This window comes from Planococcus sp. ISL-110 (assembly GCF_018613575.1).
Lineage (GTDB): Bacteria > Bacillota > Bacilli > Bacillales_A > Planococcaceae > Planococcus.
Genome location: NZ_JAGGPX010000008.1, coordinates 31,661 through 113,617, shown reverse-complemented (window position 1 = coordinate 113,617; position 81,957 = coordinate 31,661). Strand labels below are relative to the sequence as shown.

General features: G+C 44.8%; 91 protein-coding genes, 1 pseudogene and 2 riboswitches. Of the genes and pseudogenes, 17 read left to right on the top strand and 75 right to left on the bottom strand.

Annotation, left to right across the window (positions count from 1 at the left end):
* Positions 1-17: 17 nt before the first annotated feature.
* From J7I83_RS05160 to J7I83_RS17765, 7 genes are all read right to left on the bottom strand, one after another.
* Positions 18-1,211 (bottom strand): S1C family serine protease, encoded by a 1,194-nt coding sequence (locus J7I83_RS05160; RefSeq protein ID WP_215099614.1) that lies wholly within the window; start codon positions 1,209-1,211, stop codon positions 18-20.
* 14 nt (positions 1,212-1,225) lie between these two features.
* The gene (locus J7I83_RS05155) at positions 1,226-2,092 is read right to left on the bottom strand and encodes a peptidylprolyl isomerase (RefSeq protein ID WP_215099613.1); all 867 of its coding nucleotides are present in this window, start codon (positions 2,090-2,092) and stop codon (positions 1,226-1,228) included.
* A 130-nt stretch (positions 2,093-2,222) separates the two neighbouring features.
* Positions 2,223-3,626, bottom strand: a complete 1,404-nt coding sequence (locus J7I83_RS05150; RefSeq protein ID WP_251047469.1) for a sensor histidine kinase — start codon at positions 3,624-3,626, stop codon at positions 2,223-2,225.
* Positions 3,607-4,287 (bottom strand): response regulator transcription factor, encoded by a 681-nt coding sequence (locus J7I83_RS05145; RefSeq protein WP_215099612.1) that lies wholly within the window; start codon positions 4,285-4,287, stop codon positions 3,607-3,609. Before J7I83_RS05145 ends, J7I83_RS05150 begins: the two co-directional genes overlap by 20 nt.
* A gap of 104 nt (positions 4,288-4,391) precedes the next feature.
* Positions 4,392-5,405, bottom strand: coding sequence for a YcjF family protein (locus tag J7I83_RS05140; protein WP_215099611.1), 1,014 nt, complete (start codon positions 5,403-5,405; stop codon positions 4,392-4,394).
* 64 nt (positions 5,406-5,469) lie between these two features.
* The gene (locus J7I83_RS05135) at positions 5,470-6,873 is read right to left on the bottom strand and encodes an LTA synthase family protein (protein WP_251047468.1); all 1,404 of its coding nucleotides are present in this window, start codon (positions 6,871-6,873) and stop codon (positions 5,470-5,472) included.
* A gap of 44 nt (positions 6,874-6,917) precedes the next feature.
* The gene (locus J7I83_RS17765) at positions 6,918-7,289 is read right to left on the bottom strand and encodes a hypothetical protein (RefSeq protein WP_251047467.1); all 372 of its coding nucleotides are present in this window, start codon (positions 7,287-7,289) and stop codon (positions 6,918-6,920) included.
* 143 nt (positions 7,290-7,432) lie between these two features.
* Between J7I83_RS17765 and J7I83_RS05130 the strand changes: the two genes are divergently transcribed.
* Entirely contained in the window at positions 7,433-8,056 is a 624-nt protein-coding gene (locus J7I83_RS05130; protein WP_215099610.1) for a flavodoxin family protein, read from the top strand.
* 54 nt (positions 8,057-8,110) lie between these two features.
* Here the strand turns inward: J7I83_RS05130 and J7I83_RS05125 are convergent, their stop codons facing one another.
* The 5 genes and pseudogenes from J7I83_RS05125 to J7I83_RS05105 all read right to left on the bottom strand — a co-directional run bounded on the left by J7I83_RS05125 (position 8,111) and on the right by J7I83_RS05105 (position 10,970).
* Entirely contained in the window at positions 8,111-8,641 is a 531-nt protein-coding gene (locus tag J7I83_RS05125; protein WP_215099609.1) for a histidine phosphatase family protein, read from the bottom strand.
* Positions 8,642-8,939: 298 nt separating this feature from the next.
* Entirely contained in the window at positions 8,940-9,404 is a 465-nt protein-coding gene (gene ribH / locus J7I83_RS05120) for a 6,7-dimethyl-8-ribityllumazine synthase (protein WP_215099608.1), read from the bottom strand.
* Positions 9,405-9,445: 41 nt separating this feature from the next.
* Positions 9,446-10,048: pseudogene (gene ribB / locus J7I83_RS05115) on the bottom strand (3,4-dihydroxy-2-butanone-4-phosphate synthase); the annotation flags it as partial.
* Between the two features lie 17 nt (positions 10,049-10,065).
* Positions 10,066-10,695 (bottom strand): riboflavin synthase, encoded by a 630-nt coding sequence (gene ribE, locus J7I83_RS05110; RefSeq protein WP_215099607.1) that lies wholly within the window; start codon positions 10,693-10,695, stop codon positions 10,066-10,068.
* Positions 10,680-10,970 carry a hypothetical protein gene (locus tag J7I83_RS05105; RefSeq protein ID WP_215099606.1) on the bottom strand — a complete coding sequence of 97 codons (291 nt, stop codon included), beginning with the start codon at positions 10,968-10,970 and terminating at the stop codon, positions 10,680-10,682. The genes ribE and J7I83_RS05105 overlap by 16 nt, the downstream gene beginning before the upstream one ends.
* Positions 10,971-11,032: 62 nt before the next feature.
* A riboswitch (FMN riboswitch) is annotated at positions 11,033-11,203 on the bottom strand.
* Between the two features lie 164 nt (positions 11,204-11,367).
* Here J7I83_RS05105 and J7I83_RS05100 point away from each other — a divergent pair.
* Complete coding sequence (locus J7I83_RS05100; protein WP_215099605.1) at positions 11,368-11,691, top strand: CHY zinc finger protein; 324 nt, start codon at positions 11,368-11,370, stop codon at positions 11,689-11,691.
* Between the two features lie 33 nt (positions 11,692-11,724).
* Here J7I83_RS05100 and J7I83_RS05095 read toward each other — a convergent pair whose 3' ends face one another.
* The 8 genes from J7I83_RS05095 to msrA all read right to left on the bottom strand — a co-directional run bounded on the left by J7I83_RS05095 (position 11,725) and on the right by msrA (position 17,085).
* Positions 11,725-12,213, bottom strand: coding sequence for a GNAT family N-acetyltransferase (locus J7I83_RS05095; protein ID WP_215099604.1), 489 nt, complete (start codon positions 12,211-12,213; stop codon positions 11,725-11,727).
* A gap of 111 nt (positions 12,214-12,324) precedes the next feature.
* Positions 12,325-13,149: a metallophosphoesterase gene (locus J7I83_RS05090; protein ID WP_215099603.1), complete on the bottom strand. Its 825-nt coding sequence runs from the start codon at positions 13,147-13,149 to the stop codon at positions 12,325-12,327.
* 111 nt (positions 13,150-13,260) lie between these two features.
* Positions 13,261-13,455: a VOC family protein gene (locus tag J7I83_RS17760; protein ID WP_251047466.1), complete on the bottom strand. Its 195-nt coding sequence runs from the start codon at positions 13,453-13,455 to the stop codon at positions 13,261-13,263.
* Between the two features lie 209 nt (positions 13,456-13,664).
* Positions 13,665-14,450 carry an ABC transporter permease gene (locus J7I83_RS05080; protein WP_215099602.1) on the bottom strand — a complete coding sequence of 262 codons (786 nt, stop codon included), beginning with the start codon at positions 14,448-14,450 and terminating at the stop codon, positions 13,665-13,667.
* On the bottom strand, positions 14,447-15,328 hold the full coding sequence (locus J7I83_RS05075; protein WP_215099601.1) for an ABC transporter ATP-binding protein: 882 nt from the start codon (positions 15,326-15,328) through the stop codon (positions 14,447-14,449). Before J7I83_RS05075 ends, J7I83_RS05080 begins: the two co-directional genes overlap by 4 nt.
* Entirely contained in the window at positions 15,325-15,519 is a 195-nt protein-coding gene (locus J7I83_RS05070; protein WP_215099600.1) for a PLD nuclease N-terminal domain-containing protein, read from the bottom strand. The genes J7I83_RS05075 and J7I83_RS05070 overlap by 4 nt, the downstream gene beginning before the upstream one ends.
* Before the next feature lie 131 nt (positions 15,520-15,650).
* A complete protein-coding gene (locus tag J7I83_RS05065) occupies positions 15,651-16,346 on the bottom strand; it encodes an MgtC/SapB family protein (protein ID WP_215099599.1) in 696 nt (231 codons plus the stop codon).
* 52 nt (positions 16,347-16,398) lie between these two features.
* Positions 16,399-17,085 (bottom strand): peptide-methionine (S)-S-oxide reductase MsrA, encoded by a 687-nt coding sequence (gene msrA, locus J7I83_RS05060; protein ID WP_215099598.1) that lies wholly within the window; start codon positions 17,083-17,085, stop codon positions 16,399-16,401.
* A gap of 149 nt (positions 17,086-17,234) precedes the next feature.
* Between msrA and J7I83_RS05055 the strand changes: the two genes are divergently transcribed.
* Positions 17,235-17,819 (top strand): protein-L-isoaspartate(D-aspartate) O-methyltransferase, encoded by a 585-nt coding sequence (locus J7I83_RS05055; RefSeq protein ID WP_215099597.1) that lies wholly within the window; start codon positions 17,235-17,237, stop codon positions 17,817-17,819.
* Between the two features lie 73 nt (positions 17,820-17,892).
* On the opposite strand, the gene J7I83_RS05050 is transcribed toward J7I83_RS05055, so the two are convergent.
* Complete coding sequence (locus J7I83_RS05050) at positions 17,893-18,399, bottom strand: DUF2243 domain-containing protein (protein WP_215099596.1); 507 nt, start codon at positions 18,397-18,399, stop codon at positions 17,893-17,895.
* A 399-nt stretch (positions 18,400-18,798) separates the two neighbouring features.
* Between J7I83_RS05050 and J7I83_RS05045 the strand changes: the two genes are divergently transcribed.
* Positions 18,799-19,494: a Na-translocating system protein MpsC family protein gene (locus J7I83_RS05045; protein WP_215099595.1), complete on the top strand. Its 696-nt coding sequence runs from the start codon at positions 18,799-18,801 to the stop codon at positions 19,492-19,494.
* A 129-nt stretch (positions 19,495-19,623) separates the two neighbouring features.
* On the opposite strand, the gene J7I83_RS05040 is transcribed toward J7I83_RS05045, so the two are convergent.
* The 3 genes from J7I83_RS05040 to J7I83_RS05030 all read right to left on the bottom strand — a co-directional run bounded on the left by J7I83_RS05040 (position 19,624) and on the right by J7I83_RS05030 (position 23,625).
* Positions 19,624-19,815 carry a hypothetical protein gene (locus J7I83_RS05040; RefSeq protein WP_215099594.1) on the bottom strand — a complete coding sequence of 64 codons (192 nt, stop codon included), beginning with the start codon at positions 19,813-19,815 and terminating at the stop codon, positions 19,624-19,626.
* Between the two features lie 275 nt (positions 19,816-20,090).
* On the bottom strand, positions 20,091-21,314 hold the full coding sequence (locus J7I83_RS05035) for a MalY/PatB family protein (protein ID WP_215099593.1): 1,224 nt from the start codon (positions 21,312-21,314) through the stop codon (positions 20,091-20,093).
* A gap of 202 nt (positions 21,315-21,516) precedes the next feature.
* Positions 21,517-23,625: a type IA DNA topoisomerase gene (locus tag J7I83_RS05030; RefSeq protein WP_215099592.1), complete on the bottom strand. Its 2,109-nt coding sequence runs from the start codon at positions 23,623-23,625 to the stop codon at positions 21,517-21,519.
* 138 nt (positions 23,626-23,763) lie between these two features.
* On the opposite strand from J7I83_RS05030, the gene J7I83_RS05025 reads away from it, so the two are divergent.
* Entirely contained in the window at positions 23,764-24,441 is a 678-nt protein-coding gene (locus J7I83_RS05025) for an NAD-dependent epimerase/dehydratase family protein (RefSeq protein ID WP_215099591.1), read from the top strand.
* Between the two features lie 43 nt (positions 24,442-24,484).
* Here the strand turns inward: J7I83_RS05025 and J7I83_RS05020 are convergent, their stop codons facing one another.
* From J7I83_RS05020 to J7I83_RS04945, 16 genes are all read right to left on the bottom strand, one after another.
* The gene (locus J7I83_RS05020) at positions 24,485-25,261 is read right to left on the bottom strand and encodes a sulfite exporter TauE/SafE family protein (RefSeq protein WP_215099590.1); all 777 of its coding nucleotides are present in this window, start codon (positions 25,259-25,261) and stop codon (positions 24,485-24,487) included.
* A 59-nt stretch (positions 25,262-25,320) separates the two neighbouring features.
* A complete protein-coding gene (locus J7I83_RS05015) occupies positions 25,321-25,548 on the bottom strand; it encodes a sulfurtransferase TusA family protein (protein WP_215099589.1) in 228 nt (75 codons plus the stop codon).
* Positions 25,549-25,605: 57 nt separating this feature from the next.
* A complete protein-coding gene (locus J7I83_RS05010; protein WP_215099588.1) occupies positions 25,606-26,733 on the bottom strand; it encodes an MBL fold metallo-hydrolase in 1,128 nt (375 codons plus the stop codon).
* Between the two features lie 40 nt (positions 26,734-26,773).
* A complete protein-coding gene (locus tag J7I83_RS05005) occupies positions 26,774-27,331 on the bottom strand; it encodes a sulfurtransferase TusA family protein (protein WP_215099587.1) in 558 nt (185 codons plus the stop codon).
* Positions 27,332-27,373: 42 nt separating this feature from the next.
* Positions 27,374-27,670, bottom strand: coding sequence for a rhodanese-like domain-containing protein (locus J7I83_RS05000; RefSeq protein WP_215099586.1), 297 nt, complete (start codon positions 27,668-27,670; stop codon positions 27,374-27,376).
* A gap of 14 nt (positions 27,671-27,684) precedes the next feature.
* The gene (locus J7I83_RS04995) at positions 27,685-28,050 is read right to left on the bottom strand and encodes a rhodanese-like domain-containing protein (RefSeq protein WP_215099585.1); all 366 of its coding nucleotides are present in this window, start codon (positions 28,048-28,050) and stop codon (positions 27,685-27,687) included.
* A gap of 31 nt (positions 28,051-28,081) precedes the next feature.
* The gene (locus J7I83_RS04990) at positions 28,082-28,564 is read right to left on the bottom strand and encodes a DsrE/DsrF/DrsH-like family protein (protein WP_215099583.1); all 483 of its coding nucleotides are present in this window, start codon (positions 28,562-28,564) and stop codon (positions 28,082-28,084) included.
* A gap of 142 nt (positions 28,565-28,706) precedes the next feature.
* Positions 28,707-28,967: a metal-sensitive transcriptional regulator gene (locus tag J7I83_RS04985; RefSeq protein WP_191714934.1), complete on the bottom strand. Its 261-nt coding sequence runs from the start codon at positions 28,965-28,967 to the stop codon at positions 28,707-28,709.
* Positions 28,968-29,106: 139 nt separating this feature from the next.
* Positions 29,107-29,490 (bottom strand): DUF302 domain-containing protein, encoded by a 384-nt coding sequence (locus J7I83_RS04980; protein ID WP_215099582.1) that lies wholly within the window; start codon positions 29,488-29,490, stop codon positions 29,107-29,109.
* 192 nt (positions 29,491-29,682) lie between these two features.
* Positions 29,683-31,047, bottom strand: coding sequence for an SLC13 family permease (locus J7I83_RS04975; RefSeq protein WP_215099581.1), 1,365 nt, complete (start codon positions 31,045-31,047; stop codon positions 29,683-29,685).
* Positions 31,048-31,082: 35 nt separating this feature from the next.
* Complete coding sequence (locus J7I83_RS04970) at positions 31,083-32,582, bottom strand: tripartite tricarboxylate transporter permease (protein ID WP_215099580.1); 1,500 nt, start codon at positions 32,580-32,582, stop codon at positions 31,083-31,085.
* A gap of 14 nt (positions 32,583-32,596) precedes the next feature.
* The gene (locus J7I83_RS04965) at positions 32,597-33,055 is read right to left on the bottom strand and encodes a tripartite tricarboxylate transporter TctB family protein (RefSeq protein WP_215099579.1); all 459 of its coding nucleotides are present in this window, start codon (positions 33,053-33,055) and stop codon (positions 32,597-32,599) included.
* Between the two features lie 65 nt (positions 33,056-33,120).
* On the bottom strand, positions 33,121-34,131 hold the full coding sequence (locus tag J7I83_RS04960) for a tripartite tricarboxylate transporter substrate binding protein (RefSeq protein ID WP_215099578.1): 1,011 nt from the start codon (positions 34,129-34,131) through the stop codon (positions 33,121-33,123).
* 147 nt (positions 34,132-34,278) lie between these two features.
* Positions 34,279-34,953, bottom strand: coding sequence for a response regulator (locus J7I83_RS04955; RefSeq protein WP_215099576.1), 675 nt, complete (start codon positions 34,951-34,953; stop codon positions 34,279-34,281).
* 18 nt (positions 34,954-34,971) lie between these two features.
* A complete protein-coding gene (locus J7I83_RS04950; RefSeq protein ID WP_215099575.1) occupies positions 34,972-36,546 on the bottom strand; it encodes an ATP-binding protein in 1,575 nt (524 codons plus the stop codon).
* Positions 36,547-36,685: 139 nt separating this feature from the next.
* The gene (locus J7I83_RS04945) at positions 36,686-37,135 is read right to left on the bottom strand and encodes an OsmC family protein (RefSeq protein WP_215099574.1); all 450 of its coding nucleotides are present in this window, start codon (positions 37,133-37,135) and stop codon (positions 36,686-36,688) included.
* Positions 37,136-37,386: 251 nt separating this feature from the next.
* Between J7I83_RS04945 and J7I83_RS04940 the strand changes: the two genes are divergently transcribed.
* Entirely contained in the window at positions 37,387-37,989 is a 603-nt protein-coding gene (locus J7I83_RS04940) for a GNAT family N-acetyltransferase (RefSeq protein ID WP_215099573.1), read from the top strand.
* Between the two features lie 54 nt (positions 37,990-38,043).
* Here the strand turns inward: J7I83_RS04940 and J7I83_RS04935 are convergent, their stop codons facing one another.
* From J7I83_RS04935 to J7I83_RS04920, 4 genes are all read right to left on the bottom strand, one after another.
* The gene (locus J7I83_RS04935) at positions 38,044-38,874 is read right to left on the bottom strand and encodes a MetQ/NlpA family ABC transporter substrate-binding protein (protein ID WP_215099572.1); all 831 of its coding nucleotides are present in this window, start codon (positions 38,872-38,874) and stop codon (positions 38,044-38,046) included.
* 12 nt (positions 38,875-38,886) lie between these two features.
* A complete protein-coding gene (locus tag J7I83_RS04930) occupies positions 38,887-39,558 on the bottom strand; it encodes a methionine ABC transporter permease (RefSeq protein ID WP_215099571.1) in 672 nt (223 codons plus the stop codon).
* A complete protein-coding gene (locus J7I83_RS04925) occupies positions 39,548-40,561 on the bottom strand; it encodes a methionine ABC transporter ATP-binding protein (protein ID WP_215099570.1) in 1,014 nt (337 codons plus the stop codon). Before J7I83_RS04925 ends, J7I83_RS04930 begins: the two co-directional genes overlap by 11 nt.
* 68 nt (positions 40,562-40,629) lie before the next feature.
* Positions 40,630-40,734: riboswitch (SAM riboswitch) on the bottom strand.
* Positions 40,735-40,770: 36 nt separating this feature from the next.
* Positions 40,771-41,574 (bottom strand): carbon-nitrogen family hydrolase, encoded by an 804-nt coding sequence (locus J7I83_RS04920; RefSeq protein WP_215099569.1) that lies wholly within the window; start codon positions 41,572-41,574, stop codon positions 40,771-40,773.
* Between the two features lie 85 nt (positions 41,575-41,659).
* On the opposite strand from J7I83_RS04920, the gene J7I83_RS04915 reads away from it, so the two are divergent.
* Positions 41,660-42,823 (top strand): pyridoxal phosphate-dependent aminotransferase, encoded by a 1,164-nt coding sequence (locus J7I83_RS04915; RefSeq protein WP_215099567.1) that lies wholly within the window; start codon positions 41,660-41,662, stop codon positions 42,821-42,823.
* A 72-nt stretch (positions 42,824-42,895) separates the two neighbouring features.
* Here J7I83_RS04915 and lepB read toward each other — a convergent pair whose 3' ends face one another.
* Positions 42,896-43,429 (bottom strand): signal peptidase I, encoded by a 534-nt coding sequence (gene lepB, locus J7I83_RS04910; protein ID WP_215099566.1) that lies wholly within the window; start codon positions 43,427-43,429, stop codon positions 42,896-42,898.
* Between the two features lie 260 nt (positions 43,430-43,689).
* On the opposite strand from lepB, the gene J7I83_RS04905 reads away from it, so the two are divergent.
* Positions 43,690-44,709: an SEC-C metal-binding domain-containing protein gene (locus tag J7I83_RS04905; RefSeq protein WP_215099565.1), complete on the top strand. Its 1,020-nt coding sequence runs from the start codon at positions 43,690-43,692 to the stop codon at positions 44,707-44,709.
* A gap of 72 nt (positions 44,710-44,781) precedes the next feature.
* On the opposite strand, the gene J7I83_RS04900 is transcribed toward J7I83_RS04905, so the two are convergent.
* Positions 44,782-45,003, bottom strand: a complete 222-nt coding sequence (locus J7I83_RS04900) for a hypothetical protein (protein ID WP_215099564.1) — start codon at positions 45,001-45,003, stop codon at positions 44,782-44,784.
* Between the two features lie 320 nt (positions 45,004-45,323).
* On the opposite strand from J7I83_RS04900, the gene J7I83_RS04895 reads away from it, so the two are divergent.
* Positions 45,324-45,839, top strand: a complete 516-nt coding sequence (locus tag J7I83_RS04895) for a DUF421 domain-containing protein (protein WP_215099563.1) — start codon at positions 45,324-45,326, stop codon at positions 45,837-45,839.
* Positions 45,840-45,891: 52 nt separating this feature from the next.
* Here the strand turns inward: J7I83_RS04895 and J7I83_RS04890 are convergent, their stop codons facing one another.
* Positions 45,892-46,368 (bottom strand): acyl-CoA thioesterase, encoded by a 477-nt coding sequence (locus tag J7I83_RS04890; protein ID WP_215099562.1) that lies wholly within the window; start codon positions 46,366-46,368, stop codon positions 45,892-45,894.
* A 93-nt stretch (positions 46,369-46,461) separates the two neighbouring features.
* On the opposite strand from J7I83_RS04890, the gene J7I83_RS04885 reads away from it, so the two are divergent.
* On the top strand, positions 46,462-47,265 hold the full coding sequence (locus tag J7I83_RS04885; RefSeq protein WP_215099561.1) for an AAC(3) family N-acetyltransferase: 804 nt from the start codon (positions 46,462-46,464) through the stop codon (positions 47,263-47,265).
* 41 nt (positions 47,266-47,306) lie between these two features.
* On the opposite strand, the gene J7I83_RS04880 is transcribed toward J7I83_RS04885, so the two are convergent.
* The 4 genes from J7I83_RS04880 to adh all read right to left on the bottom strand — a co-directional run bounded on the left by J7I83_RS04880 (position 47,307) and on the right by adh (position 50,161).
* Positions 47,307-47,897: a Fic/DOC family protein gene (locus J7I83_RS04880; RefSeq protein ID WP_215099560.1), complete on the bottom strand. Its 591-nt coding sequence runs from the start codon at positions 47,895-47,897 to the stop codon at positions 47,307-47,309.
* Positions 47,890-48,078, bottom strand: a complete 189-nt coding sequence (locus J7I83_RS04875) for a hypothetical protein (protein ID WP_142826824.1) — start codon at positions 48,076-48,078, stop codon at positions 47,890-47,892. The genes J7I83_RS04880 and J7I83_RS04875 overlap by 8 nt, the downstream gene beginning before the upstream one ends.
* 145 nt (positions 48,079-48,223) lie before the next feature.
* Positions 48,224-48,586: a DUF779 domain-containing protein gene (locus tag J7I83_RS04870; RefSeq protein WP_215099559.1), complete on the bottom strand. Its 363-nt coding sequence runs from the start codon at positions 48,584-48,586 to the stop codon at positions 48,224-48,226.
* A 54-nt stretch (positions 48,587-48,640) separates the two neighbouring features.
* On the bottom strand, positions 48,641-50,161 hold the full coding sequence (adh, locus tag J7I83_RS04865; RefSeq protein WP_215099558.1) for an aldehyde dehydrogenase: 1,521 nt from the start codon (positions 50,159-50,161) through the stop codon (positions 48,641-48,643).
* A gap of 208 nt (positions 50,162-50,369) precedes the next feature.
* Here adh and J7I83_RS04860 point away from each other — a divergent pair, with 208 nt between their 5' ends.
* Positions 50,370-51,077, top strand: a complete 708-nt coding sequence (locus J7I83_RS04860) for a pseudouridine synthase (RefSeq protein WP_215099557.1) — start codon at positions 50,370-50,372, stop codon at positions 51,075-51,077.
* 12 nt (positions 51,078-51,089) lie between these two features.
* The gene (locus tag J7I83_RS04855) at positions 51,090-51,806 is read left to right on the top strand and encodes a DUF6904 family protein (RefSeq protein ID WP_215099556.1); all 717 of its coding nucleotides are present in this window, start codon (positions 51,090-51,092) and stop codon (positions 51,804-51,806) included.
* A gap of 205 nt (positions 51,807-52,011) precedes the next feature.
* Here J7I83_RS04855 and J7I83_RS04850 read toward each other — a convergent pair whose 3' ends face one another.
* The 8 genes from J7I83_RS04850 to J7I83_RS04815 form a co-directional block, all read right to left on the bottom strand.
* Positions 52,012-52,311, bottom strand: a complete 300-nt coding sequence (locus J7I83_RS04850; protein ID WP_215099555.1) for an AraC family ligand binding domain-containing protein — start codon at positions 52,309-52,311, stop codon at positions 52,012-52,014.
* A 105-nt stretch (positions 52,312-52,416) separates the two neighbouring features.
* Positions 52,417-53,289: a glycine betaine ABC transporter substrate-binding protein gene (locus J7I83_RS04845; RefSeq protein ID WP_215099554.1), complete on the bottom strand. Its 873-nt coding sequence runs from the start codon at positions 53,287-53,289 to the stop codon at positions 52,417-52,419.
* Between the two features lie 21 nt (positions 53,290-53,310).
* Complete coding sequence (locus J7I83_RS04840; protein ID WP_215099553.1) at positions 53,311-54,147, bottom strand: ABC transporter permease; 837 nt, start codon at positions 54,145-54,147, stop codon at positions 53,311-53,313.
* Positions 54,144-55,337, bottom strand: a complete 1,194-nt coding sequence (locus tag J7I83_RS04835; RefSeq protein ID WP_215099552.1) for a quaternary amine ABC transporter ATP-binding protein — start codon at positions 55,335-55,337, stop codon at positions 54,144-54,146. The genes J7I83_RS04840 and J7I83_RS04835 overlap by 4 nt, the downstream gene beginning before the upstream one ends.
* 35 nt (positions 55,338-55,372) lie before the next feature.
* Positions 55,373-55,837, bottom strand: a complete 465-nt coding sequence (locus J7I83_RS04830) for a thioesterase family protein (RefSeq protein WP_215099551.1) — start codon at positions 55,835-55,837, stop codon at positions 55,373-55,375.
* Between the two features lie 23 nt (positions 55,838-55,860).
* Positions 55,861-56,841, bottom strand: a complete 981-nt coding sequence (locus J7I83_RS04825) for a 3-hydroxyacyl-CoA dehydrogenase NAD-binding domain-containing protein (protein WP_215099550.1) — start codon at positions 56,839-56,841, stop codon at positions 55,861-55,863.
* Positions 56,831-57,733, bottom strand: a complete 903-nt coding sequence (locus J7I83_RS04820) for a beta-keto acid cleavage family enzyme (protein ID WP_215099549.1) — start codon at positions 57,731-57,733, stop codon at positions 56,831-56,833. The genes J7I83_RS04825 and J7I83_RS04820 overlap by 11 nt, the downstream gene beginning before the upstream one ends.
* 252 nt (positions 57,734-57,985) lie before the next feature.
* Complete coding sequence (locus J7I83_RS04815) at positions 57,986-58,522, bottom strand: TetR/AcrR family transcriptional regulator (protein ID WP_215099548.1); 537 nt, start codon at positions 58,520-58,522, stop codon at positions 57,986-57,988.
* Between the two features lie 431 nt (positions 58,523-58,953).
* Here J7I83_RS04815 and J7I83_RS04810 point away from each other — a divergent pair, with 431 nt between their 5' ends.
* A complete protein-coding gene (locus tag J7I83_RS04810; RefSeq protein WP_215099547.1) occupies positions 58,954-59,370 on the top strand; it encodes a hypothetical protein in 417 nt (138 codons plus the stop codon).
* 54 nt (positions 59,371-59,424) lie between these two features.
* Here J7I83_RS04810 and J7I83_RS04805 read toward each other — a convergent pair whose 3' ends face one another.
* The 5 genes from J7I83_RS04805 to J7I83_RS04785 all read right to left on the bottom strand — a co-directional run bounded on the left by J7I83_RS04805 (position 59,425) and on the right by J7I83_RS04785 (position 63,181).
* On the bottom strand, positions 59,425-59,841 hold the full coding sequence (locus J7I83_RS04805; protein ID WP_215099546.1) for a CBS domain-containing protein: 417 nt from the start codon (positions 59,839-59,841) through the stop codon (positions 59,425-59,427).
* Positions 59,842-59,990: 149 nt separating this feature from the next.
* On the bottom strand, positions 59,991-60,713 hold the full coding sequence (locus tag J7I83_RS04800; RefSeq protein WP_215099545.1) for an amino acid ABC transporter ATP-binding protein: 723 nt from the start codon (positions 60,711-60,713) through the stop codon (positions 59,991-59,993).
* A 12-nt stretch (positions 60,714-60,725) separates the two neighbouring features.
* Complete coding sequence (locus J7I83_RS04795; RefSeq protein WP_215099544.1) at positions 60,726-61,394, bottom strand: amino acid ABC transporter permease; 669 nt, start codon at positions 61,392-61,394, stop codon at positions 60,726-60,728.
* A gap of 29 nt (positions 61,395-61,423) precedes the next feature.
* Positions 61,424-62,263: a transporter substrate-binding domain-containing protein gene (locus J7I83_RS04790; protein WP_215099543.1), complete on the bottom strand. Its 840-nt coding sequence runs from the start codon at positions 62,261-62,263 to the stop codon at positions 61,424-61,426.
* Positions 62,264-62,338: 75 nt separating this feature from the next.
* Entirely contained in the window at positions 62,339-63,181 is an 843-nt protein-coding gene (locus tag J7I83_RS04785; protein ID WP_215099542.1) for a MurR/RpiR family transcriptional regulator, read from the bottom strand.
* Positions 63,182-63,615: 434 nt separating this feature from the next.
* On the opposite strand from J7I83_RS04785, the gene J7I83_RS04780 reads away from it, so the two are divergent.
* Genes J7I83_RS04780 through J7I83_RS04765 form a run of 4 tightly spaced genes read left to right on the top strand, consistent with a single transcriptional unit; the run spans position 63,616 to position 67,629 of the window.
* The gene (locus J7I83_RS04780) at positions 63,616-64,365 is read left to right on the top strand and encodes a carotenoid biosynthesis protein (RefSeq protein ID WP_215099541.1); all 750 of its coding nucleotides are present in this window, start codon (positions 63,616-63,618) and stop codon (positions 64,363-64,365) included.
* Positions 64,362-65,036: a lysophospholipid acyltransferase family protein gene (locus J7I83_RS04775; RefSeq protein WP_215099540.1), complete on the top strand. Its 675-nt coding sequence runs from the start codon at positions 64,362-64,364 to the stop codon at positions 65,034-65,036. The genes J7I83_RS04780 and J7I83_RS04775 overlap by 4 nt, the downstream gene beginning before the upstream one ends.
* Positions 65,037-65,038: 2 nt before the next feature.
* On the top strand, positions 65,039-66,139 hold the full coding sequence (locus J7I83_RS04770) for a glycosyltransferase family 2 protein (protein ID WP_215099539.1): 1,101 nt from the start codon (positions 65,039-65,041) through the stop codon (positions 66,137-66,139).
* Entirely contained in the window at positions 66,136-67,629 is a 1,494-nt protein-coding gene (locus J7I83_RS04765) for a phytoene desaturase family protein (protein WP_215099538.1), read from the top strand. Before J7I83_RS04770 ends, J7I83_RS04765 begins: the two co-directional genes overlap by 4 nt.
* A 312-nt stretch (positions 67,630-67,941) precedes the next feature.
* Here J7I83_RS04765 and J7I83_RS04760 read toward each other — a convergent pair whose 3' ends face one another.
* The 11 genes from J7I83_RS04760 to J7I83_RS04710 all read right to left on the bottom strand — a co-directional run bounded on the left by J7I83_RS04760 (position 67,942) and on the right by J7I83_RS04710 (position 81,863).
* Complete coding sequence (locus tag J7I83_RS04760) at positions 67,942-68,775, bottom strand: phytoene/squalene synthase family protein (RefSeq protein WP_215099537.1); 834 nt, start codon at positions 68,773-68,775, stop codon at positions 67,942-67,944.
* The gene (locus J7I83_RS04755) at positions 68,772-70,229 is read right to left on the bottom strand and encodes a phytoene desaturase family protein (protein WP_215099536.1); all 1,458 of its coding nucleotides are present in this window, start codon (positions 70,227-70,229) and stop codon (positions 68,772-68,774) included. Before J7I83_RS04755 ends, J7I83_RS04760 begins: the two co-directional genes overlap by 4 nt.
* Positions 70,226-71,752, bottom strand: a complete 1,527-nt coding sequence (locus tag J7I83_RS04750; protein WP_215099535.1) for a phytoene desaturase family protein — start codon at positions 71,750-71,752, stop codon at positions 70,226-70,228. The genes J7I83_RS04755 and J7I83_RS04750 overlap by 4 nt, the downstream gene beginning before the upstream one ends.
* Positions 71,753-71,994: 242 nt before the next feature.
* Positions 71,995-72,561 carry a 3D domain-containing protein gene (locus J7I83_RS04745; RefSeq protein ID WP_215099534.1) on the bottom strand — a complete coding sequence of 189 codons (567 nt, stop codon included), beginning with the start codon at positions 72,559-72,561 and terminating at the stop codon, positions 71,995-71,997.
* Positions 72,562-72,809: 248 nt separating this feature from the next.
* On the bottom strand, positions 72,810-74,255 hold the full coding sequence (locus tag J7I83_RS04740) for a DEAD/DEAH box helicase (RefSeq protein WP_215099533.1): 1,446 nt from the start codon (positions 74,253-74,255) through the stop codon (positions 72,810-72,812).
* 145 nt (positions 74,256-74,400) lie between these two features.
* Positions 74,401-76,272 (bottom strand): alpha-E domain-containing protein, encoded by a 1,872-nt coding sequence (locus J7I83_RS04735; RefSeq protein ID WP_215099615.1) that lies wholly within the window; start codon positions 76,270-76,272, stop codon positions 74,401-74,403.
* The gene (locus J7I83_RS04730; RefSeq protein WP_215099532.1) at positions 76,272-77,729 is read right to left on the bottom strand and encodes a circularly permuted type 2 ATP-grasp protein; all 1,458 of its coding nucleotides are present in this window, start codon (positions 77,727-77,729) and stop codon (positions 76,272-76,274) included. Before J7I83_RS04730 ends, J7I83_RS04735 begins: the two co-directional genes overlap by 1 nt.
* Before the next feature lie 110 nt (positions 77,730-77,839).
* Complete coding sequence (locus tag J7I83_RS04725; protein ID WP_215099531.1) at positions 77,840-78,412, bottom strand: hypothetical protein; 573 nt, start codon at positions 78,410-78,412, stop codon at positions 77,840-77,842.
* A gap of 126 nt (positions 78,413-78,538) precedes the next feature.
* Positions 78,539-79,447 (bottom strand): HD-GYP domain-containing protein, encoded by a 909-nt coding sequence (locus J7I83_RS04720; RefSeq protein ID WP_215099530.1) that lies wholly within the window; start codon positions 79,445-79,447, stop codon positions 78,539-78,541.
* A gap of 92 nt (positions 79,448-79,539) precedes the next feature.
* On the bottom strand, positions 79,540-80,001 hold the full coding sequence (locus J7I83_RS04715; protein WP_215099529.1) for a hypothetical protein: 462 nt from the start codon (positions 79,999-80,001) through the stop codon (positions 79,540-79,542).
* 374 nt (positions 80,002-80,375) lie between these two features.
* Positions 80,376-81,863, bottom strand: coding sequence for a glutamate synthase subunit beta (locus J7I83_RS04710; protein ID WP_215099528.1), 1,488 nt, complete (start codon positions 81,861-81,863; stop codon positions 80,376-80,378).
* Positions 81,864-81,957: the final 94 nt, after the last annotated feature.

The following is an 81,957-nucleotide window of genomic DNA, read 5'->3' as shown; positions in this document are numbered from 1 at the left end:
GCTTCCGCTTTTCTTAATTAAATGCTTTCGGTTAATTTCAGTTCAAAGCTTTGAAGTTCTCCATTTTTGTAAGCTTTTACTTTCAGCGTGTCGCCGACTCTAGTTTCATTGTAGAGGTATTGGCGAAGTTCGAGTACGGAATTTACTGCCTTTCCATCCATTTCAACGATGACGTCGTAGGCTTCCATCCCTGCAACTGCTGCTCCAGAACCTTCAACCACCGATTCAACGACAATCCCGCCTTCGACTTCTGCCGGCAAGTTTAATTGGCTGCTGCGGTATTGTGCTGGAACTTCAGCCAAATCCAAAATGGCGACGCCCATTGACGGACGCTCTACAGATCCTTCTGTTTCCAGGTCTGAAATGATCGGTATAGCCGTGTTTACAGGTATTGCCAGCCCGATGCCTTCTACAGCATCCTGAGCGATTTTCATGGAATTGATGCCGATGACTTGCCCCTGGGCATTAATCAGCGCACCACCGCTGTTACCCGGACTGATGGCAGCGTCAGTTTGAAGAACCTCTGACTGCCAGTCTTCTGTGCCGTCCTGGTTTACATCAATCGGCACTAAGCGCTCCGTTCCTGAAATAACACCTGTGGTCACCGAACCGGAAAACTGAAGACCTAATGGATTACCGATAGCAATAACCGGTTCCCCTGCTTGCAATACTGAAGAATCTCCGAATTCAGCTACTGTTGTAATGCTGTCAGCCGAAACTTTCAGGACAGCCAAGTCGGTCCAGATATCGGTTCCCAGTACTTCTGCGTCCAGTTCTGTTCCATCCGATAAAGTGACCATTACTTCTTCTGCACCTTCCACTACATGGTTATTGGTGACAATATATGCTGTGTCCCCATCTTTTTTGTAAATGACCCCCGACCCTACACCAGCTTCCTGCGATTCCGCATCTTTACTGGTCTGTGAAGCAAATGGGTTTTGCTGTGCTGCCTGTAAGTTGGAAACGCCAACCACTGCATCAGTGGTTTCTTCGACGATTTCCGTCACATCTGAAGTGACAACTGTTGAGTTTGTCTGCAAACCGCTGACTGACTCGGTTGTTGAAGTAGGTTTATCGCTTCCGAGCTCTGCATCTGTCGCACCTGGAAGAATTACCCCTACTAATAACGCTCCTGCAATCATCCCCGTAAAACTGGAAGCAAAATAGCCTTTTTTGTTCTTTTTCGGTTCTGCTGAATTATAATATCCCATCTATATTCTCTCCTTTATTCTGTCAATGTGTTGACGATATCGTATGATTCGGTTTTTTCTGCCAGCCATTCGGCATATTTCGTACTCAGCGCCTCATCAAATAAAGTTTCCTTAATCTGTTCCTTGTTGTCTTCCAGATTTGCTTCTGTGGCATCGGTTTTTCCGGTTACCTGTATGATATGGAATCCGTAATCCGTTTCGACAGGGTCGCTGATTTCGTCAATCTTCATACTGAAAGCAGCCTCTTCAAATTCTGCTGCCATTTCACCTGCACCAAATGCTCCGAGTGCACCGCCGCTCTCGGCATTCGCCGCATCTGTAGAATATTCAGCAGCCAGTTCGGCAAAGTCGCCACCGTCATCCAGCTTGTCCTTTACTTTATCTGCCTCTTCCTGAGTCGCTACCAGTATATGGTTCGCTTCCACCTGCGAAGGTTGATCGAACGAAGCTTTGTTTTCATCGAAATATGCACTGATCTGTTCGTCAGTTATCTCAATATCTGGCCCGATGATCTTTTCAATCTTCAGGTAGATCCCCATTTCCTCTTCCAGATCCGCTATCGACATTCCACTTGCTGCAAGTGCTTCTTCGAGCGCTTCCGCACCGCCGTAGCTTTCTTCGTAGACTGCCATTTCTGCATCAAGCTCTTCCTGCGTTACCTTGACGTTTGCATTATCTGCCTCCTGATTGACAACCTCATTGGAAATCAGGGTATCTAATGTTGCTGCTCCAGCAGAAGCCACCATTTTGTCGTATAACGCATCTTTCGTTATTTCCGTCTCCCCTACCGAAGCTACTGTTTCATCCCCAGCAAATGCAACCATCATAAAAATAGCTGTTGCCGCTAGTACGCCGATCGCAATGTATAAAAGTTTTTTCATTTTTTATTCCTCTTTTCCTAAGTCGCTATACACAGCTTATCAAGCAATTATGAATAAACTATGACCAGAGTTTTAACAAAAGTAGAAAGTTTTGTGCATAAAAAAATGACTCAGGATTGTCTCTCCCAAGTCATTTTTTATGCGGCAGGCGGATTATGAATTTCGTACCTTGACCTTTTTCGCTTTCTACACCGACTTCTCCATCGTGCAGCGTCACGAGTTGCTTAACGATCGATAAGCCCAATCCGAATTGGCCGCTTCCGCGCGACAAATCGGCTTTGTAGAATCGACGCCAGACCATATCGATTTCCTCCACGTCAATCCCTGCCCCGTTGTCTTCCACTGTAATCACCATATGATCCATTTCAGAATGGGTCGTCAAGGAAATGGTGCCATTCTCCGTAAACTGAATTGCATTTTTGACGATATTCATGAGAATTTGGATCAACCGGTCCATATCTCCATAGATGAGATCGCCCGGACTGGTGTTGATGACGATCGTATCGCCTTTCTCTTTCGCCTGCAGGTAAAGCTGCTCCTGGATGATTTCCAGAAGTTCGTCTGCATCGATTTCCTCTTTTGTCAGCACCACCTGATTGGACCTGATTTTCTCATAGTCCAGGTTTTCATTGACCAAGCGCATCAGCCGCTTTGTTTCCTCACTCGCCAGACGGATGCCTTTTTCCTGTTGGCTTTCTTCGATCATATTGTTCCGCAACCCTTCAATGATGCCGGCAATCGTCGTCAAAGGCGTACGCATCTCATGCGAGACATCCGCCATAAATTGGCGGCGGCGGTTTTCAAGCCGGTCGATTTCTTCGTTTGACTGCTGCAGTTTGGCGGCCATCTTGTTGAAGTCATGCGCCAAGTCGCCGAATTCATCGAAATTCGATTCCGGCAGATTGACATCATAATGCCCTTCACTGATCATGGAAGTCGCTTTTCGCATCCGCTGGATCCGGCTGACATGCATTTTCGACAGCCACAGGCTGAACAGCAGCGCAATCGCCAACGCAATTAAGATCGTGGTGATCAAGGTTTTATTCAATTCGGCGATCATTTCACTGATGCCGCTCACAGGCGAAGCAAGCAGGACGCCGCCTGCCAGTTGGTTATTTTCGAAATACGGCATGGCTACAAACGTCACCGTGAACTCGAATCGTTCGACGTCACGGTTGACGACAAGCGTCTCCCCCTGTTCAATGACGTTCCATTCTTCCTGCGTCAGTTCCACGGGAGGAAATGAACCAGCCACCGGATACAAAATACGGCTTTGCTGATCAAAAACAATAAAACTGATATTCTGGGCTGCGAGGATCGAGACATAGGCCTGCAGATTGGTGCCTGGACGCGCCTGTTCGAGCTCGGCAATAATCTGTTCGCCGTAGTTCTCCAGCTCTTCCGCTTTTTCATTATAGGCAAAATCATCCACGTAGCGGACGAATAAAATACTTAAAATCAAAAAAGCGATCAGCAAAATGCTCATATGGCTGGCAATCAGCTGATAGAAATACTTAATTCGTGTGTTCTTCAAATTTATAGCCAACTCCCCATACCGTATGGAACAGCTTGTCCCCGCCATTGATTTTCTTGCGGAGGCGCTTGATGTGGACGTCTACTGTCCGTTCATCGCCATAGAACTGGTAGCCCCATACTTGTTCCAATAACTGTTCCCGGCTGAACACCTGCTTTGGATGCTGCAGAAAAAACACCAGCAGATCGAATTCCTTGGGCGTCAGGTTGTCGACTTCCTGTCCGTCTTTCAAAATATCCCGCGTTTCCTTGTTGACGGTAAAATGGACGGTTTGGATTAGATCTGATACAGGTTCCGCCTTCTGCGTGCGCCGCGTAACCGCTTTGATGCGCGCCATTAAAGTCAATGGGCTGAATGGTTTTGTCACATAATCATCTGCGCCCATTTCAAAGCCGATGACCTGGTCTGACTCGCTGTCTTTTGCCGTCAGCATGATGATCGGGACCGCGTTTCCTTCTTCACGGATTTTTCGGCATAGCGCGATGCCATCCATCCCTGGAAGCATCCAGTCCAATATCAGTAGATCGTATAGACCGTCTTTGTATTTCCGGTAACCTTCCAGCCCATCAGCTGCAAAATCACCTTGGATGCCTTCTTTCGAGAAGAACAGCTCGAGCATGGAACTGACACTCGGGTTATCTTCCACAACCAATATCTTCATCCCGCACCTCCGTCTATCTTTCTCCTAAAGGTAAATGACAAATCCGAAAGACGCAAGCAAATTGAAAACCGCCCTTCCGCATGGGAAGGGCGGTTTGACAATCATCAGGCTTTTTTCTCGCGTTTTTTCAGCTTTTCAAACAAGTCACCGATCATATCGTAGTCAATAGCGATATTGTTTTCGTATGCATACTTCACGCCGTAGCCAAGTGCCAATGTCATGGACGAAGCCACAGTTCCACCGATGATAGATCCTGCTCCAGGAATAAACTTAAGCGCCTGGCGATAAATGGTGTGGCCGATTGTTTGCGTCGCAGTGATAACAATCATGTCTTTCGCCGCTTTTTTGGTTAACGGTTTGTCGTAAAGGTTAGACAATTTAATGATCAATGCTACTTGCAGCGTGGTCAACGGCAGCACATCCGAACCCGGGATGGGCGATGCACCGATGACGCCGGCCGAAACGCCGGCACCGATAATCCAGCGTGTAGCGGCAGAAGATTTCTCTTTCATGCTTTTGGCGAAGAGCAGGTCCTTACCCTTCTTTTCGAGCAAAAAAAGAATTTCCTTCTTTAGGGTTTCCAGATTCTCTTCTGTTTTTGAAGAAATCGGAATGACTTTGTATTTATGTCCCGTGTGCTCTTGAACAAATTGGACGATGGACGGAATATTTTCCGCAGCATCGATTTTATTCAAGACAATCAGGATATCTTTATTGTGTTTTTCGATTTCGTTGAACTTCTCTTTTTCACTTTCCGAGAACACCGTGCCTGCTGCATTCAGGAAAAACAGCACAACATCGGATTTCTGTACAAACTCCAAGGTTTTTTTAGGATTTTCATCGTTCGGATCATTTAATCCCGGCGTATCCATAAATTTGATGTTTTCAAGGCCACGGATATTATAAGGATCTACACTGACCGTTTCCCCTGGCATCGGATTGGTGCTGGCAATATCTTCTCCAATAATTTTATTGACGGTGGAAGATTTTCCGGCGTTGACTTCGCCAATTAAGGAAATCAAAAGCTCTTGATCCAGTGCATCGTTGACTTTTTTCATTTCGTTTTCAAACATTTTGTCCATCGCTTGCATAACTTCTTTTTCAAATTCTTTTACCACAGACCATCTTCCCCCTTTCTCTTACTTACTGTCTATTATAGTGGTTTCTCTTTGCCTGAGGAAATTATTCCTCCATATAGTCTTTTAATAAAAAATCTGCATAGTTCATCAAGGTTTGAGTATCATCAATATGCTTTTTGGCTTCGCTGTTTTTACTGCGTTCTTCCATGCTCTTCAAATCGTACAGTACTCCAGGCAATTTTGCTCCGGGTGCTTTATACAATTGTTCCGACTGAATATAGGATCCCCCGGGCAAATAATAACGCATGCCCAATAAATTCTTTTTGTACTGGAACAGATTATGGCCCATCATCGGCTCGTCATGTTCGGCTCCGAGCAAGGCCAGCAGCGTTGGCATGATGTCCGTCTGCCCACCAAGACGCGTCATTTTACTTTGTTCGAAAAGATTTCCGCCTGTAAAAATCAGCGGGATGGTGTATTGTTCTTTCAAGGAATAGTCGTGGCCTAAAAAGCCACTCAACAACTGCTGATTTTCCTCTGTCACCAGCGTGCCGTGCATACCGGAATGGTCTCCGAAAATCGCAATTAGGGATTCGTCATAAATCCCCTGATCTTTCAATTCCTGAATAAACTTACCGATTTGTTCATCTGCATAGCGGATGGATTGCAGGTAATTTCCGATATACATGCCTTCGTATTCTGCAGGCAGATCTAAATACTGCATGGATTCCGGCATTTCAAATGGGGTATGGCTGGTGACCGTCACAATATTGGCGTAGATGCGTTCATAGGTTTCGAGCTGCCGCGGCAGTTCATTTGCTGCAAAATTGAACAAGACTTCATCAGCAGGACCAAAACCGACTTTTTTGATGTCTGGCAGGTCATCAATCGAAAAAATCTCTTCATAGCCAAGAACCGGATAAAGAACGTCGCGGTTCCAAAACGTTACATCATCTGCATGATAAGTCGCAGAGCCATAGCCTTTTTCCTTTAATGTACGCGCCAAAGATGGCGCCTCTTTTCCCGAAAGGCTGTTTGCTGTAGGAATCATCCCTTGCGGATACAACCCTGTATTGGTCATCCATTCGGCATCAGAAGTTGTTCCCGCTCCCACCTGCTGGAAGACATTTGAAAAATAAGCACTTTCGCTCAGTAATTGATTGAGGTTGGGGGTAATTTCCTGGCCATTTAAAGTTCGGTCAATCACAAAATTCTGCAACGACTCTACTTGAATGACGAACAGATTGCGGCCTTCCGCAATTCCAAAGCTTTCCTGCTCGTTGACCTCTATATAATTATTGCCTTTCAGCTCTTCCAGTTCTTTGGCTGACAGTTTGCTTGACGAGGCATGCGCGGTTTCAGTCGAACGATTATACAATTGAACCACCTGGGACTGTAAAAATCCATTTTCTTTCGCAAAATAAGAAACATCGATAATTGGCTGCTGGAGCGCATAGACAATTGTCACTGTACACAATGCCACCATGCTGACCGCCACATACTTCATGGCTGCTGGTCTCAACGGCTGTTTCCAGCGACGGGCAATGAATATCAGTAGCACAGCGTCAAGGAAAACAGAAAATCCCATGGAGTCGACAGCATGGTGATCGTGCCGCCGACAGAGCTCGACTGCGTCAGCTGCTGTAAATCATAATAAGAAGGAATCGTTGAATAATAGCGAATATAAAGTGTAACTACAAAGAAGATGACGGAAGTAAGCAAGTTGAAAATCCAAACTGTCCACCACAGCTGTTTTTTAGCCAGCAGCAAAATAACCGATAACAGGAAAGCCCACATCGGAAACTCAATCAATACAATATGCAAAATCGATTTTGCATCAAAAATAAGCACACGAAAAACACTCACTTTGATCAATAAGAAGAGAAAGATCAATGCATACGGCAGCACGTCTGTTTTTTTCATTTAAAACACCTCTTTTCTACAGACGAAAGGCCATATCGGATGTTGCATAGATTTATTCCAAACGGGAATAGAGGATTGTATAAGTTGAACTGAAATTCAGTAAATCAACTTATATAGCCTGACCACTCAAAAGGAGCGATACCATGCAGACATTAAAAGCACTTTTCTTGAACACTTCATTAAAAAGTTCAAAAGAACCTTCTCATACGGAAGGCTTCATCCATGATGTTCAATTCCATTTTAATCAGTTGGGGGTTGAATCTGAAGTTATCCGTTTAGCTGATTACGCCATCGCCCATGGTGTTCAAGATGATATGGGGGAAGGGGATGAATGGCCACAGATACTGGAAAAAGTACTGGCTGCTGATATTGTCATTGTTGGTACACCTCTCTGGCTTGGAGAAAAAAGTTCATTAGCCACGCAAGCCATTGAGCGCCTCTATGGCAGCAGCAGTGTTACCAATGATAAAGGACAGGCTATTTTCTATAACAAAGTTGGGGGTGCCGCCATTACCGGCAACGAAGATGGAGCAAAGCATGCTGCCGCTTCCATTCTTTACAGCCTTTCCCATATCGGTTTTGTCATCCCACCGAATGTGGATGCGTATTGGGTAGGCGAAGCAGGACCCGGTAACTCTTATATGGATGCCGGAAGAGACAACGAGTTCACCAAATCAGCCATCCAACGGCTTGCCTACAACACTTATCACTTAGCCGGCATGCTGAAGAATAACCCGATTCCCAATACTGGAAACACACTTGAATAATATGTACCTAACCGGCCGGCAGCAAATTACATGCTGCCGGATTTTTTTGTAGAATCAGCTCCATACGCGCACTGCAGAAAAATTACCACTTCTTATTTTCACTTCATAGACATCTGGATTTGTCAGCTTTCTCCACTCCGAAAAATCATAGCTAGCATCGATTTGCTTGAGCAGCAAGCCAAGTAAATTTCCGTGAGTCACCGCCGCGGTTCTGTCTTCCATTTCGTTTAATACTTCCATTGCACGATCTGTCGCTTCTTTTCCAGATTCGCCTCCAGCGAATTTCAAATCCGCATCATTAAATGATTCCTCAAGCTTTTCCATCCAGTCAGGCAAGTCTTCAGAACTCAATACGCGTTCAGCCAAGCGGTCATCAATTTCGATCGGTAAGTCCAGCCGGTCTGCTGCTGGTTCGATAGATTGGATGGCGCGTGTAAACGGACTGGAAATAAAATGAATCACTTGCCGGCTTTCCAGAAATCCCGCTAACTCCTGTGCCTGCTTTTGTCCCACTTTGGTTAATTCTGCATCCGGATCCTGCCCGGTTGCCTGGCAATGCCTGATTAAATAAATCGTCTTGTCCATAATTCCCCACCCTAATTCAATTTATCGTTCACTTCAAAGCGGCTAAGCAAATTTCCTGGTTCACTGTGCAGCTGCTGCCTTCCAATATATAAGAGTAAATAAATCCAAAGGATGTTGATCGAACTATTTTTTATTTGTTTAATAAGCAAACTCTGCTATCCAAGATAAACTTAATGCAATTTCCGTCTGAAACAGAAAGATGATTCGACAGCCGTAGTGCTGTTATACATCACATTCCCCAAATCGCATGTTTTAACCCCCAAAAAAAGCTCCTGGGCTAAGGCCCAGGAGCCGTGTATTATAATTTTTTCATAAGATTCGCCATTTCAATGGCGCCTGCTGCTGATTCCCAGCCTTTGTTGCCTGCCTTAGTCCCAGCACGCTCGATAGCCTGTTCAATGGAGTCTGTTGTCAGAACACCAAAAATGACTGGAATATTTGCATGATCGCTGGCTCTTGAAACGCCTTTTGCGACCTCGCTGCAGACGTAATCGAAATGAGGCGTAGCGCCTCTGATGACGGTTCCTAACGTGATGACCGCATCATAGTTTCCACTCATTGCCATCTTTTTCGCAACAAGCGGAATCTCAAAAGCTCCCGGTACCCAAGCGATTGAGACATCTTCTTCTCCAACGCCATGGCGCTTTAACGCGTCTTCTGCACCGCCCAGCAATTTGCTTGTGATAAATTCATTGAAACGCCCGACAACTATGCCGATCCGGAGTCCTTCGCCGTTTAAATATCCTTCAAAATGTACAGTCATGCAATTCCATCTCCTCTGGTAGATTAGTAAGCTGTCGTGTTTTGGTTTTTTTGTTGGTATGATACCAAGTCTTTAATGGTTAGAATGCCGAGGCCAAGCCGCTCTGCCACTTTCAGCAAATCGTCCACCCGCGCCATCGTGCCATCGGGATTCATGATCTCACAGATGACACCTGCTGGCGGCGAACCCGCCAGCTTCGCTAAATCGACGGCTGCTTCCGTGTGCCCCGTACGGTCAAGTACACCGCCATCTTTCGCAATCAATGGGAAAATATGGCCTGGACGTTTAAAGTCCGATGCTTTTGCACCTGGCTTCACCAAACTGGTGATGGTGTGGGAACGTTCAAAAGCACTGATTCCCGTAGTTGTATCTTTATGGTCAATACTGATGGTGAAAGCCGTGCCAAACTCATCCGTATTATGATCCGTCATAAGGCCGATCTCTAAATTACGAGCGATTGATTCGGCAATAGGCACACAAATCAAGCCTCTTCCTTCAGTCGCCATCAAGTTGACAATTTCAGGTGAAGCAAACTCAGCCAATGCGATAAAATCGCCTTCATTTTCTCTGTCTTCATCATCGATGACGATAATGGCTTTGCCATTTTTCAAATCTTCGACGGCTTTTTCTACAGTGTAGAACATCTCTACAGCGCCTCCCTTTAAAATCCGTTTTCCGCCAGCCAGCTTTTGCTGATTTTTGGTTCTGCTGTCTGAATACGTTCGGTATACTTCGCCAATAGATCGCATTCAATATTAACCTTTTCACCAATGCCTTTTTCTCCTAACAGCGAATCTTCCTGCGTAGTCGGAATAAGGGAGATGGTCACCGTATTATGGCCAAGCGCAAAAATCGTCAGCGACGTACCGTCGACTGCGATGGAACCTTTCAGCATCATATACTTCATCAGCCGAGGTTCAAGTTCAATTGTTTTGGTCACAGCATTTGCTTCTTTTTTTGTTGAACGAATCATGCCGACGCCATCGATATGTCCACTGACAAAATGGCCGCCGAAACGCCCGTTAGCTGGCATGGCACGTTCTAAATTCACGCGTGCGCCTGCCTTTAATCCGATCATTGTCGAGGACTTGACCGTTTCCGGAATTACATCAACCGTGAACGTATGAGAGCTGAATGTGGAGACTGTCAAACAAACTCCATTAATGGAGATGCTGTCTCCACGCTTGATGTCCTCTAAGATCAGTGCACAGGAAATGGTCAGCTCCATAGCCTGCGGTTTAGCACGGACTGAAGCAACGTGTCCAACTTCTTCGACTATACCTGTAAACATTTTGGCACACTCCTCCGTTCCGGTCGCCAAAGTATATTCAATTGGGGTCGTACGGGTAATTGGGTGCTTTCCACCATGGGGCGTATGGGTGGTGAGGAAAGGAATGTTCTGAAGGTTTTTCTGTGCATGTGCCCTGCTTCTTTATCAAGATGGCCGGTTTCCCGGTTTTTTTTCGTGCCTTGAAAAAGCTCTTTTTCCTTGGAGGAAAGGAGCAGGATTAAAGACGGTAGTCTTGCGATTTCAGAGACTAGTCCCTGATAAAGGTATTTGGTCATACAAATTCCTCCTTTCAATTTCAACTCATTGAAAAGAAGAGGCACATAACGAAGCCGATCTCTGAATTCTTCTCCCATCCAGACTGTAACTGTCGGTCCTGGAATTTCACCAGCTCCACCGTTGAGACGCGCAAAACATAGTGGCCTATGCCCGCATTCGTCCCACCGGGTCACGGACTTGCAGTTTCCCGCTCACCGCCGGTAAGGAATTTCACCTTGCCCCGAAGAATTAGATTCGTAGTTTCGTCCTTTCCATAGTAGCATAGAAAGAAAATAAACCATATAAGTTGAACCATATAAGTTGAACTTAAAAACGCAGCTTTCCCCGCCGCACCGGTACGGAGAAAGTCAGTTCAGCTTTTACTATCCAGTTCCGTTTCAGAAAGGAAGGTTTGATATGCCCCATCATCATGCCGTAAAAGGCATTGGAGTGGATGCTGAAACACGTTGTGCCCATTACCATTCACCCATCGACCGGATTGCCATCAAGTTTTTTTGCTGCCAGCAATACTATCCGTGTTTCGAATGCCATGAAGCCGTCGGTTGCGGCAAGCACCAGGTTTGGCCAAAGGACCGGTTCCATGAAAAGGCAGTTTTATGTGGAGCTTGCGGCCATGAATTGTCAATCCATGAATATTTAGCCTGTGCGTCAACCTGCCCAGCCTGTTTTTCGCCTTTCAATCCCGGATGCGATTTTCACAAGCATCTTTATTTCGAATAACTGCAAGAAAGCCAAGCGGGAGCATTGCAGCTCCTACTTGGCTTTCTTGATATACAGGGACATCACGTATTGCTCACCTTTGGACCGCATAATCCGTCGGCCGGTATCTTTAAACCCTGCTTTTTGATACAGCCGCTGCGCCGGGACGTTACGGGCATTGACGCCGAGTACCACCTCGTCAAAGTTAGGGAATTCCGCTTCCATAAATTCCGGCAGCGCATAGATGGAACCAGTTGCGATTCCTCTGCCTTGGAATTTCGGATTTACAGAAAATCCTCTCAGCAGCAAAGCATTCGGGTTATCTGAATACTTCTTCCGGTCTGCCGACTCATCCAATTCAAAAAAACCGGCATCTTCGCCACGTGCTTTGATGATGATAAAATGCTTTAATGGATCTTTGGCGTCTTTTTTAACGATTTCTGTGGGCAACCTGGTAAATTCCAACTGATTTGAAGGCAAATCATAGTCAATTGACACTTTTGAGGAATAACGGTGCAATGTCACTTCCCTTTTCTTAATCATGCTGAGCAGCCTCCTTATTTACAATCAGTGTCCCAATAAAGGATTGGATTCAGACATAGAGAAATCGGCTGAAAAATTGACTGCAGCAGATCACATGGTCGTGCCACAGTCCTATTCTGTTTCCAATGTCACTACAACAATTTCCGGCAAATTGAAAATACGCACAGGAAAAGTACTGTTGCCAAGCCCACGGCTGACAACCATTTTTGATTGATCTATTTCAAATATTCCTTCGGTCACTTTCGGAAACCATCCTTGTCCCGGCGCAATCAAACCACCAATTCCCGGAATACGGATTTGGCCTCCGTGAGCATGTCCCGAGAAGACAACATCCACTCTGTCTTCAGCATAAATCGGAAAGTGTTCGGGACGATGCGCCAGCAACAGCGTAAAGTCGTCTGTCAGCTGTGCATCATCAAGGCTTTGCCGTGTTGTTTCCTCTTCATGTATATCCGGTTCCATCAACGGGTCATCGATTCCCGCAATTTGGATGGACTCTCCGTCTTTCTCCCATTCAACAGAATCATCTGCCAGAACCGCTACGCCCCGTTGCTGCAAAGCATCTGTAATTTCCTCTACTTGATTGGAAGCCACTTCGTGGTTTCCCGTCACAAAATACACGCTGCTCATCTCGATAAGCGCATCCACCAGTACTAAGCTCGCTTCCAAGTCATAACGGTTGCTGTCAACAAGATCGCCCGTCAAAAAGATGGCATCAGGATCAGCTGCTTCCACTTTTTCAATCAACGACGATTGATTTTTTCCAAAAGTCGCATTATGTAAATCGGATACCTGAACAATTTTCGAACCATTGAAAGCTTCAGGCAGCTCTTCTGATGCCACGGTATATTCAGTGGTTTGCACCCACTTATTACTGATCCAGATTCCGCCCCATATCAATACTATGAGCAGTATAAATACTGCGAGTTTCTTCATGAAAAATTAACCTCTATTCGATTCTTATTAAGTCATGTGGGTTTAGGCTCCCCAACATTTTCCCTAAGCTACCTGACGCACGGCAAGTCAAAAAAGATCCAATTTTCTTGTTCAAACATGGCCAGCCGTTTCATCGGGCGCTGCAATCTCAAACTTTAAGCGATCGGGTCCTTCAAGAAAAACCGCATAGTAATCAGGACCGCCTGCAAAAGGATGAATATCCTCACACAGCACTCGCGCTCCCCATTGTCGCATTTTTTCAGTCATCTCGTCCACTTGTGCGTGTGAATCCGCATGAAACGCCAAATGATTCAGTCCCGTTTTTTTGCGGTGATGCAGGTTCTGAAGAAACTTTTCCTCAGTTTAGGCAAATATGACATAGAGAGGAACTGACTTATAGCTAAAGCCCTGTGCCCATTACTGAAAAAAGGCTTATCCAAGGGATGGCAGAAGCCGTTTAGATTCGACGCGCTGGTGAAGCGGCAGTTTTTTCCGCATGCACAGACATTTCCAGACTAAACTTTAGTTTTCGCTTTGTTTTTCCGGGATGCCCAGCTGCCAAAAACAAACAAAACAAAAATGAGAAGAGCGGCAACTCCGATTGCGCCACCCAGGCTAGCGCTGTCCGGACTTCCACTTAACCAAGCCGCTGCATATTGAGGCAGTTTTACGGGTGAAATGGACCAATTCGTTCCGAATAAACCGTCACCTAATTGAAGAACAAGATAGACAGCAAATGTAACGGCCGCTGCCAATCCTCCGTTCGGCATAGCAGCACTCGCCGCCACGACAATGGAAACGATGAGCAGCACCCAGATGCTATAAGTTCCAACCATTTGCAGAAGCTTGCTCCATTCAACTTTGTCAAAAAATATTAAGGTGTAATAATATCCCCCTAGAAATCCGAACCAAACACTTAACAAAGAAATGGCAGATGCCATCACCCACTTGCTGAGAAAATAGAACGGAAAAGAGAGCGGGCGCACATATAGTAAAGTGGCTGTCCCGCTTTTTCTTTCTCCAGCAACGGTTCCCATATAAGCCAGAATCAGCACGGCCATTCCGATGGTTTGAAATTGTTCCATGACTGCAGTTAAAATCTGTTCGGGTGTTGGCGCCGGCATTTCAAACACTGCCCCTTCCGGCAAACCCCCGGATGCCTCAAGAATTTGCGGCAGGAAGTAATTCACCACAGGCTCAGTGATCCCTAAAAGAATGAAAATGGCAGGTATCCAGTAAATCTTATAATTCCGTGTGTTTTCCCGCCACTCTTTTTGCATGAGAATGTTGAATTGTTTCATTTGGCAGCAACCACCTTCAGAAAAATTTCTTCCAGAGATGCTGTTTGAAAATCGATCCCAAGGATGTCTTGTTTTTCAGAGGCCAGGATTTGAAGAACCTGTTGCATGCTTGGTCCGTTTTTATAAACAGGGAGAAATACTGTATCTCCTTTAATTTTATGCTCCCATGACAGTTTCCCAATAAACTCTGCCGCTTGGTTATGGTCCGGAAACCGTATTCGGATCTGTGGAGCAGCATGCCGATTCTTGACATCATTCAAAGATCCCTGTTCAATCAAACGCCCCTCTTTCATAAATAACAGCTGGTCAGTCATTTCTTCCGCGTCATTTAAAATATGAGTGGAGTATAGGATGGTTGTATCCTGCTGCAGCGTTTTCAGCAAATTCATGATTTCTCTGCGGCCGGTCGGATCCAATGCTGAAATCGGTTCGTCCAGCAACAGAAGTTTTGGCTGATGGACAATTGCCTGTGCAAGGCCTAGACGTTGCTTCATTCCCCCTGAAAAAGCACCGATTTTTTTATTCACAGCAGCCTCAAGTCCCACGAATTCCAAGGTGCGTGTTGACTGCAGCTTCGCTTTTTTAGATTCGATGCCGCTAAGTCTCGCAGCCATCTCCGTAAATTCAAGCGCAGTCAGCCAAGGAAAATATTGCGGATGCTGAGGAAGAAAACCGATGGTCAGCCCTTCAGCCATGGTAATCGTACCGCTCGATGGAGACAATAAATCAGCCAGCATCGACAAGCTTGTCGTTTTTCCCGCTCCATTGGGGCCAATTAAAGCCGTTGCAGTACCTTTTTCCAAGACAAATGAAAGCTCCTCCACGGCATTTTCCTGTCCATAGCGTTTCGTCAGTCTTTCCACTTCGACTATGCTCAATAGTTTCTCCTCCCGATAACGAAGTATAGAATGGGCCCGATGATGTTGACGACGACAATGAGTATGCCCCACATCCATTTGGGACCATTGGGATTGGGGTTTTTTATCAAGTCCACCAAAGCGAAAATCATCAATGCAAGTTGAATGATGAGAATCGGCAGCAAAGCCAAAACCAGCGTTGTTTGATCCATTAGACATCACCTCTTTTTATTTCTCCCGAAAACATCTTACTAGACTATGTTCTATGCATTCACTCCTATTTCCTTTATTGCGAAAGGCAAAAACACCGAATGTGGTGCTCATTCGGTGTTTTGTCCGTTCTTCACATGATGACTTTCGTTCCCCCTTCAATGGACTGCAATTTTTGGGCCACCTTAATTTCATTGTTGATTTCACCCTCACTGACGACAAAATTAAAGGTCGAAAAACTTTTATCGCCATAGGATACAGCATTTTCGATCCCAAATTCATGAATGTTCATTTGGAATTCTTCAAATACAGCAACCAGCTCAGAAAACAGGGTTTCCCGGTCTTCGGCAGTTACAGCCACATTTTTCTGCAGGCGACTTTTGAAAAATTTGTTCTCAATCTCGTACAATCTATAAAGCGTCAATAAAACAATGGCGGTTGTCAAAAACGCAGAAAAATACATCCCGGCCCCAATAGTCAATCCTAAGCCGGCTGCAACCCACACTGAAGCCGCTGTTGTCAGTCCCCTAACAGAGCCGCGTTGGACAATGATTGTCCCCGCGCCTAAAAAACCGATGCCACTGATAACATAAGAAGGAATACGTGCCGGATCGTAGCGGATGGTGCTGTTCTCGCTATTGATAAAGGAATCAAAACCGGTTATCGATAAAATCATCATCAGGCACGACCCTATTCCGACCAGCAAATGCGTTCGAAGGCCTGCCGGCTGGCCTTTCGCTTCTCTTTCAATGCCGATCAGGCCGCTTAAAAAAGCGGCTGCCAGCAGACGGATGACAATCTCCACATGGTCTGTCGGAAGTAAATCCATGATATTCCTCCTGACTCTTTAGGCTTACCTGAAGCAAAGCTTTTCTATGTTTTTACCACTTCATTTTTGAAAAGAGCTTAGTCAAAAAGTCCTTTTCTATTTCTCCTATGCTCCATTGTGCTATTTCTTCCCGCAAACTGTCTTTCGTCCCGTAGCCTTTCACAAATCCGTTTAATCGTGCAGCGAAAGTCGAGCCCACCAGCATTTCTTTTTCCGGATAAAGTCCTGACAACTGCTCCAATGCTTTCGGATATCTTTTCAAATAGTATTTTTGGTGGCGTTCTTCGGCTAGAGTAAACTCGCTGAAGGGCGAAATTTCCGTTTCGATGGCCTCACCCAATTGCGCTTCCATTTCTTTTTGGATGGCCTCAATCGTCTGGCGCTGCTGGTCTGTATGATAATGCAATAAAGAAATATACTGTCTCCCTTTATAATTACCGCGGTTCGGGTAATGATTCTGCCAAAATTCCCGAAGCACATCCGCATAACTGATCACCAATGGATCGAATTGGATTTGGATTGTTTCTGTATGGTCAGCCATCTCCCTGTATGTGGGGGCTGGCTCTTTTCCACCCGCGAAACCGACACAGGTTCTGACTACTCCCGGCATGCCGCCGAAGCGCGCCTCAGGTCCCCAGAAGCACCCCATTCCAAAAGTGGCAAGTTCCAATCGGCCATCATTTTGATGCAGGCCTTCTTCAATTTCATCAATGGCCATCTGCTGAAAATCCACCATCATCACCCTTTCTTCTTTCTCCCTAAATTCCGTAGCAATTACTATACAGTTTGCTGTTATTTCCTTAAAATTAATGTAACAAGACTCCACGGAAAATGCATGGCTCAGTTCTGTCGTTTGGCAAACTACTCTAAAAGAAAGAGGTGTATAAAATGAAGAGCCAAAGAAAAGAAATCATTTCCTACTTTAAACAGATGGACCGCAGATTTTTCATGGACTCCAACAAAGACCTGGCCACATTCGACCAAGCCCTGCCTATTGGATTTGAACAAACCATTTCACAGCCATCTCTGGTTCTCGAAATGACACTGGCACTCGATCTTCAGCCCGGGCAGAAAGTGTTGGAACTCGGGACCGGCTCAGGTTTTCAAACCGCTTTGCTTGCGGCATTTTCTGGGTCTGTCTACACTATCGAGCGGATTGAAGAATTGCAGAAGCGCGCAAAAGAACGGCTGGACCAATTAGAATTCCACAACATCCATTTTAAGTTGGGTGATGGAAGTGAGGGATGGGAAAAGCAAGCTCCCTTTGATCGGATCATGGTCACGGCCGCTGCTTCTGAAGTGCCAAAAGAGTTGCTTGAGCAATTGAATAGAGGCGGAAAGATGGTCATTCCCGTTGGCAGTTCCTTCAGCCAGGAATTACGATTGATTGAAAAAGACGATACGGGCAAGATGCACAGCACCCTATTGAATGAAGTATTGTTTGTGCCATTAAAAGGCAAGTATGAAAAATGAAATATGCATTCCACTCGGCTTTGCCCAGTGTGGAGCGCACCTCCTATTATAGATGATCTGGTGAACTGATGGTTTACTCCCGATGGCCATTGGGCTTTGGTATGTTCGGGGTTTGCCAAAGCAGAATCTGGCCAATCAACAGCAAAATCACTGCTGTTATATTCCAGGTAAGATCGTATGGCAGCAAATCCACTCCGTAACGGATTTGATGAAGCGCCAATAGTTTATGGTAAACGACGCCGTCGTAAAGCTGAAAAGCTCCAGCGCCAAGCAGCACGCCGCCTGACCATCGCTTCGGCCACCAGGCTTTGCGCCGCTGAAGGTCGGCCAAAAGAAACAAAGAAGCTACGGTCGCAAACCAGCTGAAGGCATGAAAAAAACCATCTGAAACCAATCCGGCGTCCGTTGTAGACCTATCATAGAAATGATGCCAATGCAGCAGTTGATGAAATACCGCTTCATCTATGAAAGCCACTAAGCCGATTCCAAATAAGAGTCCTGACCAGACATTCCTTTTGGCATGGACTCTCCGGTTTCTTTCTTTTGTATAGTCAGTAGTTTTGACCGTATGTGAAGGCATGGAATACTCCTCTCGCGTTGGATGGGCTGTTTTAAGACGAATCAAGTCCATTGCAGTTTTTTTCCAAATAATACCCTTATTGTACCGGTACAAAACAAAAAACAGCAGGAAAAACCTGCAGTCTAATTCCATTGGACTACTTCTTTTTACACACATTTCTTATTGTTGCTAAATAAATCAAATATCAAAACCTCAATATCTTTTGTTCATTTCTTTATATAATAGCGAAAACCCCTTATAATTAAGCCCATTAAGCTGGATGTCTTTTACTGAAGCTATTCTCTGGTTGCAGGATTGGGTGATCTTTCTCCACTAAGTAAATGGAGCGCAAAGGGATATGCACCATTGTAAGCTGGCAGTCCAAATTGACCGCAGCTATGACTAAAAGGAGACCTAATCATGTCTAATGAAAAAACAATACACACTAAAGTCGGCAGCTATATTTCCACTTTATTGCGCGACCATTTTGGAAAAGGCCCTACATCGGTATTCGTCACAGTGAAACCGCCTTTTATCTCCATCCATCTTCGCGGATTTTTGGCTCCTACTGAAAAAATCCTGCTGAGACAGCAGGAATACCGAAGAGTTCTGGAGACGCGGGACCTGCTGATGAATCAGTTGGCCTCGGATATCAAATTGGATTTATGGAAAATCGGAAAACTGGAAGTCGAAAATGTCTACGCAGACTGGAACTTAGACGATCAGACAGGCATGATTTTGGCTGTCATGGCTGACAAGTCGCCAGCCGAAGAGTTTGAATGGGACTCGGACATTGAAGTGGAGAGCGTTCGTAATGAAGTGAACGAGGCCAGCCGAAAAGCTCAAAAAACACCCGAATCGACTGAGTTGTACTGGTTAAACAACCGCACACTATTGATCGAACGGTCGGGAATTTTTGTCGAAATCGAAAAAGAGCTGATCCGTGGAGGCTTTATTGAAGAATTGAAATTGGTCAAGCGTCCTTTGGAACGCAGATTATTATTGCAGACACGCATTGAAGCCATTTTGAAGCAGCCAATTATGGAAGTCTTTCTTGACTGGAACTTCATCACGGACAAAGGTTATATTGTCGTGCTGCTGGGAATCGCTAAATAACAAAAAGAAGCCAGCTCTCAGCTGACTTCTCGGACCAGGGACAGACTCAAGTAATTTGAGCTGTCTCTGTTTTTTTGTATAGAGCTTAACCGTTCATTCCTTCGCATTAAATGTTAGGCAAAAGCTTTTCTAGCTAATGATTTGAACCTGTTGGCAATGGGGACAAAATTCATACGAATCCTTTTCCTCCAGCTGTTCGATATAGTCAGCACGATCAGTAAATTCTCTTTTTTCCACAGGCGTTTCTACAAATCCGCACCGGTCTCCTGCAAATTGCCGTTGATGAATCTTCTTTTTCTTGTGATCCACGAAGTAATACATAAAAAATCGCTTCCCTTCTTTTTCAGAAATAGAAAAAGCCGAAAAGAAACGCCTCTGTTCAAGGCATTCTTTTCGGCTTTTATATCAGCTCTATTGTCTGAAATATTTAACCAAGATATAAAATTAAATGTCATATGGACATCGTTCATAATCGATGAATGGAATTTTATACCAAGTCGGAAACGCTACTGTTTTCCAAGTCCTTATATTATACTAAACCTCAAACTGAAGGTAAAGAACTTATAAAAATTAAACTGCGAGCTATTTCAGATAACTTATTGATTGTCCGATTTTTCCACCAACTGCTTTTGGGAGATATCTTCAAATTCAGCAGCTATTCTTTCCATTGCCTCCTGAATGAGCGGACGCGGAGAAGGTGTACAGATCCGTTGGTAGAACTCCCCTTCTTCGCCGAACATACTACCGTCCTCCAGCAAGACATTCGCTTTATTGTATATGCGGTCATGAATATCTTTTGCTGATATCCCGTAGCCACTAAAATCCAGCCACATGATATACGTCCCTTCAGGAATGGATACCTTCACTTCAGGCATATTTTCAGCCAAAAACTCTTTGATGTAAACCATTGTTCCATCAACATAATCGGTCAGCTGTTCCAGCCAGTCTTCGCCTTCGTTATAGACCGCAATCAAAGCCGCAATGGCAAATGGAGATGCTAATTGCATGCCCATTTCTGTGGCGAACTTGGTCCGCAGCTCTTCGTCTGTGATGATGACATTGGTACAATGCAACCCCGCAACATTGAAGGTTTTGTTGATGGCTGTGCAGGTAATGATGTGATCGATCTGATTGGCTGCTTTGGCCATCGGAATAAAATGCTTTCCGCGGCGAAGCAAATCTCCATGAATTTCATCGGCTACAATCAATACATTGTTCTCATGGCAGATAGCAGCCATTTTTTTCAGCTCTTCTTCGTTGAAAACTCTCCCTGTCGGATTATGCGGATTGCACAAGATGAACATTGTCGTATTGTCATCTTTTGCTTTCGCTTCAAAATCCTCGAAATCGATTGAGTAATAGCCAACGTCATCTATTTTCAGCGCGTTATTCACTACTTTCCGGCCATTTCCTTCAATCACTGAAGTGAAAGGAGGATAAACTGGACGTTGGATGATAATGCCTTCTTCCAAATTTGTAAATGCCTTAACAGCAATATTCAATGCATGAACGGTTCCCGGGCTGTAGACAATCTGCTCTTTTTCCACTTTCCAGCCATGCCGTTTTTGCAGCCATGATTGGATAGCATCAAAATACTCATCCGGAAAAACCGAATACCCGTAAATCCGATGGTCCACTGTTTTATGTAAAGCTTCAACTAATGGTTGGGGAACCGGTAAATCCATATCGGCAGTAAATAACGGAATGGTTTCTTCATCGTATCTTTCCGTCAGTCCAAACTGCTTGATCAGTTCTCCTCCATCCCATTTCATGGAGTAAGTGCCTCTTCTGTTGACAATTTCATCAAAATTATATTTCATACGAAACTCCCTTTCGCTTGGATGTTTTGCTTTGCCTTCGGTTTTCATTATTAAAGAAAGGCACGGGTCATTGCAACCAATCAAGCTTCTGAAACTGCAGGTGCTATTTCCTGTGTGCCCGAAAGCGGAGCTGGTTTGCGGAATATCCGCAGCAGAGTAGTACCTATTATAAATAATTAGTTCAACTTATATAGCAATAATTTTAAAACTCCATTTTTAACTTACCGTCTTGCAGCACCAGCTTGGCATTGAATTTCTTGCCATTCTTTGAAACAAAGCCTTTAATGATCGGCGTCTTCCCTCTTGTGCACAGGTACTCGATCTGCTTGGCCGTCAACCGCTTTTTCAAAAAAGTAGCGGGAAAGGATTGCTTGCAGCCGTTGGCGTGTTCTGTGCAATTGTAAGAGCCTCTTCGTGACACGATCATGCCAGTCTTGCAACGCGGACACGGAGCGATTTCGTCCTTGCCGTCTGGCGTCAGCATCTGTTCCGGCAAGCCGTTTCTCTGCATTTGCTCCGGCACTTCATCGAGCAGTTTCTGGATAAACTTGGCGATGGTCGCCAGAAAGACTTCCGCTGAACCTTCACCTTTGCCGATTTTCTTCAAATAAGTCTCCCATTTTGCGGTCATCGATGGGCTGGACAGTAAGTTTCCTTCGATCGATTGGCAGAGGATTCGCCCCTTTGCCGTAATCGAAACGATATTTTTGGTGACTGAAATGTATCCATGGCGTTTGATTGTTTCGATAATGCCGCTTCTTGTCGCTTCCGTTCCAAGCCCTTCAATTTCCTTGAGGATCTCGGTGTCTTCCACATCTTCGACAAACTTCCCACAGGTCTTCATCATGGCGATCAACTGACCCTCCGTATAGGGTTTTGGCGGCATTGTCATGCTTTCTTTTATGTCGATCTTGCTTTTCACCCGTTCCTGTTCGCGCAACTCAGGCAAAGAGGGCTCCTGCTTTACTTCCTTGGCTGGAGGAAATAGCTCTCTCCAGCCTTTTTCAAGTTCGGTTTTGCCAGTTGTGAAAAACGCCAGCCCTTTGACGTCTGTCGTCACCTTGGTTTCGGCATATCGGTAATCTTTATGGAACATCGCCAATGTTGTCCGCAATACTTCTTCATATAAATTGCGCTCGTCTTTTGCCAACCCCTCCAGTTTTCTGGCTGTCGGTATGGTTTTTGTTGGTATGATGGCGTAATGTTCCTGGACTTTAGAGCTGTCCACGAACCGCTTTTTTGGAGCTTTGGAAGAAATCGGGAACGGCGCGTTGATCAGCTGCTGGTATTTTTCAACTTGCCCGGCCAAATAACTGAACTCGCCCGGCGTAATGTGCTGGGTATCGGTTCTTGGGTAGCTGACAAGTTTTTTTTCGTACAATCCCTGCATGACAGACAAAACTTTAGCCGGACTGTATTTCCATTTTCGGTTGGCTGCTGCCTGCAAAGTTGATAAGGAATGAAGCTGTGGCGGCGGTGTGCGCTTTTCTGTGGTCTTGACCTGTGCCACGATGCCTTCTTCTTTGGCGGCAATGGCATGTTTAGCCAAGAGCTCTTCCGCTTCTTTCCACTCTTTTGCACGGAGCTTCGCCTTGCCCTTGTAGCGGTCTTTTTCCGCGTCAAAAACGCCTTCGATTTCATAAAAAGGCTCCGGAACAAACGCTTCAATTTCTTTTTCGCGCTGATAGATTAGAAATACAGTCGGCGTCTGGACACGGCCAATGGCAAAGACTTCGCGAATGCCTTTTTCCTGAAGCAGTAGCGAATACAAGCGGGATCCGTTCATGCCAACCAGCCAATCGCTGATTTGGCGGGCTTTGGCTTCCTGGTACAATAGCAGGTCCTGCCGGTTGTCCCGAAGCTCCTGAAAACCTTTCCTGACTTCATCGGCTTCTAGTGAATTGATCCATAACCGTTGAATCTTCTTGTTTTTGGCACCCGTCTGGTAATAGATGCTATAGAATATATTGGACCCTTCCCGGTCAACGTCACAGGCGTTGATGACCGTATCGGTTTGAAAAATCAATTTCTTAATGATGCCAAATTGCTGTGCCTTGCCTCTCGCCACCTGGAACTGGTAGGTATCCGGCAAAATCGGCAGCGCAGCCAGTGACCACCTGCCCCATTTCGGATCATAGGCCTTTGGTTCTTTTAATTCCACAAGGTGTCCGATGCCCCATGTGATATAGGCACCTTGCGGAAAAATCGCATCAGGTGCAACTTCAATATAGCCGTCACGTTTAATAGTTTTGAACGCTTCTGCATAGGCTTTGGCCTGACTCGGTTTTTCAGCGACTATCACTGGTTTCATGCGCTTCTTCCTTTCCTTTCGTTCTTACTCTTATTGTACTCTTTCAGCCAAAGATTCAAAGCAAAAAGACAATTCCCTGCATATTGGGGTATAGTAGGTTTTAACAGAAAGAAGTCAAAGAAAAGGGAGTCGTTCACTATGAACAACAAAACTGCTTTACTGGCAGGTGCGAGCGGACTTGTCGGCAACGAATTGCTCCATATCCTTTTAGACAGCCCTCATTACAGAGGGGTGAAAATCCTAGTTCGCCGTCCATTGGACATGGAACATGAAAAACTCGAACAGGTGATCACGGATTTCGATAAGCTGGACCATTACGCCAAGCACTTTGATGTCGATGATGTCTATTGCTGTCTCGGCACCACCATCAGAAAAGCCGGATCACAGGATGACTTCAAAAAAGTCGATTATGAGTATCCCTTAAGGATGGCTGAAATGGCAAAGTCCCAACAGGCAAAGAACTTTCTGATTATTACGGCCTTGGGCGCGGACGCTGAATCAAAAATGTTCTACAGCCGCATCAAAGGACAATTGCAGGTGCGCCTGAAGAAAGTCGGATTGACTGCGCTGCACATATTCCAGCCTTCTTTGCTGCTTGGAGATCGCCAGGAATTCCGGCTTGGTGAAAAAGCAGCTACGGTCCTAAGCCCGGCCATCAGCAAATTGCTGAGAGGAAAAATGAAAAAATACAAACCAGTTGAAGCAAGAAACGTGGCATTGGCAATGTATGAAGTGGCTCAAATCGAGCGGACTGGAAACTATACCTATCCATCCGACCGGATTGAAAAAATAAGCGCACAAAGCACTGGCAGATAAAAAAAAGAGGACGCCTTTTAACAAGGCGCCCTCTTTTTTCGCATTACAGAATATCTGCCCAGATTTTAATGGCTGTCCCTAAAATCAGCAAAGCCAGAATCCATTGCAGGTATTGCGTGTTCATTTTTTGCCCCAGCTTCGCCCCAAGAGGCGCTGCCAGTATACTTGCAACAATCATGACTGCTGCTGGTCCATACAAAATCTGATCGGTGACGATTTTACCGACTGTCGCACCGATGGAGGAAAGAAACGTAATCGCAAGCGAAGTCGCGATGGTCATCCGGGTTGGTATTTTCAATACAACCAACATGATTGGCACCAGTATAAAGGCACCGGCTGCTCCAACGATTCCAGCGGCAATACCGACAATGAATGCCAAACCTGCTGCCAGCCGTTTATTGAAGGTAACCTGGTCAAGCGGGATGTCATCGACGCTTTTTTTCGGCATGAACATCATAATAACCGCTATGGTCGCCAGTACCGCATAGACAATATTGATGGCCTGCTCAGACAGTAAAGTCGAACCGTAGCCGCCGATAAAACTCCCCACTAAAATGGCACCACCCATATAAACGATCAGGGTTTTATTCAAATAGCCGCTGCCACGGTAGGCCCAAACACCAGCGATGGTCGCGAAAAAGACCTGAATGGCGCTGATACCTGATACTTCATGGGCACTGAATGCCGTGTAACCCAGCATCACCGGTATATAGAGCAGCATCGGATACTTGATGATCGATCCGCCGATTCCTACCATCCCTGAAACAAAGGAACCTATAAAGCCGATGATAAAAATGACAATGATAAAGTCCATACTCATTTTATTTTACCTTTCTAAAAGGGAAAAGGGCATCATAGCGATGCCCTTCCATCCAGCTCTTAGCCTTTCTTGATCCAGAATGAAAAGACATCGCCATTTTCCTGTGAATCCATCAGCTCGTGGCCGCCTGATTTAGCCCAAGCTGCCAAATCCGCTTTCGCGCCTTTGTCAGTTGCCAGGATTTCAAGAACCTGTCCACTTTCCATTGCCTTCATTTCTTTTCTTGTTTTTACGATTGGCATTGGGCATGCCAGCCCTTTTGCGTCCAATACTTTATCTGCGTTCATCAAAATCTCTCCTTTAAAATTATCTCTATTTTACTTTATTACTATTTACTTATTTACTTAACGTACTGCACAGCGGTTTGGTCCAATTTCCATTTCGCGCTGCACTTCTTCATCCGGTGTAATTTTACCCATGTTCGTTTTGCGGATATCCTGATATGCATTCGGTTGCGGCGGCAGGTTCTTCGTGACCATGTCACGGAACTCCTGTTCGTCTGCAATATTCAGACCATGATTTTCCGCGAACAGGTCACCCAGCTTTTTGGAGACACTGCCATCTTCGTTCAACTCTTCAATGATCATGAAATGGGCCGGCAAAACAACAAGCTCGTCTGCCAGATCTTTGTAGCGTGTGTAAAGGGATTCTCTTAAATCGCCTACCCAGTCATCCGCAAGACCTGCAAGATCTGGACGCCCAATCGAGTCAATAAACAGAATATCGCCAGTCATCAGATAGCTCTGGTCCACGATGAATGACGTAGAACCAATCGTGTGCCCTGGTGAATAAAGAGCTTCAATTTCAATTTTCGAGCTTCCAATCGCTATTTCCAAGCCATTTTCCAGGTCCTCATATTCAAATACTACTTCTTCAGCATCTTTTGGCGGCAAGTAATAGCTTGCGCCCGTTGCTTCTGCAATCGCACGTCCTCCTGAAATGTGATCGGCATGCAAATGAGTATCAAATACGTGCTTGATTGCTGCGCCTTTTTCCTGCGCGAAGTCCAAGAAGATATCTGCCATACGGGTTGCATCAATAACAGCGGCTTCCCCATCAGAGATGGCCATATACGAAAGGCATCCCTTGCCAAGACGGACAAATTGATACAATTCGCCACCGTTACGCAACTCACCGACTTTCACTGGTTCCAGGTGCTCACTCCAGGCTTTCATACCGCCTTCAAGATAAGCTGCATGAACGCCTTCTTCTGACAGCATTTCCGCTACCATGACAGAAGAGCCTTCTTTTGCACAGACTACCAGGACATCTCTATCTGCCGGCAGGTCTGAAACCACTTCTTCGACGCCGTCCAATAAATCGAAATAAGGAGTATTCAAGTATTGGATATTTCCGCCTTCGATTTTCCAATCCGCAAAGGCATCACCATTTCGTACATCCAGGATGAACAATGGCTCGTTATTCACTACTTTTTTTGCAACTTCACTTGCTTTCATTGCTGTTACAGTCATTCTAAAATTACCTCCAAGGGTATATTTTTTTAAAAAAATTTTATTCCGTTTTCCCTGTCCAATTGTTCATGCCAGGTACTACGTTGTAAAGGCTGCCAAATCCTTTTTTGGCCATCATATCTCCTGCGATGCCGCTTCTTCTGCCAGAATGGCAAATGATATAGATCGCTTCTTCTTTTTTCAACTCATCCATCCGCGTATCCACTTCGCCTAAAGGGATATGGATTGCTCCTGGAATGTGCGCTTCTTCGAATTCATCTTTTTCCCGGACATCCAAAATCGTCATACGCTCATTGCCTTCAACCTTTTGGGAGAAATCAGCCAGCGGGATTTCCGGTATAGTAATAGTTTCTTCAGGAGCTCCAGCTCCATCTTTCCGAAGAAAATGGCGCAAAAGATCCCCTTCCGTTTCAGTTCCGATGTATAGATGTCCCGAACTTTTTGCCCATGCTTGAAGATCGGCTGTTGATCCTTTATCGGTTGCCAAAATCTCCAGCACTTTGCCTGAATCCATCGTTTTCATCATTTTTTTTGTTTTGACGATTGGCATAGGGCATGCCAGCCCTTTTGCATCTAATGTTAAATCTGTCTGTACCATTTAAGTTCCTCCTTGGAGTTCTGCCTGTTCGTTAACAGGATATTAGTTTGTTTGGCCGTCCCAATCCAGCATTCCGCCATCCATATTGGTGACTGTGTATCCCTGATTTTCAAGAAACCGCGTTGCTTGTCCACTGCGTCCACCTGAACGGCATACCATAATGTACTCCGTTGATTTATCGAGTTCACTCATCCGAAATTCCAATAATCCTAAAGGAATGTTGATGGCGCCCGGAATTTTCCCCGCTGCCACTTCATTCGTTTCCCGAACATCGATCAAGTTGGTGGGTTGGTTGCTTTCCACTAATTCCTGAACTTGCTGAGTTGTCATTGTTTTCATTGTAGATCTCTCCTTTATCTGCGGTAGTTGCTCATGCCGCCTCTGATATTTGTTATAGCGGCAAATCCATTCTTTTTCAATAATTGGCTGGCTTTGCTGCTGCGCATGCCACTTTGGCAAATGACCAGTACCTCTTTATCTTTTGACAATTCATTCATGCGTTTCGGCAATTCATTTAATGGGATGTTTTTAAAACCTTTAATGTGATTCCCTTTAAATTCTGCCGGTGTCCGCACATCGATATACTGCTTATCTTTTTTGCCTAGCTGCGTTTTCATTTCTTCGGTAGAAATTGATTCGATTCCTTTAGCTGGAGAAGTGAAGCGATATGCTATCCAAAGAACAGCAGCTCCAATCAGAATCCAGATGATCCATTCCATGCTGCACCTATCCCTTCCACTTTATATCCAATTAAATGAATAAGTTAACGTTGCCGTCTTCCGCATCTCCAAGATAAGCAGCAACACCTGCGTATTCAATGCCATCAAGCAATTCCTCTTTTTGCAAACCAAGAAGATCCATCGTCATTGTGCAAGCGATAATTTTAACTTCTTGCTCTTCTGCCATTTCAATTAATTGCGGTAAAGTTAATGCGTTATGCTTTTTCATAACCGTCTTGATCATTTTAGGTCCCATTCCGCCAAACTGCATATTCGATAAACCAAGTTTATCTGCGCCTCTTGGCATCATTTTCGCGAACATGGTTTCCAGACGCCCTTTTTTCAACGCTGGCGGGTTTTCTTTCCGTAATGCATTCAATCCCCAGAATGTATGGAAGATTGTCACTTCGTGATCGTATGCTGCAGCACCATTGGCAATGATATAAGCTGCCATCGCCTTGTCATAATCACCGCTGAATAATACGATCGTTGTTTTCTTTTGCTCTTGTGCCATTTTATTGCCTCCATTTTATATTACCCACAGGGGTATATTTTTTTACGAAAAAAAATAGCGTTTTATAGTGGCGCCGCACTTTCTTTATACCCTACAGGGTATACTAAAGCATATCTTTTTACTTGTCAAACAAAATTTCTTTTTATCTGCTTTTCACAAGTAAATCTACAGCTTCTTTTACCATACCTTCGGTACTTTCACCTTTTTCGATGCTTTCACGTACGCATGTTTCCAGGTTATCACTGACAATAACACCAATGGCTCGGTCAACCGCACTTCTTACTGCGGACAGCTGCATGACTACGTCTCTGCACTCCCCATCATTTTCAACCATTTTGATAACACCGCGAAGCTGGCCTTCTATTCTTTTCAATCGGTTCTCGACGAGTTTATCGTATTTCATCTTCATTCTGCCTCCTATAATACAAAGGATATATTGCTTACCCTTATATTATACCCCCAAGGGTATTAAGTCAATACATTAGCTTGCAATAGAGAGTGTTCCAGACAGCAACCATTGAAACTGAGCTTTCTACTTATTTCTACGCAGACTGATCAATACATTTGATTAAACGTTCTTCAATGTCTTCAGCAATCGATTTGATATTCTGATCTTCCACCATGCCGATCAATGCAGTGGGCTTTGGCATCCCAATTTTTACTCCATCGCTTTCTTTATAGACGACGATTTTACATGGCAGGAAATAACCGATCATCAGATTTTCCGACAGCACACGGTTTGCTTCTTTTGGATTGCATACCTCTAAAATAGTATAGGGGGTATCGAAATCTTCTCCTTTTTCCTGAAGTTTTGCCGTTAAGTCGAAATTCCATAGTACTCCGAATTTCTCCGCCTTTAAATTTTCTTCTAACGCCTCTACGGCTTCACTCACTGTTTTGGATGTATCTACCGTGTAATTAAACATACTATTATTCCTCCTCTTATTTTTTGGCTCTATAAGTACCCTACCCCGTATATATAGAGGTAAACACATTAAAAAAATTGCTCTCCACAAGGATAGATTACATATGGGGCATTGCTTAGTGGAATAAGCACTATCCTGCTGTGAATATACTGCACTCCGGTTCAGCTTTCTTGTACTCTCTTACAATTTCGTTTATTGCCAAACGAACAATGCCCAAATAATTGCGATGGCAGTAATGACAAAACTTGAATAGCCACCGACGATGAGTTGTTCCCTTAAGGAAAATGCGTTTTTTTGAAAGGCCAGAAATGTCGTGGGTGAGTGGATTGGCAAAATGGTGACACCACCGATAATCATAATGACTAAAAATGCAGAAGACATGACAGACAACTCCAGAATATCTGCGTAGTTCATAATGATAGGAAAAATAATGATCATTGAAGTGGAAGGAACGACAAACAGGAAGCGGAGGACAAAGATAAAACAAGCGATGTAGACCATATTCCCAAAATCACCAAGCCCATCCGGCAGAAAACCCATCAACTGTTCAGCGAGCACAAACGCAGTCCCGTTCTCTTCAATTATATACCCCAGAGAAAACGATGAGCCAAGAAGCAGAAAAGTTTCCCAATCATAATTTCTCACTGTTTTATTCGTTATCAGACTATTGGTCGGCATAGCATAGTAGCCAACCAATAGAAGCGGCGCCAAAACCAGGGGAACCTGCTGGTGGTCCAGGACAATCCAACTAACGATCATGATGCCAAAAGGCAGCATGATCCACCAAAACCTTGGCGGAAGTGCACCATCCTCCATTTCCGGAATTTTCAGATGAACAACGACTAGAGGAGCACTGCTCCACTTAAAGTAACACCAGACCCCAAAGTTTACAAGCAGCATCGCCAACCATAAAGGAGGGGCAATGCGCAAAAACCACCCCAGCCATGAAATCTCGATGCCCCCAAAGTCCTTCAGCAATTGCGCTGCCAGAATCGGAAATCCGCCGCCGGTAAATACAATCATTGTCGAATTCTGATTGAGCATTCCGATCACATACATGCAGTATTTGCGAAACAGGCTTTGCTGTCCAAAACCAAAACGCCCATTTACCTGTTCAATAATCGGTTCGAGTATACGAAACCGTGCGACGGCTGACGGTAGGAGGACGGGCATAAATAAAATAAGCAGAGGCAGACCGAGTAAAATTGCCCGGATTCCGCCTCTGCTGAATTTTATGATGATATGGGCAAATACCCCATCCACTCCCGCTTTCACTAAAGCGGCAGAAATAAGGGACAGCACTAAGATAAAGTAAAGAGCATTCGTCAGGAATCCCCTGAAGGCTTCTTCCGGCTCCTCTACAATACCGAACAACAGCATCAACCCAATCAGCAACAAGCTTGATGCCGCTACTGGCAATGGACTGAGTGTCCAGAAATAGATTGCAATCCCCAATAGCAGCAGTGTTGATTGCTGTTGGAGCGAATAGGCAGCTCCCATATCCGTACAGAAGAGACCGAACGCAGCTAAACCCAACAGCGGCATGCTAAGAGCCATGGTCGAAGTCCAGAAAAACTCACACGATCTCCTCCTTACATTTTAGCCAGCCTGCGACGGCCTCTCCATTTCAGAAGACCCGGTATAACAAGCGACAAGAAGGCAATGAGAATTAACGACAAAGGCAATGGGCTGTTGACAAAAATCGCTAAGTTGCCATTTGAAATCGTCATAGATTGTCTGAACGCCTGCTCCATCATGCCACCCAGGATGAATGCCAGGATAAACGGAGGAGCCGGAAAAGAAAAGACCCGCATAGCAAAACCCAATGCCCCAAAAACAAGCAGCATATAGAGGTCAAACACATTAAAGCTGATTGAATAGACGCCGATCAAACTGAACATAATGACCAATGAAATCAATAAAGGTCTTGGAATACTTAGGATTTTAGCCAGGTATGGAATAAGGGGCAAATTCAAGACCAAAAGAAAAATATTCCCTAAGTACATACTTGCAATAATTCCCCAAAAGATTTCAGGACGGTCAGTCATCAAAAGCGGACCCGGCTGGACGCCTAGTACCAGAAATGCTCCCAACATGACTGCTGTTGTTCCTGAACCTGGGATACCAAGACTCAGCAGCGGCACAAATGCGCCACTTGTTGCTGCGTTGTTGGAACTTTCTGGAGCAGCTAATCCTTTAATGGATCCTTTTCCGAATTCCTCTGGATTTTTCGAAATCCGTTTTTCGAAAATATAACTGATGAACGAAGCGATTGTTGCACCTGCTCCAGGCAATACACCCAGGATGAATCCAACAAATGATTGGCGCGTCATCGGACCGCTCATCTCTTTCAAGTCTGCTCGTGTTACCTTCAGACTTCCAAGCTTTTGGTCATCACTCAAACTGCGATTTTTTCGGTTGAGGACCAGCATACATACTTCTGCAATGGCGAACAAGCCAAGTGCAATAATCAAAAAGTCAAATCCATCAAACAAGTTTACATTTCCGAAAGTAAATCGCTGTGTACCGGTTTGTGGGTCAATCCCTATAGTAACAACCATCACTCCGGCTACAGCAGATATCATGGCTTTTATAGTAGAACCTTCAGATAAACTTGAGATGGCCGTCAGCCCCATCAGCATCAAAGCGAAATAGGCGGGTGGCCCAAAGGAAATTGCCACACTGGATAAAGCAGGTGCCAACAGCATCAGCATGATGACCGATACCGTCCCACCAAAGAATGAAGCTATCGCTGCGATAGCCAGCGCTTTCCCTGCCTTGCCTTGCTGGGCCATTGGATAACCATCAAAAGCAGTTGCAACGGTACCTGATATTCCTGGAGCGTTCAATAGGATTGAAGAGGTCGATCCACCAAATACCGCTCCATAATAAACACCAGCCATCATTACCAGTGCCGGTGCCGGATCCATTCCGTATGTGATGGGGATCATAATCGCGATGGCGCTGATTGGTCCCAGGCCAGGCATCATCCCGATCAGTGTACCTACGATTACACCGATTAAAACAAACAAGATGCCTTCCCAGCTTAAAGCGACTTGGAAACCTGTTATCATTCCGTCAAAAGCATTCATAAAATCCACACCCCCTATATTGGTAAAATGCCTCTAGGCAGCGAGATTCCTAACGCAAAAACAAAAATCGCGTACATGCCCAAAGGAAATAAAATTGAAACGATGATATTTGTTTTCCATTTGGTATAACCCAAAAACCAGGAACTGAAAAAAATAAACACAGTTGTCATAATGATGAACCCAATTAGTTCAAATAATAGAATATAGAAGAAAATCATCGCAAAGACAGCCAATAACACCAGCAATTCTTTCTTTGGAATGTTGCGCTTCTCTTTTTCAGCTTCAGTCTCAATAACTCTAGAGAAAAACAAAGCAGCTGAAAGGACAAGCATCAGTACACCCAAGCCTTTTGGGATAACATCTGCATCTATAGGAGCATACGGATAATTGGGCAGCTGAAAGCTCAAGAACAAGTAAATGGCTGCAATGATAAATAGGATAAGACCGATTCGTTGATTTATTGTTGACAGCAAATGGAACGCCTCCTTCAGACTGAAAAGAGAGAAACCGAATAATGACTATTCGGTTTCTGCTTCTTTTAGTTTCCTAAACCTATTTCTTCCAATAGTATTTCGATTTCTTCATACTCAGCATTCAGAAACTCTTCATATTCTTCCGAATTCATGTACATTTCGTTCCATCCATATTTCTTACGCACTTCAGCAAATTCTTCAGATTCACTCAGTTCCTGGAATTTCGCTTCGTAAAACTCTACTGCCGCTGGGTCCATGTTTGGCGGTCCAAAGAATCCACGCCAGTTGATGAAGCTTTCATCAATCCCTTGTTCAATGGCTGTAGGGAAGTCTGAAAGAACTTCACCTTCCAAACGTTCTTCAGCTGTTATGCCGAGAATTTTGATGTTTCCAGCACGCACTTGTTCAACCACTTCACCTACGCCTGTTGAAAATACATCAACCGATCCGTTCAAAACTGAAGTCAATGCCCCGCCATCCTGGTCGGACACATACTTGATCTTTGTCGGGTCAACACCTGCCGCTTTTGCGATGCGGACAAACTGCATGTGATCCATACTGCCTGGTGCGGATGTTCCGACGACCGTCACACTTTCAGGATCTTCTTTCATCTGGTCGAACAAGCTATTCAAGTCGTCCCATTCGCTGTCTGCGCTTACCGCAAAAGCACCGTAATCTGCAATCATATTGGCTAATGGTGTAAAGTCTTCATGGCCAAACTCGGATTGTCCATTTAAAGGGACGAACATCAATGGAGGAGATGACACAAACAAATTGTAAGGACTGTCATCTTGTCCATGAATGTAAGCCCAGGCAATCGCGCCTCCGCCACCTTCTTTATTGACGACTGTCATATTCTCTTCAAGGATTCCTGTTTCTCCGAAGACCCTTGCCACTTCACGGGCCGTTGTGTCCCAGCCGCCACCTGCTCCTGCGGGTGCTACCATTTCGATGTTTTGTGAAGGTTCAAACGCTCCACTTTCACCTGTTTCCCCGTTCGTGGATTCTTCCGAGTTGCATCCAGCGAATACTAAAGCACTGGCAGCTAAAATAGTTGTAAGCATAGTCTTTTTCATTTAATTTCCTCCTCGTGTTTTTTAATTAACCTGAGTATAACTTTGAATTTTCAGAATGTAACCGTTTGCAAAATAAGTTGTATAAAGAGTTTAGAATGCTTTTTGTTCATAAAGTTCACGCAAAAAAAAAAAGACTGATTGCTGGAATCAGTCTTTTTTCATATAATAATGCCGTTCTGGCCTTCCGACAATCCCATACGCCAATTCAGCAAAACATTCGTCAATGGCCACAAGATGTTCCAAATAACGGCGGGCCGTCGTTCGGGAAGCACCCATCTGCTCTCCCATTTTTTCAGCAGTGATGCCCAATGGTTGTCCCGTTAACACCTCTCTAACCTTCTGCAAGGTCAGTGGATCGATTCCCTTTGCCCCAGCGACTGGTTTTTGAATAAGCTCAACACCAAAGAAATCATCCAGAAAATGCTGATCAATGTCGCTGGTGTTTTGCAGCGTTTTTTTATTTTCTATATATTTAATGATTGTCGAAACAAACCTTTCCAAGGTAGCCGGCTTGATGATGATGCCTTTTACACCTTTGCGGATAGCCGTTTCAACATATGCCTTATCATTTTCAGCTGATACCAGGATAATGTCGGTGTGGGGGCTCGCTGCACGGATATCATCAATCAAATCGATGCCTAAGCCATCGGGCATATAGTTGTCCAGAATGACCAAATCAACTTTATGCTTTTTTACCGCTTTTAAGGTTTCTTTGCAGTTGCCTGCTTTCCCGAGTAAATTCACTTCGGGGATTTTCTGCAGGAATTGTTCATGGATATTTGCCACACGAAAATCATCTTCGGCAATATATACGTGTATCATTCATATCTCCCTACTTTCCTATTTCGGCAAAAAGACTGTGAAGACGGTGCCTCGCTTCAATTCCGAATCGACTTCTATCGTCCCTTTCAATTCCTCAACTGCTTGCTGCACAATTGCCAGTCCATAGCCTCTGTCTTTTTTCCCAAGCTTTGTTGAAAAACCCAGATTGAATAAGTTTTTCATGTGCTCAGACTGAATGCCACGGCCGGTGTCTTCTACTTCAATGACCAAATCACGGCCCAAATCGGTGACAAAAAAGGATACCTCTTTGGTAGGTTGCTGCGCTACTTCTTCAATCGCATTGTCTATCAGATTCCCTAAAATATGAATCAGCTTGGCAATATCGAAATGTTCCGGGAGTGCCTCTAGTGAGCTATTTTCATCAATTATCAGGTTTACTTTGTTTTCAGAAGCCTTTCCCATTTTGCCAAGTAAAATGGCCTGAACTTTTTTATCCTGAATATGGTCCAGCATATGTTTTGTCTGGATTTCGTGAATCCGGGTTTCCCGTTGAATCAAGTCAATGGCTTCCTCTTTTTGTCCAAGCTGCAGCAATCCTGATATCGCATACAGCTTATTGGAATATTCATGGGTTTGAGCCCGCAGCCCTTCTGAATACTGCTGGATTTCCGACAAAGTCTCTAATACTTCCTGAATATCCGTTTTCTCACGAAAAGTTGAAACCACGCCAACGATTTGGCCTTCATGCGTGATTTGCGTACGGTTGATGATAAGCACCTTATTGCCGATCAACATTTCCTCGTTGCGGACTGTTCTCTCGGATTGCAGGGCTTCTTTCATTTTTGATTGGGGTATGACTTCAGCAATATCGGAATTGATCGAAGCTTGCGTAAGTCCAAGCATCCTTTCTGCAGATTGATTGATTTCTGTGATTTTCCCTTGATTGTCAATGGCCACCACCCCTTCGACTATTGAAGAAAGCAAGGCTTCACGGTCCCGGTACATTGCCGCTATTTCTCGCGGCTCCAGCCCCATTGTTTCTTTCCGGATATTCCTGGCCAGCAGGATGCTGCCGATTATCCCGATCGCCAATGCCAGCAACACGAACTGCAGCAGCTCTAAAGTTTTCCCGATGATCAACTGTTGAACATCCTCCAGCAAATAACCAACCGACACTAATCCCACTACATTGCCATCGCCATCGAAGATTGGGGCTTTCCCCCTCAAACTCGGACCCAGTGAACCCCGGGCTTCAGATGTATAAAATTCGGCGTTTGCCAATGCCCGGTCATTGTCGCCCCCGACCATTTTTTTGCCGATTTGCAAAGGATTGGGGTGAGAATAACGAATTCCTTCTTTATTTCCAACTACAATAAATTCCGCTCCAACTTGCCTTCTCATATATTCAGCTAAAGGCTGTATGCTATCTTCCGGATTTTGATCATCCATTGCTTTAACGATACTTGGCATCACGGAAATGCCGATTGCGGTTTCCAATGCACGCGTGCCGACATTTTCTTTGGTGTCGCCAATTTCGTTATAGATGACAATTCCTCCAAAAACAATGGTGACAAATAGGATGAGTGACATACTCAATAAAATAATTTTCGCTTGAAGCGATAGATTCCGCATATTGGATACTCCTAAACAATACTGAATTTTTAATATTTAGAGTCTATCACACTTCGTGTAAAGAAAATGCTCGTTTTTAAGACCGCCCAAACAAAAAAATTCATCCATTTTTGAAATGGATGAAGTAAGTTGAAGAAATTTAAAGTTCCGTTCTGATATCCGCCTGCAATTCAATTTCCACATTGCCTTTGATTGCACGTGTGATCATGCAGGAACTTTCAGCTTTTTCGGCCAGTTTCTGCGCCAATGACAAGTCCTTTTCCGAAGCGTCAGCTTTCAGCACCACTGTGGGTTTATGGATGATGCGCTTATAGGTAATGACACCTTTTTCCACTTCCACAATGCCTTCTGATTCCATCGTCAGCGATTGTTTTTCCAATTTGCTGCGTTCCATCATAGCGGCAAGCGTAATGATGTAACAGGTCGCCGCAGCCCCCAGCAGCATCTCATCCGGATTCGTGCCAATTCCCGGACCATCCATTTCAGGAGGAATTGAAATTCGGGTCTTTAAACTGCCGACTTCAATGTCTCCCACATCGTTGCGGAGACCAGGCCAATCCGCCTTTAAATGAAAACTATGCAATGCCATATCCATTCTCTCCTTCATATACTCGTTTTTTGTAATTCCAACTATATAAGTTGAACTGATGATCTTCGCCTACTGATATTCCGCAAATCAACTCCGCTTTCGGGCCCGCAGGATGCGGGTCATGCAGCTGACGTCGCGTAGGGTTGGGCGAAGCAATGTGTATAGGCAACCCTCTTCCATTCAATAGTATTTACTTCTTTCATTATTTCAGTCACAGTAGAATTAACGCAAGCAAATAGGAGGAACACCCAATGGATGTCATTATACGACAAGCGCGTTCGGAAGATGCAGAAAAAATCGCACCGCTTATTATCAATGCAATCGGCGACATCGCTGACCATATGACGGCGCAAAAAGAGCCGGCAGCTGTACTGGAAAAAGTAGTGGGTATGATCCGCGGGGAACACACACGCCATAGCCACCGCTATACTTATACCGCCACAGTAAATGGGGCTATTGCCGGTGCCTTGGTGCTTTATCATGGCAATCAAGCCGCAGCCCTGGACCGCTTTTTAATTGAACAGCTCAAAAAGCAGGGGCATTATCGGACAATTGAACCTGAAGCCCATACTGATGAATGGTATATCGATACCGTTTCAGTCGATCCAGCCTGTCAGGGGCAAGGAATCGGCTCCAAGCTATTCGATTTTGCAGAAGAGCTGATTCTTTCTCAAGGAGGCGGCAAACTTTCGCTGAATGTCGACATCGATAAAGAAGGTGCCATCCGCCTGTACAAACGCCTCGGCTATTCCATTTCCGAACCGTGGACCATTATCGGTGAGCCTTTCCACCATATGGTCAAAGTGATTTCCCGAAAAGCGGACAAAGCGTCATTTGCTAGTGACACCCTTTAAAATAGATAAAAGCCGCTCCAGATTTTTCTGGAGCGGCTTTCTGTATGGGAAGTATTATTCGGCCATCCACTCAGGCTTACCGAAACCTTCAAATTCCGCATCGATTACTGCTTCAAACTCTTCCGATTCTACAATTTCCACTAAGTCCTGCGCCAATTCACTTTCTTCATTTTCAGCATTGACCGCTACAACATTGCGGTATTGGTCCGGCATATTCTCAAGTGCCAATGCGTCAAGAAGATCCATGTCCGCAGCTATTGCAAAGTTTCCGGGTACAGCCGCTAAATCAGAGCCATCAACCGCACGCGGCAACTGGCCTGCTTCGATTGGCTGAAACTCCAGGTTTTTTGTATTTGTGACGACATCTCTCTCCGAAGCTTGAAGAACTTCCGCTTCAGGATCCAGCTCAACCAAGCCTTGATCCTGCAGCATCAGCAAAGCGCGTGCGCCATTTACCGGATCGTTTGGAATCGCGATAGTCGCTCCATCCTCAACAGCTTCCAATGAATCGAATTGATTTGAATAGATGCCCATAGGCGCTGTCGGCACAGTAATCAGTGCAGACAGGTCCATGCCGTTCTCCTGTTCGAAGTTTTCCAGGTAAATCGTGTGCTGGAACAGGTTGGCATCGATATCGCCGCCATCAAGCGCTACGTTCGGCTGAATGTAATCGCTGAATTCCACCAGTTCCACCGTATATCCTTTTTCTTCCAGACTAGGCACGATTGCCTTGCTCAGCATATCGCTGTATGGTCCTGCGGTTGCCCCTAATTTAATGTCCTTCGAAGCTTCTTCTGTCGTTCCTGCAGAGTCGCTTTCTTCTCCGCCGCCGCATGCTGCCAATACCAATGCGCTCGCTGCCAATACCAATCCTAATTTTTTCATGTTATTCTCCCCTTATCGTTTATCGATGGCTTTCGCTGTATAATCTCCTGCCTGTTGAATCAATTGGACCAGCACAATCAAAATGACGACTGTGACGACCATGATGGTGTTATCGTACCTGTAATAACCGAAGCGGATGGCTAAATCTCCAATGCCTCCGCCTCCCACAACGCCAGCCATGGCTGAATAGGCGACTAGGCTGATGATGGTCAATGTAACACCCTGGATAATGCTCGCTTTCGCTTCAGGAAGCAGAACATCTTTAATGATCATCCACGGTGTCGCCCCTACTGCAATCGCGGCTTCGATAACGCCTTTATCGATTTCACGGAGTGAGTTTTCCACAATCCGTGCGAAAAAGGGAATCGCTGCAACAGATAAAGAAACACTTGCCGCGATCGGGCCGATTGTCGTTCCTGTAATGAATTTCGTCAATGGGATGAGTGCCACCAATAGAATAATAAATGGAATGGAACGCACGATGTTGACAATAAAACCAACCACAGCATTGACCGGCTGATTTTCAAGAAACAAGCCGCGGTCTGTAATGAATAACAAGATTCCCAATGGCAGGCCAACAATCAGCGCCACACCCAATGAAATGCCGATCATCGTCAATGTCTGAAAAAAGGCAGTCTGTATTTCCGGCCACAATTCAATAATTCGTCCCCATTCAATGCCCATTCGGAATCACCTCCACAATTGCTGATCTGCTTTCCATATACTTTAATGCGTCCATAACAGCGGTTGAAGTTCCTTTCAGTTCCATGATGAAAATGCCAAGAGGTTGTTCCTGAATATACTCGATTGCTCCGTGCAAAAAGTTTCCTTTTACCGGATAATTCTGCAGCATATCGGAAATCACTCCTTCTCCTGCTACATCGCCTTTGAACAGCACTTTCACCAGCGTACCCGTAAATTCGCTCAGGATATGCTCTGGTACATTGAATGATACGACACTGGAAATGAATTCCTTGGTCAATTCCTTTTGGGGATCAGCAAAAATATCATAAACCTGGCCTTCTTCGATAACGCGTCCGCCTTGCATGACGGCCATCCGGTCACAGATTTCCTTGACGACATTCATTTCATGCGTTATGAGGACAATGGTGATATTCAATTTACGGTTGATGTCTTTCAATAAACGCAAAATGGATAACGTCGTATTGGGATCGAGTGCGGATGTTGCTTCATCGCACAACAGCACGGCCGGATTGTTGGCAAGTGCTCGTGCGATGCCGACGCGCTGCTTTTGGCCGCCGCTCAACTGGGCTGGATAAACATCCCGCTTGTCGGATAAACCGACCATTTCCAACAGCTCTTCCACACGGGTTTTGATGCTTTTTGCAGGAGTTCCTGCTGCCCGAAGCGCAAAAGCGATATTGTCATAAACCGTCTTTTGGCTGATCAGGTAAAAATGCTGGAAGATCATACCGATTTTCAAGCGCGCTTTTCTCAGCTGATCCCCATTGAGTTGGGTCAAATCTTTGCCGTCCACTGTAACGCTGCCCGAGGTCGGCCGTTCGAGCAAATTGATGCATCGGATCAGGGAACTTTTGCCGGCACCGGAATAGCCGACAATCCCGAAAATCTCGCCTTTTCCTACTTCCAGTGAAACATTGTCCACTCCGGTGACTGTGCCATGCTTAGTTGTGTAAGTCTTTGTCAATTTCTCAATCTGTATCATAGCGTCCTCCCGGCAATAAAAAGATGCCTCTTTCATCAAGAAAGAGACATCGAAAATTTTAAGTTCTCGACTTATCTTCCGAAACGTTTTTCCGTTCCGCAGGACTTGGCACCTTCCCAGTCGGGGGTTGCCGGACGTCATAGGGCCTAACCCTCGGTCTCTCTTGATAAGTTCATATTATTTGATTGAATTTTATGTTACAGGCATTATTACGGAGTGTCAATCGACTTTTCGAACTTTTCGTACAACTTCTCACGGCGGTCGTCAAAAACCGGTATCCGTTTCCGGACTTCTTCCACTTCAGCTAAATCGATTTCCACATACCCGACACCTTCTTCTTTCTTCATATCCAGACGAACTTCTCCCCAGGGGGCAATTACCATCGTGCTGCCGCCAAATTCATTGTTCGGATCGCTGCCGATGCGGTTCACCGCAACGATAAAGCATTGGTTCTCGATGGCACGCGCCTGCAGCAGGATGCGCCAATGATCAATCCGGGCTTCCGGCCATTCCGCTGACACAAAAATAAGTTTTGCGCCGTTCAGCGCCTGGGCACGAATCCACTCAGGAAAACGGATATCATAGCAAATGACTCCGCCGTAGACGGTACTTTCCAACTCGAATGTACCAAGGGATTCGCCTTCTTCAAGGTGGATGTGCTCATCCATTAAGCCGAAGCGGTGTGCTTTATCGTATTCTGAAACGAGCTTGCCGCTTTTATCGACGACATACATCGTGTTATAGAAACCACCATTTTTTTCCGTTGAAACAGAGCCACCGACAATATTGACCTTATGTTCTTTTGCAAAACTCTTCAGCAACTCCACAGTCCGGTTTGTATTGTCTGCCAATGTGCCGAGCTCTGTCAATGCATATCCCGTATTCCACATTTCAGGCAGAACGATGGTTTCCGCTCCACCTTCGGCTGCTTCCCTTAAATAGTCCATGACCCGCTGATAATTCAGTTCCGGTTCTCCAAAAGCGATATCCATCTGTACGCATGCAATTTTCATATTTTCTCCTCCAGTAGACAAGTTAACTTAAACTCTATAAGATTTGGGTTAGATGTGCAATTATTTCGAAAACAAGGAGAATCTCATGGAATTTTCAAATCGCCTGCAAAACCTGCCCCCACAATTTTTTGCTTCACTCGTTGCCAAAACGAGTAAAGCCATCGCTGAAGGGCGCGATGTCATCAACCTTGGCCAAGGCAATCCCGATCAGCCGACGCCTGGCCACATCATCAAAGCGCTGCAAACGGCTGCGGCCGATCCCAAAACCCATAAGTATTCGCCTTTTCGCGGCATTGCTGAACTGCGCCAGGCTGCAGTGGATTTCTACAAACGCGAATACGGCGTCGATATCGATCCCGATCTTGAAGTGGCCATCTTGGCAGGAACAAAAATCGGCCTTGTCGAATTGCCACTGGCATTGCTGAATCCTCAGGACCTCTTGCTGCTGCCGGACCCTGGCTACCCTGATTACCTGTCCGGCGCCCCGCTTGCCGACATCGGCTATGAGCTGATGCGTCTGGATCCGGTAAATGGCTATTTGCCGAATTACAGTGAGCTGCCGGAGTCCGTCCGATCACAGGCTAAGCTCATGTACCTCAACTACCCGAACAATCCGACAGGTGCCGTGGCGAGTAAAGAGTTTTTTGATGAGACTGTCGCTTTTGCAAAAGACAACGGCATTGCTGTTGTTCATGATTTCGCTTATGGTGCTGTCGGATACGAAGGAAAAAAACCGGTAAGTTTCCTACAATCCGAAGGAGCCAAAGAAGTCGGCATCGAGATGTATACCTTATCGAAAACCTATAATATGGCTGGCTGGCGCATCGGATTTGCTGTTGGCAACTCCAAAATGATTGAAGCGCTGAACTTGATCCAGGACCATTTGTTCGCCGGCTTATTCCCCGCGGTCCAACTGGCTGCAGCCGAAGCACTGAATGCTGATCAGCATTGCGTGGATGAGCTGGTGGACCTTTATGAGAACCGCCGAAATGTCCTCGTTGCAGAATGCTCACGCATTGGCTGGGAAATTGACGCACCGCAGGGTTCGTTCTTTTCCTGGCTGCCAGTTCCTAAAGGATTTTCAAGTGTAGAATTTGCTGACTTTCTTCTGGAGAAAGCAGATATTTCCGTTGCTGCCGGCAGTGGATTTGGCGATGGCGGAGAAGGGTTTGTCCGTGTCGGATTATTGGTTGATGAAACCCGTATCATCGAAGCAATAGACCGGATCGATAAACTAAACTTATTTTAAATCGCAAAAAGACAGCTGCCCAACTTTAGGGTAGCTGTCTTTTTGCGTTTCCGAGTAGTTAACTGTTTTTCTTTATTCCACAATCCCAACATGATCTAGAGGAGAAAGCCTGATTTTCACTTCACCTACGATGGAGTCTTGGGAAATAAAACCTAAAACTCTGGAATCCATGCTGTTTAAACGGTTATCCCCCAATACATAATAGGATTCAGCAGGTACAGTAAATTCCTGAAAATCCTCAGTCAGCCGGGCAAGGTCCTGCTGCTCTGCTATTTCGCGGTTCTTATCCAAATAAGGCTCAGCTTCGGCCTTGCCATTCACATATAATTGATCATCTTCCATGGAAATGCGGTCACCCGGAACCCCAATCACCCGCTTGATGAAATTCACTCCAGTTGGTGCTGTGAATACGATCATATCAAAATTTTCTATCGCATAAATCTTCACCAGCATGACTTTGTCATCGTCTTCGAACGTAGGCATCATGGATTCGCCATGAACGGCTACGGGTTCAAACAGGAAATGCCGGGACATCAGGACAATAAGCACTGTCAAAAAGATGACCCGCATCCAGGAAATCGATTCTTTTACCGGATCTTCAAACACATTGTCCCCTCCTGCTCCTTGCTCATTTCATTTTATTATAATACGCCTTCTGCTTTGTGCCTACTTTCGATGGTTTTGCTGTTCAGTTGCTCATTTTTCTAGATGATCGTGCGGGCTGAAAAGATCGGCAACCTGTTTTCCCAAGTGCCTTACCAGCCTACGCAACTCTTTTCTATAGGCTCCATCGGCGTCTGAATCGTCAGACTTTTGAGCGTAGTGCAATTTTATGTTACACTCAATAAAAAATGTAGGTGATTGGAATGGTAGGAAGAAATGATCCATGCCCATGCGGCAGCGGCAAAAAATACAAGAAATGTCACGGGAAACAGCAAACTGTGTCCATCAATGATTTGGTGAATGAAGAACTGTTCAAAGTACGCCAACAGTTCTTCTCGGAAAACCCGAATCAGGAGCAACTTGAGGATTTCCGTGAACTTCAACAGGAGTGGCAGCCGCGCTTAATGCAGTCAATGGCTGAAAACGATGCGCAGGCATTCGTTATCGAGAATTTCCTGTTCATGAAAAAACCGGAACTATGGGAAGACTTTTTAGCTAAACAAATCGAGATTGCTCAACGCCCTTCAACTAAAGAAGTGCTTGAAAACTGGAAAGACGTAAAAGTATTCCTTGGACAATACATCGAAGGCAATACAGAAACGGCTCAGTTCACAGATATCTTTACGGGTGAAACGCTCCAAATGGCCGATCAGCCGCCAACAGATATGGAAAATGGACAAGGCTTGCTGGCAATCCTTCTTCCAGATTCCCGTGTTGGAGAAAAAGGTGTCTTGTTCCTTAACGGCTATTTGACGGTTGTCGGTGAGTTCAAACCGTTCTTTGAGCAGCTGAAAGCACAAATTGCTGCTGAAAATGCTTCACAGGACGAAAGCTACCTGCGCGACAATTACTTAGCGGTTGTTGAACAAATCGTCAAGTATTCGACTGGAAGTGTAGAAGAAAGTATCCAGCTCTCTCCAGAACATGATTCAGTTATGGCAGAACTCGATAAGCATATCGAGCAGGCTGATTTTGATGAAGAGACAATCAGCAACATCACCAGCATCCTAAACAGCTACCTTGTCAGCCAGCAGCCAACTGTCCAAAAACCGGAAGCTCTTGTTGCCGGATATTGGAGATTCCTGCAGGATCACGAACTGATCAAAGGTCCGATGCTTGCTGCAAAAGACTTAAGCGAAAAATTCGGTGTTTCTTCAAGTACGATTTTGAAGCGTTCAAAAGAGTTTGGCACTTATTTCGAAGAATTGTTAGCCAAAAAATAAACTTCACTCAGTCCGAAGGGGGATTTGTTCTTCCCTTAAGGCCTTTGAAGCAGCAAAAAGGAGTAGCCGCGGCTACTCCTTTTTTTCTTTTTCTTTTCTTCGGAAGGTAATGAGAATATAAATCAGAATTCCTGATACCACAAAAAATAAATACAGTCGAATAAAGTAAATCTGAAGCCATAGCGTATTGGTCAAATTGAAGATAAAATTGATGAGGGTCAAAATAGACAGCAACACTCCTACAACAAACACCAGCAAGCCGGCATAACGGATCAGTTTCTGGAAAGATTCCATGTTGATCGCTCCCCGTTGAACATAAGTTATCTAATACTATTCCCTTTATGGAAAACGCCAATCCTTTCCACTGTCATTTTTGCTTGATTCATGTTTGTTGATAACTCTAGAGGGAATCATAAAGAACAGCAGGATAAACACACCAACCATCGGTTCACAGGTAAAACTCTCTACATCTCTCCCCTTTATGCACAGTAAATACGCCATTTTTGTGTGCTATGTGGATAAGATGTTTGGATTTTATTGATATTCTTGCATAAACAAAAGTTATCAACATGTGGATAACTTCATTAAAATCTTTGAATAAAAGGAGGACTAAAATGTTTGAAATTACTTTTGATAGTTTTATAAGAATCGTGACTGTCGGATTTCTTGCGTACGTGGGATTAGTCATTTTCCTGCGTATTTCAGGCAAACGGACATTAACCAAATTGAACGCCTTTGACCTAGTTGTAACCGTGGCTTTAGGTTCGACACTAGCTACGGTTTTACTGGACAATAATATCACCTTGCTTGAAGGATTGACCGCATTTGCTCTATTGATATTTTTACAGTATTTTATCACTCTTCTTTCTGTCCATTCCGATTGGTTCAATGACATTATCAAATCAGAACCCCGCCTGCTGTTTCTGGACGGACAATTTGTGAGAAGCGCCATGAAAAAGGAACGGATCAAGGAAAGCGAAATCCTACAGGCCATCCGCAACACTGGCTTTGGTTCCACCGACAAAGTAAAAGCAGTTGTCTTGGAGACGGACGGTAGCCTATCAATCATCAGCAGTGAAACGGGCAATTCTATGAAAAACGTGAATTCGGGAGATGAATCGGTCATATAATACTTTCCAATAAAAAAAGGTGCATGGATGTTATTCCATGCACCTTTTGCTATTATCTTGGTGTCTTCACTCTCATTTTCCGGTGTTCACGTCTGGCAGGTGCTGTTTCAAAAAACCGCTTTTCGCCTTCGGATTCTGCCAAAACAGGCGGTACAGGAGTCGGCTTTCCATCGTCTCCCATCGCGACCATCGTCAGAAATGATTCCGTCGTCAGCTTTTCTTCGCCTGTTTGCAGGTTCTTCGATTTTACCCGAACATAAACTTCCATGGAAGTCCGTCCGGTTGAAGTGACATTCGCTTCCAGTTCCAACACATCTCCGACACGTGCAGAAGACAGGAAATCCACCGAATCGATTGATGCCGTCACCACTACTTGGCGGCGTGCATGCTTCATTGCCGTGATTCCTGCAATTTCATCGATATAGGCCAATACCTTGCCGCCGAATATGGAATCCATGTGATTGGTGTCCGGTGGGAGCACCAACTTTGTCTGGATTGTTCTTGATTCTTTCATCGGTCTTGCTTCCATTGCCATCATCCCTTTCTCTATTGCCCTGTCAGCAGGGGTTTCCCAAAACAGCAGGCTTTCCTTTATAATATAATGAAATTGGAGGGATACTTTATGTCAGAGTTATTGAATATTTTAAACACACCCCAATTCCAATCAAAAGCGACCTTAAAGCGCCAACTTTGGCAGCTTGGCATTGCTTCAGGAGACGCGGTAATGGTCCATTCTTCCCTGAAGTCCATGGGATGGATCGCTGGAGGCGCTCAAGCGGTCGTAGAAGCTTTAATGGAAACCATTACTGAAACCGGCACCTTAGTCATGCCCGCCCAGTCTGTGGACAACTCAGACCCTTTTTATTGGATGGAGCCACCGGTTCCCGAAAATTGGCACCAGCCGATCCGTGAACAGCTCCCTGCCTTCGATCCCCACTTAAGCGGATTGCGTGGGATGGGCAAAATCGCAGAATGCTTCCATCGCCATCCCGCGGCCATCCGAAGCCCCCACCCTTCGCATTCCTTTATCGCATGGGGGAACCAGGCAGCCGACTGGATGAGTGAACAGCCTATAGATGATTCTTTCGGAAAAAAATCGCCGCTCGCAAAAATGCTGCAAGCTAACGTGAAAATCTTGTTTATTGGTGTCGGCTTTGATTCGTGCACGGCTCTCCACTATGCTGAGTTTGTTCAGGAAAACCGCTCTACTTTCCCGCAGGGAGCAGCAATTTTGAAGGACGGACAGCGAGTATGGCAAATATATGATTGTGTGGAAATGGATTCGGATCGTTTTCCGGAAATCGCCAAAGCCTTTCCGGGCGGCATTTCTGAGGGCCTGCTAGGGCAAGCCCAAACCCGCCTCGTGGAAATGGAACCTCTGGTTAAATTCGGAATCGACTGGCTTCAGAAGCATTCTATATCGTAAAAAAACAGAAAATGCCAGCGCTCTCCGAGCAGCTGGCATTTTCATGGAGTGATGATTTCATCCAACAGCCTTTCCAGACGATTGTTGTCCTTATTGAACGAGTCAACAAAAGCGTTGATAATCTCTGCAGGCTCCCGCACTTTTTCCCAGTCCAGCCGGTAACCGGCGTTCACTAAAAGCTGTCGTGCGAATTCCCGGATACTGCGCCCATTGCCTTCCCGAAAAGGATGTAAAGCATTCAATTCCGACAAAAAATAAGCAAGCCGTGAAATCAGCTGATTTCGCGGCAATCTCTTTAGGTAATTCTCTGCTTTCAATTCACCAAAAATTTTCAGCAGATGCACCTCAATATGTTTCGGGTGAGCAAAAGAAGAAGAACCTTTGGAAATCATTTCTTTCCTCAGTTCTCCAGCAAACGGATAGACATCCTGAAGCAGATATTGATGAATGGCCAGAAATGCTTGAACATCCAGGGGATCTGCCGGTTTATGTATCTGCAGTTCCGAGAGACGGAGCAAAGAGTAAACCTTCTCGAGTTTCTTCAGTTTTTCTTCATTCTGCACATCGAACAGATTCATCAATACATCGGTTCTGGGGTAGCAATACATCGAGGTGTGCTGATACTTAGACATCGAACTTCCTTTTGATGGCCTGATGGAATTGTGCTTCCGTCCGTTCACCAGTCAATACCGACCGAACGAAATTCTCATCCTCATTTGTCACATCAAACCCTTCCGTAACAAGAGAATGTGAAGCGCAGGAAATCGCGTGATTGGCTTGTTCGTGGGAAACTCGGTTCACTAATTTCGTCAACTTTATGACCACCTTTCATGTTGAAATTATACCATTTCCCCAGCATGAATTCTACCATAAACCCTTGATACATAGAGGTTTCTACAGCCCCTCCCTGTCATCAACTCACAATAAAAGACCGGATGCATCTGCATCCGGTCTTCTTTCAAATCTGTTGCTGCAATTCTTTCGTTTCTTCTTGAGTGAATGGTCTCGACCTTGTCAGGAATCGTTTGCCTTCCACTCCCTCCAAAGAAAACATTCCGCCGCGCCCTGGGACAACATCAATGATTAACTGCGTATGGCTCCAGTAGTCAAATTGGTTTTTGTGCATATAGAATTTGCTGTCCCCGATGACTCCCATCAGGATATCTTGATCCCCAATGAATAAATCACCTTCCGGATAACACATCGGCGCACTGCCATCACAGCAGCCTCCTGATTGATGAAACATAACCGGTCCGTGCTTTTCCTTCAGCAATTCGATCAATTCAATAGCAGCATCTGTCGCAATTACACGTTCGACCATTGCTATCCCTACTTTCTAGTGATCTTCAACATCCGGCCCGGATATTCCCCGGGATCAAAAGAACCCTTGCTTGTCTTCGCTGTAGCTGACCAGCATGTTTTTCGTCTGCTGGTAATGGTTGAGCATCATCAAATGATTTTCGCGGCCAAAGCCGGACATTTTGTATCCGCCGAATGCTGCGTGAGCCGGGTATTGGTGGTAACAGTTTGTCCATACACGGCCTGCCTGGATGCCACGCCCGAAACGGTAAGCTGTGTTGGTGTCACGTGTCCAAATCCCTGCGCCAAGTCCATATAAAGTATCATTTGCAATTTCAAGCGCTTCTTCTTTCGTTTTAAAAGTCGTTACAGAAACGACCGGCCCAAAAATCTCCTCCTGGAAAATCCGCATCTTGTTATGGCCTTTAAAGACTGTCGGCTGGACATAAAAGCCTTCTGACAGCTCACCGTCCAAATTATTGCGGTCGCCGCCCGCAAGAACTGTGGCGCCTTCCTGCTTGCCGATATCCAAATAAGATAGAATCTTCTCCAGCTGTTCTGTGGAAGCCTGTGCTCCCATCATTGTTTCCGGATCAAGCGGATTTCCTGTTTTGATCGCTTCAACCCGCTTTAATGCGCGTTCAATGAACTCGTCATAGATGTCTTCCTGAATCAGCACGCGGGATGGGCATGTACAGACTTCTCCTTGGTTCAAGGCAAACATGACAAATCCTTCAATTGCTTTATCAAGAAAAGCATCATCCTGGTCCATTACATCTTTAAAGAAGATATTCGGTGATTTCCCACCCAGTTCCAATGTTACCGGAATCAGATTTTGGGCAGCATATTGCATGATCATACGCCCAGTAGTCGTTTCACCTGTAAACGCCACTTTGTTGATCCGCGGATTGGAAGCAAGCGGCTTACCTGCTTCAAGCCCAAAACCGTTGACGATATTCAAGACTCCAGGAGGTAGGATATCCCCGATCAGTTCAGCCAGCACCAGGATGCTCGCCGGTGTCTGCTCAGCAGGTTTCAACACGACACAGTTGCCGGCAGCAAGAGCCGGAGCCAGTTTCCAGACAGCCATTAATATTGGGAAGTTCCATGGAATGATCTGCCCGACAACACCAAGCGGTTCATGGAAATGATATGCTACCGTATCATTGTCAATCTGACTCAATGAACCTTCCTGTGCGCGAATCGCTCCGGCGAAATAACGGAAATGGTCGATTGCCAAAGGCAGATCGGCATTCAATGTCTCACGGACAGCCTTACCGTTATCCCATGTTTCAGCAACTGCCAACATTTCCAGGTTCTGTTCCATGCGGTCTGCAATTTTCAGAAGCGCGTTGGCTCGTTCAGTGACTGACGCTTTGCCCCAGGCGTCTTTTGCCGCGTGGGCTGCATCAAGAGCCAATTCAACATCTTCAGATGTGGAACGGGCAATTTCCGTAAACTTCTTGCCGGTAACCGGTGAGACATTGTCAAAATATTGCCCTTTGACCGGTGCTTTCCACTCTCCGTTTATAAAGTTCTCATACTTGTCTTTAAACGTAATTTTTGAACCTTCTGTGTTTGGCATTGCATAGACCATTCTCATCTCTCCCTTTTTCTCGTTTTGCCATTATGTACACGCTTACATTATTCTATACATCCACCGGCGCATCAATAACAGCTTCCTTTCTATATTGTCAAACTAATCTAAAAATTGCAACTGTGAAACACCGAAATTTTTATTCGCCTGGTTAGTTCATGTATAATAAGAGCAAGACCAGGAAATAAAGAACCGAAAGGAATTTACTATGCGAATCAATAAGTTTTTAAGCGAGACAGGAATCACTTCCCGGCGCGGAGCCGATAAGTTTATCGAGGCGGGACGCGTGACCATCAATAGTCAGCCGGCCGAACTCGGCAGCAAGGTTGAAACCGGAGATAGCGTCCGGGTGGACGGCAAGCTCATTGAACAACCTAAGCAGCAATATGTCTATTTGGCATTAAACAAGCCGGTTGGCATCACCAGTACAACCGAACGGCATATTGAAGGGAATGTCGTCGATTTCGTCAATCATCCCGAGCGCATCTTTCACGTGGGCCGTCTGGACAAAGATTCAGAAGGCCTTATCCTCCTGACCAATGACGGCGATATCGTCAATGAAATTTTGCGTGCGGAAAATGAACACGAAAAGGAATATATCGTCAAAGTCGACATGCCGATCACCGAATCCTTTCTGGCGAAAATGGAGGAAGGTGTGGAAATCCTTGATACGAAAACACTTCCGGCAAAAGTGGACAAGCTGTCCACTTATACTTTCAAGCTAACCCTACGGCAGGGTTTAAACCGCCAGATCCGCCGCATGTGCTCGGCACTCGGCTACGAGGTTCGAAGTTTGCGGCGGATCCGTATCATGAACATCCTGTTGGGAGATCTGCCTGTAGGTGAGTGGCGAAATTTGACCGATACAGAATGCAACGAGCTATTTAACCAGCTCGGTTACACACCAAAACGCTGAGGAGGACATTGCATGCTGACCATGAAAAGCACGCCAAACCATACAGGTGTTAAAATAAGCGGTGATTATTTCGATCTGGACGAACTGAACCAGGCCATCTACCGGGTGATTGGCAAGGAAGACCAGTATTATGGCTACGAAGGATCACGGATGCGCATCCTTGGCATTGCCTATGAAATTCGTCATGCTTCCCAAGGAGACCGTAACGTGGATTTTGTGTTTAATGGACTGCACGAACACACAATGAAGCAGCACAAGTTTATCGCTCCTGATAAAAACATCTACTTTTCCACTGAAGTGCTATGGCCGGAATTGATTTACGCGGCCATTGCCCTGAAGAATTTCGTGAAATTCTATCAGGAAAACAACCCATCTTCCCTTTGGGATGTTCACTTGCCGATCATTTTCCGCTTCCAATCGTTGGTTGTCGACTGCCTTCAGGGACATATTCCTAAGGAAGAATTCGAACAGATTGTGAAAGCCTTTAACCAGCCGGTTTCAGTGAATGATTACGCAATCCAATACGTGGACCTTTTAAATTTGAAATACATCGGTATGACCAAGCAGCAGCGAGAACAAAGCCTATCCACTATCGCCATGAAACTCGCTGTGCAAGACCAGGACTATGCATCCTTTCGGAACCAAGTACTCGCCGCTGCGACTCCCCATAAGAAGTCGATTCACGAAATTGCCGTGCAGGCAGAGTACCCAGAAAACTTTGAATGGTAAAAAGAAAAGCGCAAGCTGCCATGTAGATTCGACGGGCATAAGACGCTCTGGCGTAGCGGCGTTTTTTCAGCCGCATAGCCAGAGTGGCTTATGACCCTAGAATCTGGCAGCTGGAGCTGGACAAAAAAGAAAAGCGCAAGCGCCCGTGTAGCAATTAAATATTACTCCATGAAAAAAGCTCACGCATCGTCAGCGTGAGCTTTTTTCATGGAGTAATTTGCAGTACAAGTAAATCGCTTGGTTCGATTGCGGTGAGACTATGTTTTTCTTTCGGGTTCATATGTAAAATATTGTCGGGTGCAGCTTCCACCGTCTGTCCTTCCACAATAAATGAAACTTTTCCGCTCCGTACGATAATGATGACATCGGCCATCGAATCGTGCTCTGCAATTTTTTCTCCGCTCTGCAATTGCATATTGACGACGTTGGTTTTCCCAAAACTTAATGCTTTTTGGATATGCTTGTTTTTCTCACCCAATAAATTGGGAGTTTCAATCAATTCCATCCCTTCACCCCTTCTCTTTTCCAAACCATACACCCAGGAAAGAAAAAAGAAAAGAAAAAGTGCATTTCCTATTGTTTGAACAATAGAAAATGCACCCGATATTGCTTACTCGCCAGTCATTTCATCAACTTTATCCTGATTGTTGTCAATCCATTCCTGTGCAACTTCCTCAGGATCTCCACCTTCTTCGATCTTAACAATCATTTCTTCTACTTCATCAAGTGAAATGTTCCAGTTGCTCAAAAATTCATAAGCTTTTGGCGCATTGTCTTTCAATTCAGCGTTTGTAATCACTTCAACAGAAGAAGTTTCAAAGAATCCTTGTTCATTAGTCAATACTTTCAAATCAAACTTATTGAACATCGTGTGAGGTCTCCAGCCGTAAAAAATAACCGGTTCTTCCTTAGCCATCATTTTCTGGGCTTGAGCAAGCATGCCGCCTTCTGAAGAACTCACTTGCGCCATGTCAAATCCGTAAGCCTCGATGATCTCGTCACTTTCTATTGTAGCGCCTGCTCCAGCTTCAATGCCATAAAATTCATTATTGAATTCGGCTTCGCGCCCTTCCAGGTCTTCAAGAGAATTGATGTCTTCCATATAAGTCGGAACCGTCCAGCCAGTTTCTGCTTCCGGATAGCTTACAGAAGTACTTTCAACATCCCCTTCGTATTTATCCAGGTAGTTTTGGTGCATCGGCACCCAAGCATCCATGAACACATCGAGGTCTCCACGGGACAAGCCAGTATAAACACTTCCAGCATCTGCATTGGTTTCCACTACTTCATAACCCATGTCCTGCAAAATTAAACCGGCAATTTTTGTCGGCGGTACAGTACTCGTCCAAGGTGTTACACCAAAGGTGATAATTTGTTGCTCAGCACCAGCAGTGCCCTCTTCTGTTTCTTCAGTATTAGAACCACAAGCAGCCAAAACGGCTACCATCAATGCAATCATCGCTAAGAATAAAATCTTTTTCATTTTTCATTTCCCCTTTTATTTTTATTTTTTATTTTTCCGGGCCAGCCCTTGGGTGATGCGATCCATTATGATTGCCAGCACGACGATTCCCAAACCGCCTGTCAGCCCAAGACCTACATTTACAGTAGAAATTCCTTCTAATACCACTGAGCCCAAACCTGGCGCTCCAATCATTGACGCAATGACCGCCATCGACAACGCGAGCATCATCGTCTGATTAATCCCCGCCATAATGGAAGGCAATGCCAAGGGCAATTGCACTTTATACAGCAGTTGCCATTTGGTTGAACCAAAAGCTTTCGATGCTTCCACAACGTCCGCAGGCACTTGTTGAATCCCGAGTGTCGTCATACGGACAGCCGGCGGTGTTGCAAATACAAAAGTAGCAATGACAGCCGGAACATTTCCAAGGCCGAATAAAAGAATGGCTGGTATCAAATAGACGAAACTCGGCAGTGTCTGCATAAAATCCAAAATTGGCCGGACAATGCTTGCCATGGTTTTATTGGTAGCCGCCAATACGCCAAGCGGGATACCGATAATTATAGAAATCAGTGTGGAAACGATAACAATTGCCACCGTCTGCATCGCCGCTTCCCACAAATCGACAGATCCCAGATAAAGGCTGCCTAACAGCGCAAACAGCGCCAGCCCTTTCCCTGAAAATTTCCAGGAAATAATGATCAGAATCAGTACAAGCAATTCCGGCGGAGCTGCAATCAATAGATCTGTTACTCCGTCTACAAAGGTTCGAAGGCCATCACTGACGCTATCAAAGAACTCTCCTGTCACTGGCAGGAGCCAATCGTCTACAAAGCGGTTCGTCCACTCTTCCAAAGGAAGTGTAAAATAATTCACGGCGTAGTCACCTCTTTTTTACCTAAGACTAAACCGGAAAGAATGGAAACCCGTGATACGATTCCAAGTAATTTTCCGTTTTCAACTACTGCCAGTGGATATTTCGCTTCGACAGCTACACCAAAGAGGTCATTTAAAGGGGTTTCTGGAGAAATTTCATGAATATCTTCAATCAATACGGTTTCGATTGGCAAATCTGATTTATATGCGTTAATAGCATTATCAATTGTCAGCAACCCTTTGAAATTATTATCTTTGTCGACAACGAATATGCTTGAAGCTCCCGCGTCTTCCATTTTCCGCACTGCTGCTAACGCACCGCTTTTCTCTGCCATATGAACAGCTGGCTTCTTCATAACATGAGAGGCCATCAGCACTTTCGAACGGTCTACATCTTTGACAAAGTTCGAAACGTATTCATTCGCCGGATTTTCCAGAATTTCATCGGCTGTACCCACTTGAACAATCTCACCATTTTTCATTATGGCGATGCGATCCCCCAGTTTCAGCGCTTCATCCAGGTCATGCGTGATAAACAGGATTGTTTTCCCTAATTTGTTTTGCAGGTTCAGCAGTTCATCCTGCATTTCTTTACGAATCAATGGATCGAGTGCACTGAATGCCTCATCCATAAGAAGGATATCCGAATCGTTGGCAAGAGCACGTGCAAGCCCAACGCGCTGTTGCATTCCTCCGCTCAACTCTTTAGGATAACTGTTTTCATAACCGTGCAAGCCAACGTCTTCAATGGATTTTTGGGCACGCTTGTTGCGCTCTTCTTTTTTGACTCCTTGAATTTCAAGTCCGTAGGCAACATTCTGCAGAACGGTTCGGTGCGGAAACAAACCAAACTGCTGGAATACCATCCCCAACTTTTTCCGTCTCGTTTCAATCAATTCGTTTTTTCCCATCTCGACAATGTTTTGTCCATCGATCAGCACTTCACCTGAAGTCGGCTCGATTAACCTGTTCACTAATCGGATCAATGTTGATTTCCCGCTTCCTGACAGCCCCATGATGACAAAAAATTCACCCGCTTCTACTGAAAAGGAAGCTTGGTTGACTCCTACTGTCATTCCGGTCTCCGCCAAGATGTTTTCTTTTTGTTCCCCGTTCATAAGTCTCTTCAGCCCTTGTTGTGGATGAGAACCGAAAATTTTGGTTAAGTTATTTACTTCTATCTTTTTCATTGACCTACTCCTCAATTTATTGCTGTAGATTATCGTCAGAAACCGATTTTTCTACCTGCCTGTTTTGGTATTGGCAGCTCTTTATGCAATGTTCTAAGCGCCTCTATTGCTTCACCTATAACTTGCGGAAACGGCGCTGCTTTACCTTTTACTGTATCTATGCCCATCCACATCTGTTCACTTGTTGCAGCCAGTTCACCGGCTGAGTTTGTCATTGTCAGGAAGGTATGCAGTCTTTTTGCATCGCTATCCAGCAATCTGAATTCAATGGTCAGTTCTTCATGTTCATGCACTTCTTTCAAGTAGCATAAATGCGTCTCGAGCGTAAATATCGTGTAGTTGTACCGAGAGCGGGCAGTTTCATTTAAACCCAGAAAATCGATAAAACTATCCGCTGCCTGGCTGAATACTTTTGCATAAGCCGCATCATTCATGTGGCCGTTATAATCAACCCATTCGCTTCGAACCTTTTCTTCATGTATAAAAGATGATTGAACCATACTGCCAACCTCCTTTCAACGCTTTATTTTTTGACAACCATTTTCTCTGTTGCAGTAGTTTCCGGCCAATAGGATTCCACCAAGCCCAACAGTTCTACCAAAAAGGCATTGCGCTTATCTTCCATTTGAGCAATTGTTGTATCACCTGCATGGGTTTCGCAACCGGTAATTACTTTTTCTTTCAATTCGTCTGTCAGTTCAGGCGCTTCCAGCTTGGTCCATGGCAATTTCAGCGTAGGACCGAATTGTTCAAGCATATGGCGCATCCCTTTTTCACCACCAGCAAGATGGAAGGTCAAGAACGGACCCATTTGAGCCCAGCGAAGGCCTGCTCCGTAAATAATGGCCGCATCCACTTCCTCAGTCGTTGCAACTCCATCATTTACTAGATGCAAAGCTTCGCGCCACAAGGCTTCCATCAACCGGTCAGCCAAATGGCCTTCGATTTCCTTCTGGATGACCAAAGGCTTCATTTCTATACTTGCGTAAAAGCTCTTGGCACGATCCATGATGGCCGCATCGGTCTGTGTACCGGCAACCAGTTCGACCAGCGGCAAAATATATACCGGGTTAAAAGGATGTGCTACGATCAAGCGTTCCGGATGCTTTAATCCATCCTGCAGGGTACTCGGCATAATGCCTGACGTACTCGATCCAATAATAGCTTCCGGTTTAGCGTATGCATCAATGCTGGCCAGGACAGATTTTTTCAACTCTTCCCGTTCAGGGACATTTTCTTGAATCAAATCCGCGTCGCAGACCGCCTCTTCGATGGTCGGCATAAATGTCAGGCGGTTTTGATCCGCTCCCTGTGCCAAACCGATTTTCACCAAGGATGGCCATGCCTGTTCGATGGCTTTTTGTGTCCGTTGCTGCGCACCTTCAGCGGGATCAAATGCGATTACGTCAAAACCCTGTGCCAGAAACCGGGCTATCCAACCGTTTCCGATTACGCCTGTTCCGACAACGGCGATCTTATTTACTTGATGCATTTTATTTTCCATCATTATTGCCTCCGTAAGGATTATTTAGTTTAAAGTGGATGCGCGCTTCTTCGGGCGTCATCACTTCTATATTCGCTGCATGCAATTTTGACACCGCTTGTTCGACAAGCTGTTCATTGCGTGCAAAAATCCCTTTTCCTAAATAAAGATTATCTTCAAGCCCCACGCGGACGTTTCCGCCATTCTGTGCAGCCATTTCCAAAATCGGCATTTGCATACGGCCGATGCCAAAGGCTGACCACTGCGCATTGTCGGGAAGACGGTTCTTCATATATAACATGGTTTCTTCATCAGCTTCTGCGCCCCATGGGATGCCAAGGCAAAATTGGAACATCGGATTGCCATCGATCAAGCCTTCTGCTATCAATTGCTTGGCAAACCGAAGATGGCCGGTATCAAAGCATTCCAACTCTGGTTTTACACCACTTGCCTGTATGAGCCTGGCTTGTTCACGCAGCCAATCAGTTGGGCTCATGTAAACCATATCTCCAAAATTCACACTGCCGCAATCCAATGTGCACATTTCAGGAAGCAGGCTGCCAACTGGTTCGTGCCGTTCTTTAGGCGTTTGCATATCTGTGCCTTCTCCACCCATTGAAGGATTTGAAAGATTTGGAATGAAATCTCCCCCTCCTCCCGAGGTAATGTTTATGATCACATCCGTTTCAGATTCACGAATGCGTTCAATGATTTCACGGTAGTGATCAAGACTGTGGCTAATGCCTCCCGTTTGAGGATTGCGCGCATGGACGTGAGCTACTGTAGCTCCAGCTTTTGCCGATTCTATTGCCGATGCTGCTATTTCTTTTGGCGTCACAGGTACGTATTGATTTTTCGCTGCAGTATCCCCAGCTCCTGTTACTGCTGCTGTTAATAAAACTTTTCGTGTCATATTATCTCTCCTGTTAATTTTTAGGCATATGTACTCATTCAAGTATGTTTTTAATTGCATATAATTATTAATTGTTTTTTCTCACGTTTTAAACTGTACCATCCAGACGGTAATGTTTCAAGGTGATTTTCCGTATAAATTTGATGCAGCCTCGGTAGGTTACTGATTTATCCTATATCTCTCTAGGCTTTACTGCACTGTGAAAAAACCTAAAAAAAAATCACATCATTTTTAAAATGACGTGATTTCCCCTTATTCATCTATCCAACTCTTTAATTTCGAATAAACTTCTTCTTTTCTTTCTTCGCTCAAATGGTGAATATCGAAAAGTTCGGACAACCAAATTCCATCTGTCGCTAAACGGATGATAGTAGCTTTCACCGGGTCAATGCCGTCCTGTTCAATTTCAGTTTGCCATTCGTTGTAAAGGTTCCGGATGGGATCCAACAAATCAGAATTCACTGCTTTAGCTGCTAATAGACCTGCATGCATCTCTTTATTCGGATACGGATTATTGAATGTTACATCCGCGTAGGACTTGATCCATTTCCCTTTTTCTTTTGATGATTCAGCTACCGAGGCGGCAATTTTATCCCGGTAATTTTCAGCTAAGTGATCTACCATCCCTTTGACCAAAGCTTCCTTGGAAGGAAAATGGTAAAGCAGACCGCCTTTGCTGACTCCTGCTTCAATCGCAGTTGCTTCTAAGGTTAAATTAAAAATGCCCCGCTCACTGACAATTTTTGATGCTGCATGAAGAATCTCTATTTTTCTGGTAGCTCTGCCCATATAAATCTCCTTTTTAGAATGGATTTGATTTTCACTATACTACCTGGACGGTTTTTTTTCAAATTCTACTCAATGTTAGCAAGCTTTTGAAAAGGGTATATCCAACTATATAAGTTGAAGTAAAGAAGCAGTATTTTGAAAATCACTCCGGCCACTTTGGGCATGGCTCTTGCAATAAGCCGAGAAGACCACTCGTCTCATGGCTTCGCCTAGCTCCTAGCCGCGCCGTCGCTAAGATATCTCCCGATCTGGAGCAAAACAGCGGAGACGCCTGCGGGATAGCGAGACAGCCGAGACCCCGCATGGAGCAGAGCGACTGAGGAGGCTTGGCGCTCGCCCGCGGCAAGCGCAGCTGGTTTGTGGAATATCGCTTATGAATATTCAGTAGTTCAACTTATATAACAGCATTTAATTTGGAGGAGCGTGATTGTATGTACAAATTTCTGATTCCACTGAGTCTGATTTTTTTGTTGGCTGCCTGCGGAGAAGAAGCACCGGACGTAACTGAGGAAAGCCAGACAGAAGTAACCGCCCCTGAGGGAGAGTTGGATCCGACCGCTCCTGAACAAGCAGAAAATGCGGAATTCGTGAGTTTTGAGGAGTTGGCTTCCGGAACTATTGAAGAAGGCTCAGGAGTTTCTGTGCAAGGTACTGTTGAGGAACTGGCAGACGACATCGCTTTTCCATCGTTTATCATTGTAAACGGAGAAAACCGCATTTACATTCGGAATATGGCGGAAACGCCGGTAGAGGTAGGAGACAGTATTACAGCCGATGGGATCTTTGAAGGCAGTGCCGATGAAGACATGCCGATGATTTCTGCCTCCATTATTGAAAAGCCAGAGTAAATACCATACAAAAAAGCCCTTTCTTTGTAGAAGGGCTTTTTTTACGGCCTGTTGCTAATCCAGCTCTGAGATTTCAATAATGGTATTTTCCACATTATGATTTTCTGAGCTGTCTCTTGTCGCCAAATCGCCTAAAGAAACAATGCCGATTATGCGTTCATTTGAAACAATGGGGAGTCGGCGGATCTTATGTTTGGCCATCAATTCAGCTGCTTCCTCAACGGTCAGGCTCACTGTTCCGGTAATGACTTCCGCTGACAAGATTTCTCCGATGGCAGTATCATTGGGAATCTGCTCCGCTAGGCCCCGGATGACAATGTCCCTGTCTGTAACTATTCCAACCAAACGGTCATCTTCGCAGATAGGAATTGAACCTACATTTATTTCCCTCATTTTCGAGGCAACTTCTTGGAGCGTTGATTCGGGCATACACGTTTCGACGTCTGTCGTCATGATATCTTCGATTCTCATCCCTTCTGCCTCCTCAAGTTCTCTCATTACTTATACCTTAACCGTTTTGTCGGTCAGCAAACGTCAATTACTAAAAGAAAGAAGGAATCAGTTCATTTGAACCGACTCCTTCTTATCCACTTAGTATTTTCAACCCACTGGCGGCTTGTTTATTCAACCAGTTGAATAAACTGTTTTGTCCGTTCGTTTTGTGGGTTTTCAAAGAAATTCTTTGGATCTGCAGATTCAATGATCTTTCCTTCATCAATCATGATGATGCGGTCCGCCACTTCTTTCGCGAACTTCATCTCGTGGGTGACAACGACCATGGTCATTCCTTCTTCAGCCAACTGTTTCATAACCTGCAGCACTTCTCCAACCAGTTCTGGATCCAGTGCTGAAGTCGGTTCATCAAACAGCATGACCTTCGGCTGCATCGCAAGCGACCGCGCAATGGCGACACGCTGCTTTTGCCCCCCGGAAAGCTTACTTGGATAAACGTCGGCTTTATCTTCCAGGCCCACCTTTTCCAGCAATTCTGCCCCTAGCTTTTTGGCTTCTTCCTTCTTCATCTTTTTGACGGTGATCGGTGCTTCTATGACATTCTCCAATACCGTCTTATGAGGAAAGAGGTTGAAATGCTGGAACACCATGCCGACTTCGGCACGTATTTTCGTTAAGTTATCCTTTTTCGGGTTGACTGTATGGCCATCGATGGTAATTTTTCCTTCATTGATCATTTCAAGAAAGTTGAAGCATCTGAGAAGTGTACTTTTACCAGAGCCACTGACTCCGACAAGTACGACAACTTCCTGGGGTTTGACGTGAAGGTCTACCCCTTTCAGCACCTCGAGGTCACCAAAGGATTTATGAATGTTTTCTCCAATAATCATGTTAGTCCCTCCTTAGGCTCTGTCGACATCGAGTTTGTTTTCATACAAACGCAATAAGAATGTGAAAATCATGACAAGTACGAGGTAATAGAGCGCAACAACCAGGAATGATTCAAATGGCTGGTAGGATTGCGCAGCTTCCCGGTTTCCAAGCGAGAAGATTTCTGCTACCCCGATGATATAAACGAGTGATGAATCTTTCAGCGTAATGATGAACTGGTTGCCAAGTGGCGGAATCGAACGGCGCAAGGCCTGTGGAAAGACGATTCGGCTCATTGTCTGGCGGCGGTCCATCCCGAGTGACATACTGGCTTCCCGCTGTCCTGGGTCAATGCCCTGAATAGAACCACGGAAAATTTCTGCAATATAGGCACCATTATGGACACCCAGTGCAATGGCCCCAGCCCAGAAATTCGACATCGTGTAGATTTCGACAATGCCGAAATACAAGAACATAATCTGCACAATCAGCGGCGTACCGCGAATGATTGTAATGTAGATATTGGCAATAGCCTGTAAAATTTTTGAACCTGAAATTTTCATCAGCGCAAAGATAAGTCCGATGACTGTTCCTAAAATGACACCAATCGCTGTCAATTGAAGGGTAACGACAGTGGCCTCTAAAAACCCAGGATATGTTCGCATGAACACATCAAAAACTGTTACAAATATCTCTGGCATAAACGCCACTCCTCTCCATCTCAGCTTGTTTAGTTAAGAATTTCTACTCCTTCAAGATCTACATCGAGGAGGTTGCGCCCAAACCATTCCTGAGAAATTTCTTCATATGTGCCATCTTCAATAATCGCGGCTAAAGCTTCGTTAATCGCTTCAAGCAAAGCTTCGTCTTCAGGTCTTACAGCAACAGCTGCTTGTTCAATCCATAATGGATCGCCGACCATTTCGATTTCAAGCCCAGCATTTTGCGCTTCAAATCCTACTACGTCAGCTGTAATAACTGCGTCCAAACGGCCTTCAACTTCCAAATCCTGCAATGCAACTACGTCACTATTGTAATATTGAATATCATCTGTATAGTTTTGGGCAGCTGTATCATACGTACTTTGTCCAACCACGCCAATTGTTGCGCCTTCAAGATCTGCCTCTGATGTGATTTCCGTATTTCCTTCACGGACAAAAATTACTCCGCCTGAGTAATAATAAGGATCGGAAAATGCAACTTGCTCAGCCCGCTCTTCAGTAATAGCCATCGATCCCAAAATTGCATCGTAACGGTTTGTTGTCAATCCTTGGATAATTGTTTCAAATGGTGTAGTTACCGGATTCGGCTCCAGACCCATTTCTTCAGCAATTGCATTGCCGATATCAATATCAAAACCTGTCAGGTTGCCGCCTTCTTCAAAGTTAAAAGGCTTGTAAAGCCCGCTTGATGCGGTTGTGAACTTTCCTTCTTCCAACAAATTCAAATCGCTGTTCTCGCCTTCTGTACCTGATCCTTCTTCCGAACTGGTTGAGTCGTCCCCTCCACAAGCTGCCAATAACATTCCTGCGGAAAAAATTACGCTTAAAAATGATAATTTCTTTTTCATCTTTTTCTCCCCTTTTCGTTTATAATTGACCAAATCGCCTAGGCGCTTCGGAACTTCCCAGTAAATTGAGTGCTGCTACATAAAAATATTCCGCTCTTTGTAGACCTCTTCGATTTTCGCCAAATTGTCATTTATTTTCGCCTGTTCTTTGACATAAACAAATCGCATGATCGAAGTCAAAAGTGCGTGGACAGAGGTATACGAATCAATGTTTAAATTCGTATTCACGGACACTGCCAAAACATGATCTGCATAAGCAAGAGCTGGAGATTCTGCTGAATCGGTCAAAACGATCACATCTGCTCCCTTTGATTTGGCGCTCTTCAATGTATCGATGACTATTCTGGTATAGCGTGGGAAAACAAAAGCAATCACCAAATCGCCTTTCCCCATTTTAGAGAGCTGGGTGTAGTATTCATCCGTTGAAGAATACATCATCTCGGTGTGGTCGAGTGCCTGATTCAGCCAGCTGGAAAACCAATGGGCTATGCCATAATCGAAAAAATTCCCGGTCACATAAATACGTTGTGCCTGACTGATGCTGTCGACAACCTGAAGAAGTTCGTCTTCTTTTATTGATTTCTTCAGTTTGACGATGCTTGAGATGTCCGCATCGAGTAGTTTTTCCAAAAAAGACTGGTCCTCAACTGGCTCCCGTAGTTTCTGCTCCGATTTTTCCAGGCGTTCTTCCGCTAATTTCCGCTGAACAACATGCTGGAATTCCGCATAACCCGTATATCCAAGTTTCTGTGTCCAACGGATCACCGTCGACTCGCTGACATTGACACGTCTGCCAACTTCAAGAGCAGAAGCGAATGCTAAAAAAATGGGTTCTTTAAAAAACAAATCACCGACTTTTTTCTGGCCTGAACTAAATTCCGGATAAGAATTAGACACACTTCGCAGTAAATCCTGCATATTTAACGCCTCCACTTGAAGAACACACTCATTTACTCTTCTAAAGTATACTAGTGTGCAGGAAACCCTGCAATAGTTTACAGAAAATTCAGCGATAATTCTATTATCAGACAAATAAAATCAACTGCAGGAACCTTGTCCCTTAAGGGTTCGAGCTGATTGCTAGAGAAAAAAATATTTATATAATTTTCTGCTTTTTCCTGGATAAACACGCTATTACCTCAGAATAATTGCTTCCAGTTCTAAATAAAAAGCAGTATTTCAGATAATTGGATATAAGATTTTATGCCCTTATTTTGTAAAATCAAAACGCTCCCCCATTCTTGCCTCTAAAAATATCCTTATTCTGTCTGCATAATGGCTCTTATTTTCATATTTCATCCTGACTCCTGTATAATCTTTGTATAAGTCAATTTATTGAGGGGCTGTTCAGGATGTGGGAAAATCGGATTTTCAAGCTTTTTATTTTTTGGTATGTGTGTGGCATTATTTTACTCGGATTTGACCTCCTGCCGTCCTGGCTGGAATGGGCAAATGCATTCTTTCTGATGCTGGCCGGCACACTCGGCTTTTTATATTTCACTAAGCGCTTTGGCGTTGTCAGTGGATCAGTGCTCGGCATCCTCATCTTTTTTTCAACATTCATAGTGGAATGGGCTGGCGCAGACAGCGGATTCCTATTTGGTTCTTATGATTATACAGACCGCTTTGCACCAAATGCCTTTGGTGTACCGATTGCCATCGGTTTCGCTTGGTTAATGGTCATGGCCACGACACATGTAGTCGCGCGCTGGATCGTTCCTGCCGGCGGCTTACTGTATGCTTTAGTCGGAGGCATTGGTGCTGTCATCATCGACTTGATCATCGATCCTGTGGCCTATCAAATAAAACAATATTGGATCTGGGAAGATACCGGACTTTATTACGAGATTCCTTGGACCAATTTTTTCGGTTGGTTTGTGGTGGCATTCATCCTTCACTTGGTCATCGACTTGCTGATGAAACAGAAATCCATGGTTATTGCATCAGAGCTTCCTGAAAAACGGATGGTTTTATTGTATGTATTAATGATTGCCATGTTCATCATGCTGGGCGCAATCGGTGGTTTATGGCTGGCTGCCTTATTGACTGCCTTATTGACTGCTTTAATCGTCTTATTGGCGTGGAAGAGGCGACCTCTATGATCCATGCAAAGAAATCAGCTTTGTTTGAAACAGGCTTTAATATGTATTTGACGCCACTCATCCGTTCGTCCTTTTCCCGTATGCTTGGACAAGGAGCAGAAGCCATTCCGGAAAAGCCGGTATTGTTTATTGCCAACCACAGTTCCTGGTGGGATGGCCTGTTGTTCTTCTATCTGAACCGCACAATTTGGCACCATGATATCCACATGATGATGCATGAAGAAGGGCTAAGAAAGCATCCTTACTTCCGTTATCTTGGGGCATTTTCCATCAACCGCAAAAAACCGAAAGAAATCCTGACGTCACTTCAATACGCCGAAGCCTTGTTGAAGCAGGGAAAATCGGTCGTCCTTTTCCCTCAGGGAGATGAGTTTCATTTAGAAACAAGGCCTCTCGCTTTTCAAACAGGCATCGCTTACTTGATGGAGCATTGCCCGGAAGTTCCAATTGTACCGCTCAGCTTTTATTACTCATTCGGGCACCGGCAAAAACCCGAAATTTGGATTCGCCAGCACCCGATGATTTCGACTGATACTCTGGGACATCTGTCGCGCAAAGAAAAAACACTCTATCTTCAGCAGCTTTGTACAGACCAACTCGATTCTTTGAGAAACACAGTTATCAGCGAAAACAGTGAAGCATTTCAGCCACTCGGAAAAAGGAGAAAATGATTATGGCCTTCTACATCGGAATCCATCTGTTCTTCCTAGCCTGGATCATCATCAACCGCCTATTTCTTCCGGCCCTGCCCAAGCAGCCTCAGCTTTCGGCTGAGCCTTTGGTGTCCGTTCTGGTTCCAATGAGAAACGAAGAACGCCATGTGGAAATACTGATAAAGTCCCTAAAAAATTCCTCTTACGGCCCTGTGGAATTCATCATGTTAAACGATCAATCGACAGATGGCACTCAAGGCGAACTTGAGCGGACGATTGCTGAAGATGCACGTTTCACCATCCTGCAGGGCAAACAACTGCCTGAAGGCTGGGTCGGGAAGGTGCATGCCTGCCATCAGCTCCAGCAAGCCGCTTCCGGAGATTACTTACTGTTTGTTGATGCAGATGTCCGCTTCCGGCCAAAAGCGATTGAACAGTCGCTGGCGTTGATGCAGCGAAAAGGTGCTCAGCTGCTCACGGGCTTTCCGGCTTTTGATGTGGCCCCTTTCCTGAGTAAGCTTCTTGTGCCGATGCTGCATTTTGTTATTTTATTCCATTTACCTCTCGCATTGGCCAATTATACGAAATTTAAAGCGGCTACAGCAGCCAACGGCATGTGGATGATGTTTGAAAGAGACAGTTACCATAAAATCGGAGGACATGCAGCTGTCCATAATTCTCTGGTCGAAGATGTCCATATCGCCCGTGAAGTAAAAGGGCATGGCTTCAAGGTCGTTTTGGCGAACATCACGATGTCAGTGAAATGCCGGATGTATGACACCAATAACGAAGTATGGGAAGGGTTTTTGAAAAATAGCTACGCTGGAATTGGCCGCTCACCCGTAATAGCAGCAGTTCTGATCCTTTTCTATTCAATCTTTTATATTCTCCCCCCATTTTTGGCTCTTTACGGCTTGTTCAGCGGGTTCTATTGGTGGATCCTTCCGTACGCGTTGACAGTTGCCCAGCGCTGGTACGTGGACATGGTGACCAATCAACGCTGGTACCTGTCGTTCCTGATTCCCCTGCAGGCAGCCGCCATGCTGGCCGTATTGGTTGAATCGATGCGCAAATCCTTGAAAAAACAGCCTTATTCATGGAAAGGAAGGCATTATTCATGAAAAAAATTATCATAGTCGGCGGTGGATTGGGCGGACTTGCTTCTGCAGTAACACTCGCCCATGCCGGGTTCGACGTAGAGCTCTTTGAAAAAAATAGCCACCTGGGCGGCAAGCTGATGCCTGTCGAACTCGGAAGTTACCGTTTTGATTTTGGACCCAACACCATCACGATGCCGTCTATTTTCAATAAAGTGATTTCACAAACCGGTGAAAACCCACAGGATTATGTGGAATTTATTTCTTTGCAAGCCCATACCCGCAATCATTTTCCGGATGGCAGCGCCTTCGACTTTAGCAGTGATCAGGAGCAGATGATTCACCAGCTCCAAACCCTTGATCCCGCTGCTGTTGATAAATACCCGGCCTTCATAAAAGAAATCAGCCGCTTGTATCGTTTTTCAGAACGCTATTTTTTCCCGGTGACGTTTCAGTCCTGGCGCGATTATCTATCGCCTTCTCTTGGCTTCGCACTCCTTCAGGTACGGCCGGCAGAATCCATGCATCATTTTTTCCAGCGCTATTTTACAAATCCTTTGCTCGTTCAGGCATTCGACCGGTACGCCACATACATTGGCTCTTCACCTTACCGGGCACCAGCCACTTTTTCCATGATTGCTTATTTGGAGTTGGTGGAAGGTGTCTATTACACAAAAGGTGGAAACACCGGCATCGCGAAAGCCTTTGCTGCCGTTGCAAAGAAATCCGGAGCTCAACTCCATACCCATACAGAGGTCAAAAAAATAATCACGGACGACGGAGAAGTCCGGGGCATCGAGCTTGGAGATGGGACGCGGATTGCTGCCGATCTGGTCATTTTAAATGGAGATCTTTTATCAGCCTTTCCCGCTTTGGTTGAAGAAGCCAAACGGCCATCTTTAACCAATGCCAAGGTGGCTTCTTTTGAACCATCAATTTCAGCCTTTGTCATCACCGTCGGCTTAACTGAACGGCTTGAGATTCTCAAGCACCACAACGTCTTTTTCTCGTCAGATTACCGTCAGGAGTTCAATGATTTATTTGATGCTTCAGTCTACAGCGACGAACCGACAGTTTACATCAGTAATTCTTCCTACACAGATCCTTCAGTTTCACCGGATGGCGATAACTTGTTTATCCTGGTCAATGCACCCGCATTGACCAGAGAAGGGCATCTGCAAATTGAGCCAGAGGCCTATAAAGAAAGAATCTATGACTTTTTGTTAAGCTACGGCGTCGATATTCGAAGCTATATAGCTGAAGAAAAAATCTTTACGCCGACTTTTATCCGCGACAAGTTCGGATCATTCCGCGGCGCTCTTTACGGGCCTTCATCCAATCGCCCAAAAGATGCCTTTTTGCGTCCACCCAATGCCAGCCGCGATATTCGCAATCTGTTTTTCGTCGGCGGCAGCACCCACCCGGGCGGCGGGTCGCCCATGGTTGTGTTAAGCGGCTTGAATGTGGCCAATAAAATCATTGCAAAATCCAAAAAGACACCTCCATCACGATGATGGAGGTGTCTTTTGCAGTTATAGGAGTATGCCCGTCAGAGCTACACGGGCGCTTCCGCTTTTCTTTTTGTCTAGCTTCAGCGCCAGATTCTAGGGTCATAAGCCACTCTGGTGTCCAGTTGCAAGTGCCTAGCTCTTCGGGTCATAAGTCAACCCAGCTGTGCGGCAAAGAACGCCACCCTGCTGGTCCGCCTTATGCCGGTCAGAGCTGAACAGGCACTTTCACTTTTCGTGCTGTGCGGCTGAAGAAACGCCGCTTCGCCAGTGCGTCTTATGCCCGTCGAATCTACATGCCTGCTTCCGCTTTTCTTTTTACAAACAGGCCAGTATTGCTTGTTTTGATTCTTCTGGTACGTAATGCTTTTCTCGGAAGACGTTGTATTGCTTCGAGCGGATTGTCACGAGAATTTCACGGTATACCAGCGCCGCCCCTTTTACAGGAACTCTTGAAGACAATGGATAGTCCTGTATGGTTTCAAACGCTTTTTCGTAATGGAATTCGGCTTTTCCCGCCAACTCTTCCCAGACTGCAATAAATTGTGGGCTGACTACTCCAGATCGAAGCTCTTCTTCACATAACTCATATTTCCCCATGATTTCTTCCGGCAAATAAATTCGTCCCATTTCGAGATCTTCACCGATATCTCGAAGAATATTGGTGATCTGCATGGCGTAACCGAGCGAAATAGCACCTTCCTTCAAAATCCCTGTTTTGCCTGGCGCCAAGATCGGCAGCAACATCAGGCCAACCGTACTGGCCACATGGTAGCTGTAATTCAGCAGCTCTTCCATCGTCCGATAACGGTTAACAGTTAAATCCATTTCCTGCCCGGTAATCAAACCCGAAAAAGCCTCTACATCCATTTTGTAGTTTTCGAATACATGTGCCAAGGCTACCCACATCGGATTTTCAGTATCGTAGGTGCCTGTCAGAAATTTTTTGAAATCGGTTTTGAATTGGTCAAGTTCTTCTTTGGGATTCAGCCCTTCGTCGACAATATCGTCCACTGTCCGGCAAAACGTATAAACAGCCCAGACAGCTTTACGTTTTTCCTTCGGCAACAAGGAAAATGCTTTGTAAAAGCTTTTTGAATGCGCAGCGATGACTTGTTCACAAGAGGTATAAGCATCTTTTAAATTCATCATGCATTGCTCCTTTCCTTTGCAAAATCGCCTTGGATTTGCTCTGCCAGCAGCTTTGCACCTTGCATGACGATTGGAATGCCTCCTCCAGGATGGACCGAAGCACCAACCGCATACAAGCGATCCGTTTTAAATGGTTTGACTTGGGGGCGGAAAACACCTGACTGGAATAAGGTTGGACCAATCCCAAAACTTCCCCCTTTAAAGAGGCCGAAAGCTTCTGCTTCTGTTGGTGTCCGGACTTCCATCCACTCAACTGCTTCCCGGAAATCCGGGAAAGCCAATTCTTCCATACGGTCAATGATCCTATCGATCCAGGCTTTATCATTCGCCCAATCGATATCTGTTCCCGAAGGGACTGGAACCAATACATACAGAACACCTTTTCCTTCAGGAGCCAGCGAATCATCTATCTTCGATGGATGGAAGGTGTAGATTGCCGGGTTTTCAGTTTTCTGCTTTTTCACAAACACATCATCCATATGTTCCTGGTAGCTGTCTCCAATAAAAAATTGATGGACATTTCCTTCTTCATATACCTTATTCAATCCAAAATACAGTAACACGCATCCCGAAGAGGCTGTATAGCTTTTTTTCTTCTGCTCAGGCAATACTTTTTCAATGCCGGGAAAATCGCCATTATAGACGATCGCATCAAACGCTTCAAAGCCTTCTGCTGTTTCAATCCCTTTGGCCTGCTGGTCTTCTGTCACAATCCGCTTAACAGGACAGTTTGTTTTGATGGCCAGGTTATTGCGTTTCCGGAGCGCTTTTTCCAAAACCGGTATGAGGCTGCCATAGCCGCCTTTCAAATAATATACTCCATGTTCGTGTTCACTGAAAGGGACGAGCGAATACATAGCCGGAGCGTGGAAAGGATCTCCACCGATATACAGGGACTGCAGGGAATAAGCTAATTGCAGCCGCTCATCGCGGAAATAGTTTGATGTAAGTTTTTTGACGGATTGTTGGGGCTTTAGTTTCAATAATTTCTTTATGTTTGCAGCTGTAAAAAAATCGGCTTTATTGACAAATGAATGCTCTAAAAAAGATGATTTACCGATTTCAAAACGCTCACGCCCTTCGGAAATATAACGAAGAAACCCTTCTTTTTCCGCCGGAAAGACATTTTCGATTTCCTCCAGCTGACGGTTGATATCTGGATATTTGGTGTACACGGTACCATCCGTAAACCGAATGGAATAAAGTGGATCACATAATAACAATTCGATATCTTCTGCAGCAATCCCTGCTTGCTGAAGCAAATCCTGAAACATTTCAGGCAATAGAACGATTGTTGGGCCCTGATCCACTTTAAAGCCATCTCTTTCGACGAAAGTCAAACGGCCGCCTAGCTTTTCCTCTTTTTCAAAAATAGTGACATCAAAGCCCATATTCGTTAAATACAATGCCCCCATCATGCCACCGACACCGCCGCCGATCATAGCAATTTTCATGCGAATCCCTCCAATGCAGGAAGCGGCAGAATCGGAATACCTTGTTTGCCATGCTGTTCAAGAATGCCGTTGGTCGTGATGCGTGCAGACTCCAGGATAGTCGGCAATCCGCTGCCAGGATGAGTGCCGCCGCCAACCAACCAGCAATTTCCTAACTCCTCAAATTTATTATGCGGACGAAATACCATCATTTGAGTTAATTGATGGCCAAGATTGAATGTTGCGCCCTGATAAACCGAGTAATCTTCCTGCCACCCCATCGGCGTCAGCATTTTTTCAACTTCGATATGGTCCCGAAGGTTCTTGAACTCTGTTTTTTCTTCGATAATATCCAGAACCAGCTCCCGGAACGCATGTTGTTCTTTTTCCCAGCCAATGTCGCTGAAGTTATTCGGGACAGGGGCTAAAATATAAAGGGCTGATTTTCCCTCGGGTGCCAGTGTCGGATCGGTCACGCTGGCATTTTGCACGTAAATAGAAGGATCTGCAGAAAGGATGCGTGATTTTGTCATCTCTTCAACATTCCTCTTATAATCTTTTGAAAACACAATGGTATGGTGCGAAAGGTCATATTTTTTATCAAGGCCTAGATACAACATAAATGTTGAACAGGAATATTTTTTCTTCGCCAGTTTTTCAGGTGTGTATTTTTTCAGGATTCCCGGTTCAACCAAATGATTCATCACATGGGCAAAGTCGCCGTTGATGATCACTTCGTCAGCTGCTTCACGCTGTCCATTTTCCAGGTCAACGCCTTTAACTTTGCGGTTTTCAATCCACAGTTTCTTGACGCCTGTGCTGGTATGGATTGTGCCGCCCAGCTCTTCCACAACTTTTGCCATCGCCTGGGACAATTGGTTTACTCCACCGATTGGATGATAAATGCCGTAGGCGTGTTCCATATACGATAGGATTGAAAAAGCGCCGGGACATTCCCATGGTGACATGCCCAAGTACTTGGACTGAAATGCAAAAGCCATCTTCAACCGTTCATCCTTAAAATAACGCGACAAGACGTCATACAAAGTTTTGTTCACTTCGAGTTCCGGCAAAGCCTTCAAGACTTTCGGCTGGACCATACTGAAATAGCTATCCATCTTCGTTTGCAGGATAGGCGATAAAACTTCCAGTTTCTTTCCTGTTTCCTTCATAAAACGCTCGTATCCGTCCCCGTCGCCTTTGAAGTTTTCATTGATTTGTTTCTTCATTTCCTGGTTATTGCGTGTCATTATCAGGTTCTGATCTTCAAAAATCAGTTCATACATAGGGTCTAACTCAACTGCGTCCATGTAATCCTTTAACTTGCGTCCAGTCACTTCAAACAGCTCTTCCACCAAATGCAACATACTTAAAAAGGTGGGGCCTACATCAAAAGTAAAATCACCCAGGCGCAGTTCTGCGTTTCTGCCTCCAACCCATGGCTGTTTCTCAAAGACCTCTACTTGGTATCCTTTGCTGGCCAATAACATAGCCGCAGCTAAGCCGCCAGGCCCGGCTCCTATCACAATCATCTTCTCCGACATAACAGATGCCTCCATTTCGAATAGCCCTAATAATTCTACATTTATTATACAAATATTATACCGTCAAACTTTAAAAAACACTATTCATTTGAATTTACCCTTTTTCCGACATTTTTGCACCTCGGCGAATTGCTGTTTAGCAGAAAAAATCCTCCCTTGCAAAACTTCGTTAAATTCTCCTCTGTTATTCGTAGTAGATGCCATAAAAAAAATTCGGCTCATTGGTATGAGCCGAATTTTTCTTACTTCAATATTTTTATTTTTACGTTCTTGCGTCCCCATTTAAGCGCTTTGCTTTGAGTGGGAATGAAGACATCGATTTTGTTTCCTTTGATGGCGCCGCCTGTATCTCCAGCGACAGCATAGCCATAACCTTCAACATGAACTTTCGTTCCCAGTGGAATCACTTTCGGGTCTACCGCAATGACTTTAAGTCCTGGATTTTTCTTCAGGTTAAGCCCTGTTCTGGTAATCCCTGAGCACCCTTTGCAGTATGCCGTGTAGGCAGTTGCACTTACTGTGAATTCTTTAGCTACCGATCCGCTCGTTGAACGGGAAGGAGTGGTTTTTTTGGAAACTGTCTTTGCTGCAGTTTTTTTCAATTTAAGTTTTTGTTTTGGATAAATAGTATTGGACTTCAAGCCGTTCCAAATTTTCAAATTGCTGACTGATACTTTTTGCGTTTTCGAAATCTTGTATAGTGTATCCCCGCTTTTTACTGTGTATGTATTTGATGCGGCCGAGCTTTCCATAGAAGTTGCTAGGAATAAAATCAGTGCAAAACTTAAGACTGTCAATAGTTTTTTCAATCTGCTATCCCCTTTGCTTTTTGTAAGTACAATTAAAATAGCACGGGAATATTACAGACACGTAACAATAAAGGACATGTTTCATTACAATATCGCTTCATTTCGTGACATAAGTATTGACCAGACTCTTTTTCAGTCCTAAATAATGGTATTTTAAAAGACTTTTATACTATTCCATATGACATATCTTCTGTTTATTTCCCAGGAAATAAAAAAAGCATAGGCTTTGATAAGCCCATGCTTCCCCCTTATTTATTCGCTTTATGCACTTTCAGCGTTTTTCCTTTTATGGTCTTGTCTTTCATCGCTTTCAATACCATGGGGCCTTTGCCGTTCAGAATATCGATATATGTCACCGTATCCTGAATTTTGATGATTCCGATGTCTTCAGCTGTGACACCTGGAATGCTTGTCAAAGTTCCGACAAAGTCAAAGGCGCGAAGCTTCTTTTTCTTTCCGCCGTTAAAGTACAGCTTGAGAATATCCTTATTGACTTGCTCGTTTTTATTTTTCTTCAGCTTGGGACGGCTTTCGAGCTTCTCGGTAAATGCCAGCATCGCACTTTCTACTTCATATGTAGAAGGTGATGTTCTGCGTGGAATTTCAAACCCGATATAGTCTTCGATTTCAGCCAGAAACTTATCTTCGTTTGGTGTGACGAAAGAAATCGCCTTCCCAGTTTTCCCTGCGCGTCCGGTACGGCCTGCACGATGCACATAGCTTTCCCTTTCCATTGGAAGGTCGTAGTTGATGACGTGCGTAATGCTGTCGATATCGATTCCGCGGGCCGCGACATCCGTCGCCACCAGGTAGCGGAATTCGCCACGTTTAAATTCATTCATGACTGCAGTGCGATCTTCCTGCAGCATGCCGCCATGCAATTTATCACATGTGTAATAATGCTTCTCCAATTGTTCCATGACGAAATCGACATTGTCTTTTGTGCGGCAGAAAATGATGCAGCTGTCCGGATTTTCGACAATCGTCACGTCACGCAACAAGGCAAATTTCTTCTGTTCTGCCACGACGAACAGCGAATGATCAATTTGGGCTGTCAGGTTTTCTGTAGAAGCAATTTCGATATGCTGAGGATCGATCATGTATTTTTTCTGCAGCTTTTCAACATTTTCAGGCAAAGTCGCTGAAAACAGCATCGTAGTACGCTGTTTCGGCAATTTGTTGATGATCGCTTCCACTTGTTCTACAAAGCCCATGTTCAGCATTTCGTCCGCTTCATCAAGAACCAGGTACTCTATGCGCTCGAGGTTCAATGTTCCACGTTCAATGTGGTCAAGGACACGCCCAGGCGTTCCAACAACCACATGGCATTTCTGCTTGAGTTCAGACTGCTGGTAAGCAAAAGGCTGCTTGCCGTAGACTGCTGCTGCTTTGATGCGTTTAAAGCGGCCGATATTTGTCAAATCCTCTTTTACCTGATCCGCCAACTCACGGGTCGGCGTCAAAATCAAAGCTTGTGGTTTATTTTCTTCCCAATCAACTAATTCACAAATCGGAATTCCGAATGCCGCTGTTTTCCCGCTTCCTGTTTGGGACTTTACCGTTAAGTCAGTCTTCGATAGTGCGACAGGAATTACTTTTCTTTGCACTTCTGTTGGTTCAGTGTAGCCAAGTCCTTCAAGGGCCTTCACGATCGGTTCACTTATTTCGTAATCGCTAAATTGTCTGTTGTTCATAATTGTTCTCCATCTCCGTTCAAAAATTTCAGGTTCTCCTATTATCGCACGGATTAGAAAATTCTGCCGTTAAACGATTATTAAGATTTATCCCGTTTCAACGGCCGCTGCATGCTGAAGATACCTTTCACCATTAATGCTTTTTTTATTGATCCATCAGGCTCACAGAGACTTTAACATCCAATGACTGGCTGCCGCCACGATAGACGCCCTGCACTGGGCTGACATCGTTATAATCGCGCCCAACCCCAACTCGGATATGATTTTCCAGCGCCTCTACATTGTTGGTCGGGTCCAAACCGACCCAGCCAATACCGGGCACCATGACTTCCACCCAAGCATGGCTTGCAGCGTCACCGACAAGCGCAGAGTTTTCACCAACATATAAATAGCCGCTGACATAGCGAGCCGGTATATGCTTACTGCGGAGAATCCCAAGCATGACATGCGTAATATCCTGGCAAACCCCTTTTCTCAGGTCGAACGATTCTTCTGCTTTCGTATTGACGGTCGTCGATTCGCCATCATAGGTAAAATGCTGATGGATATATTCCATTACATCAATCGCGTATTGAACCGGATTTTTCATGATTCCCAGCTCACGGTCAATTTGGCTCATTTGTTCCATTTTTAAATACGTATATGCTGTATTACTTAAAAAGGCCAGATAATGCTCACCGAATAATTGCGAATGAAAAATGGCACTCATTTCAGGGGAATAATTGATTCGATGGATAAATGGACTTTTTTGTATACTGACAATTGATGTTGTCTTCACTTCCAGATGCTGATGATGCTCTGCAATAAAAAATGTCTCAACATGATTGCCCCAAATATCAATATGTTCCTTGGTCAATGAAGCCGGTGTTATTTCTGCACGATAGGACAATAGGCGCTGGCATTCATCGGTCCTCGGCTTTAACCGAATCGAATTCATGCTCTGGTCCACAATGGTTTCGTACTCAAAGATATTAGTATGCTCAACTTTATATTTCATAGAAGTTATTCCTTTCGCGCCCATGCTCTGTGATTGGCTGGACTCCATCGGTTTAGTCTCGGAATCGCTTAAATAGTAAGTTTTCGAAAAAATTTCTCCGACTTCGTTGCAGCCATTTTGAAAATCATTGAGAAAATCCATGATCTCATCAGAGTCCAACTCGTCTATGCTGATGTCTTCAAACTCTTCTTTCAGTTGATCTAGCTTTGCATAGAGCTCCCAGGAATAATGAGAGATTTTCCCGCCTTCCAGCTTATCGACTGCGTTGCGGACATTCGTCAGGCAATATCGGATCGACCGTGGAAAATTCGTATCGGCAATCAGGAAAGTCAGGACTTGCTTTGGATCCATCTGGGGGGGATTCATTTTCAAATAGGCATTATAGCCGTTTGTCATACGCAAAGCAGCCAGCCAATAATAATAGTCTTCTGACTGGGCTTCCGACACCCGCTCTCTCGTTCGCTCGCATACCACATTCAAAATGCGCGCTGTTTTTTCTGCACGCTCCAGCCATTTTGCAATTTTAATGATTTGGTAAGGCACACCCCGGGACATGGCAGATTCCACAATTCCCTGGGTAATCAGTGAGGTTAATTTCACTTGCTCGAGAAATTGACGCATTTCTTTGACCGTACAGCTTTGTTGATCTATTTCCTTCAAAGTCAAATAGCAGCCATTCCAGGCTTCCCAATAATCATCCGGAATATGGTCACGGCTGATTCTCGCATTTTCCCGAACAATTTTCACACAGTTCGCTACGGAATTAAAATTGGTTTCTTCCATCGCCAAATAGTGGATAAGATGGTCTTCCTGGTAGCAGGGCATGGATTTGATCTGCTCCATAGTTTCAGTCGAAGCACAAATTTCATAAATCAGCTTCCAATCACTGTCACCAATTAACTCTTCATCAGCGGCTTCGATCATCTGCAGTAATTGCACATCCAGAATTCGGGCGTTGTTTTCCGCCCTTTCAACATTCCTGGACATCCAATACAAAGAATTCGCTACGCGGCTCAGCATCAGGCGTCCCCCTCTTCTTCTCTTTTCTTGAACACCCATGTATCTTTGCCGCCGCCACCCTGCGAGGAATTCACAACCAGTGATCCTTCTTTTAAGGCGACACGGGAAAGCCCCCCCGGCATAACGTGCGTATCCACTCCCCGGACCACAAAGATTCTTAAATCGACGTGGCACGGATAAAACTCTTCTCCCTGATATGCCGGAGCCCTCGATAATTTGATGGTAGGCTGCGCAATATACTGATGGGGCGCTTCAATGATTTTTTCACGGAATTCCGCAATCAGTTCTTCAGATGCGTGTGGTCCGACCAGCATATCGTAGCCTCCCGAAGCTCCGACATTCTTGACCACCAATTCATTCAAGTGATCCAAGACCCATTGCCGCTCTTCCGGATTGTCCAGCAGATAGGTTTTTACATTATCGATGATCGGCTCTTCCCCGAGGTAATATCGGATCATGTCCGGAACATAGGCATAAATGGCTTTATCGTCTGCAACGCCATTGCCGATGCCGTTTAAAATGGCCACATTTCCTTTTCTATAGGCCACCAGCAAACCGGGAACACCCAGTGCAGAATCAGCCAGAAATGCTTCAGGATCTAAATAATCATCATCAATTCGGCGGTAAATGATATCTACACGCTTTAATCCCCGAATCGACTTCATATAGACAATATTTTTTTTGACAATCAGGTCTCTGCCTTCGACCAAATCGATTCCCATCTGCTGCGCTAAAAATACATGGTCGTAGTAGGCGGAATTGTACATTCCCGGTGTTAACAGAACCGCAAAAGCCTTGTCTTTTCTTGATTCCGGTGCATGATCCAATATCGCTTGGTGTAAATGGGAGAGCTGATGCTCGAGGGTATGAACCGACTGGCTGGCGAAAAATTCGGGGTAAACCTGACGCATGACGTATCGATTTTGATAAACATAAGACAACCCGGATGGATTACGTAAATTATCTTCAAGCACATGGTATTTTCCGTTTTCATCGCGAATCAAATCGATTCCGGCCAAAAAGATATGATTCTTCAGCGGGATATCGACGCCCTTTACTTGCTCATCATAATAATAGGGATTTTCTTCGACCAATCGCCTTGGAACGACCCCATCTTGAAGAATGCGCTTGTCATTATATACATCCTCTAAAAACTGATTGAGCGCTTCTGCCCGCTGAATCATTCCTTTCTCTACCACTTCCCATTCTTCAGACGGAATAATGATGGGGATAAAGTCAAAAGGCATCGTTCTCTCCGTCCCGACATTGTTATTGTAAACCGTGAACGTAATACCTTGCCTCAAAAACGACAGCTGAGCTGTGTCATGCTTTTCTCTCAGTTCTTCTGTTGTAAAGTTTTGAAGCACATCGAAGAATTTACGGTAATGTGATTTTGGTTTTCCTTGTGGTGTGAACATCTCATCGAAAAATGCTCCTGTTGAATACGTTTTAAACAAACGAGCAGCCCCCTTTATTACGTAGAATATTCAGACAAAAAATAAATTAAGAAAAAGCTATGCCGCTTCTACAAACGCGCATAGCTTATCTTAATTCTATTATACCTAAACTATTTTCCGAATGTTGAATCATTCGAAGATGAGCTATCTTTTTTCAATGCTTCATCGGAAGAAGGATTGCCGGATGTTGAGCTGTCCTTACTCGAAGAATCATCCGATCCGCCTTTTTTCAAAGACTCAGTATACTCTGTACTTCCACCATAGATTCCGCCTGTCGGCTTGTTAGTATCAGAGGAAGAAGTTCCAGCAGAACTTGTTTGGGATTTGTCTGACGCTGAACTGCTGCTCTTTTCGGCATTTCCGCCAACATCATCCTGCAATGTCTTATTGGCTTTATCCAACGCCTCTTTCTCTTTGTTCATCATGTCCTGCTGTGCATCGATTGCCGTTTTCACTTTTCCGACCGCTTTGTTGACTGTCGGCTTTACTTTATCGACCATGCCGCCTGATTGTTCATTTAAACGGTCAAGTCCTTTTTTAATATTTGCTTTCATATCATCTTTGCTGGTTTGAGAAGTTCCGCCTGTTACAGTTTTCTGCTGTGTCATTGCTGCACCGATTACTGCACCAAGACCAATTAATACAAGTTTACCGAATATGCCACTTGATGAATTTTTCGCCATTTGAATATCTCCTCCTTGTTTTGTATAAATCATTGTGTATAAAGTATTGACTAAATCGCACGTTTTTAAACATTTTAAGGAAAACAAAAGACACCTCTAAGTGCTCTGGGTGTCTAAATTCAGCATCTATTCACTTAGTTTTCCCTCTTCTTTCAGAACCTGTTCAAAAGCCTTAACCACTTCTCCGTCGTATTGAATACCAATCATGCTTTTGATCTCAGCTATTGCATATTCAGCAGAAAATGCAGTCCGGTATGCCCTGTCCTCCGTCATCGCATCGAACGTATCACACACTCCGATAATTTTTGCTTCTATCAGTATTTCATTGCCTTTAAGTCCAAACGGATAGCCTCTTCCGTTAACACGCTCGTGATGCTGTTCGACAATGTCCGCGATATCGGCATAAGGCGTATCACGAATCATCGCAGCCCCGTCGCCGGGATGTTTTTTCACCAGTTCAAATTCTTCATTTGTTAATTTGCTTGGTTTTTTTAAGACTTCTTCCGGGATATTGATTTTACCGATGTCGTGGAGGATAGAAGCTAAAAACAACTTCTCCATATGATCTCTTCTCAATTTCATTTCAGATGCAGTTTTTACCGCATAGTTAGCAACACGAGAACTGTGATTAAAAGTGTAACGATCCTTTTGTTCAACAGCCTCTCCTATTTTTTTCAATTCCTTAATAACTTCACTAAGATAGTAAAAAGTAGGAGCAGTAGAGACAGATAAGAAGCTTACTTCTGTTAAAGCCGTGAAATGAACCGTTTCTTCCAAGTTTTTCGCAGAAATAAAATCATTTTCTTTAAGTTGAACTTTACTACCATCAATTTCCGTTTCTAAAATACCACTTAATATATAAAAAAACTCTTGAACTGACGCATCTCTGCCAGGAAAAAGAATAATTAACTTATCCTTCATCACTGTTTGTTTAATTATTTCAAGACTATCACCACGACCAAGCAAGCTTATAAAGGTGGACTCATTATTCACTTTCTCCAGATATCCATCTTTCAATATGTCTAAGCCTTTCACAAGTTCACTTCCTTTTAAAAAAACTATGAGAGTAAAGAATATTATTCTCTACTCTCATAGTACTCTATAAGCCTTCAACTATACAAACGGATTTACCAACCGACTACTACCATTGGATCAATTAATTCTTCACGATCGGCAAATTTAATTAATACCCATTCTATTTCTACTGACAGTCCTGCTTTTTCAGCTTTTTCAATTCCTTTAAGCGTCATTTTTTCAGTTTTCACTTTCAAGTTGCTGATTAGTTTATCCGATTTTCCCTCGTAATCTTCAGTCAACTTAGCCTGTTTCGCTTCATCTTGATGTTTAGATTTTTCTTCAAGAAACTTTGCATACATCTTTTCTGACTTTGCTACTGCTTTATTAATTTCTTCATAAATTTTTTCATTAGTTTCATTAACTTCAGCAATCGCTTCAGCAATTTCTGGCGTCATTTCATTTGTAACATCATATTTCACAGCTTCGTTAGTATTTTCTGCAAACACACTCGTGCCCAATCCTAATGCCATAATGAATGAAAATAAAACAGCGACCAAACTCTTTTTTAACATATATATTCCTCCTATTTTTTTGTTAGCAGGTTCTGAAATTCCAGTCTTTTTATAAGCGAAAACTTATACCATCTCACTAAAAAAATGACTTAAAATACCAGCTCTTACCTCCTATAGTATATACCCAGAAAACCTTTTACACAACTAGCTATTGGATTATTTAGATAAAAGACACAGTTTTTACATTACTGAAATAACCCGAAATCAGTTAATTATCAAATCGCTATTAATTACCTGCTATAGGTCTCCCATTGACTGGGTTTTCACCTCGATTATCTATTCATCGCTTATGCCCTTTCTATAGAAAAGGCTGTGAATGAACTCAATAATGAGTTCACCCACAGCCTTTCAAAAATGTTTCTTTTACCCACTTGTTACGGCAATACAGTGGTACCCATCAAGAAACGGTCGCATTCGCGTGCCGCTTCCCGGCCTTCATTGATGGCCCAAACGATTAGGCTTTGTCCGCGGCGTACATCTCCCGCTGCAAAAACGCCTTCTACGCTGGTTGTGTATTCTCCATATTCCGCTTTCACTCTGGAATTCGCTTCTGTTTCCAGCTCAAGCTGCTGAATCAGATCCTGTTCAGGTCCGCTGAAACCAATGGCAATCAATACCAGATCCGCTTTCCAAACTTTTTCAGTGCCTGGAATTTCTTCGCGGATCCGGTTGCCTTTTTCATCTATCTTCAATTTCACATTTACGGTGTGCACTTCTCTTACTTGTCCGCTTTCATCACCGACAAATCTCTTTGTCATGACTGCATAGGCTCTCGGATCTTCGCCAAAAGTTGCAGCTGCTTCTTTATGGCCGTATTCAATCCGGTGAACTTTCGGATACTGCGGCCATGGATTGCCTTTTTCGTCGCGAATCGCACCTTTTTGATCGTAAACATCAAACTGAACAAGACTTGCACAACCATGGCGCACGGATGTCGCCAAGCAATCTGTTCCGGTATCTCCGCCTCCAATTACGATGACGTTCTTGCCTTTTGCCGAAATATACTTGCCGTCTTCAAAATTTGAATCCAGCAGACTTTTCGTGCTGGCATGCAGGAAGTCCATCGCAAAATGGACTCCATCCAACTCACGGCCTTCCACATCGATATTGCGATGAACGGTTGATCCTGTGCACATGACGACTGCATCAAAATCATCCTTCAGTTTTGAAGAAGGATAGTTTTTCCCCACCTCTACACTGGTGATGAAAGTGATGCCTTCCTGTTCAAGAATATTCACACGTCTGGTCACCATATCGTAGGACAACTTCATCTCCGGAATTCCGTATGTCAGCAAGCCGCCAACACGGTCACTTTTTTCAAAAACGGTTACCAGATGCCCCGCCTTGTTCAACTGAGCTGCAGCAGAAAGTCCGGCCGGACCTGATCCGATTACCGCGACCTTTTTGCCGGTCCGTGTTTTAGGCGGCTCTGGCACAACCCAGCCTTCCGCAAACCCGCGTTCGATAATAGATCGTTCCACTGTACGGATAGCTACAGGCGGTTCGTTGATCCCCAGAACACAAGCCCCTTCACAAGGAGCCGGGCATGCAGTTCCAGTAAACTCCGGGAAATTATTTTTCAGGTGCTCACGATGCAACGCTTCTTTCCATTGTCCACGGTAAACCAGATCATTCCATTCGGGGATGAGATGATTCACGGGACAACCGGTCGTTACATTGTCCAGTTCCATTCCGGTATGGCAAGTTGGCACTCCACAGTCCATACAGCGCGCACCTTGTTTTGCCACTTCTTCATTTGACAAAGGGATTGTATAGTCGTTCCAATCTTTTGTCCGTTCAGCCGGTTGGCGCTCTTTGACTGTCTGCCTGCCATATTCCATAAATCCTGTTGGTTTCCCCATTTTTTCCCTCCTACTCACGATTTCTCATGTTGAAATCCTCAGGCTTCCGTCTATTGCGAAAACCCGGGATTTTTTATTTTGTCCAGACTCCAGT

Bases quoted from the DNA above. Each gene is read 5' to 3' on its own strand.
- J7I83_RS05160 (WP_215099614.1), bottom strand. From the start codon at position 1,211: ATGGGATATTATAATTCAGCAGAACCGAAAAAGAACAAAAAAGGCTAT.
- J7I83_RS05155 (WP_215099613.1), bottom strand. From the start codon at position 2,092: ATGAAAAAACTTTTATACATTGCGATCGGCGTACTAGCGGCAACAGCT.
- J7I83_RS05145 (WP_215099612.1), bottom strand. From the start codon at position 4,287: ATGAAGATATTGGTTGTGGAAGATAACCCGAGTGTCAGTTCCATGCTC.
- J7I83_RS05135 (WP_251047468.1), bottom strand. From the start codon at position 6,873: ATGAAGTATGTGGCGGTCAGCATGGTGGCATTGTGTACAGTGACAATT.
- J7I83_RS17765 (WP_251047467.1), bottom strand. From the start codon at position 7,289: ATGAAAAAAACAGACGTGCTGCCGTATGCATTGATCTTTCTCTTCTTA.
- J7I83_RS05130 (WP_215099610.1), top strand. From the start codon at position 7,433: ATGCAGACATTAAAAGCACTTTTCTTGAACACTTCATTAAAAAGTTCA.
- J7I83_RS05125 (WP_215099609.1), bottom strand. From the start codon at position 8,641: ATGGACAAGACGATTTATTTAATCAGGCATTGCCAGGCAACCGGGCAG.
- ribH (WP_215099608.1), bottom strand. From the start codon at position 9,404: ATGACTGTACATTTTGAAGGATATTTAAACGGCGAAGGACTCCGGATC.
- ribE (WP_215099607.1), bottom strand. From the start codon at position 10,695: ATGTTTACAGGTATAGTCGAAGAAGTTGGACACGTTGCTTCAGTCCGT.
- J7I83_RS05105 (WP_215099606.1), bottom strand. From the start codon at position 10,970: ATGACCAAATACCTTTATCAGGGACTAGTCTCTGAAATCGCAAGACTA.
- J7I83_RS05100 (WP_215099605.1), top strand. From the start codon at position 11,368: ATGCCCCATCATCATGCCGTAAAAGGCATTGGAGTGGATGCTGAAACA.
- J7I83_RS05095 (WP_215099604.1), bottom strand. From the start codon at position 12,213: ATGATTAAGAAAAGGGAAGTGACATTGCACCGTTATTCCTCAAAAGTG.
- J7I83_RS05090 (WP_215099603.1), bottom strand. From the start codon at position 13,149: ATGAAGAAACTCGCAGTATTTATACTGCTCATAGTATTGATATGGGGC.
- J7I83_RS05080 (WP_215099602.1), bottom strand. From the start codon at position 14,450: ATGAAACAATTCAACATTCTCATGCAAAAAGAGTGGCGGGAAAACACA.
- J7I83_RS05070 (WP_215099600.1), bottom strand. From the start codon at position 15,519: ATGGATCAAACAACGCTGGTTTTGGCTTTGCTGCCGATTCTCATCATT.
- J7I83_RS05065 (WP_215099599.1), bottom strand. From the start codon at position 16,346: ATGGATTTACTTCCGACAGACCATGTGGAGATTGTCATCCGTCTGCTG.
- msrA (WP_215099598.1), bottom strand. From the start codon at position 17,085: ATGATGGTGGATTTTCAGCAGATGGCCATTGATGAAATTGAAGAAGGC.
- J7I83_RS05055 (WP_215099597.1), top strand. From the start codon at position 17,235: ATGAAGAGCCAAAGAAAAGAAATCATTTCCTACTTTAAACAGATGGAC.
- J7I83_RS05050 (WP_215099596.1), bottom strand. From the start codon at position 18,399: ATGCCTTCACATACGGTCAAAACTACTGACTATACAAAAGAAAGAAAC.
- J7I83_RS05045 (WP_215099595.1), top strand. From the start codon at position 18,799: ATGTCTAATGAAAAAACAATACACACTAAAGTCGGCAGCTATATTTCC.
- J7I83_RS05040 (WP_215099594.1), bottom strand. From the start codon at position 19,815: ATGTATTACTTCGTGGATCACAAGAAAAAGAAGATTCATCAACGGCAA.
- J7I83_RS05035 (WP_215099593.1), bottom strand. From the start codon at position 21,314: ATGAAATATAATTTTGATGAAATTGTCAACAGAAGAGGCACTTACTCC.
- J7I83_RS05030 (WP_215099592.1), bottom strand. From the start codon at position 23,625: ATGAAACCAGTGATAGTCGCTGAAAAACCGAGTCAGGCCAAAGCCTAT.
- J7I83_RS05025 (WP_215099591.1), top strand. From the start codon at position 23,764: ATGAACAACAAAACTGCTTTACTGGCAGGTGCGAGCGGACTTGTCGGC.
- J7I83_RS05020 (WP_215099590.1), bottom strand. From the start codon at position 25,261: ATGAGTATGGACTTTATCATTGTCATTTTTATCATCGGCTTTATAGGT.
- J7I83_RS05015 (WP_215099589.1), bottom strand. From the start codon at position 25,548: ATGAACGCAGATAAAGTATTGGACGCAAAAGGGCTGGCATGCCCAATG.
- J7I83_RS05010 (WP_215099588.1), bottom strand. From the start codon at position 26,733: ATGACTGTAACAGCAATGAAAGCAAGTGAAGTTGCAAAAAAAGTAGTG.
- J7I83_RS05005 (WP_215099587.1), bottom strand. From the start codon at position 27,331: ATGGTACAGACAGATTTAACATTAGATGCAAAAGGGCTGGCATGCCCT.
- J7I83_RS05000 (WP_215099586.1), bottom strand. From the start codon at position 27,670: ATGAAAACAATGACAACTCAGCAAGTTCAGGAATTAGTGGAAAGCAAC.
- J7I83_RS04995 (WP_215099585.1), bottom strand. From the start codon at position 28,050: ATGGAATGGATCATCTGGATTCTGATTGGAGCTGCTGTTCTTTGGATA.
- J7I83_RS04990 (WP_215099583.1), bottom strand. From the start codon at position 28,564: ATGGCACAAGAGCAAAAGAAAACAACGATCGTATTATTCAGCGGTGAT.
- J7I83_RS04985 (WP_191714934.1), bottom strand. From the start codon at position 28,967: ATGAAATACGATAAACTCGTCGAGAACCGATTGAAAAGAATAGAAGGC.
- J7I83_RS04980 (WP_215099582.1), bottom strand. From the start codon at position 29,490: ATGTTTAATTACACGGTAGATACATCCAAAACAGTGAGTGAAGCCGTA.
- J7I83_RS04975 (WP_215099581.1), bottom strand. From the start codon at position 31,047: ATGGCTCTTAGCATGCCGCTGTTGGGTTTAGCTGCGTTCGGTCTCTTC.
- J7I83_RS04970 (WP_215099580.1), bottom strand. From the start codon at position 32,582: ATGAATGCTTTTGACGGAATGATAACAGGTTTCCAAGTCGCTTTAAGC.
- J7I83_RS04960 (WP_215099578.1), bottom strand. From the start codon at position 34,131: ATGAAAAAGACTATGCTTACAACTATTTTAGCTGCCAGTGCTTTAGTA.
- J7I83_RS04955 (WP_215099576.1), bottom strand. From the start codon at position 34,953: ATGATACACGTATATATTGCCGAAGATGATTTTCGTGTGGCAAATATC.
- J7I83_RS04950 (WP_215099575.1), bottom strand. From the start codon at position 36,546: ATGCGGAATCTATCGCTTCAAGCGAAAATTATTTTATTGAGTATGTCA.
- J7I83_RS04945 (WP_215099574.1), bottom strand. From the start codon at position 37,135: ATGGCATTGCATAGTTTTCATTTAAAGGCGGATTGGCCTGGTCTCCGC.
- J7I83_RS04940 (WP_215099573.1), top strand. From the start codon at position 37,387: ATGGATGTCATTATACGACAAGCGCGTTCGGAAGATGCAGAAAAAATC.
- J7I83_RS04935 (WP_215099572.1), bottom strand. From the start codon at position 38,874: ATGAAAAAATTAGGATTGGTATTGGCAGCGAGCGCATTGGTATTGGCA.
- J7I83_RS04930 (WP_215099571.1), bottom strand. From the start codon at position 39,558: ATGGGCATTGAATGGGGACGAATTATTGAATTGTGGCCGGAAATACAG.
- J7I83_RS04925 (WP_215099570.1), bottom strand. From the start codon at position 40,561: ATGATACAGATTGAGAAATTGACAAAGACTTACACAACTAAGCATGGC.
- J7I83_RS04920 (WP_215099569.1), bottom strand. From the start codon at position 41,574: ATGAAAATTGCATGCGTACAGATGGATATCGCTTTTGGAGAACCGGAA.
- J7I83_RS04915 (WP_215099567.1), top strand. From the start codon at position 41,660: ATGGAATTTTCAAATCGCCTGCAAAACCTGCCCCCACAATTTTTTGCT.
- J7I83_RS04905 (WP_215099565.1), top strand. From the start codon at position 43,690: ATGGTAGGAAGAAATGATCCATGCCCATGCGGCAGCGGCAAAAAATAC.
- J7I83_RS04900 (WP_215099564.1), bottom strand. From the start codon at position 45,003: ATGGAATCTTTCCAGAAACTGATCCGTTATGCCGGCTTGCTGGTGTTT.
- J7I83_RS04895 (WP_215099563.1), top strand. From the start codon at position 45,324: ATGTTTGAAATTACTTTTGATAGTTTTATAAGAATCGTGACTGTCGGA.
- J7I83_RS04890 (WP_215099562.1), bottom strand. From the start codon at position 46,368: ATGGAAGCAAGACCGATGAAAGAATCAAGAACAATCCAGACAAAGTTG.
- J7I83_RS04885 (WP_215099561.1), top strand. From the start codon at position 46,462: ATGTCAGAGTTATTGAATATTTTAAACACACCCCAATTCCAATCAAAA.
- J7I83_RS04880 (WP_215099560.1), bottom strand. From the start codon at position 47,897: ATGTCTAAGTATCAGCACACCTCGATGTATTGCTACCCCAGAACCGAT.
- J7I83_RS04870 (WP_215099559.1), bottom strand. From the start codon at position 48,586: ATGGTCGAACGTGTAATTGCGACAGATGCTGCTATTGAATTGATCGAA.
- adh (WP_215099558.1), bottom strand. From the start codon at position 50,161: ATGGTCTATGCAATGCCAAACACAGAAGGTTCAAAAATTACGTTTAAA.
- J7I83_RS04860 (WP_215099557.1), top strand. From the start codon at position 50,370: ATGCGAATCAATAAGTTTTTAAGCGAGACAGGAATCACTTCCCGGCGC.
- J7I83_RS04855 (WP_215099556.1), top strand. From the start codon at position 51,090: ATGCTGACCATGAAAAGCACGCCAAACCATACAGGTGTTAAAATAAGC.
- J7I83_RS04850 (WP_215099555.1), bottom strand. From the start codon at position 52,311: ATGGAATTGATTGAAACTCCCAATTTATTGGGTGAGAAAAACAAGCAT.
- J7I83_RS04845 (WP_215099554.1), bottom strand. From the start codon at position 53,289: ATGAAAAAGATTTTATTCTTAGCGATGATTGCATTGATGGTAGCCGTT.
- J7I83_RS04835 (WP_215099552.1), bottom strand. From the start codon at position 55,337: ATGAAAAAGATAGAAGTAAATAACTTAACCAAAATTTTCGGTTCTCAT.
- J7I83_RS04830 (WP_215099551.1), bottom strand. From the start codon at position 55,837: ATGGTTCAATCATCTTTTATACATGAAGAAAAGGTTCGAAGCGAATGG.
- J7I83_RS04825 (WP_215099550.1), bottom strand. From the start codon at position 56,841: ATGGAAAATAAAATGCATCAAGTAAATAAGATCGCCGTTGTCGGAACA.
- J7I83_RS04820 (WP_215099549.1), bottom strand. From the start codon at position 57,733: ATGACACGAAAAGTTTTATTAACAGCAGCAGTAACAGGAGCTGGGGAT.
- J7I83_RS04815 (WP_215099548.1), bottom strand. From the start codon at position 58,522: ATGGGCAGAGCTACCAGAAAAATAGAGATTCTTCATGCAGCATCAAAA.
- J7I83_RS04810 (WP_215099547.1), top strand. From the start codon at position 58,954: ATGTACAAATTTCTGATTCCACTGAGTCTGATTTTTTTGTTGGCTGCC.
- J7I83_RS04805 (WP_215099546.1), bottom strand. From the start codon at position 59,841: ATGAGAATCGAAGATATCATGACGACAGACGTCGAAACGTGTATGCCC.
- J7I83_RS04800 (WP_215099545.1), bottom strand. From the start codon at position 60,713: ATGATTATTGGAGAAAACATTCATAAATCCTTTGGTGACCTCGAGGTG.
- J7I83_RS04795 (WP_215099544.1), bottom strand. From the start codon at position 61,394: ATGCCAGAGATATTTGTAACAGTTTTTGATGTGTTCATGCGAACATAT.
- J7I83_RS04790 (WP_215099543.1), bottom strand. From the start codon at position 62,263: ATGAAAAAGAAATTATCATTTTTAAGCGTAATTTTTTCCGCAGGAATG.
- J7I83_RS04785 (WP_215099542.1), bottom strand. From the start codon at position 63,181: ATGCAGGATTTACTGCGAAGTGTGTCTAATTCTTATCCGGAATTTAGT.
- J7I83_RS04780 (WP_215099541.1), top strand. From the start codon at position 63,616: ATGTGGGAAAATCGGATTTTCAAGCTTTTTATTTTTTGGTATGTGTGT.
- J7I83_RS04775 (WP_215099540.1), top strand. From the start codon at position 64,362: ATGATCCATGCAAAGAAATCAGCTTTGTTTGAAACAGGCTTTAATATG.
- J7I83_RS04770 (WP_215099539.1), top strand. From the start codon at position 65,039: ATGGCCTTCTACATCGGAATCCATCTGTTCTTCCTAGCCTGGATCATC.
- J7I83_RS04765 (WP_215099538.1), top strand. From the start codon at position 66,136: ATGAAAAAAATTATCATAGTCGGCGGTGGATTGGGCGGACTTGCTTCT.
- J7I83_RS04760 (WP_215099537.1), bottom strand. From the start codon at position 68,775: ATGATGAATTTAAAAGATGCTTATACCTCTTGTGAACAAGTCATCGCT.
- J7I83_RS04755 (WP_215099536.1), bottom strand. From the start codon at position 70,229: ATGAAAATTGCTATGATCGGCGGCGGTGTCGGTGGCATGATGGGGGCA.
- J7I83_RS04750 (WP_215099535.1), bottom strand. From the start codon at position 71,752: ATGTCGGAGAAGATGATTGTGATAGGAGCCGGGCCTGGCGGCTTAGCT.
- J7I83_RS04740 (WP_215099533.1), bottom strand. From the start codon at position 74,255: ATGAACAACAGACAATTTAGCGATTACGAAATAAGTGAACCGATCGTG.
- J7I83_RS04735 (WP_215099615.1), bottom strand. From the start codon at position 76,272: ATGCTGAGCCGCGTAGCGAATTCTTTGTATTGGATGTCCAGGAATGTT.
- J7I83_RS04725 (WP_215099531.1), bottom strand. From the start codon at position 78,412: ATGGCGAAAAATTCATCAAGTGGCATATTCGGTAAACTTGTATTAATT.
- J7I83_RS04715 (WP_215099529.1), bottom strand. From the start codon at position 80,001: ATGTTAAAAAAGAGTTTGGTCGCTGTTTTATTTTCATTCATTATGGCA.
- J7I83_RS04710 (WP_215099528.1), bottom strand. From the start codon at position 81,863: ATGGGGAAACCAACAGGATTTATGGAATATGGCAGGCAGACAGTCAAA.